103 protein-coding genes, 3 tRNA genes and 1 pseudogene (2 of these 107 cut by a window edge) are annotated in these 115,343 nt (G+C 59.2%); 44 read left to right on the forward strand and 63 right to left on the reverse strand.

Annotated features, from left to right (window positions below):
• Window positions 1-1,007, forward strand: the 3' portion of a protein-coding gene (gene algW / locus H8F22_RS25155) for a Do family serine endopeptidase AlgW (protein WP_027924545.1). Its footprint begins 154 nt before the window's first position; only the last 1,007 of its 1,161 coding nucleotides appear in the window; the start codon falls outside the window, past its left edge; the stop codon is at window positions 1,005-1,007.
• Window positions 1,008-1,128: 121 nt separating this feature from the next.
• Here the strand turns inward: algW and hisC are convergent, their stop codons facing one another.
• The 10 genes from hisC to H8F22_RS25205 all read right to left on the reverse strand — a co-directional run bounded on the left by hisC (window position 1,129) and on the right by H8F22_RS25205 (window position 9,065).
• The gene (gene hisC / locus H8F22_RS25160) at window positions 1,129-2,181 is read right to left on the reverse strand and encodes a histidinol-phosphate transaminase (RefSeq protein WP_027924544.1); all 1,053 of its coding nucleotides are present in this window, start codon (window positions 2,179-2,181) and stop codon (window positions 1,129-1,131) included.
• Window positions 2,182-2,183: 2 nt separating this feature from the next.
• Entirely contained in the window at window positions 2,184-3,509 is a 1,326-nt protein-coding gene (gene hisD / locus H8F22_RS25165) for a histidinol dehydrogenase (RefSeq protein ID WP_027924543.1), read from the reverse strand.
• Between the two features lie 124 nt (window positions 3,510-3,633).
• Complete coding sequence (gene hisG / locus H8F22_RS25170) at window positions 3,634-4,269, reverse strand: ATP phosphoribosyltransferase (protein WP_007942738.1); 636 nt, start codon at window positions 4,267-4,269, stop codon at window positions 3,634-3,636.
• A gap of 126 nt (window positions 4,270-4,395) precedes the next feature.
• A complete protein-coding gene (gene murA / locus H8F22_RS25175; RefSeq protein ID WP_027924542.1) occupies window positions 4,396-5,661 on the reverse strand; it encodes a UDP-N-acetylglucosamine 1-carboxyvinyltransferase in 1,266 nt (421 codons plus the stop codon).
• A 22-nt stretch (window positions 5,662-5,683) separates the two neighbouring features.
• A complete protein-coding gene (locus H8F22_RS25180; protein WP_007912386.1) occupies window positions 5,684-5,923 on the reverse strand; it encodes a BolA family protein in 240 nt (79 codons plus the stop codon).
• Between the two features lie 113 nt (window positions 5,924-6,036).
• On the reverse strand, window positions 6,037-6,342 hold the full coding sequence (locus H8F22_RS25185) for an STAS domain-containing protein (protein ID WP_027924541.1): 306 nt from the start codon (window positions 6,340-6,342) through the stop codon (window positions 6,037-6,039).
• On the reverse strand, window positions 6,339-6,980 hold the full coding sequence (locus H8F22_RS25190) for an MlaC/ttg2D family ABC transporter substrate-binding protein (protein WP_027924540.1): 642 nt from the start codon (window positions 6,978-6,980) through the stop codon (window positions 6,339-6,341). Before H8F22_RS25190 ends, H8F22_RS25185 begins: the two co-directional genes overlap by 4 nt.
• Before the next feature lie 11 nt (window positions 6,981-6,991).
• Window positions 6,992-7,459 (reverse strand): outer membrane lipid asymmetry maintenance protein MlaD, encoded by a 468-nt coding sequence (gene mlaD / locus H8F22_RS25195; RefSeq protein WP_027924539.1) that lies wholly within the window; start codon window positions 7,457-7,459, stop codon window positions 6,992-6,994.
• On the reverse strand, window positions 7,459-8,256 hold the full coding sequence (gene mlaE, locus H8F22_RS25200) for a lipid asymmetry maintenance ABC transporter permease subunit MlaE (RefSeq protein ID WP_027924538.1): 798 nt from the start codon (window positions 8,254-8,256) through the stop codon (window positions 7,459-7,461). The genes mlaD and mlaE overlap by 1 nt, the downstream gene beginning before the upstream one ends.
• Complete coding sequence (locus H8F22_RS25205; protein WP_027924537.1) at window positions 8,256-9,065, reverse strand: ATP-binding cassette domain-containing protein; 810 nt, start codon at window positions 9,063-9,065, stop codon at window positions 8,256-8,258. The genes mlaE and H8F22_RS25205 overlap by 1 nt, the downstream gene beginning before the upstream one ends.
• Before the next feature lie 277 nt (window positions 9,066-9,342).
• Here H8F22_RS25205 and H8F22_RS25210 point away from each other — a divergent pair, with 277 nt between their 5' ends.
• The 10 genes from H8F22_RS25210 to H8F22_RS25255 all read left to right on the forward strand — a co-directional run bounded on the left by H8F22_RS25210 (window position 9,343) and on the right by H8F22_RS25255 (window position 16,369).
• Window positions 9,343-10,317, forward strand: coding sequence for a KpsF/GutQ family sugar-phosphate isomerase (locus H8F22_RS25210; protein ID WP_027924536.1), 975 nt, complete (start codon window positions 9,343-9,345; stop codon window positions 10,315-10,317).
• Window positions 10,317-10,841 carry a KdsC family phosphatase gene (locus H8F22_RS25215; RefSeq protein WP_027924535.1) on the forward strand — a complete coding sequence of 175 codons (525 nt, stop codon included), beginning with the start codon at window positions 10,317-10,319 and terminating at the stop codon, window positions 10,839-10,841. Before H8F22_RS25210 ends, H8F22_RS25215 begins: the two co-directional genes overlap by 1 nt.
• A gap of 7 nt (window positions 10,842-10,848) precedes the next feature.
• Window positions 10,849-11,421, forward strand: coding sequence for an LPS export ABC transporter periplasmic protein LptC (lptC, locus tag H8F22_RS25220; RefSeq protein ID WP_027924534.1), 573 nt, complete (start codon window positions 10,849-10,851; stop codon window positions 11,419-11,421).
• Window positions 11,408-11,956 carry a lipopolysaccharide transport periplasmic protein LptA gene (gene lptA, locus H8F22_RS25225; protein WP_027924533.1) on the forward strand — a complete coding sequence of 183 codons (549 nt, stop codon included), beginning with the start codon at window positions 11,408-11,410 and terminating at the stop codon, window positions 11,954-11,956. The genes lptC and lptA overlap by 14 nt, the downstream gene beginning before the upstream one ends.
• Complete coding sequence (lptB, locus tag H8F22_RS25230) at window positions 11,956-12,681, forward strand: LPS export ABC transporter ATP-binding protein (protein ID WP_027924532.1); 726 nt, start codon at window positions 11,956-11,958, stop codon at window positions 12,679-12,681. Before lptA ends, lptB begins: the two co-directional genes overlap by 1 nt.
• Window positions 12,682-12,864: 183 nt before the next feature.
• Window positions 12,865-14,358 (forward strand): RNA polymerase factor sigma-54, encoded by a 1,494-nt coding sequence (locus tag H8F22_RS25235; RefSeq protein WP_027924531.1) that lies wholly within the window; start codon window positions 12,865-12,867, stop codon window positions 14,356-14,358.
• A 74-nt stretch (window positions 14,359-14,432) separates the two neighbouring features.
• Window positions 14,433-14,741 carry a ribosome hibernation-promoting factor, HPF/YfiA family gene (gene hpf, locus H8F22_RS25240; RefSeq protein WP_027924530.1) on the forward strand — a complete coding sequence of 103 codons (309 nt, stop codon included), beginning with the start codon at window positions 14,433-14,435 and terminating at the stop codon, window positions 14,739-14,741.
• A gap of 12 nt (window positions 14,742-14,753) precedes the next feature.
• Window positions 14,754-15,218 (forward strand): PTS IIA-like nitrogen regulatory protein PtsN, encoded by a 465-nt coding sequence (ptsN, locus tag H8F22_RS25245; RefSeq protein WP_027924529.1) that lies wholly within the window; start codon window positions 14,754-14,756, stop codon window positions 15,216-15,218.
• Between the two features lie 2 nt (window positions 15,219-15,220).
• A complete protein-coding gene (gene rapZ / locus H8F22_RS25250) occupies window positions 15,221-16,078 on the forward strand; it encodes an RNase adapter RapZ (RefSeq protein ID WP_027924528.1) in 858 nt (285 codons plus the stop codon).
• A 15-nt stretch (window positions 16,079-16,093) separates the two neighbouring features.
• Window positions 16,094-16,369: an HPr family phosphocarrier protein gene (locus H8F22_RS25255; RefSeq protein ID WP_123435312.1), complete on the forward strand. Its 276-nt coding sequence runs from the start codon at window positions 16,094-16,096 to the stop codon at window positions 16,367-16,369.
• A gap of 89 nt (window positions 16,370-16,458) precedes the next feature.
• On the opposite strand, the gene pmbA is transcribed toward H8F22_RS25255, so the two are convergent.
• Window positions 16,459-17,805: a metalloprotease PmbA gene (gene pmbA, locus H8F22_RS25260; RefSeq protein ID WP_027924526.1), complete on the reverse strand. Its 1,347-nt coding sequence runs from the start codon at window positions 17,803-17,805 to the stop codon at window positions 16,459-16,461.
• A gap of 107 nt (window positions 17,806-17,912) precedes the next feature.
• Here pmbA and yjgA point away from each other — a divergent pair, with 107 nt between their 5' ends.
• Window positions 17,913-18,437, forward strand: a complete 525-nt coding sequence (gene yjgA, locus H8F22_RS25265; protein ID WP_027924525.1) for a ribosome biogenesis factor YjgA — start codon at window positions 17,913-17,915, stop codon at window positions 18,435-18,437.
• 50 nt (window positions 18,438-18,487) lie between these two features.
• Here the strand turns inward: yjgA and tldD are convergent, their stop codons facing one another.
• The 8 genes from tldD to mreB form a co-directional block, all read right to left on the reverse strand.
• A complete protein-coding gene (tldD, locus tag H8F22_RS25270) occupies window positions 18,488-19,930 on the reverse strand; it encodes a metalloprotease TldD (RefSeq protein WP_027924524.1) in 1,443 nt (480 codons plus the stop codon).
• An 18-nt stretch (window positions 19,931-19,948) separates the two neighbouring features.
• Complete coding sequence (locus H8F22_RS25275; protein WP_194940805.1) at window positions 19,949-20,797, reverse strand: carbon-nitrogen hydrolase family protein; 849 nt, start codon at window positions 20,795-20,797, stop codon at window positions 19,949-19,951.
• A 145-nt stretch (window positions 20,798-20,942) separates the two neighbouring features.
• Window positions 20,943-24,746 (reverse strand): YhdP family protein, encoded by a 3,804-nt coding sequence (locus H8F22_RS25280; protein WP_194940806.1) that lies wholly within the window; start codon window positions 24,744-24,746, stop codon window positions 20,943-20,945.
• 75 nt (window positions 24,747-24,821) lie between these two features.
• Window positions 24,822-26,279 (reverse strand): ribonuclease G, encoded by a 1,458-nt coding sequence (gene rng / locus H8F22_RS25285; RefSeq protein WP_027924521.1) that lies wholly within the window; start codon window positions 26,277-26,279, stop codon window positions 24,822-24,824.
• Window positions 26,280-26,336: 57 nt separating this feature from the next.
• On the reverse strand, window positions 26,337-26,933 hold the full coding sequence (locus tag H8F22_RS25290) for a Maf family protein (RefSeq protein ID WP_027924520.1): 597 nt from the start codon (window positions 26,931-26,933) through the stop codon (window positions 26,337-26,339).
• Between the two features lie 43 nt (window positions 26,934-26,976).
• Window positions 26,977-27,468: a rod shape-determining protein MreD gene (gene mreD, locus H8F22_RS25295; protein ID WP_194940807.1), complete on the reverse strand. Its 492-nt coding sequence runs from the start codon at window positions 27,466-27,468 to the stop codon at window positions 26,977-26,979.
• Entirely contained in the window at window positions 27,468-28,592 is a 1,125-nt protein-coding gene (gene mreC, locus H8F22_RS25300; RefSeq protein WP_081743970.1) for a rod shape-determining protein MreC, read from the reverse strand. The genes mreD and mreC overlap by 1 nt, the downstream gene beginning before the upstream one ends.
• Window positions 28,593-28,735: 143 nt before the next feature.
• Entirely contained in the window at window positions 28,736-29,773 is a 1,038-nt protein-coding gene (gene mreB / locus H8F22_RS25305) for a rod shape-determining protein MreB (protein WP_002555108.1), read from the reverse strand.
• 211 nt (window positions 29,774-29,984) lie between these two features.
• Here mreB and gatC point away from each other — a divergent pair, with 211 nt between their 5' ends.
• From gatC to H8F22_RS25335, 6 genes are all read left to right on the forward strand, one after another.
• The gene (gatC, locus tag H8F22_RS25310) at window positions 29,985-30,272 is read left to right on the forward strand and encodes an Asp-tRNA(Asn)/Glu-tRNA(Gln) amidotransferase subunit GatC (protein ID WP_007901429.1); all 288 of its coding nucleotides are present in this window, start codon (window positions 29,985-29,987) and stop codon (window positions 30,270-30,272) included.
• 16 nt (window positions 30,273-30,288) lie between these two features.
• A complete protein-coding gene (gene gatA / locus H8F22_RS25315; protein ID WP_027924517.1) occupies window positions 30,289-31,740 on the forward strand; it encodes an Asp-tRNA(Asn)/Glu-tRNA(Gln) amidotransferase subunit GatA in 1,452 nt (483 codons plus the stop codon).
• Window positions 31,741-31,750: 10 nt separating this feature from the next.
• Window positions 31,751-33,196 carry an Asp-tRNA(Asn)/Glu-tRNA(Gln) amidotransferase subunit GatB gene (gene gatB, locus H8F22_RS25320; RefSeq protein ID WP_059181616.1) on the forward strand — a complete coding sequence of 482 codons (1,446 nt, stop codon included), beginning with the start codon at window positions 31,751-31,753 and terminating at the stop codon, window positions 33,194-33,196.
• A gap of 148 nt (window positions 33,197-33,344) precedes the next feature.
• Entirely contained in the window at window positions 33,345-33,719 is a 375-nt protein-coding gene (locus H8F22_RS25325; RefSeq protein WP_027924515.1) for a septal ring lytic transglycosylase RlpA family protein, read from the forward strand.
• Window positions 33,720-33,769: 50 nt separating this feature from the next.
• Window positions 33,770-34,831, forward strand: coding sequence for a calcium/sodium antiporter (locus H8F22_RS25330; RefSeq protein ID WP_027924514.1), 1,062 nt, complete (start codon window positions 33,770-33,772; stop codon window positions 34,829-34,831).
• Window positions 34,828-35,208 (forward strand): carboxymuconolactone decarboxylase family protein, encoded by a 381-nt coding sequence (locus H8F22_RS25335; protein WP_027924513.1) that lies wholly within the window; start codon window positions 34,828-34,830, stop codon window positions 35,206-35,208. The genes H8F22_RS25330 and H8F22_RS25335 overlap by 4 nt, the downstream gene beginning before the upstream one ends.
• Before the next feature lie 73 nt (window positions 35,209-35,281).
• Here the strand turns inward: H8F22_RS25335 and H8F22_RS25340 are convergent, their stop codons facing one another.
• The 5 genes from H8F22_RS25340 to kdgD all read right to left on the reverse strand — a co-directional run bounded on the left by H8F22_RS25340 (window position 35,282) and on the right by kdgD (window position 41,861).
• Complete coding sequence (locus tag H8F22_RS25340) at window positions 35,282-36,223, reverse strand: AEC family transporter (RefSeq protein ID WP_194940808.1); 942 nt, start codon at window positions 36,221-36,223, stop codon at window positions 35,282-35,284.
• Between the two features lie 186 nt (window positions 36,224-36,409).
• Window positions 36,410-37,963: a galactarate dehydratase gene (garD, locus tag H8F22_RS25345; RefSeq protein ID WP_027924511.1), complete on the reverse strand. Its 1,554-nt coding sequence runs from the start codon at window positions 37,961-37,963 to the stop codon at window positions 36,410-36,412.
• A gap of 11 nt (window positions 37,964-37,974) precedes the next feature.
• Window positions 37,975-39,354 carry an MFS transporter gene (locus tag H8F22_RS25350; protein WP_027924510.1) on the reverse strand — a complete coding sequence of 460 codons (1,380 nt, stop codon included), beginning with the start codon at window positions 39,352-39,354 and terminating at the stop codon, window positions 37,975-37,977.
• Between the two features lie 89 nt (window positions 39,355-39,443).
• A complete protein-coding gene (locus H8F22_RS25355) occupies window positions 39,444-40,889 on the reverse strand; it encodes an aldehyde dehydrogenase family protein (protein ID WP_194940809.1) in 1,446 nt (481 codons plus the stop codon).
• A 60-nt stretch (window positions 40,890-40,949) separates the two neighbouring features.
• Complete coding sequence (gene kdgD / locus H8F22_RS25360) at window positions 40,950-41,861, reverse strand: 5-dehydro-4-deoxyglucarate dehydratase (protein WP_027924508.1); 912 nt, start codon at window positions 41,859-41,861, stop codon at window positions 40,950-40,952.
• A gap of 236 nt (window positions 41,862-42,097) precedes the next feature.
• On the opposite strand from kdgD, the gene H8F22_RS25365 reads away from it, so the two are divergent.
• Both H8F22_RS25365 and H8F22_RS25370 read left to right on the forward strand, forming a co-directional pair.
• Window positions 42,098-43,402 (forward strand): phospholipase, encoded by a 1,305-nt coding sequence (locus H8F22_RS25365; RefSeq protein ID WP_194940810.1) that lies wholly within the window; start codon window positions 42,098-42,100, stop codon window positions 43,400-43,402.
• Between the two features lie 14 nt (window positions 43,403-43,416).
• Window positions 43,417-43,608 (forward strand): hypothetical protein, encoded by a 192-nt coding sequence (locus tag H8F22_RS25370; RefSeq protein ID WP_027924506.1) that lies wholly within the window; start codon window positions 43,417-43,419, stop codon window positions 43,606-43,608.
• Between the two features lie 129 nt (window positions 43,609-43,737).
• Here H8F22_RS25370 and H8F22_RS25375 read toward each other — a convergent pair whose 3' ends face one another.
• The 4 genes from H8F22_RS25375 to H8F22_RS25390 form a co-directional block, all read right to left on the reverse strand.
• Entirely contained in the window at window positions 43,738-44,487 is a 750-nt protein-coding gene (locus tag H8F22_RS25375; protein WP_027924505.1) for a FadR/GntR family transcriptional regulator, read from the reverse strand.
• Window positions 44,488-44,612: 125 nt separating this feature from the next.
• Complete coding sequence (locus H8F22_RS25380) at window positions 44,613-46,340, reverse strand: ABC transporter ATP-binding protein/permease (protein ID WP_027924504.1); 1,728 nt, start codon at window positions 46,338-46,340, stop codon at window positions 44,613-44,615.
• A 96-nt stretch (window positions 46,341-46,436) separates the two neighbouring features.
• Window positions 46,437-46,997 (reverse strand): response regulator transcription factor, encoded by a 561-nt coding sequence (locus H8F22_RS25385; protein WP_027924503.1) that lies wholly within the window; start codon window positions 46,995-46,997, stop codon window positions 46,437-46,439.
• Window positions 46,990-48,252 carry an ATP-binding protein gene (locus tag H8F22_RS25390; protein WP_027924502.1) on the reverse strand — a complete coding sequence of 421 codons (1,263 nt, stop codon included), beginning with the start codon at window positions 48,250-48,252 and terminating at the stop codon, window positions 46,990-46,992. The genes H8F22_RS25385 and H8F22_RS25390 overlap by 8 nt, the downstream gene beginning before the upstream one ends.
• Window positions 48,253-48,570: 318 nt before the next feature.
• Between H8F22_RS25390 and H8F22_RS25395 the strand changes: the two genes are divergently transcribed.
• The gene (locus tag H8F22_RS25395) at window positions 48,571-49,287 is read left to right on the forward strand and encodes an SIMPL domain-containing protein (protein WP_027924500.1); all 717 of its coding nucleotides are present in this window, start codon (window positions 48,571-48,573) and stop codon (window positions 49,285-49,287) included.
• A 224-nt stretch (window positions 49,288-49,511) separates the two neighbouring features.
• On the opposite strand, the gene H8F22_RS25400 is transcribed toward H8F22_RS25395, so the two are convergent.
• Window positions 49,512-49,877 carry a DUF6124 family protein gene (locus tag H8F22_RS25400; protein ID WP_027924499.1) on the reverse strand — a complete coding sequence of 122 codons (366 nt, stop codon included), beginning with the start codon at window positions 49,875-49,877 and terminating at the stop codon, window positions 49,512-49,514.
• Window positions 49,878-51,378: 1,501 nt separating this feature from the next.
• Between H8F22_RS25400 and H8F22_RS25405 the strand changes: the two genes are divergently transcribed.
• The 8 genes from H8F22_RS25405 to H8F22_RS25440 all read left to right on the forward strand — a co-directional run bounded on the left by H8F22_RS25405 (window position 51,379) and on the right by H8F22_RS25440 (window position 62,144).
• Entirely contained in the window at window positions 51,379-53,004 is a 1,626-nt protein-coding gene (locus H8F22_RS25405; protein ID WP_027924498.1) for an ABC transporter substrate-binding protein, read from the forward strand.
• Between the two features lie 307 nt (window positions 53,005-53,311).
• Window positions 53,312-54,910 carry an ABC transporter substrate-binding protein gene (locus tag H8F22_RS25410; protein ID WP_059181619.1) on the forward strand — a complete coding sequence of 533 codons (1,599 nt, stop codon included), beginning with the start codon at window positions 53,312-53,314 and terminating at the stop codon, window positions 54,908-54,910.
• Between the two features lie 169 nt (window positions 54,911-55,079).
• Entirely contained in the window at window positions 55,080-56,492 is a 1,413-nt protein-coding gene (locus H8F22_RS25415) for an OprD family porin (RefSeq protein WP_027924496.1), read from the forward strand.
• A gap of 78 nt (window positions 56,493-56,570) precedes the next feature.
• Window positions 56,571-58,166, forward strand: coding sequence for an ABC transporter substrate-binding protein (locus H8F22_RS25420; RefSeq protein WP_194940811.1), 1,596 nt, complete (start codon window positions 56,571-56,573; stop codon window positions 58,164-58,166).
• Window positions 58,167-58,240: 74 nt separating this feature from the next.
• On the forward strand, window positions 58,241-59,251 hold the full coding sequence (locus H8F22_RS25425; RefSeq protein WP_027924494.1) for an ABC transporter permease subunit: 1,011 nt from the start codon (window positions 58,241-58,243) through the stop codon (window positions 59,249-59,251).
• A 10-nt stretch (window positions 59,252-59,261) separates the two neighbouring features.
• On the forward strand, window positions 59,262-60,185 hold the full coding sequence (locus H8F22_RS25430) for an ABC transporter permease subunit (protein WP_027924493.1): 924 nt from the start codon (window positions 59,262-59,264) through the stop codon (window positions 60,183-60,185).
• Window positions 60,186-60,195: 10 nt separating this feature from the next.
• Window positions 60,196-61,164, forward strand: coding sequence for an ABC transporter ATP-binding protein (locus tag H8F22_RS25435; RefSeq protein ID WP_027924492.1), 969 nt, complete (start codon window positions 60,196-60,198; stop codon window positions 61,162-61,164).
• Window positions 61,164-62,144, forward strand: a complete 981-nt coding sequence (locus tag H8F22_RS25440; RefSeq protein WP_059181621.1) for a peptide ABC transporter ATP-binding protein — start codon at window positions 61,164-61,166, stop codon at window positions 62,142-62,144. Before H8F22_RS25435 ends, H8F22_RS25440 begins: the two co-directional genes overlap by 1 nt.
• 97 nt (window positions 62,145-62,241) lie before the next feature.
• On the opposite strand, the gene H8F22_RS25445 is transcribed toward H8F22_RS25440, so the two are convergent.
• Both H8F22_RS25445 and H8F22_RS25450 read right to left on the reverse strand, forming a co-directional pair.
• Window positions 62,242-62,496: a hypothetical protein gene (locus H8F22_RS25445; protein WP_027924490.1), complete on the reverse strand. Its 255-nt coding sequence runs from the start codon at window positions 62,494-62,496 to the stop codon at window positions 62,242-62,244.
• 248 nt (window positions 62,497-62,744) lie between these two features.
• Window positions 62,745-64,328, reverse strand: coding sequence for a peptide chain release factor 3 (locus H8F22_RS25450; protein ID WP_027924489.1), 1,584 nt, complete (start codon window positions 64,326-64,328; stop codon window positions 62,745-62,747).
• A gap of 490 nt (window positions 64,329-64,818) precedes the next feature.
• Here H8F22_RS25450 and H8F22_RS25455 point away from each other — a divergent pair, with 490 nt between their 5' ends.
• The 7 genes from H8F22_RS25455 (at window position 64,819) to H8F22_RS25485 (ending at window position 72,483) form a co-directional block, all read left to right on the forward strand.
• Entirely contained in the window at window positions 64,819-65,535 is a 717-nt protein-coding gene (locus H8F22_RS25455; RefSeq protein WP_027924488.1) for an ABC transporter permease, read from the forward strand.
• 20 nt (window positions 65,536-65,555) lie between these two features.
• Window positions 65,556-66,449 (forward strand): glycine betaine ABC transporter substrate-binding protein, encoded by an 894-nt coding sequence (locus H8F22_RS25460; RefSeq protein WP_194940812.1) that lies wholly within the window; start codon window positions 65,556-65,558, stop codon window positions 66,447-66,449.
• A 12-nt stretch (window positions 66,450-66,461) separates the two neighbouring features.
• A complete protein-coding gene (locus H8F22_RS25465) occupies window positions 66,462-67,115 on the forward strand; it encodes an ABC transporter permease (RefSeq protein WP_007942812.1) in 654 nt (217 codons plus the stop codon).
• Window positions 67,112-68,269: an osmoprotectant ABC transporter ATP-binding protein OsmV gene (locus tag H8F22_RS25470; protein ID WP_008148962.1), complete on the forward strand. Its 1,158-nt coding sequence runs from the start codon at window positions 67,112-67,114 to the stop codon at window positions 68,267-68,269. Before H8F22_RS25465 ends, H8F22_RS25470 begins: the two co-directional genes overlap by 4 nt.
• A gap of 733 nt (window positions 68,270-69,002) precedes the next feature.
• Window positions 69,003-70,166 (forward strand): type III PLP-dependent enzyme, encoded by a 1,164-nt coding sequence (locus H8F22_RS25475; protein ID WP_027924486.1) that lies wholly within the window; start codon window positions 69,003-69,005, stop codon window positions 70,164-70,166.
• Between the two features lie 166 nt (window positions 70,167-70,332).
• Window positions 70,333-71,442 (forward strand): alpha-xenorhabdolysin family binary toxin subunit A, encoded by a 1,110-nt coding sequence (locus H8F22_RS25480; RefSeq protein ID WP_059181624.1) that lies wholly within the window; start codon window positions 70,333-70,335, stop codon window positions 71,440-71,442.
• Window positions 71,443-71,481: 39 nt separating this feature from the next.
• The gene (locus H8F22_RS25485) at window positions 71,482-72,483 is read left to right on the forward strand and encodes an alpha-xenorhabdolysin family binary toxin subunit B (RefSeq protein ID WP_156428507.1); all 1,002 of its coding nucleotides are present in this window, start codon (window positions 71,482-71,484) and stop codon (window positions 72,481-72,483) included.
• Here the strand turns inward: H8F22_RS25485 and H8F22_RS25490 are convergent.
• Complete coding sequence (locus H8F22_RS25490; RefSeq protein ID WP_027924483.1) at window positions 72,480-73,241, reverse strand: tetratricopeptide repeat protein; 762 nt, start codon at window positions 73,239-73,241, stop codon at window positions 72,480-72,482. The genes H8F22_RS25485 and H8F22_RS25490 overlap by 4 nt on opposite strands.
• Window positions 73,238-73,918: a Fe2+-dependent dioxygenase gene (locus H8F22_RS25495; RefSeq protein ID WP_027924482.1), complete on the reverse strand. Its 681-nt coding sequence runs from the start codon at window positions 73,916-73,918 to the stop codon at window positions 73,238-73,240. Before H8F22_RS25495 ends, H8F22_RS25490 begins: the two co-directional genes overlap by 4 nt.
• 207 nt (window positions 73,919-74,125) lie before the next feature.
• On the opposite strand from H8F22_RS25495, the gene H8F22_RS25500 reads away from it, so the two are divergent.
• Window positions 74,126-76,444 (forward strand): TonB-dependent receptor, encoded by a 2,319-nt coding sequence (locus H8F22_RS25500; protein ID WP_027924481.1) that lies wholly within the window; start codon window positions 74,126-74,128, stop codon window positions 76,442-76,444.
• 255 nt (window positions 76,445-76,699) lie between these two features.
• Window positions 76,700-79,228 (forward strand): PepSY domain-containing protein, encoded by a 2,529-nt coding sequence (locus tag H8F22_RS25505; protein WP_194940813.1) that lies wholly within the window; start codon window positions 76,700-76,702, stop codon window positions 79,226-79,228.
• Window positions 79,229-79,354: 126 nt separating this feature from the next.
• On the opposite strand, the gene H8F22_RS25510 is transcribed toward H8F22_RS25505, so the two are convergent.
• The 4 genes from H8F22_RS25510 to ptsP all read right to left on the reverse strand — a co-directional run bounded on the left by H8F22_RS25510 (window position 79,355) and on the right by ptsP (window position 86,552).
• Window positions 79,355-80,896, reverse strand: coding sequence for an alkaline phosphatase D family protein (locus H8F22_RS25510; RefSeq protein ID WP_194940814.1), 1,542 nt, complete (start codon window positions 80,894-80,896; stop codon window positions 79,355-79,357).
• Window positions 80,897-80,998: 102 nt separating this feature from the next.
• Entirely contained in the window at window positions 80,999-82,738 is a 1,740-nt protein-coding gene (locus H8F22_RS25515; RefSeq protein ID WP_027924478.1) for a PTS fructose-like transporter subunit IIB, read from the reverse strand.
• 11 nt (window positions 82,739-82,749) lie between these two features.
• Complete coding sequence (pfkB, locus tag H8F22_RS25520; RefSeq protein ID WP_027924477.1) at window positions 82,750-83,691, reverse strand: 1-phosphofructokinase; 942 nt, start codon at window positions 83,689-83,691, stop codon at window positions 82,750-82,752.
• Window positions 83,691-86,552, reverse strand: coding sequence for a phosphoenolpyruvate--protein phosphotransferase (ptsP, locus tag H8F22_RS25525; protein WP_059181631.1), 2,862 nt, complete (start codon window positions 86,550-86,552; stop codon window positions 83,691-83,693). The genes pfkB and ptsP overlap by 1 nt, the downstream gene beginning before the upstream one ends.
• Window positions 86,553-86,596: 44 nt before the next feature.
• On the opposite strand from ptsP, the gene H8F22_RS25530 reads away from it, so the two are divergent.
• The 3 genes from H8F22_RS25530 to H8F22_RS25540 all read left to right on the forward strand — a co-directional run bounded on the left by H8F22_RS25530 (window position 86,597) and on the right by H8F22_RS25540 (window position 88,609).
• Complete coding sequence (locus H8F22_RS25530) at window positions 86,597-86,740, forward strand: hypothetical protein (protein ID WP_155953736.1); 144 nt, start codon at window positions 86,597-86,599, stop codon at window positions 86,738-86,740.
• 93 nt (window positions 86,741-86,833) lie between these two features.
• Entirely contained in the window at window positions 86,834-87,829 is a 996-nt protein-coding gene (cra, locus tag H8F22_RS25535; protein ID WP_027924475.1) for a catabolite repressor/activator, read from the forward strand.
• A gap of 3 nt (window positions 87,830-87,832) precedes the next feature.
• Window positions 87,833-88,609, forward strand: a complete 777-nt coding sequence (locus H8F22_RS25540) for a TatD family hydrolase (protein ID WP_194940815.1) — start codon at window positions 87,833-87,835, stop codon at window positions 88,607-88,609.
• Here the strand turns inward: H8F22_RS25540 and H8F22_RS25545 are convergent, their stop codons facing one another.
• The 6 genes and pseudogenes from H8F22_RS25545 to H8F22_RS25565 all read right to left on the reverse strand — a co-directional run bounded on the left by H8F22_RS25545 (window position 88,610) and on the right by H8F22_RS25565 (window position 95,185).
• On the reverse strand, window positions 88,610-88,999 hold the full coding sequence (locus H8F22_RS25545) for a hypothetical protein (protein ID WP_027924473.1): 390 nt from the start codon (window positions 88,997-88,999) through the stop codon (window positions 88,610-88,612).
• A gap of 228 nt (window positions 89,000-89,227) precedes the next feature.
• On the reverse strand, window positions 89,228-90,157 hold the full coding sequence (locus H8F22_RS33140) for a methyl-accepting chemotaxis protein (protein WP_407692653.1): 930 nt from the start codon (window positions 90,155-90,157) through the stop codon (window positions 89,228-89,230).
• A pseudogene (locus H8F22_RS33145) lies at window positions 90,134-91,225 on the reverse strand (methyl-accepting chemotaxis protein); the annotation flags it as partial. The gene H8F22_RS33140 and the pseudogene H8F22_RS33145, both read right to left, overlap by 24 nt.
• 318 nt (window positions 91,226-91,543) lie before the next feature.
• Window positions 91,544-92,380, reverse strand: coding sequence for a regulatory signaling modulator protein AmpE (gene ampE / locus H8F22_RS25555; protein WP_194940817.1), 837 nt, complete (start codon window positions 92,378-92,380; stop codon window positions 91,544-91,546).
• Window positions 92,377-92,937, reverse strand: a complete 561-nt coding sequence (ampD, locus tag H8F22_RS25560; RefSeq protein ID WP_027924470.1) for a 1,6-anhydro-N-acetylmuramyl-L-alanine amidase AmpD — start codon at window positions 92,935-92,937, stop codon at window positions 92,377-92,379. The genes ampE and ampD overlap by 4 nt, the downstream gene beginning before the upstream one ends.
• Window positions 92,938-93,001: 64 nt before the next feature.
• On the reverse strand, window positions 93,002-95,185 hold the full coding sequence (locus H8F22_RS25565) for a DUF1631 domain-containing protein (protein WP_194940818.1): 2,184 nt from the start codon (window positions 95,183-95,185) through the stop codon (window positions 93,002-93,004).
• 272 nt (window positions 95,186-95,457) lie between these two features.
• On the opposite strand from H8F22_RS25565, the gene nadC reads away from it, so the two are divergent.
• On the forward strand, window positions 95,458-96,306 hold the full coding sequence (gene nadC / locus H8F22_RS25570) for a carboxylating nicotinate-nucleotide diphosphorylase (protein WP_027924468.1): 849 nt from the start codon (window positions 95,458-95,460) through the stop codon (window positions 96,304-96,306).
• Between the two features lie 83 nt (window positions 96,307-96,389).
• On the opposite strand, the gene H8F22_RS25575 is transcribed toward nadC, so the two are convergent.
• A complete protein-coding gene (locus H8F22_RS25575; RefSeq protein WP_027924467.1) occupies window positions 96,390-96,695 on the reverse strand; it encodes a DUF6388 family protein in 306 nt (101 codons plus the stop codon).
• Window positions 96,696-97,011: 316 nt separating this feature from the next.
• On the opposite strand from H8F22_RS25575, the gene H8F22_RS25580 reads away from it, so the two are divergent.
• Window positions 97,012-97,686, forward strand: a complete 675-nt coding sequence (locus H8F22_RS25580; protein WP_027924466.1) for a hypothetical protein — start codon at window positions 97,012-97,014, stop codon at window positions 97,684-97,686.
• A gap of 9 nt (window positions 97,687-97,695) precedes the next feature.
• Here the strand turns inward: H8F22_RS25580 and H8F22_RS25585 are convergent.
• The 16 genes from H8F22_RS25585 to rlmE all read right to left on the reverse strand — a co-directional run bounded on the left by H8F22_RS25585 (window position 97,696) and on the right by rlmE (window position 113,202).
• Window positions 97,696-97,771 (reverse strand) — tRNA-Thr (locus H8F22_RS25585).
• 131 nt (window positions 97,772-97,902) lie between these two features.
• Window positions 97,903-100,008, reverse strand: a complete 2,106-nt coding sequence (gene pnp / locus H8F22_RS25590; protein ID WP_027924465.1) for a polyribonucleotide nucleotidyltransferase — start codon at window positions 100,006-100,008, stop codon at window positions 97,903-97,905.
• Between the two features lie 195 nt (window positions 100,009-100,203).
• The gene (gene rpsO, locus H8F22_RS25595) at window positions 100,204-100,473 is read right to left on the reverse strand and encodes a 30S ribosomal protein S15 (RefSeq protein ID WP_003176135.1); all 270 of its coding nucleotides are present in this window, start codon (window positions 100,471-100,473) and stop codon (window positions 100,204-100,206) included.
• A gap of 117 nt (window positions 100,474-100,590) precedes the next feature.
• Entirely contained in the window at window positions 100,591-101,508 is a 918-nt protein-coding gene (gene truB / locus H8F22_RS25600) for a tRNA pseudouridine(55) synthase TruB (protein WP_027924464.1), read from the reverse strand.
• Window positions 101,509-101,511: 3 nt separating this feature from the next.
• On the reverse strand, window positions 101,512-101,913 hold the full coding sequence (gene rbfA / locus H8F22_RS25605; protein ID WP_007942872.1) for a 30S ribosome-binding factor RbfA: 402 nt from the start codon (window positions 101,911-101,913) through the stop codon (window positions 101,512-101,514).
• 159 nt (window positions 101,914-102,072) lie between these two features.
• Window positions 102,073-104,601, reverse strand: coding sequence for a translation initiation factor IF-2 (infB, locus tag H8F22_RS25610; RefSeq protein ID WP_027924463.1), 2,529 nt, complete (start codon window positions 104,599-104,601; stop codon window positions 102,073-102,075).
• 27 nt (window positions 104,602-104,628) lie between these two features.
• Window positions 104,629-106,110 (reverse strand): transcription termination factor NusA, encoded by a 1,482-nt coding sequence (gene nusA, locus H8F22_RS25615; RefSeq protein WP_007900474.1) that lies wholly within the window; start codon window positions 106,108-106,110, stop codon window positions 104,629-104,631.
• 47 nt (window positions 106,111-106,157) lie between these two features.
• Window positions 106,158-106,616, reverse strand: a complete 459-nt coding sequence (gene rimP, locus H8F22_RS25620) for a ribosome maturation factor RimP (RefSeq protein ID WP_010463487.1) — start codon at window positions 106,614-106,616, stop codon at window positions 106,158-106,160.
• A gap of 138 nt (window positions 106,617-106,754) precedes the next feature.
• Window positions 106,755-106,831, reverse strand: a tRNA-Met gene (locus tag H8F22_RS25625).
• Between the two features lie 96 nt (window positions 106,832-106,927).
• A tRNA-Leu gene (locus H8F22_RS25630) sits at window positions 106,928-107,013 on the reverse strand.
• 22 nt (window positions 107,014-107,035) lie between these two features.
• A complete protein-coding gene (gene secG / locus H8F22_RS25635) occupies window positions 107,036-107,419 on the reverse strand; it encodes a preprotein translocase subunit SecG (protein ID WP_017336473.1) in 384 nt (127 codons plus the stop codon).
• 4 nt (window positions 107,420-107,423) lie between these two features.
• The gene (tpiA, locus tag H8F22_RS25640) at window positions 107,424-108,179 is read right to left on the reverse strand and encodes a triose-phosphate isomerase (protein WP_027924462.1); all 756 of its coding nucleotides are present in this window, start codon (window positions 108,177-108,179) and stop codon (window positions 107,424-107,426) included.
• A gap of 66 nt (window positions 108,180-108,245) precedes the next feature.
• Entirely contained in the window at window positions 108,246-109,583 is a 1,338-nt protein-coding gene (glmM, locus tag H8F22_RS25645; protein WP_027924461.1) for a phosphoglucosamine mutase, read from the reverse strand.
• Between the two features lie 16 nt (window positions 109,584-109,599).
• Window positions 109,600-110,451 (reverse strand): dihydropteroate synthase, encoded by an 852-nt coding sequence (gene folP / locus H8F22_RS25650; protein ID WP_194940819.1) that lies wholly within the window; start codon window positions 110,449-110,451, stop codon window positions 109,600-109,602.
• Between the two features lie 8 nt (window positions 110,452-110,459).
• Window positions 110,460-112,370, reverse strand: a complete 1,911-nt coding sequence (gene ftsH, locus H8F22_RS25655; RefSeq protein WP_032833566.1) for an ATP-dependent zinc metalloprotease FtsH — start codon at window positions 112,368-112,370, stop codon at window positions 110,460-110,462.
• A gap of 202 nt (window positions 112,371-112,572) precedes the next feature.
• Window positions 112,573-113,202, reverse strand: coding sequence for a 23S rRNA (uridine(2552)-2'-O)-methyltransferase RlmE (rlmE, locus tag H8F22_RS25660; RefSeq protein ID WP_027924458.1), 630 nt, complete (start codon window positions 113,200-113,202; stop codon window positions 112,573-112,575).
• 101 nt (window positions 113,203-113,303) lie between these two features.
• Between rlmE and H8F22_RS25665 the strand changes: the two genes are divergently transcribed.
• A complete protein-coding gene (locus H8F22_RS25665; protein ID WP_007942889.1) occupies window positions 113,304-113,612 on the forward strand; it encodes a YhbY family RNA-binding protein in 309 nt (102 codons plus the stop codon).
• A gap of 9 nt (window positions 113,613-113,621) precedes the next feature.
• Here the strand turns inward: H8F22_RS25665 and H8F22_RS25670 are convergent, their stop codons facing one another.
• The 3 genes in view from H8F22_RS25670 to carB are tightly spaced (at most 28 nt apart) and all read right to left on the reverse strand, a layout consistent with a single transcriptional unit that may run on beyond the window.
• Window positions 113,622-114,026 (reverse strand): MFS transporter, encoded by a 405-nt coding sequence (locus tag H8F22_RS25670; RefSeq protein WP_194940862.1) that lies wholly within the window; start codon window positions 114,024-114,026, stop codon window positions 113,622-113,624.
• Window positions 114,027-114,054: 28 nt separating this feature from the next.
• Window positions 114,055-114,531, reverse strand: a complete 477-nt coding sequence (greA, locus tag H8F22_RS25675; RefSeq protein ID WP_027924456.1) for a transcription elongation factor GreA — start codon at window positions 114,529-114,531, stop codon at window positions 114,055-114,057.
• Window positions 114,528-115,343, reverse strand: the 3' portion of a protein-coding gene (carB, locus tag H8F22_RS25680; protein ID WP_027924455.1) for a carbamoyl-phosphate synthase large subunit. It continues 2,406 nt past the right edge of the window; the window shows 816 of its 3,222 coding nt (coding positions 2,407-3,222); its start codon lies off the right edge, out of view; it ends in the stop codon at window positions 114,528-114,530. The genes greA and carB overlap by 4 nt, the downstream gene beginning before the upstream one ends.

The following is a 115,343-nucleotide window of genomic DNA, read 5'->3' on the forward strand; positions in this document are numbered from 1 at the left end:
CGGTGTCCTATGCCGACGCCGTGGTCATTGCCGCACCTGCGGTGGTCAACCTGTACACCACCAAGGTCATCAACAAACCGAATCACCCACTGTTCGAAGACCCGCAGTTTCGCCGCTTCTTCGGGGACAATTCGCCCAAACAGAAGCGTATGGAGTCGAGCCTGGGTTCTGGCGTGATCATGAGCCCGGAAGGTTACATCCTGACCAACAACCACGTAACCACCGGGGCCGACCAGATTGTCGTGGCGCTCAAGGATGGCCGTGAGACCCTGGCTCGCGTGATCGGCAGCGACCCGGAAACCGATCTCGCGGTATTGAAGATCGACCTGAAGACCCTGCCGGCAATCACCATCGGCCGTTCCGACAACATCCGCATCGGCGACGTGGCGCTGGCCATCGGCAACCCGTTCGGTGTCGGCCAGACCGTGACCATGGGCATCATCAGCGCCACCGGGCGCAATCAGCTGGGCCTGAACAACTACGAAGATTTCATCCAGACCGACGCTGCGATCAATCCCGGCAACTCCGGCGGTGCGTTGGTGGACGCCAATGGCAACCTGACCGGCATCAACACGGCGATTTTCTCCAAATCTGGCGGCTCGCAAGGCATCGGGTTTGCGATCCCGGTCAAACTGGCGATGGAAGTGATGAAGTCGATCATCGAACACGGCCAGGTGATTCGCGGCTGGCTGGGCATTGAAGTGCAGCCGTTGAGCCAGGAACTGGCGGAGTCGTTCGGTCTGTCGGGACGTCCGGGGATTGTAGTCGCGGGGATCTTCCGTGACGGTCCGGCGCAGAAAGCCGGCCTGCAATTGGGTGATGTGATTCTCAGCATCGACGGCGAACCGGCCGGCGATGGTCGCCGTTCGATGAACCAGGTCGCGCGGATCAAGCCGACGGACAAGGTGACGGTTCAAGTAATGCGCAATGGCAAGGAGCTGAAGCTCACTGCCGAGATCGGCCTGCGCCCACCACCGGCACCGGTCAAAGAGAAAGAAGAAGAGTAACAGCCCTCCAGATCCCTTGTGGGAGCGTGGCTTGCCCGCGATGGCAACACCGCGGTGTATCAGGTACACCGCGTTATCGTTCATCGCGGGCAAGCCACGCTCCAACAGGGGTGGTGGTGGTTTAGAGGTCGCCGAGGCCGTCGATCAGCGCCTGGTTCTGCTCCGGTGTGCCGATGGAGATCCGCAGGAACTGGGCAATCCGCTCCTGCTTGAAGTGCCGAACGATCACGCCCTGCTCTCGCAACTTCGCCGCCAGCCCTGCCGCATCGTGCTTCGGATGACGGGCAAAAATGAAGTTGGCTGCCGACGGCAACACCTCAAAACCCTTCGCCTCAAGTTGCCCGACGACCTTGTCGCGACTCTCGATCACCAGCTGACAGGTCTTGTCGAAGTACTCACGATCCTCAAACGCCGCCGCAGCCCCGACAATCGCCAGGCGATCCAGCGGATAAGAGTTGAAGCTGTTCTTGATCCGCTCCAGCGCCTCGATCAAGTCCGGATGCCCCACCGCCAGGCCAACCCGCAGGCCGGCCAGTGAACGGGATTTGGACAGGGTCTGAGTCACCAGCAGGTTCGGATAACGGTCCACCAACGTGATCGCCGTCTCTCCGCCAAAGTCGATGTAGGCCTCATCTACCACGACCACTGAATCCGGGCTGGCCTTGAGGATCTGCTCAACGGCGTCCAGCGCCAGCAGGCAACCGGTCGGTGCATTCGGGTTCGGGAAGATGATCCCGCCGTTTGGCTTGGCGTAGTCGGCCGGGTTGATCTGGAACTGCTCGTCCAGCGGCACCGCGTCGAACCTGATGCCATACAACCCGCAGTAAACCGGATAGAAGCTGTAGCTGATGTCCGGGAACAGCAGCGGCTGATCGTGTTGCAGCAGACCGTGGAAGATGTGCGCCAGGACTTCATCGGAACCGTTGCCGAGGAACACCTGATTGCCTTGCACGCCGTAGTACCTGGCAACAGCCTGCTTGAGCAGGTCGCTGTTCGGGTCCGGGTACAAACGCAGATTGTCGTTCAGTTCGGTCTGCATCGCCGCCAGGGCTTTAGGCGATGGACCGTACGGGTTTTCGTTGGTGTTGAGCTTCACCAGTTTCGTCAATTTTGGCTGCTCGCCCGGCACGTAAGGCACCAGGCTCTTGACGAAGGGGCTCCAGAATTTACTCATCTTCAGTTCCCCTGCTTGTCGTCAATGATGCGGTATTCGGCACTACGGGCGTGGGCCGTCAGCGACTCGCCACGGGCCAGTACGGAAGCGGTCTTGCCCAACTCGGACGCACCCTGCTCGGAACAGAAGATGATCGAGGAGCGTTTCTGGAAGTCGTACACACCCAGCGGCGAAGAAAAACGCGCGGTGCCAGACGTCGGCAACACGTGGTTCGGACCGGCGCAGTAGTCGCCCAAGGCTTCGGAGGTGTGACGGCCCATGAAGATCGCGCCCGCGTGACGGATCTGCGGCAACCACGCCTGCGGATCAGCGACCGACAACTCAAGGTGTTCCGGTGCGATGCGGTTGGCCACTTCGATGGCTTGTTCCATGTCGCGGACCTTGATCAACGCGCCCCGGCCATTGATCGAGGTTTCGATGATCTCGGCGCGTTCCATGGTTGGCAGCAGCTTGGCGATGCTCGCGGCGACCTTGTCGAGGAATTCGGCGTCCGGGCTGACCAGAATCGCCTGGGCGTCTTCATCGTGCTCGGCCTGGGAGAACAGGTCCATGGCGATCCAGTCCGGATCGGTCTGGCCGTCGCACACCACGAGAATCTCGGACGGACCGGCGATCATGTCGATACCGACCTGACCAAACACATGACGCTTGGCGGTGGCGACATAGATGTTGCCCGGGCCCACCACTTTATCGACCTTCGGCACGCTTTCGGTGCCGTAAGCCAGCGCGGCAACCGCTTGGGCGCCGCCGATGGTGAACACGCGGTCGACGCCGGCAATGCAGGCCGCAGCCAGTACCAGCTCGTTGATTTCACCGCGCGGGGTCGGCACCACCATGACCACTTCGGTCACGCCCGCCACTTTGGCCGGGATCGCGTTCATCAGCACCGAAGACGGATACGACGCTTTGCCGCCCGGCACATACAGACCGGCGCGATCCAGCGGCGTGACCTTCTGGCCCAACACCGTGCCGTCGGCTTCGGTGTAGCTCCAGGAATCCTGTTTCTGTTTTTCGTGGTAGCTGCGCACGCGGGCCGCGGCTTTTTCCAGTGCTTCACGCTGCGGCACGGTGATCCGGGTCAGGGCCAGTTCCAGGCGCTCACGCGGCAGGATCAGGTCGGCCATCGAGGCGACTTCGAGGCCATCGAACTTCTGGGTGAATTCCACCAGCGCCGCATCGCCACGCTCGCGCACGGCTTTGATGATGTCCAGCACCCGCTGATTGACCGAGTCGTCAGACACACTTTCCCAGCTCAGCAGATGATCCAGATGATGTGCGAAATCCGGGTCAGCAGCGTTGAGTCGGCGAATTGCAGTCGGTGCGGTCATAGCGAGAGCCTCATAGGAATGGCAAAAACTCAGGTGCCCGAAGCTACCATCGATCCGCTTGGGCACCTGAGAATTCTGGCTATGAGGCGGATAGACGGGCGCGACTTAACGTCGCGCAGGTGAATCAGCCGCGGTGTCGAGACTCCACTGCCTTGCGCAGGGTGTCGATCAACGCCTGGATACGGGCGTGCTGCATTTTCATCGAAGCTTTGTTGACGATCAGCCGGGAGCTGATGTCGGCAATGAAATCCTGAGGCTCCAGGCCATTGGCCCGCAGGGTGTTGCCGGTGTCGACCACGTCGATGATCTTGTCGGCCAGACCAATCAGCGGCGCCAGTTCCATCGAGCCGTACAGCTTGATGATGTCAACCTGACGACCCTGCTCGGCGTAGTAGCGCTTGGCAACGTTGACGAACTTGGTGGCAACCCGCAGACGGCCTTTGGGCTCGACATCGCCGACACGGCCGGCGGTCATCAGCTTGCACAGGGCAATGCGCAGGTCCAGAGGCTCGTACAGGCCCTGGCCGCCATATTCCATCAGCACATCTTTACCGGCGACGCCGAGGTCCGCGGCACCATGCTCGACATAGGTCGGCACGTCGGTGGCGCGCACGATCAGCAGACGTACGTCAGGCTGGGTCGTGGGAATGATCAGCTTGCGGCTCTTGTCCGGATTCTCGGTCGGCACGATGCCCGCTTCAGCCAGAAGCGGCAGGGTGTCGTCAAGGATGCGGCCCTTGGACAGTGCGATGGTCAACATGGGAAACGTCAGTCCTTATCAAGGTACTCATGCCCGGTCGCAAATGGCGCCGGACACACATCGAGCCGGAAACCGGCTCGACTTCAACAATTCAACGGGCATGTCCTTATGCCCATGCAGCAACTACTAGCCCGGTACGCGGCGGATCTTGGCGCCGAGCATCTGCAGTTTCTCTTCGATGCACTCGTAACCACGGTCGATGTGGTAGATGCGGTCGATCAGCGTGTCGCCTTCGGCGATCAACGCCGAGATCACCAGGCTGGCCGAAGCACGCAGGTCGGTGGCCATGACAGGCGCGCCTTTGAGCGTCTCGGTGCCGGTAACGATGGCAGTGTTGCCTTCGACCTGGATCTTGGCGCCCATGCGGTGCAGTTCGTAAACGTGCATGAAGCGGTTTTCGAAGATCGTCTCGATCACAGCGCCCGTGCCTTCGGCAATGGCGTTGAGGGAGATGAACTGCGCTTGCATGTCGGTAGGGAACGCCGGGTATGGAGCGGTCCGCACGTTGACGGCTTTTGGCCGCTTGCCGTGCATGTTCAGCTCGATCCAGTCTTCGCCGCAGGTGATTTCGGCACCCGACTCGCGGAGTTTTTCCAGAACGGCTTCGAGGATGGTCGGATCAGTGTCCTTGACCTTCACACGACCGCCGGTCACGGCAGCCGCCACCAGGTAGGTGCCGGTTTCGATGCGGTCAGGCATCACTTTGTACGTGGTCGGGTGCAGACGCTCAACGCCATCAATGGTGATGGTGTCGGTGCCGGCGCCAGTGATCTTGGCACCCATGGCGATCAGGAAGTTCGCCAGGTCGATGACTTCAGGCTCACGAGCGGCGTTCTGCAACACGCTGCGGCCCTTGGCCAGAGCGGCCGCCATCATGATGTTTTCGGTGCCGGTCACGCTGACGGTGTCGAAGAAGAAGTGCGCGCCACGCAGGCCACCTTCAGGCGCCTTGGCCTTGATGTAGCCGCCTTCGACGTCGATGACCGCACCCATGGCTTCAAGGCCACGGATGTGCAGGTCAACCGGACGCGAACCGATGGCGCAACCGCCAGGCAGTGCGACTTCGGCTTCACCGAAACGGGCAACCATCGGGCCCAGCACCAGGATCGACGCACGCATGGTTTTAACCAGTTCGTACGGTGCGATCAGGGTCTTGATGGTGCGCGGGTCGATTTCGACGCTGAGCTTCTCGTCGATCACCGGCTCGATGCCCATGCGACCGAACAGCTCGATCATCGTGGTGATGTCGTGCAGGTGCGGCAGGTTGGCCACGGTTACCGGGCCATCACACAGCAGGGTGGCAGCCAGGATCGGCAGGGCAGAGTTCTTTGCCCCGGAGATGCGGATTTCGCCATCAAGACGAACGCCACCGGTAATAATCAATTTATCCATAAGAATCTCGACGCCCTTGGGCTCAGGTGCGCTCGGCCCAGGCCGCGCTGCTGAAAAATTTCATAGTGACCGCATGGATGCTGCCATCGGTGATCCATGGGTTCAAATGGGCATAGATCTGCTGCTGACGCTTCACCGGGCTCAACGCCGCCAGTTCATCGCTAATCACGTTCAGCTGGAAATTGCAGCCTTCGCCCTCAACTTCTACCAACGTTCCGGGCAGCTTTCCTTCAAGGAAGCTCTTCACTTCTACGGCCTGCATGCTCAACCTCAATCGGCGCCCTGTGCGCACGGGTCGGACATCATACAAAAAAGCCCCGCGCCTGCGAACCCCGCTAAGCAGGACTCTGACGGGGGGCTTCCTTATAGATGCGGTCAGGGGTGCGCCAACAGCTCGGTCAATTCGCTGACCTGAGCGATTTCACGCATGTCTTCGGGCATCCCACGGATGCTCAGCGCCTTGCCAGCCGCCTCTGCATCACGCATGAAGCACAGCAGCAGCGACAATCCGACGCTGCTGGACTTCAACACTGCCGAGCAGTCGACCACCAGTTCGGTAGCCGCGCTCGATTTAATCAACGCCTGCCCCTGCTTGCGCAAGCCAGGGGCCGTGAGGTAGTCCAGCATGCCGCTAAGCCGAAGTTCGCCGGACTCGCTCATGCGAATGGCCGACACACTCATTGGGCTGGCTTCTCAGTCGATGCCTTGGCTTTGGCGACTTCCCCGGCCCAACCGTTAATGGTCTTGTCCAGGTCGTTGCCATTGCGCTGCATCGCATCCGCGAACTGGTCACGGAACAGCTTGCCGATGTTGATACCGTTGATGATGACGTTGCGCAGTTTCCACTCGCCATTGATCTTTTCCAGTGTGTAAGACACCGGATAGATCGCGCCGTTACTGCCTTTGACGGTCATGCCGACGCTGGTGCGATCGCCCGATTCATCTTTGGCCGGGTCAACGGTGATGCCCTGATTGTTGTACTCGAGCAGCGCATTGCCATAAAACTGGAACAGACCCTTCTTGAAGTTTTCTTCGAAGGTTTTCATCTGTGCCGGCGTGGCTTTGCGTGAGTACTTGACCGTCATGATGCTCTTGGAGATGCCTTCGGCATCCACCACAGGTCCGACGATGGTGTTCAGCGCCGTATAGAAGTCCTGTGGATCCTGCTTGTACTTCTCTTTGTTGGCCGACAGATCGGCCAGCATCCGGTTGGTGGTGTCCTGTACCAGATCGTGCGCGGTAGGCGCCGCCACGGCGTTAGCCATCAACGGCAGCGCCGTGAGTACTACCAACAGGCCACGTCGCAAGGTAGAGATCATTCAAAAGCTCCTCATTTGGCGTCTTTGCTAACGGTATTGAGCAGGAATTTACCGATCAGGTCCTCAAGCACCAGCGACGACTGGGTGTCGTGGATGGTCCCACCATCCTTGAGCAAGGCTTCTTCGCCGCCCACGCTGATACCGATGTATTTCTCGCCCAACAGGCCAGCGGTCAGGATAGATGCAGTGGAGTCGGTCGGCAGGTTATCTACGCGCTTTTCCAGTTGCATGGTCACCCGACCGGTGAAGCTGTCGCGGTCCAGATCGATTGCGGTGACCTTGCCGATGGTGACACCGGCCATGGTCACTTTAGCTCTGACCGTCAAACCGGCGATATTGTCGAAGTACGCATAAAGTTTATACGTGTCGGTGCTCGGGCTCGGGGACAGACCACTCACCCGCAACGCCAGCAGCAATAAAGCCAGGATGCCAGCCAGCAAGAAAAGGCCGACACCGATTTCCAGGGTGCGGTTTTGCATCAGAAATCTCCAAACATCAAGGCGGTCAAAATAAAGTCCAGGCCGAGTACAGCCAAAGAGGCATACACCACGGTCTTGGTAGTGGCACGACTGATCCCCTCGGAAGTGGGCTCACAGTCATAGCCTTGGAATACGGCGATCCAGGTCACGACGAACGCGAAGACGATGCTTTTGATGATGCCATTGAGCACGTCATCAGTGAACGTCACGCTGTTTTGCATGTTCGACCAGTACGAACCTTCATACACACCGAGCCAGTCGACGGCCACCCACGAACCACCCCAGATACCCACCACGCTGAAAATCATTGCCAGCACCGGCAGGGAAATGAAGCCGGCCCACAAGCGCGGGGCGACGATGTATTTGAGCGGGTCGACACCAATCATTTCCAGACTGGACAGCTGTTCGGTGGATTTCATGTTGCCGATTTCCGCCGTCAGCGCCGAACCGGCACGCCCGGCAAACAGCAACGCCGTCACCACAGGTCCCAATTCACGCAATAGCGTCAGCGCAACCATCTGCCCGACCGCCTGCTCCGAGCCGTAGCTGGACAGGATGTTGAAGCCTTGCAGCGCCAGCACCATCCCGATGAACACGCCGGAGACGACAATGATCACCAGGGACATCACGCCGACAGAATGGAGCTGCTTGATCAGCAGGCCAAAGCCGCCGCCGATGCCACCGCGACCGAGCAAGGCATGGAACAGGAAAATCGTCGAGCGGCCGAACACCGCCAGCGCGTCGATGGCGGCATGGCCAAACCGGCGCACGCGCTCTATTAATGAAATCTTGCGCATCAACGCTTCCCCAGAAGATCTGCGCGGTAATCCGTCGCTGGAAAGTGGTATGCGACCGGACCGTCGGGTTCGCCGGTCATGAATTGACGGATCCGTGGCTCCTGCGAGTTCATCAGTTCCGCGGGAGTCCCCTGCCCCAACACCTGGCCTTCGCCGACGACATAGATGTAGTCGGCGATGCTCGCGGTTTCGGCCAGATCGTGGGACACCACGATACTGGTGATACCGAGCGCGTCGTTGAGCAGGCGGATCAGGCGCACCAGTACGCCCATGGCAATGGGGTCCTGGCCGACAAAGGGCTCGTCGTACATGAGGATCTGCGGATCGAGGGCAATCGCCCGGGCCAGCGCAACACGACGCTTCATGCCACCGGACAACTCGTCAGGCATCAGGTCGATGGCGCCACGCAAGCCCACGGCCTGCAATTTAAGCAGGACGATGTCGCGGATCATTTCTTCCGGCAGCTCGGTATGAACGCGCAGCGGAAACGCGACGTTCTCGAACACATCGAGGTCGGTAAACAGGGCGCCGCTCTGAAACAGCACCCCCATGTGTTTGCGCGCATCGAACAGATCACTGCGCGACAACTTGGGCAGGTTCTGGCCGTTGACCCACACTTCGCCCTTGGTGGGACGCAATTGTGCGCCCATCAATCGCAACAGCGTGGTTTTGCCACACCCGGAAGGCCCCATGATGCCGGTGACCTTGCCGCGCGGGATACGGATATCGACGTTATTGAAAATGCTGCGCGTACCGCGCTTGAAGGTCAGTCCCTTCAGCTCGACCGCGTAGGCGTTATCGGCACTCATCTAAACTCCTTGCGATGCAGCCTCTCACTCGGACGCCTGGCTCTCTGACGAAAGCACATACCTCCCCGGGCAGGCCGAACTGGCGGCGAACTATATCACTGCAAAGGCCTGCCCCCCAAGGCCCAAGCCCGACCATGTTCAGTAACATGACAGGCAAAAAGCCTTGTTTAGAGGGGATTCGGTTACAGGGAATGACAAAGCGTGACGAACTAGCGTGAGGGTTTTGATCATTACCGCTATAATCGCCGCCTTTTCATCAGGCTATACGATTTCTGACATGAGCCAATCCAGCGACCTGATTCAATCAGCACAACGCACCATCCGCCTCGAACTGGAAGCCGTAGAAGGCTTGCTGCCCCACATCGACGCTGATTTCGTACGCGCTTGCGAGATGATTCTGGCCAGCAAAGGCCGCGTGGTGGTGGTCGGCATGGGTAAGTCCGGGCACATCGGCAACAAGATCGCCGCCACCCTGGCCAGCACCGGCACCACGGCTTTTTTCGTGCACCCGGCCGAAGCCAGCCACGGCGACATGGGCATGATCACGCGAGACGACATCATCCTGGCCCTGTCGAACTCCGGTTCCACCAACGAAATCGTCACCCTGTTGCCCCTGATCAAGCGTCTGGGCATACAGTTGATCAGCGTGACCGGCAACCCGGAATCACCGCTGGCCAAGGCTGCCGAGGTCAATCTCAACGTTCACGTCGAACACGAGGCCTGCCCGCTGAACCTGGCACCCACCTCCTCTACCACTGCCGCGTTGGTCATGGGCGACGCCCTGGCCGTTGCGTTGCTGGAAGCGCGCGGCTTTACCGCTGAAGACTTCGCCTTTTCCCACCCCGGTGGTGCGCTGGGCCGGCGTCTGCTGCTGAAAGTGGAAAACGTCATGCACGCCGGGCAAGAGCTGCCACAGGTTCAACGCGGCACCTTGCTCAAGGACGCGTTGATGGAAATGACCCGCAAGGGTCTGGGCATGACCGTCATTCTGGAAGCCGACGGCAAGCTGGCAGGGATCTTCACTGACGGTGATCTGCGCCGCACACTGGATCGCAGCATCGACATCCACAGCGCCACCATTGACCAGGTCATGACCGCACACGGCAAGACCGCCCGCGCCGAAATGCTCGCCGCCGAGGCCCTGAAAATCATGGAAGACCACAAAATCAACGCGCTGGTCGTGGTCGACAGCGAAGACCGTCCGGTCGGCGCCTTGAACATGCACGACTTGCTGCGCGCAGGAGTAATGTAATGAGTTCGGACCTGCTGCAACGCGGCAAACAGATCAAACTTGCCGTGTTCGACGTCGACGGCGTGCTGACTGACGGACGCCTGTACTTCCTCGAAGACGGCAGTGAGTTCAAGACGTTCAACACCCTCGACGGTCAAGGCATCAAGATGTTGATGGCGGCGGGCGTACAGACGGCTATCATCAGCGGCCGCAAGACCCCGGTGGTCGAACGACGAGCAAAAAACCTCGGCATCCCGCACCTTTATCAAGGTCGCGAGGACAAACTGGTGGTACTGGACGAACTTCTGGCCCAACTCAACCTAAGCTATGAACAAGTGGCCTATCTCGGTGACGACCTGCCGGACCTGCCGGTGATTCGCCGCGTCGGCCTCGGCATGGCGGTAGCCAACGCTGCCAGCTTCGTGCGTGAAAACGCCCATGGCATTACCGTCGCCCGTGGTGGCGAGGGTGCCGCTCGCGAATTCTGCGAATTGATCCTGCGCGCCCAGGGCCGCCTCGATGCGGCCAACGCCGCGTACCTGTGAGCCCATTATGCTGAGCAAAAAGTTTCGTAACATCCTGTTGTTCAGTTGCATCGCGGCGCTGTTCGCTGCGGTCGGCTACTGGAACATCAGCCCGGAACGCTTTCTCGACAAGACAGTTGCCCCTGTCGACGAAAGCGCGATCGACTATTACGCACTCAACGCCCACAGCGTGCAGTACCTGCCGGACGGCAAATTGCAGTACGAAATGACGTCCGACAAGGTCGAACACCTGAAAGTGTCCGAGGTCACGCTGCTGACCAACCCCGACCTGAACATGTTCCGCGGCACCCAGTTTCCCTGGCACGTCCAGAGCGAACATGGGGAAGTCAATCCAGACGGCACCCAGGTCGAGCTGATCGACTCGGTACGCATTACCCGTTTCGACGAAAAGAACCGCAGGACCCTGATTACCACCACCCGTATGACTGTGTTCCCGCAGCAGCAATATGCGCAGACCGACCAACCCGTTAGAATCGACGGCGCTGGCGGTGTATCGACAGGCAACGGAATGAAAGCGTACTTGAAAGAAAGCAGGATACACCTGCTATCTAACGTAAGAGGACAGTATGAGGCTCGTTAAAACCCTCCCTATTTTGCTCAGTCTGGGCGCAGCACTGGGAAGCGTGAGCGCCTGGGCTCTGCCGAACGATCAAGAGCAGCCAATCCGCATTCAGGCCGACGATGCCCAACTGGACGACAAGAATGGCGTGGCCACCTATAAAGGTGACGTGATCATCACCCAGGGCTCGATGATCGTTAAGGGCAACACCGTAACCATCACTCGTACGCCGGCTGGCGACATCGACGTGGTGACTTCGGTGGGCAACCTCGCCTACTTCGAGCAACTGCAGACCGCTGGCGACACCAAGCCTGTCCAGGGTTGGGGTGTGACTATCCAGTACCACGCCGCGCAAAACCGCGTCGTGCTGATCGACAAGGCAAAAGTTGTCGACAAGGACAACAACACCACCCAGGGCGAGAAAATCGTCTACGACACAGTCAAGAAGCTTGCGAGCGCTGGCCGTGCGACAGGCAACAAGGTCACCGAGGCGCGTCCACGCATCGACATGGTGATCCAGCCGAAGAAGAAAACCGACGAGCAGAAGGCCCAGTAATGGCAACTCTGAAAGCTCAGCATCTGGCCAAGAGCTACAAGAGCCGCCAGGTCGTGCGCGACGTCAGCCTGTCGATCGACAGCGGTCAAATCGTCGGCCTGCTGGGTCCCAACGGCGCCGGCAAGACCACCTGCTTCTACATGATTGTCGGCCTGGTGCAGGCCGATCAGGGCCGTGTGCTGATCGATGATCTGGACGTCAGCCACCAGCCGATGCACGGTCGTGCAAAGGCCGGTATCGGCTATCTGCCGCAAGAAGCGTCGATCTTCCGCAAACTCTCGGTGGCCGACAACATCATGGCGATCCTCGAGACCCGCAAGGAACTCGACAAGGCCGGGCGTCGCAAAGAGCTGGAAAGCCTGCTGCAGGAATTCCACATCAGCCACATCCGCGACAACCTCGGCATGAGCCTGTCGGGTGGTGAACGCCGCCGCGTGGAAATCGCTCGCGCACTGGCCACCAATCCGAAATTCATCCTGCTCGACGAACCTTTCGCCGGCGTGGACCCGATTTCGGTCGGCGACATCAAGCAGATCATCTACCACCTCAAGGCCAAAGGCATTGGGGTGCTGATCACTGACCACAACGTCCGTGAAACCCTGGATATCTGCGAAACGGCCTACATCGTCAACGATGGCCAGCTGATTGCCGAAGGCGACTCCGCCACTATCCTGGCCAACGACCTGGTTAAAGAAGTTTATCTGGGCCATGAGTTCCGCCTGTAAGCGTTGAGGTGTCTGGCTAGTCGACTGAGCGCTTACGACGATAAAAATCAACAGGTTTTTATTGTTACAGCGCTCTAGGCAAACACTTCAGTTTCAGGCATATAATTTGCTTATGTTTGGCGCTCCGGCGCCCTGTAGTGGATGGCGCATGTGCGCCGGCGAATAAGGTGTTAAGCCCCTGCCATGAAACCATCGCTAGTCTTGAGAATGGGCCAGCAGCTGACGATGACACCGCAGCTGCAACAGGCCATCCGCCTGCTCCAATTGTCGACCCTGGACCTGCAACAGGAAATCCAGGAGGCCCTGGAGTCCAATCCGATGCTCGAACGCCAGGAAGAAGGCGACGACTTCGACAACGCCGACCCCTTGGCCGACAAAGCCGAACAGCAACCCAATGCCGATGTTTCGGAACCCTCCTACCAGGAAACCGCCCCGACGGTGGACAACCTCGAGGAAGGTGACTGGAACGAGCGCATTCCCAACGAACTGCCCGTCGACACGGCCTGGGAAGACGTCTACCAGACCAGCGCCAGCAGCCTGCCGAGCAACGATGACGACGAATGGGACTTCACCACTCGCACTTCGGCTGGCGAGAGCCTGCAAAGCCACCTGCTCTGGCAACTGAACCTGGCACCGATGTCCGACACCGATCGCCTGATCGCCGTGACCCTGATCGACTGCATCAACAATCAGGGCTACCTGGATGAAACCCTGGAGGAGATCCTCGAAGCCTTCGATCCGGAACTGGACATCGAACTGGACGAAATCGAAGCCGTCCTGCACCGCATCCAGCAATTCGAACCGGCCGGCATCGGCGCTCGCAACCTGGGCGAATGCCTGCTGCTGCAATTGCGCCAATTGCCCGCCAAGACGCCTTGGCTGGCCGAAGCCAAGCGCCTGGTCTGCGACTACATCGATTTGCTCGGCAGTCGCGACTACAGCCAGCTGATGCGCCGCATGAAGCTCAAGGAAGATGAACTGCGCCAGGTCATCGAACTGGTCCAGAGTCTCAACCCGCGCCCCGGCTCGCAGATCGAATCCAGCGAAGCCGAGTACGTCGTTCCAGACGTGATCGTGCGCAAGGACAACGAACGCTGGCTGGTGGAACTGAACCAGGAGTCGGTTCCAAGGCTGCGGGTCAACGCCCAGTACGCCGGGTTTGTCCGTCGCGCCGACACCAGCGCCGACAACACCTTCATGCGCAATCAGCTGCAAGAGGCCCGCTGGTTCATCAAGAGCCTGCAAAGCCGCAACGAAACCCTGATGAAAGTTGCCACCCAGATCGTCGAGCATCAGCGCGGCTTCCTCGAATACGGCGACGAAGCCATGAAGCCGCTGGTCCTGCATGACATCGCCGAAGCGGTAGGCATGCACGAATCGACGATTTCACGGGTGACCACGCAAAAATTCATGCATACCCCTCGGGGTATTTATGAGTTGAAATACTTTTTCTCCAGTCACGTCAGCACCTCCGAAGGCGGCGAATGCTCGTCCACGGCGATCCGCGCGATCATCAAAAAACTGGTTGCCGCGGAAAATCAGAAAAAGCCGTTGAGTGACAGCAAGATCGCTGGTTTACTGGAGGCACAAGGCATTCAGGTGGCTCGCCGCACCGTCGCCAAGTACCGCGAATCCTTAGGGATCGCGCCTTCGAGCGAACGCAAGCGGTTGATGTAGAGCCACGCCACAGCGTTCCAGTGGTAGATCATCTGATCTACCGCTTTATGCACTGGCAACGAAGGAGAAGCTGTATGCAAGTCAACATCAGTGGACACCAACTGGAAGTGACCGAACCCCTGCGCACCTACATCGGCGAAAAACTCGAACGATTAGAGCGGCATTTCGACAAGATCACCAACGTGCAGGTCACGATGACGGTCGAGAAGCTGAAGCAGAAAATCGAAGCCACCCTGCATATTCCCGGCAGTGAAGTGGTCGCCAACGCGGAGCATACCGATATGTACGCGGCGATCGACTCACTGACCGACAAGCTGGATAAACAACTCAAAAAGCATAAGGAAAAGACCCAGAGCCTCCTCCAGGGTGCAACCGGTCGTTAACACTCCCAACCCATGATCCGACTTGAAAACATCCTGACCCCCGGCCGTTCCCTCGTGAACGTGCCGGGCGGCAGTAAAAAGAAAGCCCTCGAACAAATTGCCAACCTGATCGCCCGGGAAGTGCCGGATCTGGAGATGCAAGATGTCTTCGAGGCTTTGATTGCCCGTGAAAAACTCGGCTCGACCGGTTTTGGCAACGGCATCGCCATCCCCCACTGCCGCCTGAAGGATTGCAAGTCGCCCATCAGCGCCTTGATGCACCTCGACGCCCCTATCGATTTCGACGCCATCGACGGCGCTCCGGTTGACCTGTTGTTCGTACTGCTGGTCCCGCAAGCGGCTACCGATGCGCACCTTGAACTGCTCCGCCAGATCGCCAGCATGCTCGATCGCAAGGAGGTGCGGGAAAAACTGCGTAGTGCTCAGAGTAACGAAGCCTTGTATAAGGTTGTTCTGGAAGAGCAAAACGGTCACTAATCATGCGCTTGATCATCGTCAGTGGCCGTTCCGGCTCAGGTAAAAGTACCGTACTCGATGTTCTCGAGGACAACGGCTACTACTGCATCGACAACCTGCCCGCCGGCTTGCTGCCGGAACTGGCCGAACGCGCACTGATTCATACCGAATTGGCACAGCCGTTGGTCGCCGTGTCCATCGATGCGCGTAACCTGCCGAGCCACCTGTCACGCTTTCCCGAACTGCTCGAAGAAGTCCGTAGCCGGCACATCAAGTGCGATGTGCTGTACCTGGACGCCGACGAAGAAACCTTGCTCAAGCGCTTTTCCGAAACCCGTCGGCGTCACCCGCTGAGCACCCCCAACCGTTCGTTGGCCGAGGCGATCGAGGACGAAAGCAATCTGCTGGGTCCGATCGTCGATCTGGCCGACCTCAAGATCAACACCACGAATCTGAACCTGTACCAGCTGCGCGACACCATCAAGCTGCGCCTGCTGAACCAGCCGGAAGCCGGTACTGCCTTTCTGGTCGAGTCGTTCGGATTCAAGCGTGGCATGCCGGTGGACGCGGACCTGGTGTTCGACGTGCGTTGCCTGCCCAACCCTTACTGGAAGCCGGAGCTGCGTGCGCAGTCGGGGCTCGATCAACCGGTGGCCGAGTACCTCGCCGCTCAACCGGACGTCGAAGAAATGTTCCAGGACATATCGTCGTATCTGCTCAAGTGGCTGCCGCGCTTTGCCGCCAGCAACCGTGCTTATGTCACCATTGCCATTGGCTGCACCGGCGGGCATCACCGCTCCGTCTACCTGACCGAACGTCTGGGCCAGGTTCTGCAACAATCCCTGAAGAACGTCCAGGTCCGCCACCGCGACCTCAGCTAAAGGATTCACACCGCGATGCCTGCTCTGGAAATCGAAATCATCAACAAGCTGGGCCTGCATGCCCGTGCTTCTGCAAAATTCGTCGGGGTCGCCGGCGAGTTCAAGGATTGCACGATCAGAGTAGGACGCACTCCGGAATCCACGGTCGACGGCAAAAGCATCATGGCAATGATGATGCTCGCTGCGGGCAAGGGCACCAAAATCTATATCAGCACCGAAGGCGAAGACGCGCAAAGGGCACTGGATGCGTTGAAGGACTTGATCGACCGTTATTTCGACGAAGGCGAGTAAACGCCAGTCCAGACCAAAGCCGCTCAGTAACCCGATAAAAAAGGCGCACCACCCAATCAGGTGGCGCGCCTTTTTTGTGACAAGCGAGTTTAGCTGCCCGCCACCGTCATGCGCTCGATCAAAACAGAACCCGTACGAATGTTGCTGCGCAGCTCCAGGTCATTACCCACCGCCACGATCTGCTTGAACATGTCGCGCATATTGCCGGCAATGGTCACTTCCTGGACCGCGAACTGGATTTCGCCGTTCTCGACCCAGAAACCCGCCGCACCACGGGAGTAATCCCCGGTGACCATGTTCAGGCCCTGCCCCATCAGTTCGGTGACCAGCAGGCCACGGCCCATGCGGCGCAGCAAAGCGGCCTGATCTTCATCGCCGTGGGTGACGAACAGGTTGTGCACGCCGCCAGCGTTGGCGGTACTCGGCATCCCGAGTTTGCGCCCGGAATAGGTGCCAAGGATGTACGACACCAGCTCACCCTTTTCGACGAACGGTTTGGCGTAGGTCGCCAGACCATCGCCATCAAACGCGGAACTGCCCAGGGCGCGCATCAAGTGCGGACGTTCGTCGATGGTCAACCATTCCGGGAACAGCTTCTGACCCAGCGTACCTTCGAGGAACGACGATTTGCGGTACAGGCTGCCGCCGGAAATCGCCGACAGGAAGCTGCCGAACAAACCACCCGCCAGCTCGGCGGAAAACAGCACCGGCACCTCGCAAGTCGGTACCGGACGCGCGCCCAGACGGCTCGCCGCCCGTTGCGCGGCACGTTGGCCAATGCTCACCGGGTCGGCCAGCAAATTGCCCTGACGGTTCACGTCGTACCAGTAATCACGCTGCATCTGGCCATCAGCCTCGGCGATCATCACGCAGCTCAGGCTGTGGCGGGTCGACGCGTAGCCACCGATAAACCCGTGGCTGTTGCCGTACACGCGGCAACCCTGATGAGTGCTGAGGGTGGTGCCGTCGGCATTTTTGATCCGGCTGTCGGTGGCAAACGCAGCGGCTTCGCAGGCCAGCGCTTGTTCGATGGCTTGTTCCGGGGTGATGTCCCATTGGTGGAACAGGTCGAAATCCTGCAGGTCGCGAGCCATCAGCGCGGCATCAGCCAGGCCCGAGGCTTCGTCTTCGGAGGTGTGCTTGGCGATGGCGAGCGCCGCCGCGACGGTTTCGCGAATGGCCTCAGGACCACTGGCCGAGGTACTGGCCGAGCCTTTGCGCTGACCGACGTACAAGGTGATGCCAAAGCCCTGATCGCGGTTGAATTCGACGGTTTCGACCTCACGCTGACGCACCGAGGTGGACAGGCCCTGCTCCAGGGACACGGCAACTTCGCAGGCGCTGGCGCCCTGACGCTTGGCTTCAGCGATGATCTGCTCGACTTGTTCTTGCAGTGCCGGCAACGCTTGTGGGCCGACGCTTTCAACTGCACTCATGCTGTTCTCCACTCAAATTCTGCTTTCGGTAAGGCCTTCGAGCGACCGGGCCGGACAAGTGGCCCCCGACTGGTTATCATGGCGGCGTTTCTTTGCGGACGGCCACCATGGTTGATTCTTACGACGACTCCCTCGATACGGGAGAAAAAAGCAAATCCCAGGTTAAACGCGAGCTTCATGCTCTGGTTGACCTTGGCGAGCGCCTTACAACACTCAAGCCTGACTTGCTGGCAAAACTGCCGTTGACCGACGCTATGCGTCGGGCCCTGGCCGATGCGCCCAAGCACACCGCGAATATCGCGCGTAAACGGCACCTTATGTTCATCGGCAAACTGATGCGCGATCAGGACACTGCCGCCATTCTGACCTTGCTCGATCAACTCGATGCCTCCACCCGGCAGTACAACGAACGTTTCCATGGCCTGGAACGCTGGCGCGATCGCTTGATCGCGGGCGACGATGCAGTCCTGGAGAAGTTCGTGCTCGACTACCCGGAGGCTGATCGTCAGCAATTGCGCTCCCTGATCCGTCAGGCCCAGCACGAACTGGCGACCAACAAGCCACCGGCATCGAGCCGTAAAATCTTCAAGTACATCCGAGAGCTGGACGAGACTCAACGCGGTCTGCGCTAAGTCCCGAATCGGGTGAACCGCATGCGGTTCACCCGAAGCTCCATCCCTGCTTACGATCCTGTGCCACCCACAGTGATCGCATCGATTTTCAACGTTGGCTGGCCGACACCCACCGGCACCGACTGCCCATCCTTGCCACACGTCCCCACGCCGCTGTCCAGCGCCAGATCGTTACCGACCATCGACACCTTGCTCATGGCTTCCGGACCGTTGCCGATCAACGTCGCGCCTTTGACCGGGGCGGTAATCTTGCCGTCTTCGATCAGGTACGCCTCGCTGGTGGAGAACACGAACTTGCCGCTGGTAATGTCCACCTGGCCACCGCCGAGGTTGGCGCAGTAGATGCCGCGTTTGACCGAAGCGATGATTTCCGCCGGATCGCTTTCGCCCGCCAGCATGTAGGTGTTGGTCATGCGCGGCATCGGCAGGTGCGCGTAGGATTCGCGACGACCGTTACCGGTACGGGCCACGCCCATCAGACGCGCATTGAGCTTGTCCTGCATATAGCCTTTGAGTACGCCGTTTTCGATCAACGTGGTGCACTGGGTCGGGGTACCTTCGTCGTCGACGCTCAGAGAGCCACGACGGCCTGCCAGCGTGCCGTCATCGACGATGGTGCACAGCTTGGAGGCAACCATCTCGCCCATGCGCCCGCTATAGGCCGAACTGCCCTTGCGGTTGAAGTCGCCTTCCAGACCGTGGCCGACCGCTTCGTGCAGCAGCACGCCGGACCAGCCGGAACCCAATACCACCGGCAACGTACCGGCCGGCGCCGGAATGGCTTCCAGGTTGACCAGTGCCTGACGCAACGCTTCACGGGCGTAGCCCATGGCGCGGTCGTCACTGAGGAAATAACGGTAATCGGTACGTCCGCCACCGCCATGCCCACCGCGCTCGCGGCGACCGTTTTGTTCAACGATCACGCTCACGTTGAAACGCACCAGCGGCCGTACATCGGCGGCCAGGCTGCCATCGGTGGAGGCCACGAGGATGCGCTCCCAGACGCCGGCCATGCTCACGGTCACTTGCTGGATGCGTGGATCGAGGGCGCGTGTGGCTGCATCGATGCGCTTGAGCAGTTCGACTTTCTCGGCGCGGGAGATCACTTCCAGCGGGTTGTCCGGTCCGTATAACTGGGCAACGTCCTGGGTGGTGAACGCCTGCACCGTGCCATTTTGCCCGGCGCGGGAGATCGAACGCGCGGCACGGGCCGCGGCACCGAGGGCTTCCAGGGTGATGGCATTGCTGTACGCAAAACCGGTTTTTTCACCTGATTGCGCACGCACGCCGACGCCTTGGTCGAGGTTGAAGCTGCCTTCCTTGACGATCCCGTCTTCCAGCGCCCAGGACTCGGAAATCTGCCCCTGGAAATACAGGTCGGCGGCATCGATGCCCGGGCCGGCCAGATCACCGAGTACACCTTGCAGGCTCTCGATCGTTACGCCACCGGGCGCCAGGAGGTGTTCACTGACTGAGGACAACAACTCGCTCATATGCTTTACGCCTTAAATTCATCGTTCTGAGGCAGGTCGCTGGGCGCCCTGCGAGAAAAAGCGCCGGTGACTGGACACCGGCATCCGCGCCCTGATGGACGCCTGTTCGCTGCTATCGCGTTCGGCCAGCAGCACGGCCTCGCCTTGATCCTGTTGTGCCAGCACCCGGCCCCAGGGGTCGACGATTGCGGCATGTCCCCAGGTTTCTCGCGGCCCCGGATGCGTTCCACCCTGAGCGGCCGCCAGCACATAACATTGAGTCTCGATGGCCCGGGCACGAATCAGCACATCCCAATGCGCCGCGCCGGTCACCGCCGTAAACGCCGACGGCGCGGTAATCAACTCCGCCCCGGCAGCCCGTAATTCGCTGTACAGCTCCGGGAAGCGCAGGTCGTAACACACCGTCAGGCCGACTCGCCCGACCGGCGTATCCGCAACCACCACGCCACTGCCATAAGCATAGTCATCGGACTCACGATAACGCCCGCGATTGTCCGCCACGTCCACGTCAAACAAGTGCAGCTTGTCGTAGCGCGCTACTGTTTCGCCATGATCGTTCACCAACAACGAGCAGGCATGCACCTTCGCCGTCGGTTGATCCACCGGCGGCAACGGCAATGTGCCTGCCACTATCCATAACTTGAGGTCGAGGGCGGTCTGTTTCAACCATGGCAGGATAGGGCCTTCACCCAATGCCTCGGCGCGGCCGATGTCGGCAATGTCGCGCCGGCCCATGGCGGCGAAGTTTTCCGGCAGCACGGCGAGTTGCGCACCACCGGCCGCTGCCTGTTCAAGCAGCCGGCGAGCCTGAGCCAGATTGGCCAGCACATCGCTTTGGCTGACCATTTGAATCACCGCTACCGACATGGCCTTTCCTTACTCGAGAAGTGTCCGCCAACCTGTAGCAGCTGGCGAAGCCTGCGTCCGGCTGCTACAGGATCGGCGTCGCTAATTGGAATATGTTCGGCCATGCTACTCCATCAGGCTGGGACATGGCTTTTGAAAAAGAGCGTCAAAAAGGTTTGTCGTAGGTAATCTGCGGCTCTTTCCACGGGCCCTTGACGGTGTATTTCACGCTGGCAAATCGGGAGACGCGGTCACCGATCAGTTTGTCAATCAGGAACAGCGCACCGCCAACAGCCGGCGCGCCGACAATCAGCGCCGCAATCGGCAAGTTGTTGGTCACCGGCAAGGACACCAGCAACTTGGCGTCGATCTGATCACCCACCAGGTTCAAGGTGCCATCAAGTTCTACGTTGCTGGACGGACCGGTCATCCGGATCGGCTCGCGGGTGACGTAGACGCCATTGGTCCCGACCAGCAATCCCTTGACCCGGTCATAGCTCAGGCCTTTGCCGAACAGGTCGGAAAAGTCCAGGCGCAGCCGGCGGCCGATGGAGTTGAAGTTCAGCAGGCCGAAGACTTTCAGGGCCTGGGCACTGCCCTCGACCTCAACAAACTGGCCTTTGGTCAGCGATGCATCCAGGGTGCCGGAGAAACGCTTGCTGGCCAGCCAGGCCGGTGAACCCGGCCAGCGACCGTCAACATCCATATGAAACTCTTCGCTGGTGACACTCGGCGCAAACCCCCAGCCCTTGAGGACATCGGCGAGATTTTTGCCGCTGATCCGCCCCTTGTACCAACTGCTGGAGCTACCGGGCACACCTTCCCAGCCGCCACTGCCTTGCAACAGAATCCCTTTGAGGCCCATGTCGAGGTTGTTGAGTGCAATACCTTTGGCAGTCGGACGGATTTTCAGCGACCAGCCACCCACCAGATCCTGCCCTAGGAAAAGCTGGTTGATGGTGATGTCCAGTGCCGGAATCTTTGTCGGGTCGACCGTCGCCAGTGGATCGGGCGAGTTCTCGTCGGCCACCACCTTCGGATCCGGCGCGGGCAGCCGCACGTATTGCAGATTGACCGCGATCGGTGCGCCTTTCGCATCGGGAACACCGACGGTGCCCTTGGCCTGCTGGCTGTCGAGTTGCAACGCCCAACTGGCAGGCTTTCGGTTCACTTGCACGGACGCCTGATCGAGGGTCGTGCCCAGAGCGCTGAGCTTGCCAATCTTTAAGTCTGCACTGCTGAAGAACTGCTTGGCACTGCCCCCCGGATCCTGACCGGCGTACTTGCCCACCAGATCCTGCCAGGGACCGACATCCAGCTCCGACAGCACACCGCGCACCCGCAGGCCTTTGGCGCCGGGTAATACGGCATCGCCACCACCGAGGAACAGCTCACCACGACCGTCGGCAAAACTGCCGCTAGGGGCTGCAAACGTGAAGTTTGCCAGCTGACCATAGTTGACCCAGTAGCGCCGCTCCGGCCCTTGCAGGGTCATGCGGAACGTCGTGTCACGGCTGTCATCGGCCGTCATGCCGAACGGGGCCGGCAGATCGACCTTCACGCCTTTCAGGCTGGAATTGACCATCAACTGACTGTCAGCACCGTCCAGGTTCAGCTGCAACTGATACGGGATGACCCCGGAAACCGGCAACGGCTGAGTCACGCTCAACCAGTCCGTGAGTTTCTTGACCTCGACCTGACCGGAAGCCGTGACGCGTGTCTTGATGTTGCCCGCGCTGCCATCGGCGAAAATCCGTGCGGTGACAGGCCTGTCAAAAGCCCGCGCGCTAATGTTCTGTCCGCTCAAACCCTTGGTGCTGTCAAAGCGGAAATCACCCTTGAGTTGGGTCAATTCCAGCGAGGGATCGGCCAGCTTCAGGCGCGCCTTGGCGGTCTTGAAATCGACGAGAATCTTCGGTTGCTCGTCTTTGGCCAGCGGGATATCCAGGTTCAACGTGCCTTGCAGATCGCCCTCACCCTCCCACTTGGCGAATGTGTCTGCGGTGCCGATCGGCGCTTCCTGGAGAATTTTCAGGCCATCGCCCAAGCCGCCGGCGAATCCGCCGTCGAGGTACAGATGGACGTTTTTGCCATCGGGGACATGGGGGATATTGACGTAGATATCGCGCACCTGAGTGTCGAGCAACTGGCCCTTGCTGGCCAGAACCCGCACCCCACTGTCTTCCACAAACACATCACCGGTGACCTTGCTCACATGCGGCCAGCCCGGCTGGAACGCCAGTTCGGCATCGTGCACCTTGAAGAACAGGCTGATGCTGCGGGCAGTGTCGGCCGCACCATGGTTCAGCGAGCCCTGATACTGGAAGAAACCTTCGTCTACCGCGCCCTTTAGAATGGCCGTACGCAACCATTCGTCAAGCGCAGGGCTGAGCATGGTCGGCAGGTATTTGGCGGTGTAGCGACCGTCCCCCTCGACCATGCCGACCCGCAGGTCCATGTAGTCTTCCAGGGTGTGATCAAAATGCAGGCGGATCAGGAAGTCACCGGCAATCTTGCCCTCTTCGCCAAGAACCTTGAGGTACGGCGCGATCAGGGTGAAGCCTTCTTTGTCGAGCTTCCAGGTCAGCGTCGCGTTGGCCTGAAGGTATTGCCATGGCTTGGCGAAAATCGGGTCCAGGTGCAGGACAAAGTCCTTGCTGTCCATGCGCAACTCACCCTTGCCGAGGTCACCGCTGATGCTGCCGCTGACATTCCGCGCGGCCGGTGCGCCGTGATAGGCATCAAAACCGACCCGGTCGAGGTTCGCGGCGAAGCTGAACTTGCTGTCGTCGGTGGCATTGGGGCGCACGTCGATCAGCACATTGCGCAGCCCACCGGTCACTTTGAGCTTTTCCACCGCCGTGGCGACACCTTCGGGCAGTGGCCCCAGGGCGTTCAGCAATGGCGTGAGCGGGGTGAGGTCGACGCGGTCGGCTTGCAGGTGCCAGAGCTCCTGGACCTTGTCGGTGGCTGAGGTTTGTGTGAGTTGCAGATGGGATTCCCAGCGCGTCTCGCCAAAATTCATGGCCAGGGAATCCAGCGTCACCACCACGCCTTCAGTGCTGCGTTGGAAATAGCCATTGAGCGCCAGATTGTTGATCTGGATGGGCTTGCGTTCGGCGTAGGCACCTTTGACTTGCGGTGCGTTCAAGCGAATGGCCGCGGATTGCAGTTCGCCCTTGCCCCAATTGATCCAGAGCTCGCCGCCGGCCTTGATCTCGGAAAAATTCCATTGCTGGGTGAGGCGTTCGGGCAGCCATTTCGACCAGTCGCTTTGCGGCAAGCTCACGTAAGCCTCGGCTTCACCGTCCTTCCACTGACTGGCCTGAATGCGGGTGCGCAGGCTCATGGCAACTGGCTGGCCATCGGGCAAGGTCATTCGCGCATCGAGGCGTTGGCGAGAAGCACCGGTTTTCAGATTGAAACCGACGTAGGTCAGGGTCAGTGGCGGCTGGTCCAGGGGCTGCAAGGTCACCTGACTGTCAATCACCGACAACTGCTGGACCATTTGCATGCGATTGAGCAACTGCTCTGGATCGAGTGGCTGATCTTTCTGCACCGGCAAACCTTCCAGCGCCCACTGACCGTCGTCGCCTTCCTTGAGGCTGATCTTCAAACCATTGAGTTCAAGGTGAGCGATGCGCACCTGGCGCGCCAACAGGCTTTCCCAAATGTCTGGCACTGCACGCACCTGATCCAGATGAAGGGCATTGGCGCCTTCGCCGACGGTCACGTCATGGGCCAGCAGAATCGGCGCAAAACCACTCCAGTTACCTTCCAGCTTGCCGATTTGCAGCGGCATGCCCAAGGCTTCGGTGGCTTTGGTTTCAACGTCGGCACGGTATTCGGCCACCAGAGGCGTCAGCTCTCGGCCGAGGCTGACGTAAAACGCCATCAACACGAGTACCAACGCGCACAGGCCCAGACCCCAACGGGTCAATGCAACCAAAATGCGTGTCAGACGTTCCATGTCAGGTGGCTCCCATGGCAAAAATGCTGCAAAAAGCTGAGGCCAGCCGTTCTATTAAGGTTGAAACACCGCGATTCAGAGCAGCACCACGTCGTATTGTTCCTGGGAATACATGGTTTCCACCTGGAATCGGATCGTGCGTCCGATAAACCCTTCCAGCTCGGCAACGTTACCTGATTCTTCGTCGAGCAAACGGTCGACGACTTTCTGGTTCGCCAATACACGATAGCCTTCCGCTTGATAGGCGCGCGCCTCGCGGAGGATTTCGCGGAAAATTTCATAGCAGACCGTTTCCGGCGTCTTCAACTTGCCGCGGCCCTGACAGCTGCTGCACGGTTCGCACAGCACTTGCTCAAGACTTTCGCGGGTGCGCTTGCGGGTCATCTGCACCAGGCCCAACTCGGTGATGCCGATGATGTTGGTCTTGGCGTGGTCGCGTTCCAGTTGCTTCTCGAGCGTGCGCAACACCTGGCGCTGGTGTTCTTCGTCTTCCATGTCGATGAAGTCGATGATGATGATCCCACCCAGATTGCGCAGGCGCAGCTGACGGGCAATGGCGGTGGCGGCTTCGAGGTTGGTCTTGAAAATGGTTTCTTCAAGGTTGCGATGGCCGACGAACGCCCCGGTGTTGACGTCGATGGTGCTCATGGCTTCCGCCGGATCGACCACCAGGTAACCGCCGGACTTGAGCGGGACTTTGCGCTCCAGGGCTTTCTGGATTTCGTCTTCGACGCCATACAAATCGAAAATAGGCCGCTCACCCGGGTAATGCTCCAGGCGATCGGCGATTTCCGGCATCAGTTCGGCGACGAACTGTGTGGTTTTCTGGAAGGTTTCCCGGGAATCGATGCGGATCTTCTCGATCTTCGGGCTCACCAGGTCACGCAGGGTGCGCAACGCGAGACCGAGGTCTTCATAGATCACACTCGGCGCGGCAATGGTTTTGATTTGTTCGTTGATCTGATCCCAGAGACGGCGCAGGTAGCGGATGTCCATGAGGATCTCATCGGCGCCCGCCCCTTCGGCAGCAGTGCGCAATATAAAACCGCCGGCTTCCTTGATGCCTTCTTTGGCCACGCAATCGGTGACCACTTGCTTGAGGCGCTCGCGTTCGGCCTCGTCTTCGATCTTCAGCGAGATGCCGACGTGAGCGGTACGCGGCATGTACACCAGATAGCGCGATGGAATCGACAGCTGCGTCGTCAGGCGTGCGCCTTTGGAACCGATCGGGTCCTTGGTGACCTGGACCACCAGGCTCTGGCCTTCATGGACCAGGGCGCTGATGCTCTCGACCGCAGGGCCTTCACGCAGGGAGATTTCCGAGGCGTGAATGAATGCTGCGCGGTCCAGGCCGATGTCGACGAACGCCGCCTGCATGCCTGGTAAAACCCGTACGACCTTGCCTTTATAGATGTTGCCGACGATCCCGCGCTTTTGCGTACGCTCGACGTGGACCTCTTGCAGAACACCGTTTTCGACCACCGCCACGCGTGATTCCATCGGCGTGATGTTGATCAGAATCTCTTCACTCATGGCAGGGTCTCGTTCAGGCATGTTCACGATAATGGCTACATCTTGTCAGTACGACGCTCAGCGCGCGTTAAGTGTTTGCCAACAGGGTATGCCGAAATGGCCGAGCAGTTCTGCGGTTTCGCACAGCGGCAACCCGACGACCGCCGAATAACTGCCATTGAGCCCGGCAACAAATACCGCACCCAGGCCCTGAATGCCGTAACCACCCGCCTTGTCGCGTGGCTCGCAGCTGGCCCAATAGGCTGCCGCTTCGTCGCCACTGATGTTGCGAAACCGCACCAGGCTGCGCACCACCCGAGACTCACAGCGTTCGGCATCGAGTACGGCAATGGCCGTCAGCACTTCATGTTCACGACCGGCCAACAGCATAAGCATGGCGCACGCATCGGCTTCGTCCACCGGTTTGCCAAGAATTTTGCCTTCCAGCACCACGGCCGTGTCGGCGCCCAACACGCAAAAATCAGCGTCGGACACGACGGTCCCGCGCCCGGCCTCGGCTTTGCCGCGCGCGAGGCGCTCGACATAGGCCGACGGGGATTCTTGAGGAAAAGGGGTTTCATCGATGTCCGCGCTGATGGCGGAGAACGGCACGCCGATCTGCGTGAGCAGTTCACGCCGACGCGGCGAGCCTGAGGCGAGGTATAGCTGTTTCATCAAGACATCTCCCTGTCGAGGTGCGGGCCAATGCCTGACCGAATTAATTGATTTTGTAGCGCCGACGCAGACCACGCAAACCGTAGCTGACCCAAGGCCACAACAACGCGCTGACCAGTGCCGGCAGCACCAGCGCCAGGGTGGGTTGACGGTTACCGGTCAAGGCACTCAGCCACAACTGAACAAGCTGCGCCAGGCCGAAGATCACCAGGATCACCAGGCTCTGTTGCCACATCGGGAACATGCGCAAGCGCTGTTGCAGCGACAACACCAGGAAGGTAATCAACGTCAGGATCAATGCGTTCTGGCCAAGCAACGTGCCGTACAGCACGTCTTCAGCCAAGCCCAGGCACCACGCGGTGACCATGCCGACTTTTTGCGGCAGGGTCAGCGCCCAGAACGCGAGCAGCAACGCCAGCCACAACGGGCGGAGGATTTCCATGAACTGCGGCAGCGGTGAAACGCTGAGCAACAGGCCGATCGCGAACGTCAACCAGACAATCCAGCTGTTTCGGGAGGCTTTGACGCCGGCCATTATTCTTGTCTCCCAGTGGCAGCCGGTTCGGAGACAGGCGGTTTGACAGCAGGCTTCACGGCCGGCGGTTTACTGGCGGCAGGCGGCTTGGAAGCGGCGGGTTTGGCCGGTTTGGCGGGGGTTGCAGGAGCAGGCGTTGCTGGAGCCGGCGCAGCGGCCGCCGGCGTGACGGCAGGTGCAGCAGGCGCCACGGTTGCCGCCGGAACCGGTTTAGGAACGGTGGCCGGAATGATCGGACCGCCGCCGTGCTGATCCAGCGCCTCTTGTGCCTGGGCCGCTTCGTTGGCGCGCTCTTCGGCCGTGCGGCCATCGCTGAACACCAGCAGCAAATAACGGCTGCGGTTCAGCGCGGCGGTTGGAACGGCACGCACGATGGCAAATGGCTGGCCGGAATCGTGAATCACTTCTTTGACCGTCGCCACGGGGTAACCCGCCGGGAACCGCTGACCCAGGCCGGAGCTGACCAGCAGATCACCTTCCTTGATGTCGGCGGTATCCGCTACGTGACGCAACTCCAGGCGCTCCGGGTTGCCGGTGCCGCTGGCAATCGCCCGCAGACCGTTGCGGTTCACCTGCACCGGAATGCTGTGAGTCGTATCGGTCAGCAGCAAGACACGGGAGGTGTAGGGCATCAACTCGACCACCTGCCCCATCAGGCCGCGGGCATCGAGCACCGGCTGGCCAAGAATCACACCGTCGCGCTCACCCTTGTTGATGATGATGCGATGGGTGAACGGGTTCGGGTCCATGCCGATCAACTCGGCCACTTCGACCTTCTCGTTGACCAGCGCGGAAGAGTTGAGCAACTCGCGCAGCCGAACGTTCTGCTCGGTGAGGGCGGCAAGCTTCTGCATACGCCCCTGCAACAGCAGGTTTTCGGTCTTGAGTTTTTCGTTTTCGGCGACGAGCTCGGTACGGCTGCCAAATTGGCTGGCCACACCCTGCCATAGCCGCTGCGGCAGGTCGGTGATCCAGTAAGACTGCATCAGCACCAGCGACATTTGGCTACGCACTGGCTTGAGCAGTGTGAAGCGGGCATCGACCACCATCAGCGCGATCGAAAGCACGACCAGCACCAATAAGCGCACGCCCAGTGAGGGACCTTTGGAAAAAAGCGGTTTAATAAGCCGCTCCTCCCAGGCAAATGTTCTCTTTACTCATACGGCATCAAACCGGCCTGGATGCAGACTGACAGAAGATAAGCGCCAACAGGCAGCACTGCAAAGTGCCGCCTGCGCGCTCAACAGCATAGAGGCAATCCGGCGACTTATTCGCTGGAAAGCAGGTCCATGGTGTGTTTATCCATCATTTCCAATGCACGGCCACCGCCGCGAGCAACGCAGGTCAGCGGGTCTTCGGCAACGATCACCGGCAGACCTGTTTCCTGGGCCAGCAACTTGTCGAGGTCGCGCAGCAAGGCGCCACCACCGGTCAGTACCAGACCGCGCTCGGCGATATCGGACGCCAGCTCCGGAGGCGATTGCTCCAGTGCACTTTTCACAGCCTGAACGATGGTGGCCAGGGACTCTTGCAGAGCTTCCAGCACTTCATTGGAGTTCAGGGTGAAAGCACGTGGAACGCCTTCGGCCAGGTTACGGCCACGAACGTCAACTTCACGCACTTCGCCGCCCGGGTAAGCCGTACCGATTTCCTGCTTGATGCGCTCGGCAGTGGATTCGCCGATCAGGCTGCCGTAGTTGCGACGCACGTAGGTGATGATCGCTTCGTCGAAGCGGTCGCCGCCAACCCGTACGGATTCAGCGTAAACCACACCGTTCAGGGAGATCAGGGCGATTTCAGTAGTACCACCACCAATATCGACCACCATCGAACCGCGTGCTTCTTCAACCGGCAGGCCGGCACCGATCGCAGCAGCCATCGGCTCTTCGATCAGGAACACTTCACGAGCACCGGCACCAAGGGCCGATTCACGGATGGCACGACGCTCAACCTGGGTGGATTTGCACGGAACGCAGATCAGCACACGCGGGCTAGGCTGCAGGAAGCTGTTTTCGTGAACCTTGTTGATAAAGTATTGCAGCATCTTTTCGCAGACGCTGAAGTCGGCAATCACGCCGTCCTTCATCGGACGAATGGCAGCAATGTTGCCCGGCGTACGGCCGAGCATACGCTTCGCCTCGGTGCCGACAGCAACGACACTTTTCTGGTTACCGTGTGTCCGAATAGCCACAACCGATGGCTCATTCAGGACGATACCGCGCTCGCGCACGTAAATAAGGGTGTTGGCAGTGCCCAGGTCAATGGAAAGATCGCTGGAAAACATGCCACGCAGTTTCTTGAACATGGGAAAGGGACCCTAGGCAACGCGTGGGTAAAAAAGTGCGGCAAACTCTAACAACGACAGGGATTTTGGGCAAGGCGCCAATATGTTAAATTGGCCGCTTTTCTGTGCACCAACCCCCACAATCGCGGCCTTATGACCGTAGAAATGCGGTAGTGTTCCGACAATCTAACACACGGACGCCGTCCGTTCTGTATTCCACTGGAGAATCGCAATGGCGCTTGAACGCTCCGACGTGGAAAAAATCGCTCATTTGGCCTGCCTTGGCCTTAATGATGCCGATCTTCCACACATCACTTCGGCCCTGAACAGCATTCTGGGCCTGGTCGACGAAATGCAGGCGGTCAATACCGACGGTATCGAGCCGCTGGCCCACCCATTGGAAGCCAGCCAGCGCCTGCGTGCAGACGTCGTGACCGAGACCAATCATCGCGAGGCTTATCAGTCCATCGCACCAGCGGTCGAAAACGGCCTGTACCTGGTTCCGAAAGTCATCGACTAAAGGGAAAGAGCCTGCAATGCATCACATGACTCTGGCCGAGATCGCCCGCGGACTCGCCGAAAAAAAGTTTTCTTCCGAAGAGCTGACCAAGACCCTGCTGGCGCGTATCGCCCTGCTTGATCCTCAGCTCAACAGTTTCATCAGCCTCACCGAGGACCTGGCGCTCCAGCAGGCGAAAGCCGCTGACGCACGCCGGGCCAATGGTGAGAGCGGCGCCCTGCTCGGCGCGCCGATTGCCCACAAAGACCTGTTCTGCACCCAGGGCATCCGTACCAGCTGCGGCTCGAAGATGCTCGACAACTTCAAAGCCCCGTACGACGCCACCGTCGTCGCCAAGCTGGCGGCTGCCGGGACCGTGACCCTGGGCAAGACCAACATGGACGAATTCGCCATGGGGTCGGCCAACGAGTCGAGCTACTACGGCCCGGTGAAAAACCCATGGAACCTGGAATACGTGCCTGGCGGTTCGTCCGGCGGTTCGGCCGCCGCGGTTGCCGCGCGCCTGCTGCCTGCAGCCACCGGCACCGACACCGGCGGCTCGATCCGTCAGCCAGCGGCCCTGACCAACCTCACCGGCCTGAAACCGACGTACGGTCGTGTTTCGCGCTGGGGCATGATTGCCTACGCCTCCAGCCTCGATCAGGGCGGCCCGATGGCACGCACTGCCGAAGACTGCGCGATTTTGTTGCAAGGCATGGCCGGCTTCGATCCAAAGGACTCCACCAGCATCGACGAGCCTGTGCCGGATTACCGCGCCAGCCTCAACGATTCGCTGCAAGGCCTGCGCATCGGTGTGCCGAAGGAATACTTCAGCGCCGGTCTCGACCCGCGCATTGCCGAGCTGATCCACACCAGCGTCAAGGAGCTGGAAAAGCTCGGCGCCGTGATCAAGGAAATCAGCCTGCCGAACATGCAGCACGCGATTCCTGCGTACTACGTGATCGCGCCGGCAGAAGCCTCGTCCAACCTGTCGCGTTTCGATGGCGTGCGCTTTGGCCATCGTTGCGAGAACCCGAAAGACCTGATCGATCTGTACAAGCGTTCCCGTGGCGAAGGTTTCGGCCCGGAAGTGCAGCGCCGGATCATGGTCGGTGCCTACGCGCTGTCGGCCGGTTACTACGACGCCTACTACCTGAAGGCCCAGAAGATTCGTCGCTTGATCAAGAACGACTTCATGGCTGCCTTCAATGAGGTCGACATCATCCTCGGCCCAACCACGCCGAACCCGGCCTGGAAGCTCGGCGCCAAGAACAGCGACCCGGTCGCTGCCTACCTGGAAGACGTCTACACCATCACCGCCAACCTCGCTGGCCTGCCGGGCTTGTCCATGCCGGCCGGTTTCGTCGATGGCCTGCCGGTGGGCGTGCAACTGCTCGCGCCGTATTTCCAGGAAGGTCGCCTGTTGAACGTTGCCCACCAGTATCAGTTGAACACTGACTGGCACACCCGCACCCCAACCGGCTTCTGAGGAGACACACATGCAATGGGAAGTCGTGATCGGGCTGGAGATTCATACCCAGCTCACCACCCGGTCGAAAATCTTTTCCGGTAGTTCCACCACCTTCGGTTCCGAGCCGAATACCCAGGCCAGCCTGATCGACCTGGGCATGCCCGGCGTATTGCCGGTGCTGAACCAGGAAGCGGTGCGCATGGCGGTGATGTTCGGTTTGGCGATTGACGCCGAGATCGGCCAGCACAACGTGTTCGCCCGTAAAAACTATTTCTACCCGGATTTGCCGAAGGGCTATCAGATCAGCCAGATGGAATTGCCGATCGTCGGCAAGGGCCACCTGGACATCGCCTTGGAAGACGGCACGATCAAACGTGTTGGCGTGACCCGTGCGCACCTGGAAGAAGACGCCGGTAAAAGCCTGCACGAAGAGTTCAACGGTGCCACCGGCATCGACCTGAACCGTGCCGGCACGCCGCTGCTGGAAATCGTCTCCGAGCCGGACATGCGCAGCGCCAAGGAAGCCGTGGCTTACGTCAAGACGATCCACGCGCTGGTGCGTTACCTGGGCATCTGCGACGGCAACATGGCCGAAGGCTCGCTGCGTTGCGACTGCAACGTGTCGATCCGTCCGAAAGGTCAGGTTGAGTTCGGCACTCGCTGCGAGATCAAGAACGTCAACTCGTTCCGCTTCATCGAAAAAGCGATCAACAGCGAAGTACAGCGTCAGATCGAGCTGATCGAAGACGGCGGCAAAGTGATCCAGCAGACCCGTCTGTACGATCCGAACAAGGACGAAACCCGTCCGATGCGCAGCAAAGAGGAAGCCAACGACTACCGTTACTTTCCCGATCCGGACCTGCTGCCCGTGGTCATCGAAGATTCGTTCCTCGACGACGTGCGCGCGACCCTGCCAGAACTGCCACCGCAAAAACGCGAGCGTTTCCAGGAGCAATTCGGTCTGTCGGTCTATGACGCCAGCGTGTTGGCGACCAGCCGCGAGCAAGCCGATTACTTCGAGAAAGTCGCGAGCATCGGCGGCGACGCCAAACTGGCGGCGAACTGGGTAATGGTCGAGTTGGGCAGCCTGCTCAACAAGCAAGGCCTGGACATCGAAGACTCACCGGTTTCGGCCGAGCAACTGGGCGGCATGCTGCTGCGCATCAAGGACAACACCATCTCTGGCAAGATCGCCAAGGTCGTGTTTGAAGCGATGGCCAACGGCGAAGGCAGCGCGGACGAAATCATCGACAAGCGCGGCCTCAAACAAGTGACCGACACCGGTGCGATCTCGGCGGTGCTGGACGAAATGCTTGCGGCCAATGCCGAACAGGTTGAACAGTACCGCGCGGCAGACGAAGCCAAACGCGGCAAGATGTTCGGCTTCTTCGTCGGCCAGGCCATGAAAGCCTCCAAAGGCAAGGCCAACCCGCAACAGGTCAACGAACTGCTGAAAAGCAAGCTCGAAGGCTGATGAGCATGGAGCCAGTTTCAAAGCCTGGCTCCACCCCCTGTGGGAGCGAGCTTGCTCGCGATTGCGGTTTTGCATTCAACAATGAGTTGGCTGTCAGGACGCAATCGCGAGCAAGCCCGCTCCCACATTTGTTTGTGGAAACCTTTAAATGAAGCGTCTACTCGGTGCCTGCGCCCTGCTCGCTCTGCTGGCCGGTTGCGCCAGTAACGATGTCATCGATCCACACGGCTACGACAAGACCGGTACGGCGTCCTATTACGGCGCCAAACACCAAGGTAAACGCACCGCCAGTGGCGAGCGTTTCGACAAGAATTCCATGACCGCCGCCCACCGCCAGTTGCCCTTCGGCACGCGGGTGAAGGTCACCAACCTGAACAACGACAAGTCCTGCGTGGTCCGCATCAACGACCGTGGGCCGCATACCCGCGGGCGCCTGATCGATCTGTCCCATGCAGCCGCCGAACGCCTGGGCATGATCAGCAGCGGTACCGCCAAGGTTCGCGTGCAAGCCCTCGACGACTGACAGACGGAGTACCGACCATTTTCGGACTTGCCGATGTACCCCTGATCAGCCTGATTGAACTGCTCAGTGGCCTGGTTCTACTGATTATCGGCGCGGAGCTGATGGTGCGCGCGGCCGTGCGCCTGGCAGCGCGACTGCATGTGCGCCCACTGATCATCGGCCTGACCATCGTCGCCCTCGGCAGCAGTGCGCCGCAGATGGCCGTCAGCCTGCAAGCCACCCTGGCGGACAATGCCGACATTGCCGTCGGCAGCGTGATCGGCAGCAGCATCTTCAACATTCTCGTCACCCTCGGGCTCTCGGCGCTGATCATTCCGCTGCGGGTTTCGCGCCAACTGGTGCGCCTGGATATTCCGCTGATGATCGGCGCCAGCCTGCTGGTGTTCGTGCTGGCCTGGAATGAACAACTGACCCGCACCGATGGCATGATCCTGCTGGCGGCACTGGCGCTGTACCTGGGCTTGCTGTTGCGCCAGTCGCGGCACTCGGCCCGCCCGCCATCGAGCGATCCCCTAAGTCAGGCCGCGCCCTGGTTCAGCAGCCTGCTGATGATCGTGGCGGGGCTGGCGATGCTGGTCTACGCCGGGCATCTGCTGCTGGGCGCCGCCGTGGTGGTGGCAACCGACCTTGGATTGTCGGAACGGATCATCGGCCTGACCATCGTCGCCATCAGCACCTCCCTGCCGGAACTCGCCACCTCCCTGATCGCCGCCCTGCGCGGTCAGCGCGACATTGCCGTGGGTAACGTGATCGGCAGCAACCTGTTCAACCTGTTGGGCGTGCTCGGCGTGACAGCGTTGATCGCGCCGTCACCGCTGTCGGTATCACCCAACGCCCTGGATTTCGACTTGCCGGTGATGCTCGGCGTCGCGGTGTTGTGCCTGCCGTTGTTCTACACCGGCTACCGGGTGACCCGGGCCGAAGGTTTGCTGTGCCTGGGTTTGTACCTGGCTTACGGGCTGCACGTGGTGTCGTTCACCACCGGCATGCCGCTGGCCGGCAAGCTCGAACACCTGATGCTGTTTTTCGTTCTGCCGGCGCTGGTGGCGTTTTTGCTGTTCACGTCGCTGCTCGCCTGGCGTCGCCAACACCACAAGAGGGATGTGCCATGACCGACAATAAAAAACCTGGCGTTGAAGTCCGCCGCCAAGTGATGGGCGACGCTTTCGTCGACCGCGCACTGGGCAATGCCACCGAATTCACCCAGCCGTTGCAGGATTTCGTCAATGAACACGCGTGGGGCGCTGTGTGGAACCGCGAAGGCCTGGAACTGAAAACCCGCAGCCTGATCACCCTCGCCGCGCTGACCGCGCTGAAGTGCCCGCAGGAATTGAAAGGCCATGTGCGCGGTGCATTGAACAACGGCTGCACCGTGGAAGAGATTCGTGAAACGCTGCTGCATTGCGCGGTGTATGCCGGTGCGCCGGCGGCGATAGATGCATTTCGGGCGGCGCAGGAAGTGATTGAGAGTTATCAGAAGCCGGAATAAAAATCCGGCATTTGTGGTGATTGTTCAGCCGTCATCGGGAGCAGGCCCTGAAAAACAACCCAAAATCCCAGGGCTAGATCCACCCACCCCACTGCAACAAAAAGATCCCGACGTTGGTGGTCACCGCCGCCATCAACGTGGTGATGACGATGATCGCCGCCGCCAGTTCATGATTCCCCTCAGCCTGACGGGCCATCACAAAACTGGCCGCCGCCGTCGGGCTGCCAAAATACAAAAACAGAATCCCCAACTCCGCCCCACGAAAGCCCCACAGCCACGCCCCAAGGGTCGCCAGCACCGGCAGGCCGATCATCTTCACCAGGCTGGAACTGAGCGCCATATCGCCGCTCTTGCGCAGCGCCGCCAGCGACAGCGTGCCGCCAATGCAAATCAACGCCAGCGGCAATGTGGTCTGCGCCAGGTACTGCCCGGACGTCTCCAGCCACCCCGGCAAACCGATCTTGAAATAGGCAAACGGCGCCGCCGCGAATACGCTGATGATCAGCGGATTGCCCATCACGCTTTTGCAGATGCTCCACGGATCGGACTTGATCACCGGGCTGTACACCGCCAGCACAATGGTCGACAGCGTGTTGTAGAACAGGATCACCAGCGCCGCGAGAATCGCCCCGAGGGAAATCCCGTAGGCGCCGTACATGCTCGCCGCCAGCGCCAGGCCGATGACCCCGTTGTTGCCGCGAAACGCGCCTTGGGTATAAATCCCCCGGTCTTCGCGCGGGCACTTCCAGATCGCCCAGACCCAGGCAATGGCGAAACTCACCAGCGTGGCCATCGAGAAGTAGATCAGCAGCGCCGGTTGCAGCGCCGCGTGCAGGTCCGCATGCAGAATGCCCAGAAACAGCAACGCCGGCATGGTGACGTTGAACACCAGGGCCGACGCGGTGTGGATGAAATTGTCGTTGATCCAGCCAATGCGCTTGAGCAGCACACCCAGAAACAGCATGGCAAACACCGGCGCGGTGATGTTCAGTGTTTCGAGGAAGATTGCCAGCATGCCGAGGGGAACCTTGGGTGAGCGTCGTTAGGGGGCTAATAATAAGCCACTCAGCCCTTCGGCGTCTGTTAGACCGCAATCGCGAGCAAGCTCGCTCCCACATTTGTCCTGCGAAAAACACACAATCTGCGCACGACGAAAATCCCGGAGGGAGCGAGCTTGCTCGCGATGAACGATAACGCGGTCTCAGGTGATCGGCGCAGGGTTGAACAGGGTGATGTCGTTATGCAGCTTGTGCTGCTCGGCCCACGTCTGCTTCTTGCCACTGGCCACGTCCAGGTAGTAGTGGAACAACTCCCAGCCGAGGTCTTCGATCGACGCCCGCCCGGTGGCAATCCGCCCCGCATCGATGTCGATCAAATCCGGCCAGCGCTGCGCCAGTTCCGTACGGGTTGACACCTTCACCACCGGCGCCATCGCCAAGCCATACGGCGTACCACGGCCGGTGGTGAACACGTGCAGGTTCATCCCCGCCGCCAACTGCAACGTCCCGCAGACAAAGTCACTGGCCGGGGTTGCGCAGAAGATCAGGCCCTTGCGCTTGAAACGCTCGCCAGGGCCAAGCACCCCATTGATCGCGCTGCTGCCGGACTTGACGATCGAGCCCAGGGATTTCTCGACGATGTTCGACAACCCGCCCTTCTTGTTGCCCGGCGTGGTGTTGGCGCTACGGTCCGCTTCGCCCTTGGCCAGATACCGGTCGTACCAGTCCATTTCCCGCACCAGTTCCTGAGCGACTTCTTGAGTTTCCGCTCGCGAGGTCAGCAAGTAGATCGCGTCGCGCACTTCAGTCACTTCGGAAAACATCACCGTCGCACCGGCACGCAGCAACAAGTCCGAGGCATAACCCAGCGCCGGGTTAGCGGTGATGCCGGAGAACGCATCACTGCCGCCGCACTGCATGCCCAGAATCAGCTCGGACGCCGGCACGGTTTCCCGGCGGCGCTGATCGAGCTTCTTTAAACGGGTTTCGGCCAGCGCCATGATCTGCTCGATCATCTCGGTGAAACCGTGACTCGAATCCTGCAGGCGGTACAACCACGGCTCGCTCAGATCCACCGAGCTGTCGTTCTCGTGCATCACCTGCCCGGCCTGCAATTTCTCGCAACCCAGGCTGATCACCAACGCTTCGCCACCCAGGTTCGGGTTACGCGCCAGGTTGCGCACAGTACGAATCGGGATGTACGCATCGGCCGCCGTAATCGCCACACCACAGCCGTAGCTGTGGGTCAGCGCGACCACGTCGTCGACGTTCGGGTACTTGGGCAGCAACTCGTCCTTGATGCGCTTGACCGCATGATCCAGCACACCGGTGACGCACTGAACGGTCGTGGTAATCCCCAGGATATTGCGTGTGCCGACAGTGCCGTCGGCGTTGCGATAACCCTCGAACGTATAGCCGTCGAGCGGGGCTTGCGCCGCCGGCACTTCGGTGGACAGCGGCAAGCTGTCCAGCGGCGGCGCGGTGGGCATGCGCAGTTGATCTTCCTTGACCCAGCTGCCGCGCGGAATCGGCTGCAACGCGTAGCCAATAGTCTGGCCGTAACGAATCACCTGCCCGCCTTCGGGAATGTCTTCCAGCGTGACTTTGTGGCTTTGTGGCACGAAGTCCACGGTCACCAGGCCATCGGGAAACTCGGTGCCGGCCGGCACGCCCTGGTCATTGACCACGATCACTACGTTGTCCCGCTCGTGCAGGCGGATGTAGCGCGGCGAGTCGGAATGTTCAATCAACTGCATGACGCCGCTCCTCAGGAATGCGCTTGTGACAATTTGTTGTTTTTTTCAGGACCGCTGACTGGCGGCTCCTTGAGTACCACGCGTTTGATCGGACCAACGATCACCAGGTAGCTGAACACCGCCACCAGTGCGTTGCAACCGACAAACACCAGCGCCCATTTGAACGAGCCGGTGGAGCTGATGATGTAGCCGATCACGATTGGCGTGGTGATCGACGCGATGTTGCCGAACATGTTGAACAGGCCGCCACTCAAACCGGCGATCTGTTTTGGCGAGGTATCGGACACCACGGCCCAGCCCAACGCGCCCACTCCTTTGCCGAAGAAGGCCAGGGCCATGAAGCCCACGACCATCCATTCGATGTCGACGTAGTTGCAAGCCACGATGCTGCTGGACACCAGCAGGCCCGCGATGATCGGCGCCTTGCGGGCGAAGGTCAGGGAGTGGCCCTTGCGCAGCAGGTAGTCGGAAATCACACCGCCCAACACACCACCGATAAAACCGCAGATCGCCGGCAACGAGGCAATGAAACCGGCCTTGAGGATGGTCATGCCGCGTTCTTGCACCAGATACACCGGGAACCAGGTCAGGAAGAAGTAGGTGATGGCGTTGATGCAATACTGGCTCAGGTAGACGCCGAGCATCATGCGATTGGTCAGCAGCTGACGCACGTAGTCCCATTTCGGGCCTTCAGCCGGTTTGCCGGCGGCTTGCCCTTTGCCTTTGTCCTGGTCCATGTCGACCATGCCGCCGTTCTCGGCGATGTGCTTGAACTCGGCCTCGTTGATCATCGGGTGCTGACGCGGACTGTGGATAACTTTCAGCCAGATCAGCGAGAACACGATGCCGATGCTGCCCATCACCACAAACACATGCTGCCAGCCGAACGTGTAGACGATCCAGCCCATCAGCGGTGCAAACAGAACGGTGGCGAAGTATTGCGCCGAGTTGAAGATCGCAGACGCAGTACCGCGTTCAGCGGTCGGGAACCAGGCCGCAACGATGCGTGCGTTACCAGGGAAGGATGGCGCTTCGGCCAGGCCGACGAGGAAGCGCAGCATGAACAGCGCAACGATCGCCGTGGACATGCCGAACTCACCGACGTAGCCCTGGAGCACGGTGAACAGCGACCAGGTGAAGATGCTCAGTGCGTAGACTTTTTTCGAGCCGAAACGGTCCAGCAGCCAGCCACCGGGAATTTGCCCGGCCACGTAGGCCCAACCGAATGCAGAGAAGATATAACCGAGAGTGACCGCGTCGATGCCGAGGTCTTTTTGCAGGCTCGAGCCCGCAATGGCGATGGTAGCCCGGTCGGCGTAGTTGATCGTGGTCACCAGGAAAAGCATGAGCAGGATCAAATAGCGGACATGGGTCGGCTTGGTCGCTTGCATGTAGATGTACTCCCACTGATTATTTTTATGCGCGGGTGGAACTATTTACAGGGGTTGCGGCATCGATGCCGATACCGCGGCGTTTCCTGTCAGGAGCCGATGTAAGAGGTCTTCACCACGGTGTAGAACTCTTGCGCATAGCGACCTTGCTCGCGGGATCCATAGGATGAACCTTTACGCCCGCCGAATGGAACGTGGTAATCCACGCCTGCGGTCGGCAGGTTGACCATCACCATCCCGGCCTGGGAATGGCGCTTGAAGTGGTTGGCGTACTTCAACGAGGTGGTCGCGATACCCGCCGACAGACCGAACTCGGTGTCGTTGGCCATGGCCAGTGCCGCTTCGTAATCCGCGACGCGAACCACGTTGGCCACCGGACCGAAGATCTCTTCGCGGCTGATGCGCATCGCGGCTTCGCTGTCGGCAAACAGCGTTGGCGCGAGGTAATAGCCTTCGGTGTCGCAGGTCACCAGACCACCGCCACTGACCAGACGCGCACCTTCGGACTGGCCGATGTCGATGTACTTCATGTCTTGCTCAAGCTGAGCCTGGGAAACCACGGGACCAATGTCAGTACCGGTTTTCAGCGCATGGCCGACCTTGATCGACTTCATGCGTTCGGCCACGGCTTCGACGAATTTGTCGTGGATGCCGGCCGTCACGATGAAACGGCTGGAAGCAGTGCAACGCTGACCGGTGGAGTAGAACGCGCTCTGCACCGACAGCTCGACCGCTTGCTTGAGGTCAGCGTCGTCGAGAATGATCTGCGGGTTCTTGCCGCCCATTTCCAGCTGAACCTTGGCTTGACGCGATACACAGCTGACCGCGATCTGACGACCGACACCGACGGAACCGGTGAAGCTGATGCCGTCGACTTTCGGGCTCTGCACCAGCGCATCGCCGACCACCCGACCGCTGCCCATCACCAGGTTGAACACGCCAGCCGGGAAGCCTGCGCGGGAGATGATTTCGGCCAGGGCCCAGGCGCAACCGGGTACCAGATCCGCTGGTTTCAGCACGACGCAGTTACCGTACGCCAGGGCCGGGGCGATTTTCCACGCGGGGATGGCGATCGGGAAGTTCCACGGGGTGATCAGGCCAACCACGCCCAATGCTTCGCGAGTCACTTCAACGTTCACACCCGGGCGTACCGACGGCAAATAGTCGCCGGACAGACGCAGGGTTTCACCAGCGAAGAACTTGAAGATGTTACCGGCGCGAGTCACTTCGCCGATGGCTTCAGGCAGGGTCTTGCCTTCTTCACGGGCCAGCAAGGTACCGAGTTCTTCGCGACGGGCGAGGATTTCAGTACCGACTTTATCCAGCGAGTCGTGACGTGCCTGAATGCCCGACGTCGACCAGGCCGGGAACGCGGCGCGAGCGGCGTCGATGGCGGCGTGGACTTGAGCCAGATCGGCTTTGGCGTAGTGACCGATGGTGTCGGTCAGTTCGGACGGGTTGATGTTGGCGCAGTAATCACTGCCCGCCACCCATGCACCGTTGATGTAGTTATCAAAACGCTTTGCATCTGCCACAACAATTCTCCTCACGCAAAAGGCCGCTGATCACTCAGCGGCCCTGTTAAATCGGATGTGTTACTGCGCACCTTGCTTGTCGATCAGCGCGGCGAGCATTTCGTACTCTTCGGCCGTCAGATCGGTCAGCGGTGCACGCACAGGACCTGCGTCGTAACCGGCAATTTTTGCCCCGGCCTTGACGATGCTCACCGCGTAGCCGGCTTTGCGGTTACGGATGTCCAGGTAGGGGAGGAAGAAGTCGTCGATGATCTTGCCAACGGTGGCGTGATCTTCGCGAGCGATGGCGTGGTAAAAATCCATCGCGGTTTTCGGGATGAAGTTGAACACCGCCGAGGAGTAAACCGGCACGCCCAGGGCTTTGTAAGCAGCGGCGTAGACTTCAGCGGTCGGCAAACCGCCCAGGTAGCTGAAGCGATCGCCGAGGCGACGACGGATCGACACCATCAGTTCGATATCGCCCAGGCCATCTTTGTAGCCGATCAGGTTCGGGCAGCGCTCGGCCAGACGTTCCAGCAAAGGAGCGGTCAGGCGGCAGACGTTACGGTTGTAAACCACCACGCCGATTTTCACCGATTTGCACACGGCTTCAACGTGGGCGGCAACGCCGTCCTGGCTGGCTTCGGTCAGGTAGTGCGGCAGCAGCAACAGGCCTTTGGCGCCCAGGCGCTCGGCTTCCTGTGCGTACTCGATGGCTTGACGGGTCGAACCGCCCACGCCGGCCAGGATCGGCACGCTGGTTTCGCAGGTGTCGACGGCAGTCTTGATGATTTCCGAATATTCGCTGGCCGCCAGAGAGAAGAACTCACCGGTGCCGCCCGCGGCGAACAACGCCGTGGCGCCGTATGGGGCCAGCCATTCGAGACGCTTGATGTAGCCCGCGCGATGGAAATCGCCCTGAGCATTGAAATCGGTGACCGGGAAAGACAACAGGCCGGAAGAGAGGATGGACTTCAGTTCTTGTGGATTCATTATTCGAACACCCTGAGTAGCAACGTATGTGTGTGAGGAAACCGTTCAGCTTTCGCCGAGTTGTAGGTCATCGTACAACTTAAATAATAACCGTCAACTGCATTTCATCGCCGTCTGCATTTTTATGTAGGAGAGGTTCTGTCCTTGACGTAGGAAATTTCTGGGCTAAGATCGAATTAACTGTATATGCATACAGTTAATTTGAAATCTGCCTACGACATATCAAGGAGCTAGAAATGTCAGGTCTACACACTCAATCCCAGGAAAAACCCAAGCAGGTCATTACCGTTCTGGATGATCTTTTCAATGAGCACGGCATTGCCATCAGTGGCCATGAATTGCTGGTGCTGCACTTGGGCACACCTCACAACCACGCTCCTCAACCGTCCACCTCCCCTTCCGGCAAAGCCTTGAATGGCAAGCCGCCACTGAGGTTCGAGGGGGGTGAACACACGGCTATCGGGGATGGCACCCTGCTGCGTTTCATCAAGGATGCCCCCGCGATCCCGGCCTCACAGGTCGAACTGCATTTGCCCAACGGGCTGGCGCTGACCTATGGCCAGGTTGTTGCGCTGGGCGGTGATTTCTACGGAATTCCCGAGCAACCGATCAGCGAAGGCGCCACCGCTCCGGACCGAGTCCAGCGCTTCTCCAACGCATTCAACTCGCTGGCGGTGCTGCCGGCCGCGAATGCCGAGGCCAAGCTGATCCTCGGGGTCATGCAAAAGGAAATCGCCGCCGTGAAGCAGGCGATCCAGGACGGCAAACAGCCTCACGAGGTCTATGACGCCCTCGGAGATACGTTGTCGGAGGAGTGGAACAAGATCACCGGCGGCGGCAGTTTCGTCTCGGCGCTATTCCCGTTGGGGCGTTATCTGAAACTCGCCGCCAACAATACTGACCACTTTGCCGAAGGGGCACTGGCAGCCTATATCGCCGGCCACACTACGGCCGTGCAGCAAGCCGTGCTGGCGAAAAACAGTGGTGATGAAAAACTGCTGGAAATCGCCTACGCGATGAATGCGTTTGCCGATCATTACCTGACTGACCTGTTTTCCGCGGGCCACCTGCGTGTACCGCGCAAGCAACTGGCGGCGGTGGTCACACCCAGCGACCTGGGCTCGTTGATCACCCGTTTCATGCACGACGAAGACAGCAAGTTCGGCCTCAATGTGCGTAATGGCAACGCCGATCAATGGCGCGCGTATGGCGACAAACGCTATTTCGACGCGATCGACAGCGCCAATCGCGTGCAGGTCAATCAAGCGGTTCAGCTGTCTGCGGATGAGATCTTCACGGCGTACCTCAGCGGTGTCGCTCCATCGCCCAGCAACTTCAGCGCCTTGAAAAAGCTGCCGGACTTGCAAGCCGCGCTGAACCCGGCCGGCAATTTCTCGCCGCTGTTCAGGGTCGAGGGCAGCAAGGTGCTGCGGCGCAAGGACGTCAACAACCTGAACGACACCGCCACCATCGACGACTGGTGGGGCTGGAGCACTTATTTGCTGCTCAAGGACTACACACCCACCGGCAACGTTGCCTGATAAGGAGATCCATGATGACGATCAAAGTGAAACTGGAACTGGCTTCGGGCCAATCTATGAACGGGGCGCCGTTGGAGTTGTTGTCCAAGGGCGTGGTGATTGCGCGGGCGGTGGTGAATGAACGGGGGGATGTGGTGTTTGATGCCAAGCCTGGGGTGGCTGGATTGGCGGTGAGGGTGGATCGTTCGATCCTGCGTATCAGCTAACTTTTTCATCAGGGCTGAAGGCCCTATCGCGAGCAAGCTCGGCTCCCACAGGTTTTCACAAGACACTGTGGGAGCCGGGCTTGCTCGCGATGGCATTCCAGCAGACAGCAGAAAATTGCGACCGGAAAATTAACCCCGCTGCGCCTCAGCCTCTTCATGCGCATGACGCAACCGCTCGCGGCTATTCGTCAGGTGCAAACGCATTGCGGCCCGCGCCGCATCGGAATCCTGACGGGCGATGGCGTCGTAAATCTCTTCGTGTTCACGGCTCAGGCGATTCATGTAGTGCTGCTGGTCGTCATGGGCCAGGCGCGCGGAGTTCAGGCGGGTGCGCGGAATGATGCTGGTGCCGAGGTGGGTCATGATGTCGGTGAAGTAGCGGTTACCGGTCGCCAGCGCGATTTGCAGGTGGAACTGGAAGTCCGAGGCGACCGCATCGCTGGCATGCGAAGCGCTTTCGTTGAGGGCGTCCAGCGCAGCTCTCATCAAACCTAGTTGCTCGTCGCTGCGGCGTTGCGCGGCGAGGCCGGCGGACTCCACTTCGAGGCTGATGCGCAACTCCAGAATCGCCAACACGTCACGCAGAGTGACCACCGTTGCCGGATCGATGCGAAAGCCGCTCGGGCTCGGGGTATCGAGCACGAAGGTGCCGATGCCATGGCGGGTTTCAACCTGCCCGGCCGCCTGCAAACGGGAAATCGCCTCGCGCACCACCGTGCGGCTGACGCCATGAGCATCCATGATCGCCGACTCGGTGGGCAATTTGTCGCCGCGCTTGAGGTGACCGTCGCGGATCTGCTCGGACAGCACCGTCACCAATTCCTGTGCGAGGCTGCGGCGCTTGCGAGGGAGGCGTGGTGCGTCGATCGGGTTTTCCATGGTGAACATCTGTCTCGAAAATTCGGCTGAAACCGCATCATAGCTCAACGCGGTTGTACGATCACCGTCAGCATCCACTATCCCTGTGGGAGCGAGCAAGCTCGCTCCCACAGGGATAGTGGTGTTTATGCGGTCACGGTCTGGTCCACCAAATGGCCGTTCTCGATTCGAACATGCCGTGGGTGGAAACGCTTCAGGCTGCTGCGGTGCCCGACGCTGATGATGCTCAACCCCGGCAACTCGTCGATCAACGCTTGATACAGCGACCCTTCATCCTCTTCATCCATCGCCGAAGTGGCTTCGTCCATGTACAGCCATTGCGGTGCATACAGCAGCGCTCGGGCAAACGCCAAACGTTGCTGTTCACCCGGCGAGAGCATGCGCTGCCAGTGGTTCGCCTCATCCAGACGTGCAACAAGATGCGGCAAACGGCAGGTTTCCAGCACATGGACGTAGCGTTCCTGCGGATAGATATCACCCGCCTGTGGATAACTCAGCGCCTCACGCAAGGTGCCAATCGGCAAGTACGGCTTTTGCGGCAGGAACAGGTAGCGCGCCGACGGCAGACGGATACTGCCGTGGCCGGCTGGCCACAGATGCCCCATCGCGCGCAACAAGGTCGACTTGCCGCTGCCGGAACGGCCGCTGAGCATCACGCGATCGCCCTCTTCCACCGTCAGGTCGGCGTTGGTCAGCAGGTGACGACCGTCCGCCAGATCGAGGCCGAGGTTGTGGATCTTCAGTTCATCGCCCTGATTCTGTACGTCGATGGCCGGTTGGCGCTCTTCGTTGTCGGTCATGGCCTGACGGAAACTCAGCAGACGATCACAGGTGGCACGCCATGAGGCGAGGTCCTGATACGCGCTGATAAACCAGCTGAAACTCTCTTGCACGTTGCCGAACGCCGAGCTGATTTGCATCAGTTCACCGAGTTCGATCTTGCCGGCGAAGTAACGCGGCGCAGCGACCATGAACGGGAAAATGATCGCGGCCTGACTGTAACCGGCGGTGAAGAATGTCAGGCGCTTGGACACTTTCATGATGTCCCAGAAGTTGTGCCAGACCATTCCGAAACGGCTGCTCAAGCGACGATTTTCATTCGGCTCGCCGTTGTACAACGCGATACTTTCGGCATTCTCACGAACCCGGACCATGGAGAAACGCAGGTCGGCTTCGAAGCGTTGTTGTTGGTTGTTCAGGCCGATCAAGCGACGACCGATCAAATGCGTCAGCCAGCTACCGACCACGGCGTAGACCAGCACACACCAGAACATGTAGCCGGGAATGGTAAAACCGAACACTTCAATGCTGCCCGAAACGCCCCACAAAATGATCGAGAACGACACCAGGCTGACGACGTTGCGGATCAGCCCGATGCCCAGGCTCAGGGTGTTGGCCGTAAAGTTGTTGAGGTCTTCGGAAATCCGCTGGTCCGGGTTATCGGTGTAACCGCCCTGCTCCAGCTGGTAGTAGTTTTTGTTGCCGAGCCAGCGGGCAAAGTGTTTCTCCGTCAGCCAGGCTCGCCACCGGATCGTCAGCATCTGCGTCAGGTAGAGCCGGTACACCGCCCCGACAATCGCCACGGCGGCAATCGCGCAGAAATACAGAATCAGCTGCCAGAACGCCGCTTCATCCTTCTTCTGCAAGGCGTTGTAAAAATCCTTGTACCAGGTGTTGAACCACACCGAGATCCCCACGCTGATCAACGACAGGGCAATCACCGCGATCAGCAGCGTCCAGGCCTTGCCCTTCTCTTCACTTTGCCAATAGGGCGTGATGATCGCCCAGACCTTGCGGAAAAACTGCCCGCGCACGGCATCGTTGACCGCGGAATATTCAGCGTTCTGATTCATGGATAAGGCTCGATAAAGAAAAGTACACACACGAACCGATCATAGTTGATCGGCTCGAGTTATCGCGAGGGGTGGCGATGATCGTTCAGCGCCCGTTCAGCGGCGCACCGGACGTTTCTGCAGTTTGCGCTGCAGGGTACGGCGGTGCATGCCCAGGGCGCGGGCCGTGGCCGAGATGTTGCCTTCGTGCTCGGTCAGCACGCGCTGGATGTGCTCCCACTGCAAACGGTCCACCGACATCGGGTTTTCCGGCACCAGGGTGTCGAGGTCGGCGTGCTCGGACAGCAAGGCTGCCAGCACGTCGTCGGCGTCGGCCGGTTTGCACAGGTAATTGCAGGCACCGCGCTTGATCGCCTCGACGGCGGTGGCGATGCTCGAATAACCGGTGAGGATCACCACGCGCATTTCCGGGTCCAGTTCCAGCAGCTTGGGCAGCAAGACCAGGCCCGAGTCGCCGTCCATTTTCAGGTCCAGCGCGGCGTAATCCGGCAGGTCGGCCTGGGCGATGGTCAGGCCTTCTTCGGCAGAGCCGGCGGTGCTCACGCGAAAACCACGGCGGGCCATGGCGCGGGCCATCACGCGGGTAAAGGTTGCATCGTCGTCGACCAACAGCAAATGCGGCAGTTCTTCGCCTTCAACCTGGATATCGTCACTCATGTTCGTCTCCTCGGGCGACACGGGGCAGGCGCAGCTCGGTGAGCGTGCCGCCTTCCTCATGACTGTAGAGTTTCACTGAGCCGCCGGCGCGTGTCACGCTGGCCTTGCTCAAAAACAGGCCCAGGCCGAAACCTTTGCCCTTGGTGGTAAAAAACGGTTTGCCGATCTGTTCGGCGATGGCCAGCGGCACACCGGCACCGTGATCGCGGATGCTGATGGTCAGGTCTTCGGCGTTCCAGTCCAGCGTCACCTGCAGCCCTTCAGGGCACGCATCAGCAGCGTTGTTCAGCAAATTCAGCAGCGCCTGGGTCAGGTCCGGTGGCGGTGCCATGCGCGGCACAGTGCCTTGGCCCAGGCGCTGGAAGCGGTAACTGGCTTCCGGGCGCATCAGGTGCCAGCGGTTCAGCGCTTCGTCGAGCCAGTCGGTGACGTCCTGCATTTCCACCGCCAAACGGCGATTGGCCTCGGCGGCGCGCACCAGTTGCTGCAAGGTCTCTTTGCACAGCTTGACCTGATCCTGCAGCACACTCAAATCGTCCTGCAACAACGGGTCGTGGTGGTCCTGGCGCATTTCCTTGAGCAACACGCTCATGGTCGCCAGCGGCGTGCCCAATTCATGCGCCGCGCCGGCGGCTTGCGTCGCTACCGCCAGCAATTGCTGGTCACGCAGACCTTCTTCACGCCGAATCGCCCGCAGCTCTTCCTGACGGCGCAGCTCTTCGGCCATGCGCGCGGCGAAAAACGTAATGACCGCCGCCGCCAGTGCGAAACTCAGCCACATCCCATAGACCTGCAGGTTCTCCCGGGCAATCGGGAAGGTTTGCAGCGGATAGAACCGCGCGAGCAGCAAGGTGTACATCGTCAACGCGATACCCGACAGAATCACCGAATAGCGCCATGGCAACGTCACCGCGGCGATGGTCAGCGGCACCAGGTAATACGAGACGAACGGGTTGGTCGAGCCACCGGAGAAATACAGCAGGGCACTGTGGATAAACAGGTCGCAGGCCAGTTGCAGCGCATATTCCAGCTCGGTGACCGGCCACGTCGTGCGCAGCCGAACCGCGGTAAATGCGCACAACAGCGTCGAGCAACCGAGGGTCATGGCCAGTTGCACCCACGGCAGCGGCAGCAGGTCGAGCCAATAGGCCAACCCGACGGAACCGGCCTGAGCGGCGAGCACTAACGTGCGGATGAACGTCAACCGCCAGAGGTTCTGGCGAGTGGCAGAAGTGATTTGAACGGGGGCGAGCATGAGCTCTCCTGATGAGCGCTCCAGGCGGATCGCACGGAGTATAACCAAGCACGGGGGCTGACAGGCAAAAGTGCGGCAAACGGCCACATGGCAGAAAGATCTGCGGCGGCTATAAGGCCGCTATCGCGAGCAAGCTCGCTCCCACCTTGAAATGCATTCCCCTGTGGGAGCGTGGCTTGCCCGCGATTGACCGCGAAGCGGTCACCTGTCGCTATCTGTATAGAAGTTGTAACTGTGCGAACCGGATCAATAAAGCTAGAGTCTGATGGTTTCACGCAGGCTCGGACCTGACACCTGCGCATCGCCCAAGGAGCTTTCATGCACACATTGCGCCGCTGCACCGCCCTCCTCGCCCTGAGTGCCGGCACCCTCGCCAGCCTCCCGGCCCTCGCCGCCGACGAGCTGCATTACAACCAGATTTCCCTGCGCGCCGAAGTCAGCCAGGAAGTGGCCCGCGACCTGATGATCGTGACCCTTTACACCGAAGACCAAAACACCGACCCGGCCAAACTCGCCGCCGACGTCAGCACCACCATGAACAAAGCACTGGCCCAGGCCAAACAGGTCAAAGACATCACCCTGCGCCAGGGCAGCCGCAACAGCTACCCGATCTACGACACCAAGGGCCAGAAAATCACCGGCTGGCGTGAACGCGCCGAACTGCGCCTGGAAAGCTCGGACTTCGCCGCCCTGTCGAAACTGACCGGCGAACTGCTCACCGACCTGAAAATGGGCGGCATGGACTTCGCCATCGCCACACCAACACGCAAGGCCAGCGAAGACGCACTGCTTAAAGAAGCCGTGACCGCCTTCAAGGCTCGCGCACAACTGGCGACCGATGCACTGGGTGGCAAGAGCTACAAGATCGTTAACCTGAACCTGAACAGCAACGGTTATCCACAACCGTACATGCGCGCCCCAATGATGATGAAAGCCGCCTCGATGGATGCCGCACCGGTGACACCGGATGTTGAGGCGGGCACCAGTCAGGTCAGCATGACGGCGGATGGCGCGATTGAAGTGTTGATGCCTTGATTTGATAAGACGTACATAAAAACGGCGATCACTGGAGTGAACGCCGTTTTTTTTGCCTGCCAGAAGTCGGGGTGAACCCTTCAATTCTTTGGCGAATGATAGGCCGCCATCGCGAGCAAGCTCGCTCCCACAGTGGATCTACGGTGAGCACAGTATTTGTGTACGACATAAATCCTGTGGGAGCGAGCTTGCTCGCGATGAACGATAACGTGGTCTCTGAACTACTATGCTGGATCGACGTTATCCAGTGCCCGATTCACCGCCAGCTCTGCCAGCATGATGATCTGCTGAATCGCCAACACCGTATTACGCTGCGGGCCGATCAGGTTCGCGGCGAAATCACTGGTCATGACACTGGCGGAGGCCAGTGATTCGCAGGCTTGGGCCAGCAGGCTTTCGGTGTCCATGTTCGGGGCGATCATGTACATCGTGCTGGGACGGCGGGGTTTTTCGGTGTATTGGGATGGGGAATCGAGGTAGTAGTCGAGGGCGCGTTTTATGGCTTCGTGGTCTTTGAGTAATGTTTCGGCGCGTAAGTCTTCAGCTTCGGTTTCGGGGGTGGTGGGTGGATCGGGGATTAGCTTGTCCATGGAATGCTCCTACTTATAAATGGGAGCCATCCAATGTCGTTTCCACACGACAATTAGGTGGCGGCTGCACGCAGGGTGGAAATACCGGTTAGTAGGACCCGGCCAGACCGAAGTCTGCCCACGCACAGCCGCCATGACGCAGTTTGCAGACGAAAGAAGACGTCGGCAACGATTACGATGGTCCAGCTATGCGGCTACTAAAAGATCCAGGTTTCCACACCCGGTCGCTGAAATCGCAGCGACCGCCAGAGATTAGGGGCACTGCTTCCTACCCGGCAACCTGAAAAATGCGTGGGAAAGCTCTGTGTTTTTTACACATCGTTCAACACAAAAATGGAACGCGGAGCGTCCCTGGCGGCATTCCCACGCGGGAGCGTGAGAACGATCAGTTGGGGGGCAGCAGAAAGAGATTGGTCGGCTGTCAGGCCGCCATCGCAGGCAAGCCAGCTCCCACAATTGGATTGGGTTTACCTGATGGGGATCGGTTGGCTGTGAGGCCGTATTCGCGAGCAGGCTCGCTCCCACATTTTGAATTGGGTGTATCTGGTAGAGATTGGTCGGCTGTCAGGCCGCCTTCGCGAGCAGGCTCACTCCTACACGGAGTCCGCGTACCGCCCTTGCTTCTCACCACTCAACGGGCCGAGCGTTAGCTCGCCTACAGCTTTTGATCTTGACGCACCGCCCCCTCGAGAGGCCGAGTGGAGGTTCTGCGCAGTGGGCAACCCGGCATGGATGCCGGGTTAGCCGCCCCCGGCCATGGATGGCCGATGGCGGCGGGCCCACGGAGCAGGACCGGAGCGAGGGCATGCCGAGCCTGGGCGAGGCACCGAACGAAAGGGGCAAATGCGCTTTGGTTACTTTGGCGCACTTCCAAAGTGACTCGCTGTAAGAGCGAAACCATTAGCGGCCGTTACCGCAGGAATGGATATGTACCCCGCCATCGAAAAAAGGCGCCACCAATAAAAAGCCAAGGTTGCACCCAGTACCACCCATAAACGTGCAGCCCACGACCGTGCGCCAACTGTCGCCAATAATGTACTGATTAGACCAACAACCAAGATGTCCACTGACAAACACCTGCCAGTCAAACTGCACCCCCCCCCACGACAAACCCGTTAAACAACAAATACCTACCACACGGTCCCAAACTCAACAGCCCCCACGCCCGGCGCAAAATATTCTCAATCCCAAAAAGCCACCCACCCAACCCATTCAACCCCCAAAACGTGGGTATAAATAAGTAACACCACGCTCCAACCGGGTGCGCAAGCCCCGCCAATCGCCCCGCCGCGGTGCGCCGGTTGCACCGAAAAAAACCTGCGCAAACGGTCAAATGCGCCTGAATTTATACAAATGCGACATTAAGGTACGTACGTGCCACTGTTTAACGCCTGTGGTCGCTCTGGATCTTGCATTGGGTACGGCCCCTGCATAAGTATCCGCAGGTCGACTCACGAGGTCGTCCTCTAATTCCAAAAATGACAACAATCATGAGGCCACCATGCTTAAACACGCGGTCATTCCGTTTTTAGTCGGCGCCAGCTTGCTAGCTAGCGCACCCTTCGCCCAAGCCGCGACTAACCTGGTGTTCTGCTCCGAAGGGAGCCCGGCCGGTTTCGATCCAGGTCAATACACCACCGGAACCGACTTCGACGCCTCTGCAGAAACCATGTTCAACCGCCTGACCCAGTTCGAGCGCGGCGGCACCGCCGTGATTCCTGGCCTGGCGACCAGCTGGGACATTTCCCCGGACGGCCTGACGTACACCTTCCACCTGCGTGACGGCGTCAAGTTCCACACCACCCCGTACTTCAAGCCGACTCGTGAGTTCAACGCCGACGACGTGCTGTTCACCTTTAATCGCATGATTAACAAGGATGACCCGTTCCGTAAGGCGTACCCGACTGAATTCCCGTACTTCACCGACATGGGGATGGACACCAACATCACCAAGATCGATAAAGTCGACGACAAAACCGTCAAGTTCACGTTGAAAGAAGTGGATGCCGCGTTCATCCAGAACATGGCCATGAGCTTCGCCTCGGTGCAGTCCGCCGAGTACGCAGCCCAGCTGCTGAAAGAAGGCAAAGCGGCAGACATCAACCAAAAGCCGGTCGGCACGGGTCCGTTCGTATTCAAGAGCTACCAGAAAGACTCCAACATCCGCTACACCGGGAACAAGGACTACTGGAAGCCTGACGACGTCAAGATCGACAACCTGATCTTCGCCATCACCACCGACCCGTCGGTGCGTATCCAGAAGCTGAAGAAGGGCGAGTGCCAGATCACTCTGTTCCCACGTCCAGCCGACTTGAAGGCGCTCAAAGAAGACAAGACCCTGAAAGTGCCTGATCAGGCCGGTTTCAACCTGGGTTACATCGCCTACAACGTGATGGACAAGATCAAGGGCAGCGACGAGCCGAACCCGATGGCCCAACTGAAAGTGCGTCAGGCACTGGACATGGCCGTCAACAAGCAGCAGATCATCGACTCGGTTTACCAGGGCGCAGGCCAACTGGCCGTCAACGCCATGCCGCCAACCCAGTGGTCTTACGACACCACCATCAAAGATGCTCCGTACAACCCTGAGAAAGCCAAAGAGCTGCTCAAGGAAGCCGGCATCAAGGAAGGTACCGAGATCAACCTGTGGGCGATGCCGGTACAGCGTCCTTACAACCCGAACGCCAAACTGATGGCTGAAATGCTGCAGTCCGACTGGGCCAAGATCGGCATCAAAGCCAAGATCGTGACCTACGAGTGGGGCGAGTACATCAAGCGCTCCAAAGGCGGCGAAAACGGCGCGATGCTGATTGGCTGGAGCGGCGACAACGGTGACCCGGACAACTGGCTGAACGTGTTGTTCGGCTGCGACTCGCTGCAAGGCAACAACTTCTCCAAGTGGTGCGACAAGAAGTTCGACGGCATCGTTAAAGAAGCCAAGCGCACAACCGACCAGGCCAAGCGCACCGAACTGTACAAACAGGCGCAACACGTCCTCAAAGATGCAGTTCCAATGACACCTATCGCTCACTCGACGGTGTTCCAACCAATGCGCAACGAAGTGCGGGATTTCAAGATCAGTCCGTTTGGCTTGAACTCCTTCTACGGCGTCAGCGTCAGCAAATAAGGTTTTGCAACGGCGACGTTTTTGACGTCGCCGTTGCTTTATCTGCCGAGAAAGCAGGAAAACTCTTACATCCGTTTCCTCCGCGTACTACGGCGGTGGAGTCGGACGCGTTGCCATTTCCTACGAGTCTTTAGGACTCTACGCATTTACTGCCAGATCCACGGCTCATACCGTCGGGTTCTGACCAGCTCATGCGTGGGCTCTCGGTTATTGCTGAAAGGCATGGTTTGAAGTCAGTGATCCTCCACGTCCCAGGACGGGACGGCGGCTCATTGTCAAAACACTCGTGATTACAAGAGGGAGCGTCATGCGCCATTCCTTGGTTTTATCCGCATTACTGGGCACCGGCCTGTTGGCCGCCACATCCATCCAGGCCGCCAATAACAGCCTGGTGTTCTGCTCTGAAGGCAGCCCCGCCGGTTTCGACACGGCGCAGTACACCACTGCGACCGATAACGACGCCGCCGAGCCGCTGTACAACCGTTTGGCAGAGTTTGAAAAAGGCGCGACCAATGTCGTACCGGGCCTGGCCACTCGTTGGGATATTTCCGAAGACGGCCTCAAGTACACCTTTCACCTGCGCGAAGGGGTGAAGTTTCATACCACGCCCTACTTCACGCCGACCCGCGACTTCAATGCCGATGACGTGCTGTTCACGTTTAATCGCATGCTCGACCCGCAACACCCTTTCCGTAAGGCTTATCCGACCGAGTTCCCGTATTTCAACGGGATGAGCCTGAACAAGAACATCGCCAAGGTCGAAAAGACCGGGCCGCTGACCGTGGTCATGACGCTCAACAGCGTCGACGCCGCGTTCATCCAGAACATCGCCATGAGCTTCGCCGCCATCCTGTCCGCCGAATACGCCGACAAGTTGCTGGCCGTTGGCAAACCGAGCGACATCAACCAGAAGCCGATCGGCACTGGCCCGTTTGTGTTCAAGAGTTACCAGAAAGACTCCAACATCCGTTACACCGGCAACAAGCAGTACTGGGACCCGAGCCGGGTCAAGCTCGACAACCTGATTTTCGCCATCAACACCGACGCCTCGGTGCGGGTGCAGAAACTCAAGGCCAACGAGTGCCAGATCACCCTGCACCCTCGCCCTGCCGACGTGTCCGCGCTGAAGCACGACGAAAAACTCAAGCTCATCGAGAAGCCAGGTTTCAACCTCGGTTACATCGCCTACAACGTTCGGCACAAGCCTTTCGACCAGCTCGAAGTGCGACAGGCGCTGGACATGGCGGTGAACAAGCAAAGCATTCTCAACGCCGTCTACCAGGGTGCCGGGCAGTTGGCCGTCAATGCCATGCCGCCGACCCAATGGTCGTACGACGAAACGATCAAAGACGCCGCCTACAACCCGGAAAAAGCCAGGGAATTGCTCAAGGCTGCCGGCGTGAAGGAAGGCACTGAAATCACCCTGTGGGCGATGCCCGTTCAACGCCCTTACAACCCGAACGCCAAGTTGATGGCCGAAATGCTCCAGGCTGACTGGGCAAAAATCGGCCTCAAAGTGAAGATCGTCAGCTATGAATGGGGCGAGTACATCAAGCGCACCAAGAATGGCGAGCACGACATCAGCCTGATCGGCTGGACCGGGGACAATGGGGACCCGGACAACTGGCTCGGCACGCTTTACAGCTGCGACGCCATTGGCGGCAACAACTACTCCATGTGGTGTGATCCGGCTTACGACAAGCTGGTCAAGCAGGCCAAGGTCGTCACCGACCGCGACCAACGCACCATCCTGTACAAACAGGCGCAGCAGTACCTCAAACAGCAGGTGCCGATCACGCCAGTCGCCCACTCGACGGTTAACCAGCCGTTAAGCGCCAAAGTCGAAGGGTTCAAAGTCAGCCCCTTCGGCCGCAACGTGTTCTCGGGCGTCAGTATCGACCAATAACCGATTAGCCAGAACGCTGGGGGCGTATTACGCCCTCACGCAAGCGTATTGCCGTAATTCGTCAATCCGGCCTGCAGCAAACGTTTGCGATGCCTTGAATGTGTTCTAAACCAATAGCCGGATCACCAATAAGACCGGCATTAAAAAAAGAAAGTAAGGAGCTTCACCCATGAAACTGAGCAGCACCGCGTTATTGGCCTTGGCCATCAGCAGCGTAACCGCCTCGGCGTACGCAGAAACCCAGAGCCAGGCATTCACCCCGGTGACGGTTAACACCAAAAGTGCACAAGCTGATGCAACTGGCTTCGTCGAAGGTCAATCCATCTCCGGCACCACGCGTAACTGGTACGCCAACGAACAACTGAAACGTGGCGGCAAGTTCACTTACCGCAAAGACGGTGTCGCCACCCCGACTGATCGTCGTATCAACTGGGTTCAAGGCACCATCGTCAAGTACAACTCCGGTTTCACCGAAGGCACTGTAGGTTTCAGCACCGAAGTGGCCGCCTACAACGCTGTTGCTCTGGAGCGCGATCGCGAGAACCTGGCCTCCAACAACGGTGGCGCACCGGGCTCCCGCCCAGGCGCGGGCAACAACCGTACCCTGACCAAAGAAGGCGGCGACGCTCAAGGTCAGTGGAGCAAGCTGGGCCTGGCCAACGTCAAGGCTCGCATCTCCAACACCACCCTGACCGCCGGCCGCATGAACTTCAGCAGCCCGCAGGTCGATGTGATCGGCAACCGTGCCCTGCCTTCGAGCTTCCAGGGCGTCGCGGTCCACAGCGAAGAGCTGAACAACCTGGCTTTCGACCTGGGGACCTTTGACCGCGTTTCGCCGCGTACCGAAGAAAGCCTGAGCAAGTTCCGCTCCGAATACCAAAACATTACTGCTGAGACCGATCACGTTAATACGGCAGGCCTCACCTATACCCCTTTCGCCAGCCTGACCACCAGCCTGTGGGCGACCCAGGCCGAAGACTTCTGGAACCAGTACTACTTCGGCGCCAGCCACGTGTTGGGTGACAGTTCGGTACTGAGCCTGACCACCGGCCTGAACTACTACAAGACCGTCGATGAAGGTAAGAGACTGCTGGGCGAAATCGACAACCAGGCCGGCTCCCTGTCGTTTGGCCTGACTCACCAGGCTCACACCCTGACCTTCTCGTACCAGGAAATTAACGGTAACGAGTACTTCGACTACCTGCACGAAACCAACGGCATCTACCTGGCCAACTCCCTGCTGTCGGACTTCAACGGCCCGAACGAGAAATCCTTCCAGATCGCCTACGGCCTGAACATGGCTGAATACGGCGTGCCAGGTCTGAAGTTCAACATCTACCAGGCGCGTGGCTGGGGCATCGACGGTACTCACTACACCGGTACCGCCTATGACGTGAAAAACATGGACGGCGAAACCCACTACGAATACGGCATCGGTTCGACGTACGCCATTCAGAGCGGCCCACTCAAGGCCACCACTGTTCGCGCGACCTACACCGCTCACCGCGCCAGTGAAAACCAGGGCGATGGCAGCATCAACGAGTTCCGTCTCGTGACCACCATTCCGTTCAACATCCTGTAATGCACCTGCCTAACAGCTGATTCAGTGACGAATCAGCTGTTAGGCATTAGTCCTTTAACTGATTGCAGAGGGTTCTTGATGAAAATGCTTCCCCTACGTGCGGCCATCGCTGCCGCGTTGCTGAGTGTCGCTGTTGGCGTCGCTGCCAAACCCCTGGTGGTCTGCACCGAAGCCAGTCCGGAAGGCTTCGATATGGTCCAGTACACGACTGCAGTCACAGCCGACGCCGTGGCTGAAACCATCTTCAACCGTCTGGCGGACTTCAAGCCGGGCACCACTGAAGTGATTCCGGCACTGGCCGATTCCTGGGACATCAGCGAAGACGGTCTGAGCTACACGTTCCACCTGCGCAAAGGCGTCAAGTTTCACACCACCGATTACTTCAAGCCGACGCGCGACATGAACGCCGACGACGTGGTCTGGAGCTTCCAGCGTCAGCTGGACCCGAACCACCCATGGCACAAACTGTCGAGCGTGGGCTTCCCGTACTTTGAAAGCATGGGCTTCAAGGAACTGCTCAAAAGCGTCGAGAAAGTCGACGACAACACGGTCAAGTTCACCCTGACCCGTCGTGAAGCGCCGTTCCTGGCCGACATCGCCATGGCCTTCTCCTCGATCTACTCCGCCGAATACGCCGACCAGTTGCTCAAGGCGAACAAGGCCGGCGACTTGAACAACAAGCCAATTGGCACCGGTCCATTCGTGTTCCAGCGCTACAACAAGGACGCTCAGGTTCGCTTCAAGGCCAACCCGGAGTACTTCCGTGGCAAGCCACCGGCTGACGCGTTGATTCTGGCAATTGCCACCGACAACAACGTGCGCCTGCAAAAGCTCAAGGCCAACGAGTGCCAGATCGCGCTCTATCCGAAACCGGATGACATCCCGAGCATCAAGAAAGACACCAACCTCAAGGTTGATGAGATGAACGCGATGACCGTTTCGTACATCGCCATGAACACCTCGCACAAATACATGAGCGATGTGCGCGTGCGCAAAGCCATCGACATCGCGTTCGACAAGGCGGCCTATGTCAACGCGCTGTTCGGCAAAGGCAATGCGACTGTCGCGGTCAACCCGTACCCGGACACTCTGCTGGGCTACAACCACAAGCTGACCAACCCGCCGCGAGACCTGGACAAGGCCCGCGCCTTGCTCAAGGAAGCAGGCGTACCGGAAGGCACAACGTTTACACTGTTCACCCGTAACGGCGGCGGGCCGACCAACCCGAACCCGATGCTGGGCGCGCAGATGATGCAGGCTGACCTGGCCAAGGTCGGCATCAAGATCGACATTCGCGTCATGGAATGGGGCGAAATGCTCAAACGTGCGAAAAACGGCGAGCACGACATGGTTTCCGCCGGATGGGCGGGTGATAACGGCGATCCGGATAACTTCCTGACGCCTATGCTGAGTTGCGAAGCAGCCAAGAACGGCGAAAACTACGCGCGCTGGTGCAACGAGAAATTCCAGACGCTGATCGATGAAGCCCGAGCTAAAGTGAACCCGACGGAACGTGCGGCGCTCTACGAGCAAGCCCAGGAGGTTTTCAATCAGGACCAGCCATGGATCAGCATGGCGCACACCCGTATGTTTACTGCAATGCGCAACAACGTAGAGGGCTATCACATTAGCCCGCTTACCACGAATAACTTCGCCACCACCCAGGTGAAGTAAATAAGAAAACTCCCGGTGTCCCTGACTCCAGGGACACCAGGCACGCCTAACCGGCTGATGAGGTACACCACAAGATGTTTAGTTTTATTGCCCGCCGATTGGGGTTATTGATCCCCACGTTCTTCGGCATCACCTTGCTGACTTTCGCGTTGATTCGCATGATTCCAGGCGACCCCGTGGAAGTAATGATGGGCGAACGCCGAGTCGACCCCGAAATGCATGCTCAGGCAATGGAACGCCTTGGTCTGAACAAACCGCTGTATGCCCAATACCTGGACTACGTCGGCAAACTGGCTCACGGCGACCTCGGCGAATCGCTGCGTACCCGTGAAAGCGTGTGGAGCGAGTTCACCTCTCTATTCCCAGCGACCCTGGAACTGTCCATGGCCGCCCTGCTGTTCGCCGGCATCCTGGGCCTCCTGGCCGGGGTGATCGCGGCACTCAAGCGAGGATCCCTGTTCGACCATGGGGTGATGGGCATCTCCCTGGCGGGATATTCGATGCCGATCTTCTGGTGGGGCCTGATCCTGATCATGTTCTTCTCGGTGAGCCTGGGCTGGACCCCGGTGTCCGGGCGGATCGACTTGCTCTATGACATCGAGCCGCGCACCGGCTTCATGCTCATCGACACGCTGCTGGCCGATGACGTCGGTGCGTTCTTCGATGCCCTGCATCACCTGATCCTGCCGGCCATCGTGCTGGGTACCATCCCGCTGGCCGTTATTGCGCGGATGACCCGTTCTTCGATGCTCGAAGTACTGCGTGAAGACTACATCCGTACCGCCCGCGCCAAAGGCCTGTCGCCTTCTCGCGTGGTGTTCGTGCACGGCCTGCGCAACGCGCTGATTCCGGTCCTGACCGTGGTCGGCCTGCAAGTCGGCACATTGCTGGCCGGTGCGGTCCTGACCGAAACCATCTTCTCGTGGCCCGGCATCGGTAAATGGCTGATCGAAGCCATCGGCGCCCGAGACTATCCAGTCGTGCAAAACGGCATCCTGTTAATCGCCTGCCTGGTGATTCTGGTCAACTTCGTGGTGGACATCCTCTACGGCTTTGCCAACCCACGCATCCGTCACCAGCGCTGAGATCATGACCATGACCACTCCAGCTACAACGCCAAATCAAGCGGTAACAGTCGATCAAAGCCTGTTGTATCCGTCCCCGTACAAAGAATTCTGGCACGCGTTTTCCCGCAACAAGGGCGCCGTCGCCGGCCTGATGTTCATGATCCTGGTGATTTTCTGCGCGATCTTCGCGCCGTGGGTTGCCCCGCATAACCCGAGCGAGCAATACCGTGACTTCCTGCTGACCCCGCCAGCCTGGCTGGAAGGTGGGCAGATCCAGTTCCTGCTCGGCACCGATGAACTGGGTCGCGACCTGCTGTCGCGCCTGATCACCGGTTCGCGTCTGTCGTTGATGATCGGTTTGTCGTCGGTGGTGATGTCGCTGATTCCGGGGATCCTGCTGGGTCTGTTCGCCGGTTTCTTCCCGCGCTTGCTCGGCCCGACCATCATGCGTCTGATGGACATCATGCTGGCCCTGCCGTCCCTGCTGCTGGCCGTGGCGATTGTCGCCATCCTCGGCCCTGGCCTGATCAACACCGTGATCGCCATCGCCGTGGTGTCCCTGCCGTCCTATGTCCGTCTGACCCGCGCTGCGGTGATGGGCGAACTGAACCGCGACTACGTGACCGCTGCGCGCCTGGCCGGTGCCACGCTGCCCCGCCTGATGTTCATCACCGTGCTGCCTAACTGCATGGCGCCGCTGATCGTTCAGGCGACCTTGAGCTTCTCCTCGGCGATTCTCGATGCCGCCGCACTGGGCTTCCTCGGCCTTGGCGTACAACCGCCAACCCCTGAGTGGGGCACCATGCTGGCTTCGGCTCGCGACTACATCGAACGCGCCTGGTGGGTAGTCAGCCTGCCTGGCTTGACCATTTTGCTCAGCGTGCTGGCAATCAACTTGATGGGTGACGGCCTGCGCGATGCGCTGGACCCGAAACTCAAGAACGCCGCCTGAGGAGATTCAAATGTCACTGTTAGAAATCAAGAATCTCAACGTTCGCTTCGGCGACAAGAACGCCGTTCCGGTGGTCGACGGGCTCGACATCACCGTGGAAAAAGGCGAAGTCCTGGCCATCGTTGGCGAGTCGGGTTCGGGTAAATCCGTGACCATGATGGCGCTGATGGGCCTGATCGAGCATCCAGGGATCGTCACTGCCGACGCCCTGAATTTCGACGGCAAGAACATGCTCAAGCTCAGCAACCGTCAGCGTCGACAAATCGTCGGCAAAGACCTGGCCATGGTCTTCCAGGACCCGATGACCGCGCTGAACCCGAGCTACACCGTCGGTTTCCAGATCGAGGAAGTGCTGCGCCTGCACCTGAAAATGTCCGGCAAGCAAGCGCGCAAGCGTGCCATCGAACTATTGGAAAAAGTGGAAATCCCGGGCGCTGCCAGTCGTATGGACGCCTACCCGCACCAACTGTCCGGCGGTATGAGCCAGCGTGTTGCGATCGCCATGGCGATTGCCGGCGAACCGAAACTGCTGATCGCTGACGAACCGACCACGGCACTCGACGTCACGATTCAGGCGCAGATCATGGACCTGCTGCTGGCGTTGCAGAAAGAGCAGAACATGGGCCTGGTGCTGATCACTCACGACCTCGCGGTCGTGGCTGAAACCGCCCAGCGTGTGTGCGTGATGTACGCCGGCCAGGCGGTTGAGGTCGGTCAGGTGCCGCAGCTGTTCGACATTCCGGCGCACCCGTACAGCGAAGCGTTGCTCAAGGCGATTCCGGAACACAGCCTCGGCGCTACACGCCTGTCGACCCTGCCGGGCATCGTTCCCGGGCGCTACGACCGTCCGCAGGGTTGCCTGCTGTCGCCGCGTTGCCCGTATGTGCAAGACAGCTGCCGCGCCACGCGCCCGGCCCTGGACCCGAAAAGCCACAGCCTCGCCCGCTGCTTCTACCCGCTTAATCAGGAGGTGGCGTAATGGCCGTCGTACTTACCGCCCGCGACCTGACCCGTCACTACGAAGTGTCCCGCGGCCTGTTCAAGGGCCATGCGACCGTGCGCGCCCTCAACGGCGTGTCGTTTGAACTGCACGCCGGCAAGACCCTCGCCGTGGTTGGTGAATCGGGCTGCGGCAAATCCACCCTGGCCCGTGCGTTGACACTGATCGAAGAGCCGTCCTCCGGCTCCTTGAAAATCGCCGGCCAGGAAGTCGCCGGTGCCGACAAGGCCCAGCGCAAGCAACTGCGCAAAGACGTGCAGATGGTGTTCCAGAGCCCGTACGCCTCGCTCAACCCACGGCAGAAAGTCGGTGACCAGCTCGGCGAACCGCTGCTGATCAACACCAACCTGTCGGCGGCCGAACGTCGCGAAAAAGTCCAGGCCATGATGAAGCAGGTGGGCTTGCGTCCCGAGCACTACCAGCGTTATCCGCACATGTTCTCCGGCGGTCAGCGCCAGCGGATCGCCTTGGCCCGCGCGATGATGCTGCAGCCTAAAGTGCTGGTAGCGGACGAACCGACCTCGGCGCTGGACGTGTCGATTCAGGCGCAGGTGCTGAACCTGTTCATGGATTTGCAGCAAGAGTTCAACACCGCCTACGTGTTCATCTCCCACAACCTGGCCGTGGTGCAACACGTTGCCGATGACGTGATGGTGATGTACCTCGGTCGCCCGGTGGAAATGGGTCCGAAGAACGACATCTACGAGCGTCCGCTGCACCCTTACACCCAGGCGCTGTTGTCGGCCACACCGACCATTCACCCGGACCCGAACAAGCCGAAAATCAAGATCGTCGGCGAGTTGCCTAACCCGTTGAACCCGCCATCGGGTTGCGCTTTCCACAAGCGCTGCCCATACGCCACCGAGCGCTGCAGCACCGAAGAGCCAGCCCTGCGCCCTCTCGATAACCGCCAGGTGGCTTGCCACTACGCCGAGCAATTCCTCGACGGCGCGGCATAAAAATGTGGGAGCAGTTTTGCTCCCACAGCAATACCGGACCTCTTCTATAACGACTGCGCATCAGTTGGAGTAGAAGGGGTTTTCTTTTGCCTGCCGTTTAAGACTGGCTGTCGCCTTCATCCTCGTCGGTGTCGGGCTCTTCAGTGGTCGAGTCGTCATCGCCCTCACTACCGCCCTGATCTTTGTCCCCAGCCTCGGAGTCAGATTTGGCAATCATCATCCCGGCATGTATCACCTGCCCGCTCGACACCTGTTCGCCATGCTCCGGGCACTCCGCCCACGCCGCCGACATGCCCACGGACAACATCACTAAAACCTTAAGCAACAGCACAATACGTTGAACAATGCTCATAGCCGAATCCATCCTTTTTGGGGTGAAGCTTGGGCGCCTGACTGGCGCTGAATGAAATCTAGTTCCGATCAGTGTGGTTCACCAGACAGGACGCTAACGACGGGCTGGAAATGCCCGTGATCGGCAGATTGGTTTTGAATAACAGTTATCTCGAATCGTTATTGCTCGCCCCCACAAGGGGATTTGCGTCAGGCAATAAAAAACCCCGCAGCTTTCGCAACGGGGTTCTGTGTGTTTCGACTCAGCGCTTAGTGATGCTCGCGCGTCGCACGGAATTTCACGTCCGGCCAGCGCTCTTCCATCAGTGCCAGGTTGACCCGGGTCGGGGCCAGGTAGGTCAGGTGACCACCGCCGTCGATCGCGAGGTTTTCCACCGCCTTGTTGGAGAATTCCTCAAGCTTCTTCTTGTCGCTGCAATCGATCCAGCGCGCGGAATAAACGGTGATCGGTTCGTAAGAGCACTCAACCTTGTATTCCTCTTTCAAGCGGCTGGCGACCACATCGAACTGCAGCACACCGACGGCGCCGAGGATGATGTCGTTGCTGCGCTCGGGGAAGAACACCTGGGTCGCGCCCTCTTCCGCCAACTGCTGCAAGCCTTGACGCAGCTGCTTGGATTTCAACGGATCACGCAGGCGTACGCGACGGAACAGTTCCGGGGCGAAGTGCGGGATACCGGTGAAGCCCAGGGTTTCGCCTTCGGTGAAGGTGTCGCCGATCTGGATGGTGCCGTGGTTGTGCAAACCGATGATGTCGCCGGCAAACGCTTCTTCCAGCTGCTCACGCTCGGAGGAGAAGAAGGTCAGCGCGTCACCGATCCGCACATCCTTGCCGGTGCGTACGTGGCGCATCTTCATGCCTTTTTCGTACTTGCCGGAGCAAATGCGCATGAAGGCGATACGGTCGCGGTGTTTCGGGTCCATGTTCGCCTGGATCTTGAACACGAAACCGGTGAACTTCTCTTCAACCGGCTCGACGGTGCGCTCGTTGGCGACACGGGCCAATGGCTTCGGCGCCCAGTTGACCACGGCGTCGAGCACGTGATCGACACCGAAGTTGCCCAGTGCAGTACCGAAGAACACCGGCGTCAGTTGGCCGTCGAGGAATTCCTGCTGGTTGAACTCGTGGCAGGCGCCCTGCACCAGCTCCAGCTGATCGACGAAGCGATCGTACTCGTCGCCCAAATGCGCGCGCGCTTCATCGGAATCGAGCTTCTCGATGATTTTCACATCGGTACGCTCGTGGCCGTGACCGGCGGTGTACACGATGATGTAGTCGTCGGCGAGGTGATACACGCCCTTGAAATCGCGGTAGCAACCGATCGGCCAGGTGATCGGCGCGGCCTTGATCTTCAGGACCGCTTCGATCTCGTCGAGCAGTTCAATCGGGTCGCGGATGTCACGGTCGAGTTTGTTGATGAAGCTGACGATCGGCGTGTCACGCAGACGGCAAACGTCCATCAGCGCGATGGTCCGTGGCTCTACACCCTTACCGCCGTCGAGAACCATCAAGGCCGAGTCCACCGCCGTCAGGGTGCGGTAGGTGTCTTCGGAGAAGTCTTCGTGGCCCGGGGTGTCGAGCAGATTGATCATGTGGTCGCGATACGGGAACTGCATGACCGACGTGGTAATGGAAATACCCCGTTGTTTTTCCATTTCCATCCAGTCGGAGGTGGCATGGCGGTCGGACTTGCGAGACTTCACCGTGCCCGCAATCGCAATCGCCTTGCCCATCAGCAAGAGCTTCTCGGTAATGGTGGTTTTACCGGCATCGGGGTGGGAAATAATGGCGAAAGTGCGGCGTTTCGCGACTTCGGCGGCCTGTTTGGTCATGGGAAATCGCCTGGCAGGTGATTCAAAAAAGGGCGGCGAGTATAGCTTAAAAAGTAACCTATGGACCACCGTTCACCTGTAGCCGCTGCCGAGCCCGCGAGGCTGCGTCCGGCGGCGCAGCCGTCGTAAAACCGGACGCTGCGGTGTATCAGACACACCGCGACAGGTGAATCGACGACGACTTCGTCGCCGAACGCAGCCTCGCGGGCTCGGCAGCGGCTACAGGGGTAATACAAGATGCGGGGTGGCTAATTGCTGCTAAATATGGAACCTTTTAAAAGGTGGAGGCGTCCACTCCCCTGTTACAGCTCTCGTAGCAGGGTTCGAAAAACCTGCAAGTTAGCCTGACGAGGCTGCGCTTATGGCTCGATCTCATGCGGTTCCATCAGCATGAAGAGCTGCTTCTCGCGAACGTTGATGACCCGGCAGCCAGCAATGGCATTGCCACTCGGGACTGCGTTCGCCGACAAAAGAAAAAAGGAGTCCGCCTGTGGCTATTCGCTATGGCAAAGGGCTGATAGGAGGTGCGGTTGTCGTCGCCCTTCTGGCCCTGCTGGTCCATTGGATTGGCATCAACACGATCGAACATTACCGCGACGATTTGTTGTTTTACCTGCAAGCTCATCTGATTCTCGTCCTTGTTTCCATGCTGGCCGCCCTCGTTGTGGGCATTCCCGCCGGTATCTTCCTCAGCCGTCCGTCCATGGTGGACCGAGCTGAGCGCTTCATGCAGCTCTTCAACATCGGCAACACCGTGCCGCCGCTCGCCGTACTGGCCATCGCCCTGGGGATTCTGGGCATCGGCAGCGGCCCCGCGATCTTCGCCCTGTTCCTCGCCTCGCTGTTGCCGATTGTGCGCAACACCTATGAAGGCCTGAAAAACGTTCAGGGTTCACTGAAAGAAGCCGCTGTCGGCATCGGCATGACCCCGACCCAAGTGCTGTGGCGGGTCGAACTGCCAAACGCCGTGCCGATCATCGTTGGTGGCGTTCGCGTGGCCCTGGCGATCAACGTCGGGACGGCTCCGCTGGCGTTCCTGATCGGCGCCAACAGCCTGGGCAGCCTGATTTTCCCCGGCATCGCCCTGAACAATCAGCCGCAACTGCTGCTCGGCGCGGCCTGCACCGCCCTGCTGGCCTTGCTGCTCGACGGTCTGGTGACACTCGCCAGCCGCCTCTGGCTCGAACGCGGCCTACGCCCGTCTTAAGCCTCGGCAAAGGAATCAATATGAAAAAAGTATGCTTATTTCTAGGCTGCGCCCTGCTGTTCGCAGGATTTGCCCACGCCGCTGAAAAACCGGTCATCCGCATCGGCGCCCGGGTGTTCACCGAACAAACCCTGCTCGCGGAAATCACCTCCCAATACCTGCGCACCAAGGGTTACGACACCCAGGTGACCGGCGGCCTGGGCAGCAACCTCGCTCGCAGCGCCCACGAAAGTGGCCAGCTGGATTTGATGTGGGAATACACCGGCGTGTCGCTGGTGGCTTACAACCACATCACGGAAAAACTCGACAGCGCCCAGTCCTACGCCAAGGTGAAAGAACTCGACGCGAAAAAAGGCCTCGTCTGGCTGACCCCGTCGAAATTCAGCAACACCTATGCCCTGGCCCTGCCGGAAACCACCGCGAAGGCTTACCCGCAGATCAACACCATCAGCGAGCTGAACACGGTGCTGCAAGCTGAGCAAAAGGACAATCATCTGGTCGCGCTGGACACCGAGTTCGCCAACCGTTCCGACGGGCTGAACGGCATGGTCGACCTCTACGGCATGAACCTGACGCGCAAAAACATCCGGCAGATGGATGCTGGTTTGGTCTACACCGCCCTGCGCAATGGCCAGGTATTTGCCGGTCTGGTCTACACCACCGACGGTCGTCTTAACGCCTTCAAGCTGAAACTGCTCGAAGACGACAAGCACTACTTCCCGGACTACACCGCCGCGCCGGTGGTACGTCAGGTGTACCTCGACGCCCATCCGAAACTCGCCGAAGAACTCAAGCCGCTGGCTGAACTGTTCGACGACGAAACCATGCGCCAGCTCAACGCGCGGGTCGATGTCGATCACGAAAGCCCATCATCCGTTGCCGCCGATTTCCTGCGCCAACATCCCATCAAATAAGGAGGAAAAGACATGGAATTTCTGAACGCCTTTTCCCATCTCGACTGGCCATTGGTGCTGCACCTGACCTGGCAGCACATCACCCTGGTCGGCATCGCCGTGACCCTGGCGATTCTGGTCGGCGTGCCGCTGGGCATTCTGATGACGCGCTTTCCGACGCTCGCCGGCCCGCTGCAAGCCAGCGCCACGGTGCTGCTGACCGTGCCGTCGATTGCGCTGTTCGGCCTGCTGCTGCCGTTTTACTCCAAATTCGGCCAGGGCCTCGGTCCGATGCCGGCGATCACGGCCGTGTTTCTGTACTCGCTGCTGCCGATCATGCGTAACACCTACTTGGCGCTGACCGGCGTCGAACCGGGCATTCGCGAAGCCGCCCGCGGCATCGGCATGACCTTCGGCCAGCGCCTGCGCATGGTCGAACTGCCCATCGCAGTGCCGGTGATCCTCGCCGGCGTACGCACTGCCGTGGTCATGAACATCGGTGTCATGACCATCGCCGCGACCATCGGCGCCGGTGGCCTCGGTGTACTCATTCTCGCTTCCATCAGCCGCAGCGACATGTCGATGCTGATCGTCGGCGCCGTGCTGGTCAGTCTCCTGGCCATCTTCGCCGACCTGCTTCTGCAATGGCTGCAACGCACGCTGACTCCAAAAGGACTGCTCAAATGATCGAACTTCAAAACCTCAGCAAGACCTTCCAAAGCAACGGCAAAGATGTGAAAGCCGTGGACTCGGTAAGCCTGACCGTCAATGAAGGCGAGATCTGTGTGTTCCTCGGACCATCGGGCTGCGGCAAAAGCACCACGCTGAAGATGATCAACCGCTTGATCAAGCCGACCTCGGGCAAGATCCTGATCAACGGCGAAGACACCACCGACCTCGACGCAGTGACCCTGCGCCGCAACATCGGTTATGTGATCCAGCAGATTGGTTTGTTCCCGAACATGACCATCGAGGAAAACATCACCATCGTTCCGCGCCTGCTGGGCTGGGACAAACAGAAATGCCACGACCGTGCCCGCGAGTTGATGAGCATGATCAAGCTGGAACCCAAGCAATACCTGAATCGCTATCCGCGCGAGTTGTCCGGCGGTCAACAGCAGCGGATCGGTGTGATTCGGGCACTGGCGGCGGATGCGCCATTGTTGCTGATGGACGAACCCTTCGGCGCGGTCGACCCGATCAACCGCGAGATGATCCAGAACGAGTTCTTCGAGATGCAGCGCGCGCTGAACAAGACCGTGATCATGGTCAGCCACGACATCGACGAAGCCATCAAGCTGGGCGACAAGATTGCAATTTTCCGCGCCGGCAAACTCCTGCAGATCGATCACCCGGACACGCTGCTGGCGCACCCGGCGGATGATTTCGTCAGCAACTTCGTCGGCCAGGACAGCACGCTCAAGCGTCTGTTGCTGGTGAAAGCCGAGGACGCGGCGGACAACGCGCCGTCGGTGAGCCCGGAAACACCGGTGGCTGAAGCGCTGGAGTTGATGGATGAACTCGACCGTCGCTATGTCGTGGTCACCTGCGCCGATAACAAGGCTCTGGGCTACGTGCGTCGTCGCGATCTGCACCGTCAAACCGGGACTTGCGCGCAGTACTTGCGTGAGTTCAACGCCACGGCGGCGTTTGACGAGCATTTGCGCATCCTGCTGTCGCGCATGTACGAGTTCAACCGCTCGTGGTTGCCAGTGATGGATGCGGAGCGGGTGTTCCTGGGTGAAGTGACTCAGGAATCGATTGCCGAGTACTTGAGCTCAGGCAAGTCCCGTGGGGGCAAGACCAGCATTGTTTCGCCAGCCGAGACTGCGGTGGCCTGACCGACGCATTCGCGGGCAAGCCCGCTCCCACAGGGTTCTTGGTGTACACAGGATTTGTGTACGACAGAAATCACTGTGGGAGCGGGCTTGCCCGCGATTGGGGGCACCACAAATCCCGCCTGAAGCACCTCAAATCTCCCTCCAGCGGGAACATCACACTGTCATGCAGGTCGGTTACATCAGTAGCTATCCAGGACCGCACGACGGAAGCGTGCAAAAACGCGACATTTTTTGTTGATCTCAAGCCCCTCACGCCCTAAAGTTCGCGCCGAACGTCCATGCTGGAAACGATCCATCCGGCTCAAGTACTGACGACGAGACAGCAAGGCCAAGGGAACGCACCGCTTCCCATGGCCTTTTTGCTTTCGGCGACATGCCTTGGGAAGTAGGCGAACCAAAGTGGGGATACGGAGGACGTTCAGGAGGGTGTGTCATCAATGAGTTCACGAGTGCGCCGGAGTCTGCTTTTGCGCAGGGCAAGGCGCGAGGACCGAAGTTTGGTTGTTCCAAATAAGGGACGAGTAACGCAGCCCTGCGCAAAAGCAGGCCCGGCCCTTCGGGTTGTGCCTGAGCGCGCGCCATGCTGCGTTGCAGGCCTTGCGAAGGGAATGACCATTAGCGGCGGCCTGCGCCTTGCCTGGCACGCGCTCAGGCGACAACGCACTCGCGAACTCATTGATGACACACCCTCGCACCCATTGATTAATCTAGTTTGCCAGTAGGAGTTCCCAGCATGTCGATCAACGTCGAAGACTATTTCGCGCGCGATACCTTCAACAAAATGAAGGCCTTCGCCGACAAACAAGAAACCCCGTTCGTGGTGATCGACACCGCGATGATCAGCCAGGCCTATGACGACCTGCGCGCCGGTTTCGAATTCGCCAAGGTCTACTACGCCGTCAAGGCCAACCCGGCCGTCGAAATCATCGACCTGCTCAAAGAAAAAGGTTCGAACTTCGACATCGCGTCGATCTACGAGCTCGACAAAGTGATGAACCAGGGCGTTGGCCCGGATCGCATCAGCTACGGCAACACCATCAAGAAATCCAAGGACATTCGCTACTTCTACGAGAAGGGCGTGCGTCTGTATGCCACCGACTCCGAAGCCGACCTGCGCAACATCGCCAAGGCTGCACCGGGTTCGAAAGTCTACGTGCGCATCCTCACCGAGGGCTCGACCACGGCTGACTGGCCTTTGTCGCGCAAATTCGGCTGCCAGACCGACATGGCCATGGACCTGCTGATCCTCGCCCGTGACCTGGGCCTGGTGCCGTACGGCATCTCGTTCCACGTCGGCTCGCAACAGCGCGACATCAGCGTCTGGGACGCGGCGATCGCCAAGGTCAAAGTGATCTTCGAACGCCTGAAGGAAGAAGACGGCATTCACCTCAAGCTGATCAACATGGGCGGTGGCTTCCCGGCCAACTACATCACCCGCACCAACAGCCTGGAAACCTACGCTGAAGAAATCATCCGTTTCCTCAAGGAAGACTTCGGTGATGACCTGCCGGAAATTATCCTCGAGCCGGGCCGTTCGCTGATCGCCAACGCCGGCATCCTGGTCAGCGAAGTGGTACTGGTCGCGCGTAAATCCCGCACGGCGGTAGAACGCTGGGTGTACACGGATGTGGGCAAGTTCTCCGGCCTGATCGAAACCATGGACGAAGCCATCAAGTTCCCGATCTGGACCGAGAAGAAAGGCGAGATGGAAGAAGTGGTCATCGCCGGCCCGACCTGCGACAGCGCCGACATCATGTACGAAAACTACAAGTACGGTTTGCCGCTGAACCTGGCCATCGGTGATCGTTTGTACTGGTTGTCGACCGGTGCGTACACCACCAGTTACAGCGCCGTTGAATTCAATGGCTTTCCGCCGCTGAAGTCGTTTTACGTCTAATTAGTAAAGACCCACAAAAAAACCCGTGACTCTTCACGGGTTTTTTATTTCCGCGCAAACTAAAACATACCATTTCCAACACCATAAATAGTTACAGACCAAATAATCACAGACCATTTAATTGAAGTTATGCTGCACGCTCACCCATTTGAAAAGGATTTCAAACATGCAGCTTAATCAACCAATACTATTCGATACCGCACCCAACAACAAAAGTGACGCCTTTAATGCATCTCCGCCGATTGTGACCAAAGGGGATATCACACGAATTAAAAAATACATTTCCGAAGCAAAGAAACTTCCGGTCGACATCGACGATATTAAAAAGCTGTTGAAAAGCGAAAACACCGGCATTGCAGGACTGGAGCCTTATGATATTGCAAATACCTATGCAAAAATCGTCACCAATGCCAATCGCTGGAACGACATCGAACTGTCGATGAAACGAGTCGGCGGGAGCCTCCAGGCATTCTCCGAAGACCTGCGGCATTTCGGAGAGGACATTATCACGACCATTAAAACAATGCCCGGCTACATAAATTACATTGGCACAATCGAAAGTATGACCGATGAGGAAATTGCCAAACTTCCCGAGCTTAAAATTGGACGAGATGAGACAAACAGATTTCCGTCCATCAAAGAATCTCTCCATTTCATTGCCAGTTCCATCGAACAAAAAAAAACCAGTAGCACTGACATCCAGCTCCGCCTGAAACATTTCAAAACCGAGCTGACGGATGTGGTTGCGGTGTTGATTGGAGAAAAGCTGAAACAGGCCGGCAACCACGAATTGAATGCCGAGATCACTCGACTCAATGCTGAGATTGATGAGGCTCAGCGTCTGGTCGATGAAAAAACCAGGGAAAATGAGCCCAACTTCTTCGAGTACTTTATGGCTTTTACCGATCCGCTTGGCTCCCAGTATCTAAAAGTCAAAGCAATGATGCGGGACGCCCGTGTAGCGCCATTGATCCGACGTCGGGATGAACTCACCGAGCAAGTCCGCAAGAAAAACGTTCTGACGGGCACCTTATTGATCCTTCACAACCGTTTGCAAAGCGTCGACTCTTACATCATCGGAGCTACGGAGAGTACCGCCCTACTGGAAACCCTGTGGATCACAATTTCGGAATTCATCGACTCTTCAAAAAACAAAATTGATGGCATTCATGAATTCCTCACGCTCAGAACTTTTGTTTCGAGCCTGGACACCGTACTCAGCAACTGGAAAAAAATCGAATCCAACGCCAAAACACTCACCCAAGCATTCGACTGACACTAAAGCCGACCTAAACCATTATAAATAAGGATATTTATGACAACGCCATCTTATATCGCGCCAGCTATGTCGCTTATTCGCGACAGCCGAGAAACCATTCGTTACCAAGCCATTATCGGCTCTGCTGACTTGTATATTGAATCACTGCGAAATGAACTGATACAGCTGAATGCCGAAATCACTGCTACAGACCTGGCCGCTTCCAAAACATTAACTTCTGCGATTATCAGCCTTGAAACCACGGCGCTCAATGAGACGCTGGAAGCGCTGGACATACTGTCAGCAGGCGAAAAAAACCCGCCCACCAGAATCGCCATTGAGTCCTATACCGAAATAGCCAGGAAGTTAATCTCCCTGTGCACTGACAAGCTGGATGAGGTTCAAGCAGAACTTAGCCACGCCATCTACAGTGTCAGGTACTCCTCCATCAGTAATAACCGGTTCAGGATTGCCGAACTGGTGGAAGCTCGCGAAGTGCTGGCTGCAGAACTGGAAAAAGAAAAACCCCCTGTGGATTCGCTTCTCGAAGATGAAAGGGTCTTGAATGAAGCAATCCGCCTGTTTGAAAGCCTCAGCTTCATTGACCGCCTGAAACCTCTTTTTGAGCAATTGACCGGGATGATCGGTAATCGACCTGAAACACCTCAAGCCGCTGCATTGAAGGCCGGTCTGGTGGTGGCGAACAAGTTTCTTGATGAGGCAAACGAACTGATCAAATACCAGGGTTTGATTAAAGCTCGAACCACGCTTCGTGTTCGTCTAAAAGATCGGCAAGGTCGCCTGGACTCGCTAGTCACCCAAATGAGCGACAACGACAAGAAAGTCAAACAGCTGACCGATACGACAAAGGTGATCGAACCCCGCAATACATATGCGGATGAAACGAGCAATATTGTCGAAGCGTTGAGGCTGTTTCTTGAGGCTATCACCGAGGATGCCCAGAGCGATGTCGTCAAAAAGGGCCGGAAGCTGATAGCGCAAGCCAAGCCTTTCAAGCGCTACCTGGAAAACCTTAAAGGCCAGTGGCTGCGCGGTTAACCCATTGGCTGAGCGAGTTGGGACGCTCGTTGGTGATATTCCTGAGCCATCGCTCGAATCCTGGGGTGTAGGGCGTTGCTCAGCGCCTCCCCACTCACCCGCAAAAAGTTCTGGTTACCGGCGGCCAATGCCCGACGTAGCCAGGACAACGATTCGTCAACATGCCCGTCATCGGCCAGCAGGGCCGCATAACTGAACTGCCCCCGAAAATCTCCGCCTTCGGCAGATCGTCGATACCAGATTCGCGCCGCGAGTGTATCGGCGATGCATGCCTCGCCGTCTTCCAGATAGCGCCCCAACAGGTTCATGGATTTGGCGTGGCCCAACTCGGCGGCTCGGCGATACAACGCCAATGCTTGCGCCTGATCTTCGGCGACGCCGCGCCCAGTCGCCAGCAGATTGGCGTAGTTGTACATCGCCCAATCCAACCCGGCTTCGGCAGCGATTCGGTAATGCCGCGCGGCAACCGAGGCATCCGCCGCGCGCCCCCAGCCGTGTTCGTGACAACGGCCAAGCATGTTGCGCGCCATCAGGTGCCCGCCACGGGCGGCGATCTCGAACCAGCGCAATGCCAACGGCTGATCCTGCGCGATGCCGTTGCCGTCCAGCAGGATTTGCCCGAGCAGCGCCTGAGCATCGAGTACGCCTTCGCGAGCCGCGATCAAAATTGCCTGGGCCGCGCGCGCCGGACTTTGCGCCAGCATGGCCTTGAGCGAATCACCGTTGAGAACTTCCTCCCTGCGCAGTTGATAAGTCATACCTCGACCCAACGACGCAACAGGTTGTGATACGTGCCGGTGAGGCGGATAAGCGAGGGGTGATCGGGCATGTCCTGGGTCAGCTGCTGGATCGCGCCGTCCATCTCGAACAGCAAGGCGCGCTGACTGTCTTCGCGCACCAGGCTTTGCGTCCAGAAAAAAGAGGCGTAACGCGTGCCACGGGTGACCGCGTTGACCTTGTGCAGACTGGTACCAGGATACAAAACCATATCGCCGGCGGGCAGCTTCACCCGTTGTGTGCCGAAGGTGTCCTGGATTTCCAGCTCACCGCCGTCGTAGTCCTCAGGCTCGCTGAAAAACAGCGTTGCCGACAGATCAGTGCGCACGCGCTCGATGCTGTTTTTGGGCTGGCGCACCGCGTTATCGATATGGAAATCGAAACTGCCGCCGGCCGTGTAACAGTTCAGTAACGGAGGAAAAACCTTGTGCGGTAACGCCGCTGACATAAACAGCGGATTTTTCCACAGCCGTTCCAACATCGCCGCGCCGACTTCCATGGCCAGCGGATGGCCTTCAGGCAGCTGCAAATTGTGCTTGGCCTTGGCCGACTGATAGCCGGCGGTGATCTTGCCGTCCGCCCAATCGGCCTGGGCCAGAGCCTCGCGGATGCGCTGCACTTCTTCTTTCGCGAACAAGCCGGGAATGTGCAGCAGCATGGCAAAGGCACCTGGGACCAAAGGGGTGCTAATGGTATTGATTCTTATTGCCCATGTAAAACCTTAACGACGGACGAAACAGCAAAAACCGTAAGGTTAAATTGTAAAGAATGTAAATTCTTCGCGAATAATAACGTTTCGCAATTGATACAAATACGCGTCTACCCTATATTCCGCGTCCTCAAATCCTTGGGGAGGGGAATTCAAATGTCACGTCAACAACCACACGTACCGGTCAGTTCACCACGTTTGCTCGCATCGGCCATTGGCATGGCGATTACTGCCGGCTCCGCGGGCCATATGGTTTTCGCGGCGGAAAAAGCCGACGAAAAAGCACCGGGTAATGTGATTTCGCTGGGCGCGACCGCCATCACTGGCGAGGCCCAGGACGAGACTTCCTACAACGTCGAAAAAGCCTCCTCGCCCAAGTACACCGCGCCGCTGGTAGACACCCCGCGCTCGATCACTGTCATTCCGCAACAAGTCCTCAAGGACACCGGCGCCCTCAACATGCAGGACGCGCTGCGCACCGTGCCGGGCATCACCTTCGGTGCCGGTGAAGGCGGCAACCCGCAGGGCGACCGTCCGTTCATTCGTGGCTTCGACGCCCAGGGCGACACTTACCTGGACGGCGTGCGTGACACCGGTTCGCAGAGCCGCGAGATCTTCGCCGTCGAATCGATTGAAGTCAGCAAAGGCCCGAACTCGGCCATTGGCGGCCGTGGCGCTGCCGGCGGCAGCATCAACCTGGTGAGCAAAAAAGCCCACTTGGGCGACTCGAATGACGCGGGTTTTACCTGGGGTTCGGACCAGACCCAGCGTTTCACCCTGGACAGCAACTACCAGTTCACCGACACCGCCGCCGGCCGTCTGAACCTGATGAGCCACGAGAGCAACGTCGCTGGCCGTGACAGCGTCGACTACGACCGCTGGGGCATCGCGCCGTCGCTGGCCTTCGGCCTGGGCACCGACACCCGCGTGAACCTCGACTATTACCATCTGGAAAGTAACGACACCCCGGACTCGGGCATTCCGTACACCATCCCGGTGGCCGGTTCGGCTGCGCGCACCAAGTCCAATCCGGACAAACCGAACGATGGCGGCGACAGCTCAAACTTCTACGGCCTGAACGACCGTGACTTCCGCAAGGGCCGCACCGACACCGCGACCTTCGCCATCGAACACGACCTGAACGACGCGCTGACCGTCAAGAACACCCTGCGTCACGGCACCAGCATGCAGGATTACATCCTCACCCAGCCGGACGACAGCAAGGGCAACGTCAACAATGGCAGCGTCTGGCGTCGGGCCAACACCCGTGTCAGCAACACCGAGACCACGACCAACCAGACCGATCTGTTTGGTGACCTGTACATCGCCGGGTTCAAGAACAGCTTCGCCACCGGTATCGAGTTCACCCACGAGGAAAACCAGAAGTCCTCGTACAACGTCAACACCGACACCACCCCGCGAACAGCCGCAGCCACCACCAACTGCTCCCCGGCATTGATCGGCGCGCCAAGTGGTTACAACTGCACCTCGTTGTCCAACCCGAACCCGAAAGATCCTTGGAACGGTGCGATCTCGCGTAACTACGCCGGCACCGACACCAAGGCCAACACCTATGCGCTGTATGTGTTCGACACCCTGGAATTGTCCCAGCAGTGGCTGGTGAACATGGGGCTGCGCTACGACCATTTCGACACCGATTACAAAACCTTCAACAGTTCCAGCGTGACCACGTCCAAGGGCGATGACACCAGCGAGTTCGTCACCGGTCAGTTCGGTGTGGTGTACAAACCGGCGGAAAATGGCAGCATCTATGCGTCCTTCGCGACGTCGGCCACGCCACCGGGCAACACCCTGGGCGAAGGTTCGGAAGGCAACCCGCTGGGCGGCACGCCGGATCGCAACGGCAACCTGCTGAAAAGCGACCTGGAACCGGAAACCACCAAGAACTACGAAATCGGTACCAAGTGGGACTTGATGAATGATCGCCTGTCCCTGACCGCCGACATCTTCCGCACCGAGAAAGACAACGCCCGCGTTCAGGTCGACACCACAAGCTATGAAAACGCCGGCAAAACCCGCGTGCAAGGTGTCGAACTGTCGGCCACCGGCAAGCTCACCGACAAATGGCAAGTGTTCGCCGGTTACGCCTACATGGACAGCGAGCAAGTCGACGGCGGCCCGCTGGGCGCCGCCAACGATGGCAACGAACTGCCTAACACACCGAAAAACAGCGCCAGCCTGTGGACGACCTATCAGGTCACACCGAAGCTGACCATCGGTGGCGGTGCGTTCTATGTCGACGATGTCTTCGGCAGCGTGGCCAACACCACCATGGTTGATTCCTACGTTCGTTACGACGCGATGGCGGCCTACAAGCTGAGCAAAAACGTCGATCTGCAACTGAACGTACAGAACCTGACCGACGAAACGTACTACGACAAGGCCTTCTCGACCCACTTCGCCAACCAGGCGGCGGGCCGTACGGCATTGCTGAGCACCAACTTCCACTTCTGATTGCAGTCACTACAACACCTGTAGGAGTGAGCCTGCTCGCGACGACGGAGCCACATTCAACATTGATGTTGGCTGATACGCCGCCATCGCGAGCAGGCTCGCGCCTACAGGAATGGCGGTGAAGACTGAAATCAGGGTGAGGCCCCGTTCATCTCCATGAACGGGGCTTTTGTGCGTAAAAAAGAATGTTTCTCGACAACCCACGGCATAATGCGCGCCGTGATGATAATTTTTTGAACGAACAAGGCGAGTGACGTGTTGAAGAAAACCCTGTTCCAGTTGCACTGGTTTTTCGGCATCAGCGCCGGGCTGGTCCTGGCCCTGATGGGCATCACCGGGGCGACGGTGTCGTTTCAGGATGAAATCCTGAACGTGCTCAACCCCTCCGTGTTGCAGGTCGAGAAGCAGGTCGCCGGCGTCCTGCCGCCCGTCGAACTGGTCGAGCGCATCGAAGCCGCGTCCGGCAAAAAAGTCTCGATGCTTTCCGTCGAGACCGACAGCGGCCATGCGGCCAAGGTGTTTTTCACCCCGCCACCGGGCCAGCGCCGCGGCGAAATGCGCTACGTCGACCCGTATACCGCCGAGCTCATGGGCGATGCCACCGGCCAGGACTTCTTCGGCTTCGTGCTGCAATTGCACCGCTTCCTGGCCATCGGCGACACCGGTCGCAACATCACTGGCGCGTGCACGCTGATCCTGGTGTTCTTCTGCCTGTCCGGCCTGTACCTGCGCTGGCCGCGCCAGTGGAACAAATGGCGGGCCTGGCTGACCCTGGACTGGAAGAAAAAAGGCCGCAGCTTCAACTGGGATTTGCACTCGGTAGCCGGCACCTGGTGCCTGGTGTTTTACCTCTTGGCGGCGCTGACCGGGTTGTCCTGGTCTTATGAGTGGTACAACAAAGGCCTGACCCGATTGCTCTCCGACGCCCCGCAAAACGAGCGCGTGCGCGGTGGTCGTGGCCCGGTGCCAAGCGGTCCGGCGCCCACCGCCGACTACGCGGCCATCTGGAGCAGCATCTACAGCGCCGCGGGCCCGGCACTCAGCGCCTACAACATCCGTATGCCGCCCGTGGCCGGCCAGCCGGCGACGGTGTTCTACCTGCTGAAAACCTCGCCCCACGACCGCGCCCTGAACCAGATCACCCTCGATCCGGCGACCGGCATCGTCAAGCAGCATGATCGCTACAGCGACAAGAGCCTAAAGGCGCAATTGCTGACCAGCATTTATGCACTGCATGTCGGCAGCTATTTCGGCATTGTCGGGCGCATCATCCTGACGATTACCGCACTGACCATGCCGTTGTTTTTCGTCACCGGCTGGATGCTGTACCTCGATCGTCGCCGCAAGAAAAAGCAGATCAAGGACGCGCGCAAAGGTCTCGAACAACCGGGTAGCGATGCACCGGCATGGCTGATCGGGTTCGCCAGCCAGAGTGGATTTGCAGAGCAATTGGCGTGGCAGACCGCCGGCCAATTGCAGGCCGCCGGCGTGCCGGTGAACGTGCAGCCGCTGGCGAGTGTCAGTGAACAGGATCTGTTGAATGCCACTAACGCGCTGTTCGTGGTCAGTACCTTCGGCGACGGTGAAGCACCGGACAGTGCGCGCGGGTTCGAACGCAAGGTGCTGGGGCGGGCATCAAACCTTGAGCGTATGAACTACGCAGTGCTCGGCCTGGGTGATCGCCAGTATCAACACTTCTGCGGTTTCGCCCGACGCTTGCACACCTGGCTGGGCGAGCACGGCGGAAAAACCTTGTTCTCCCCGGTGGAAGTCGACAGCGGCGATCCGTACGCCTTGCGCCACTGGCAACAACAACTGGGCCTGTTGACCGGGCAAGCACCGGTCGACACCTGGCAGGCACTGAGCTACGACAACTGGACGCTGACCCGCCGCGAATTGATGAACCCGGACAGCATTGGCTCGCCGGTGTACTTGCTGGGCCTCGCCGCCCCGTCCACCAGCAGTTGGCTGGCGGGTGATCTGGTGGAAGTGTTGCCTCGTAACTGCCCGTGGGCCATTGAGCACTTCCTTGATGGCCTGGGCATCGACGGGCGCGCTGCGGTTGCATTGGATGGCTTGTCACAACCGCTGGAGCAAGCCCTCGCCACGCGTCAGCTGCCGGAGAACCGAGCCCATCTGGTCGGCCTGCACGCTCAGGCACTGGTCGATGCGCTGGTGCCGTTGGCCATGCGCGAATACTCCATTGCTTCGATTGCGGCTGACGGCCTTCTGGAACTGATCGTGCGCCAGGAAATGCACGCCGATGGCAGCCTGGGCATCGGCTCCGGCTGGCTGACCGAACACGCTCCCGTGGGGGGCACCCTCAGCCTGCGAGTGCGGCGCAACAGCGGGTTCCATCTGCCGGCCGAGCCGGTGCCAATGATCCTGCTGGGCAACGGCACCGGTCTGGCCGGGCTGCGCAGTTTGCTCAAGGCGCGCATTGCCGACGGGCAACAACGGCACTGGCTGCTGTTTGGCGAGCGCAATCGGGAACACGATTACCTGTGCCGCGATGAGTTGGAGGAGTGGTTGACTTCAGGCGACCTGGAGCGACTGGACCTGGCGTTCTCGCGAGATCAGGCCGAGAAGATTTATGTTCAGGATCGCCTGCGCGAGTCGGCGGATGAGTTGAAGCAATGGTTGGCTGATGGTGCCGTCATCTACATCTGCGGCAGCTTGCAAGGGATGGCGTCGGGTGTGGATCACGTGCTCAATGAAGTGCTCGGGATTGCTGAAGTCGATCGCCTGATCGAACAAGGCCGCTACCGTCGCGACGTCTACTGACACCACTAATCTCCTGTAAGAGTGAGCCTGCCGGCGATGACGGTTTAACATTCAACATATCTGTTGGCTGTTGTACCGCAATCGCGAGCAGGCTCACTCCTACAGGGGGGGGCAGGCGTGCAACCATTAGACCGGTTGCACCTTCTGTTCAAACACACTGACCCCATCCAGATCCCGCAACACCACGCTCATCTCCCCCGTCTGCCCATCAATATTCACCTCGCCAAAAAACTGAAACCCGGCAAACGGTGAAGTGTTCTGCGCCGGCGGCGCCTTCTCGAATACCACCTCCGGGCCGAACGTCTTATCCAGCGGATTCGGCCCAAAACTCCCGGCGTTCAGCGGCCCGGCGACAAACTCCCAGAACGGTTCAAAGTCCTGAAACGCGGCACGATCCGGGTGGTAGTGATGCGCTGCGCAGTAATGCACGTCCGCCGTCAAAAACACGAAGTTACGTACCTGCTGCGCCCGCAGGAAACCCAGCAACTCAGCGATTTCCAGTTCACGTCCCTGGGCCGGTCCCGGGTCGCCATTGGCGACCGCTTCCCAGCGCGCCACACCCGGGCTGACTTCACCGTCGGGCACGCCCAAACCAATCGGCATGTCGGCAGCGATGACTTTCCATTGGGCTTGCGAGCCTTTCAATGCCTGCTTGAGCCAGTCCAGTTGCTCGCGCCCGAGAAAGGGTTTTGCCGCGCCGAGGTTGTCGTCGTTGGCGCCGCGGTAACTGCGCATGTCGAGCACAAACACATCGAGCAGGGGCCCATAGCTGAGCTTGCGATAAATCCGCCCGCCGTGATCGGCGCTCTGCAAACGCATCGGAGCGTATTCGAGCCAGGCCTGTCGTGCGCGGCCGACCAGGTTGTGGATATCTTTCTCCTGATAGCGCGCGTCGAGTTGCTTGCCCGGCGACCAGTTGTTCACCACTTCATGGTCGTCCCATTGCCAGATCTGCGGAACCTCGGCGTTGAAGCGACGGATATTTTCGTCCATCAGGTTGTAGCGGTAGTTACCACGAAAATCGTCGAGGTTTTGCGCCACCTTGCTCTTGGCTTCGGTAGTAATGTTGCGCCACACCCGACCACTTTCAGTGGGCAGTTGCGCGGGCACCGGGCCGTCGGCGTAGATGGTGTCGCCGCTGTGGATAAAGAAGTCCGGCAGGCGCAATCGCATGGCTTCGTAGATGCGCATGCCGCCGATGTCCGGGTTGATGCCGAAGCCCTGGCCGACGGTGTCGCCACTCCAGACAAAACGAATGTCGCGGCGGTTTTGCGGCACGCTGCGCAAATGGCCAAACCAGGGTTCGCTGGCGACACCGCTTTGGGCATCTTCGAAGGTCACGCGATAGAAAATCGCCTGATCGGCAGGCAGGCCGGTGAGTTCGACCCGCGCAGTGAAATCGCTGCGCCCATCCGCCAGTGGCGAGACAAACCGGCGCGGGTTGCTGAACAGGCTGCGGGTGTCCCATTCCACGACCATTCGCGCGGGGCGGTCGCTGCGGCTCCAGACCATCGCCCGGTCGCCCAGCAGGTCGCCGGACTGCACGCCGTCAGTGAGTTGTGGACGATCCTTGACCGAAGCGATCACAGCCGGCGCCAGCCCTGGCAACAACAGCCCGGCGCCCACCGCTTGCATGACCCGACGGCGACCGAGGTCGAATTCGCTCATGGTGTTCTCCCTGAAAAGGAAAACTAAAGCACATACCCATGACGCTGGTGTGAAAGGCAATCCCTGTGGGAGCGGGCAAGTCCGCTCCCACAGGGATTGGTATCAGGCGTTGGCGGGTTCCAGTGCCTGCTCCACCGTTTCAGGCCGTTTGAGCAGCGCATACGCCACCGCCGTCAGCAGGCTCCCGGCGACAATCGCCAGCAGGTACAACAGCGCATGATTGATCGCATTGGGGATCGCCAGCACAAACAAACCACCGTGCGGCGCCATCAGCTTGCAGCCGAAATACATCGACAACGCCCCGGTCAGTGCACCACCGGCAATGCTCGCCGGGATGACCCGCAGCGGGTCTTTCGCCGCAAACGGAATCGCGCCTTCAGAGATGAAGCACAACCCCAGCACCAACGCCGCTTTACCGGCTTCGCGCTCGGTCTGGGCAAACTTGCGCCGTGCGATGAACGTGGCGATGCCGAGGCCAATCGGCGGCACCATGCCGGCGGCCATGGTCGCGGCCATCGGTGCATAGCTCTGTGACGCCAACAGGCCCACCGAGAACGCGTAAGCCGCCTTGTTGATCGGCCCGCCAAGGTCCACGCACATCATGCCGCCCAGCAACACACCGAGCAGAATCGCGTTGGTGGTGCCCATGCTATCGAGGAAGTGGGTCAGCCCTTCGAGCATCCCGGCCACCGGTTTGCCGACCACGTAAATCATCACCAGGCCGGTGAACAGACTCGCCAGCAACGGGATGATCAGGATCGGTTTCAGCGCCTCGAGACTCTGCGGCAAACGCGCGTAGCGGTTGATCGCCTGCGCCGCATAACCGGCGATGAAACCGGCAATGATCCCGCCGATAAAACCCGCCCCGAGGGTACTCGCCAGCAGACCGCCAATCATCCCGGGCGCCAGGCCCGGCCGGTCGGCAATCGAGTAGGCGATGTAACCCGCCAGCAGCGGCACCATCAACTTGAACGCGGTCTCGCCGCCGATCTGCATCAGCGCCGCCGCCAACGTGCCCTGCTCCTTGAAGGCGGTGATGCCGAACACAAAGGACAGCGCGATCATCAAGCCACCCGCCACCACCATCGGCAGCATGAACGACACACCGGTCAACAGGTGTTTATAGACGCCGGTTTTCTCTTGCTTGACCGGGCCGTTGGCGCCGCTGGCAGCGCTTTCCTGCCGACCTTCGGCCAGCGCTTTATTCAGCGTCGCCTCGGCCTGTTTCAGCGCAATGCCGGTGCCGCAGCGGTAAATTTTCTTGCCAGCGAAACGCTCGGTGGCGACTTCGATATCACAGGCCAACAGCACCACGTCGGCATCAGCAATCGCCGCCGCGCTCAACGGATTGCGCGCACCGACCGAGCCCTGGGTTTCCACTTGCAGGTCGTAACCCAGACGCTTGGCGGCTTGTTGCAGGGCTTCGGCGGCCATGAACGTGTGCGCGACGCCGGTCGGGCACGCGGTGATCGCGACCAGTCGAGGCGCGTTCTTAGTGAGGACGGCGGACTCGGCGACCGCGTCAGGGGCAACGTACACCTGAGCTTCTTGAGCACCGCGCCGCAGCACCGCTTCAACATCTTGCAGGGCTTGCGCCGGAGTGCACTGGAACACGCGTTTGCCGACGAATCGCGTCATGTCAACCGGCACGCTGGTCACCAGCAACACCCACTCCGCACCCTCGATCGTGGCCGCCGACAGCTGACGCTCCGGATGCGTCGCATCCACCACTTCAACGCACGTCATCCAGCCCTGACGCTGAGCCGCCGCATCGAGCAAACGGGCGCACAGCACACTGGTGACCATGCCGTTCGGACAGGCCGTAACAATGGCTAACTTCATCACAATCCCTCTTATTGTTCTGTCAGGGGGCGCACGCGCACGCCCTGTTCGAGCTGCGCCAATTGCGCGGCATCGCCGATGCCGAAACCGATCTGGGTGACCGCCATCGCGGCAATCGCCGTGGCGGTGCGCAGGGTCTGTTCAGGCGTGTCGGCGCTGAGCAAACCATGGAGCATGCCGGCCAGTAACGAATCGCCCGCGCCCACCGTGCTGGCGACGCTGACCTTGGGCGGCGTGGCATGCAGCGCCGAACCGACGCTGAACCAGTTCACGCCATCGGCACCGTGGGATATCACCACATGCTCAATGCCTTGAACGTGCAAGCGACTCGCGGCTTCGGCTTGTGCCGCGACCGAAACAACCTCACAGCCGAGCGCATCGGCCAGCTCTTCAGTGTTCGGTTTGATCAGCCATGGGCCGGCCTTGAGTGCAGAACGCAACGCTTCACCGCTGGTGTCGAGGGCGACGTTCAACCCGAGTTTTTTCAAGCGCACGATCAACGCCTGCAACCAATGCGCACTGACGCCCAGCGGCAAGCTTCCGGCGACGACCACAGCATCATGGCCCGGTGCGATCTGCTCAAGACGATCGAGCAACGCCTGCTGCGCCGCTTCACTCACTCGCGGCCCCGGACCGTTGACGTCGGTGATGCGCCCGTCGCTTTCCGCCAGTTTGATGTTGCTGCGAATCTCGCCGGGAACGCGGATGAACGCGTCGACAAAACCACGTTTGGCAAACAGGGTTTCGAACGCCTGTAGATTGTCTTCCCCAAGAAAACCGCTGACGGTGAGCTGATGACCCAGGTCCGCCAACACTTGCGCCACGTTTATGCCTTTGCCGGCGGCGTGGGTGTGCATGGCGTCGCTGCGGTTGACCTGACCGGGTTCAAGGCGCGGCAACTGAACGGTCAAGTCCAGCGCCGGGTTGAGGGTCAGGGTTAAAATCCGGGCCATTACAGAGCCTCCACTAATGCGCGCACTTCATTGGCGCTGCCCACGGCCAGGGCCTGTCGGGCGAGAATTTGCGTCTGGGCGAGGCTGAGTTCGCGAATGCGCGCCTTGACCTCGGCAATGCTGCGCCCCGACACGCTGAGTTCGTCCACCCCCAGACCGACCAGCACCGGCACCGCCAGCGGATCGGCCGCCAACTCGCCGCAGACGCCGACCCATTTGCCATGTGCATGCGCCGCACGCACGGTGATGTCGATCAGTTGCAGCACCGCCGGGTGCAAGCCGTCGGCCTGTGCGGACAAGGTCGGATGGCCACGGTCGATGGCCAGGGTGTATTGGGTCAGGTCGTTGGTGCCGACGCTGAAGAAGTCGACCTCTTTGGCCAGCACCGGTGCCAGCAATGCCGCCGACGGCACTTCGATCATGATCCCCAGTTGCAGGTCGGCGACCGGGATTTCCAGGCGCAAGCGCTCGGTCATGTCCCGCGCCTGACGCCATTCATCAACGCTGCCGACCATTGGAAACATGATCCGCAGCGGGCGGTTGTCGGCGGCCCGCAGCAGGGCGCGCAATTGCGCTTCCATGATTTTCGGGCGCTGCAGGGTCAGGCGAATACCGCGTACGCCGAGGAACGGGTTTTCTTCTTTGGCGATCGGCCAATACGGCAGCGGTTTGTCGCCACCGACGTCGAGGGTGCGCACCACCAGCGGCCGACCGGCCAGACCGTCGAGGACGCGACGGTATTCGACTTCCTGAGTGGCCTCATCCGGCGCTTGCGTATGGGCCATGAAAATCAGCTCGGTGCGCATCAAGCCAATGCCTTCGGCACCCTGCTCTACCGCACTGACTACACCGGCGCTCTCGCCAATGTTGGCGAACACTTCGACCGCGTGGCCATCGGTGGTCAGCGCCGGTTGATGACGTTGTTCAGCGGCCACTTTCAGGCGCTGTTCACGGGTGTCGCGTTCTTCGATGGCGCGTTGCAAGGTCAGTGCATCGGCGTCCACATGCAGGCGCCCGCGCTGGCCGTCAATCAGCAACGGCGTGCCCGGCGCCAACAGCAACACCGCCGCGCCAGCACCGACCAGCGCCGGAATACCCAGCGCCCGGGCGACAATGGCGCTGTGCGCCGTGGCGCCGCCGCGAGCCGTGAGAATGCCGGCGACACGGGCCGGATCGAGACGCGCGACGTCGGACGGACCGACTTCGTCCATCACCAGAATGTAAGGCTGGTCCGGCTCGCTTGGCGTTTCGACGCCGCTCAGTTGCGCCAGCACGCGCCGGCCGATGTCGCGCAAGTCCGCCGCACGTTCGGCGAGCAACGCATCCTGCAACGATTCCTGCTGTCTTGCCGCCGCTTCGATCACCGCCATCCACGCCGCTTCGGCGCTTTCGCCTTGCTTGAGGCGGGTGTCGACTTCATCGGTCAGTTCCGGGTCGTCGAGCATTTCCTGATGAGTGATGAAAATCTCGCGGATCGCCTTGGAGGTGCTGCGCTCGATCAGGCCTTCGATGTCGCGACGTACCTGCGCCAGCGCCTGTTTGAGACGCTCGCGCTCGACGGCGGCCGACTCACCGCGCAGCGGGTATTCGATGGTTTGCAACACTTGAACATGCGCCGGGCCGATGGCAATGCCCGGCGCTGCGGCGATGGCTTGAATCAGGCTGCCGGACGCCGGGGCGAGCAGCACTTCGGCTATCTCGGCGATTTCTTCGCGTTGTTGACTCACGGCTGGCAACGGCTCGATTTCTTCGCCGAGGCCTTCTTCGATGGCGCCCAACAAGGCCGGCAAGGCATCGGCGGCGATGCTCGGCTCGGCAATGAATTCCAGCACCTGACCCCGACGGGCGCCGAGGCTGAGCAGTTTGCTCAAGCTCTTCACTGACACCGCGCTGTCCTGGCCGTCGACGATGCGCACGCGAATTTCGCCTTCAAAACTTTTCGCTAGCTGGGCGAGGATCTTCGCCGGGCGCGCGTGCAAGCCGTGGGCGTTGGCCAGTGCGATGCGCGCGCTCGGCCAGTCCGCCGGCAATTCACCGCCAAGGACTTCGAGCACTTTGCGGCTGCTGGTGGCGCGGCCCAGTTCGTGGCCACGGCCTTCAATCAGCAACGCACACAGACGTTCGAGCAAGGCCTGATGGGCTTCACCGAGGCTGGCCAGGCAGAACAGACCGCTGAGCGGCTGGCCAAGGTAGCGAATCGGTTTGTCCGGGGTGACGAAGGCCAGACCCGGGCGCTTGACCGTTTGTTCGCTGTGTAACCACCACAAGCCATCGCCCAGGGGCAACGCTTCGACCTGTTGCAACACGGCGGAGAAACCGTTGCTCACACAATCAGCCTGACGCAGCAACCGCGCGCCACGCCAGACCAGTTCTTCGAAGTCATCGGCCGACACACCCAAGCCGATCATCTGCGCATCCAGCGCCAATTCCTGCGGCGCGCCTTGCAGCAGTTTCAACAAGGCCTCGGCGGAGCTTGCGCGACGCAAGGCCTGGCCCAGGTCGGTTTCGCCGAGAGCGCGGGTCAACAGTTGCAGCAAGCGTAAATGTTCGTCGGACTTGGCCGCGATGCCGATCGCCAGGTACACGATCTGGCCGTCGCCCCAATCCACGCCTTCGGGAAACTGCATCAGCCGCACGCCAGTGGAAAACACCAGGTCGCGGGTTTGCGGTGTACCGTGAGGGATGGCAATACCTTGACCGAGAAAAGTCGAGCCCTGAGCCTCACGCGCCTGCAACCCGGCCAGGTACCCGTCGGCGACCAGGCCATCGGCAACCAGATGCTCGGCCAGTAGCTGCAACGCAGCGGATTTATCCACAGCCGACTGGTCCATGGATATCTGCTCTAGAGTGAGCTCGAGCATGCTTTCTCCTTTTTGGCGTCTGAGGGCGCCAGGTATTGTTTTGAATGAATCAGCTTAAGCGCTTAACCGTCACTTTTGGCGGTTTCACGGCAGAACCGGCCAAGGGTGCTTACAACCCTGAAAATACGCTTGCTGAAACGTTTAATCTAGAACACTTGGCACGTTACTCGATAATGCCTCATCCTTGAAGCCCAACTTGTCGGATGTGCGTGGACACGAGTCGCCTGCCGGATTCGGGTAGGATTGGCGGAAATGTCGGCCGAAAAACAAGGAAACCCGCGTTGAAACTCAGTGATATCGCACAGTTGGCCGGTGTGTCCGTAACCACCGCCAGTTATGTCATTAATGGCAAAGCCGAACAGCAACGCATCAGCAGTGCCACCGTCGAGCGCGTGCGCGCGGTCGTCGAACAGCATGGTTTTACACCCAATCCTCAAGCGGCCGGGTTGCGCAGCCGGCACACGCGCACCTTGGGTTTTATTCTGCCGGACCTGGAAAACCCCAGTTACGCACGAATCGCCAAACTGCTGGAACAAGGCGCCCGGGCGCGCGGCTATCAATTGCTGATCGCCAGCTCCGACGATGCGCCCGACAGCGAGCGGCAATTGCTCAAACTGTTCCGCGCCCGGCGCTGCGATGCGCTGATCGTCGCCAGTTGCCTGCCGACTGATGACGACAGCTATCGCCAGTTGCAGGCCAAAGGCATGCCGATCATCGCCATCGACCGGGTCATGGAGCCCGAGCACTTTTGCTCGGTCATCAGTGACGACCGCGAGGCCAGCCTGCAATTGACCCGCAGTCTACTGGACCCGCTGCCCAAGCAGATCGCCTTGATCGGCGCGCGCCCCGAGTTGAGCATCAGCCAGGAACGCGCTGCCGGCTTCAAAGAAGCGCTGCACGGGTTCGAAGGCCAGGTGCTGATCGAGCACGGCGAATCGTTCAGCCGCGAGTGCGGCAAGCAATTGATGGAAGAAATGCTCCAGCGTCTGGGGCATTTGCCAGACGCCCTGGTGACCACCTCCTACGTGTTGCTTCAGGGGGTGTTCGATGCCTTGCATGACTTCCCGCTGAAAACCCGTCCGTTGCGCCTGGGGACATTCGGTGACACCCAGCTGCTGGACTTCCTGCCGCTGCCGGTCAACGCCATGGCCCAGCAGCATCAGTTGATCGCCGATAAAGCCCTGGCGCTGGCACTGGCCGCCATCGAGCAGTCCGATTACCAACCCGGCGTGCAGGCCATCGCGCGGACCTTCAAGCAGCGTATTCACCGGGACTGAACCGTGGAGCTGATCGACACCCACACTCATCTGGATTTTCCGGATTTCGACGCGGATCGTCAGGCGTTGCTGGCCGAAAGCCGCGCCTTGGGCGTGCGTCGAATGGTGGTGTTGGGGGTGTATCAGGCGAATTGGCAGCGAGTCTGGGACCTGGTGCAAAGCGATCCCGACTTGCATGCCGCACTCGGTTTGCACCCGGTGTATCTGGAGGACCATCGACCTGAAGATCTACAGAAACTCGGTGACTGGCTGACGCGCCTGGCCGGTCATCGGCAGTTGTGCGCCGTGGGCGAGATCGGTCTGGATTACTTCATCGAAACCCTGGACCGCGAGCGCCAGCAGGCGCTGTTCGCGGCGCAACTGCAACTGGCGGCGGACTTCAATCTGCCGGCGCTGATCCACGTGCGGCGCAGCCATGCGGCGGTGATTGCCACGCTGAAACGCTTTCGATTGAAACGCGCCGGAATCATCCACGCCTTCGCAGGCAGCAAAGAAGAGGCGCGGGAATACATCAAGCTCGGTTTCAAACTGGGTCTGGGCGGCGCCGCGACCTGGCCGCAGGCGCTGCGCATGCACCGTGTGCTTGCCGAATTGCCACTGGAATCCGTGGTACTGGAAACCGACTCACCGGACATGGCCCCGGCCATGTTTCCCGGTCAACGCAACAGCCCGGCGCACCTGCCGGCGATCTGCTCGGCGCTGGCGCAAATCATGGCGATCAGCCCTGAGCAATTGGCAAGCGCCAGCACGGCCAATGCCTGCGAGCTGTTCAACTGGTAATCAGTCGGCGTGGGCCTTGGCGGCTTCCAGAATCAGCGTGATGTGTTGCCGGTGATGGGCGAACTGTATGACGACGAAGTAGAACAAAATGGCGGCCAGCGAAAAATTCAGCTGCTCGACGACACTGAGCATGCCAATCCATTCCATGACCAACGCCACCAGGATCGCGGTGCACACCATCACCAGCGTGCTCGCCCGCAGCAAGCCCAGTGAATCGAGCGATTTGAAGCGTTTGATCTGTTTCGGGTCGCTCAATTGCAAGGCTTTGTGGCAGTGCGTACAGGCGAATGATTCGTTGATCGCAATCGCGTTGAGTTGCCAGGCTTCCAGCCGCAGGGTGCTCCCGCAGTGAGCGCAGTGCCCCTGAATTCCCAGTGTTGCAACAGACATTACCGCGCCTCCTCAGGGCTGGCCAGAGTGAATGATCTTCCTTCATTGAAGACGAAAAATCAGAGCACGGAGGAAAAGAGGACAAATCTCATCCGCAATGGAAACAAATATTACAGATTGTTCGCAGAACCTGTAGGAGTGAGCCTGCTTGCGATAGCGGTGTGACAGTCAACTAATTTGCTGAATGTTTGACCGTTATCGCGAGCAGGCTCACTCCTACAAGGGGCTTTACACCCGGAAGGCGCTGATCAGGTGCTTGAGTTCCACCACCTGGGCCGACAACGCGCGGCTGGCATCCTCGGTCTGGTGCGCCCCTTCGGCGGTACGCTCGCCTGCGCGATTGATCTCGACGATGTTCTGATCGATGTCGTGGGCGACGGCGGTCTGCTGCTCGACTGCTGCAGCAATCTGCTGGTTCTGGTCCACGATCATGCCGACGGCGCCGAGGATGTTTTCCAGTGCCTGCTGGACCTTTTCCGACTGACCGACCGTGCCATCGGCTACCTGATGGCTGATGCCCATGGCCTTCACCGCCGCGCCGACGCCGCTGTGAAGTTTGCTGATCATCTGCTCGATTTCTTCGGTCGATTGCTGAGTGCGCTTGGCCAGCGTGCGGACCTCATCGGCCACCACCGCAAACCCGCGCCCCTGCTCACCGGCCCGAGCGGCTTCAATGGCCGCATTGAGGGCCAGCAGATTGGTCTGTTCGGCGATGCTCTTGATCACTTCCAGCACGCGGCTGATGGACTGGCTGTCGCTGGCCAGTTGATTGATCACGATCACTGACTGATCGATCTCACTGGCCAATTGCGCGATGCTGCCTTGTTGGGACGCCACCAGACCGCGACCGCTGATGGTCTCGTCGTTGACGCTGTGGGCGCTGCTGACTGCGGCAGCGGCACTGCGCGCCACCTCAAGGGATGTGGCCGACATCTGGTTCATGGCCGTGGCGACCTGCTCGATCTGCGAACGTTGCCCGGCCACCGCCTGGTTGCTCTGGGTAGAAACGCTTTGCACCTGCCCGGCCTGGCGCTCGACCTCATTGACGGTCTTGCCGACGCGTTCGATCAGGTCATGAATTTTCTTCACCGTGCCGTTGAACACCTCGCCCAACTCGCCGAGCTCATCGCGACTTTCCGCGCGGAAGGTCACCGTCATGTCGCCCGCAGCAACCGTGTCCATCATGGCGCCAAGACGCTTGAGGGTGGTGCGGGTCGACGCATAAAAGCCGCCGTAAAGGTAGAAAATCAACACAAACACCACCGACAACGCCACAGCCTGCAAGACCATATGGGTGCGGTTCTGCTCCAGTCGCTGCTGCAACTGAGTACCGAGGAACTTCAGGGTGGCTTCGTTGAGTTGGTAAGTCTGGTCCATCAGGCCGGTGACCTGATCGTAAAAGCCCTGCCAGGGTGCATCGAGGGTGTCGGCCATCACCACTTGTTCTTCGAACAGCTCACTGGCTTTTTTCAGCGAGGCCTTGCTGCTGTCAGCTTGAGCGGCCAGGGTTTCACGCGCCGCTTTGCTGGAACCCAGTGAGTCCTGCAACTTCAGGCCGTACTCGCCCTGGAGCTTTTCGATCTGCGCCAACAGCTCATCGAATCGAGTGCTCGACGCCGAGTTGAGAAAGCCTTGGCCGAGGGAAAAGGAACCCATCGCCCGGCCTTCGCCCAGCAGTTGGGTCACCGGTGGGGTGACGTTGGTAATCAGTTCGCTCAGTTGGCGCATGTCGCTTTGGCTGTCGCGACTGAGGCCGGCCTGGGTGGCGATGATCTGGCTGAAAATCTGCGCGTTGCCCAGCAGTTTGCCGATCATTCCGCTTTTACTTTGCAGGGAGGTTTCCGTTTGCTGGGCCTTGAACGCGGCGATCATTTCATCGCGTTTACCGTCGAAAACGGTGATCTGCTCAGGATCAGTGGTCATCGCGGTCAGCCCTTGCAGGCGCGCCAGAATGCTTTGCTCCAAGGTGCCGATCTTCGACTCGACGTTGCCGGCTTTGCCGGACTGGCCGAGCGTGACGTTGATCTGTACCAGATTGTTCAGGGTCTCCAGGTCACGCCGCAACGTCATACCGCTGCCCAGCAGGTCGAGGCTTTGCAGCTCGACTTGCGTGCCCTGAAATTCGCGATAGGAGTCGCGCACCAGATAAAAGTTGGTGACCAGCATGGGCACAAGGAACAGCACGCTGATCAAGCTGAACTTCATGCCGAAGCTCAGGCGGTTCATCAGTGCGACGGCGGGATAGAGCAAGCTCTTCACTGGAAGTCTCCCATTGCATTCTTATTTTTATTTGGCAGGCGCGGCTCAGCGGCAGATAGCCACTATTCAGCGCTATCCCTGTATATCTTAAATCGGCAGGGGGTTTTGTAACTTAAGGTTAACGAGGGGAAGCGCGGACCCGTAGCCGCTGGCGCAGCCTGCGTCCGGCTGCGAAACAGTCGTCATGAAGACACTGAGGCGTGACAGGTGTCATTGCGCCATTGGGATTGGCGACTGCTGCGCAGCCGGACGCAGGCTGCGCCAGCTGCTACAGGGATCGGTGGGTTAAGGGAGGACGGTCCACAGCGCAAAACCGGCGTACCAAAGCACTGCCGCGCGCAACAGTAGCTCCCAGATCCGGTCCAGGCTGTTGATGCCATCCGGTCCGACGACCGGTGCCGGGATTTCACCGGCCACCATGCCGACCTTCTCGATCAGTTGAGCGGCACTGATGTTCCAGTTCAGCAACTCATGCAACATCACCCGACCGACCGCCACAAAGTTGCCGACCAGTGCAAAACTTGCCGCCAGCAACCGCACGGGCACCCAATCAAAGGCGTGACGCAATTGTGCCGCGCGCTCGACCACGGCCGGGTTCTGTCCATGCTCTTCGGCCAGCGCCAGCAAGCGATAGCTCAGGGCGGCCACCGGACCCAGCAGGAAGTACCAGAAAATGACCGCAAAGAAACTCTGGTAAGCCTCCCAGAGGAGGTGCGCTTCGACCCGCTCCAGCAATTGTTCGCCGCTTTCGGCGCAAATATCCAGGTCTCGCTTGGCCACATGCGCAGCGGCTTGCAGGTCTTCCCGGCGCCAGGCATCGCGAAACGGCCCCAGCCCGGCCAGCAGATCGCCGCGTCCGAGGCTGTAAATCACCACCAGCAAATGCACCGGCAATGCCAGCAGACCGTAGGCCACCGGCTCCAGCACCACCAGCAGCAACCCCAGCAGCGCGACCGGCAACAACACCATAATGACCAAAATCAACCATGGCCGGTTGATCAGGCGTGGCATGACCTCAAGCTTGTTCAGCTCGCGCACCCAACCGCCATCACGCTGTACCCGATGGCGCAATGCCGAGAACTTCTCGATCCATACCGCCAACAGCAACACCAGAAAACTCATTGTCCTTCCTCTTTTGCCAGGGCCGCGCGATAGCGTGCCCAGTCGAACGCCGGTCCTGGATCGGTCTTGCGCCCCGGGGCAATGTCGCTGTGCCCGCAAATGCGCTGTGCAGTGATGTCGGTGTAGGCGTTTTGCAGCTGTCGGGTCAAGGCCGTCAGCGCGTGATACTGAGCATCGGTGAACGGCAGATCATCCGTGCCTTCAAGCTCGATGCCCACGGAAAAATCGTTACAGGTTTCCCGGCCCTCGAAATTCGAGATGCCGGCGTGCCAGGCGCGCTCAAGACAAGAGACAAACTGAGTGACAGTGCCGTCACGCTCAATCAGAAAGTGCGCTGACACCCGTAAGTCAGCAATACCTTCAAAATAAGGATGCTCCGTGACATCCAGACGATTCTGGAAGAATTCCTGCACTTTGCCGGTCGCGAACTGCGCTGGCGGCAAGCTGATGTTGTGGATCACCAGCAGGGAAATTTCGCCCGAGGGGCGCGCATTGAAGTTGGGTGAGGGGCATAAACGCACGTCCTGGCACCAACCGCTCGCGGGGTCCAACTGCATACAGGTTCCTTCAGCGACGACTGTGTTGGCCCCCAGTATGCCGCGATAGCCCACCGGGACGCGATCACTTGCCGCGATTGAGGCGGCGCAGGTTACCGAGCACCGAGGCCAGCGCCCGGTCAAACAGCAACGTATTGTCCAACGCCCGCACCGCGCCGCGACGAAATTCCAGAGCCAGGCCCGCACGGCTGCGCTCCAACACTTTCAGGCCGGTGCGATTGACGAAGATGTAGTTGCCGGTGGCTTCAATGATCGCGGCCAGTTTGCAGCGCAGGGTGTTTTCGTCGTCCTCCTGAAACTCCACCCAGCAGCCGGGATGCAGTTGATCCACTTGCAGCAGGCTGGCGTCATCCGCCGGCAAACGGGCGAATGACGTCTCGACCGGTCCTTCGTCTGCGGTTTTCAGGACGATTTCCTGCGTCATCCGGACCATCACCGGCGCCTCGAAAGACACGTCGTTTGCCTGCCCCGGATACGTGAACAGTTGAACGTGCAAGGTTTCCAGTTCGCTGAAAAAATCGCTGGTGGCGAAAGGATCGAATGCCGAACTGCTCAGCCCGTCACGCAATGACTTCAGTAGCCCAGGCACCAGCGCCAGCAGACGCTGGCTCGCTTCGGGCTCGTCGTGACGCTGCACACTCCAGATCAGTTGCTCCATGGTGTGGACGTCCGCACGCCATTCAGCCGACTGATCACTGTGTTTGAGGCAAGTCAGCAGCAGCACTTGGCTCCAGGCCTCCTGGACAAACACCACCACCGCTTGCGGCAGCACTTTGCCCAACAACGCCTGATTCAGCGCCTGCTCGACACGCTGGCGAGCCATTTCGGTCCTGGCACGGCCCTCCTCGGCGTCACGGGTGCGCTGCTCCAGTAATTCACTGCGACGGCGCTCATCACTGGTGAAAGCGAGAAAATCCGCCAGCAGCTCGGAAAAAATCGCCGGGTCGTCAGCAAAGTCGTTCAAAAGATGCTGCACCACCTGTTCGATGCGCAGGTACAGGCTGTCGCGCTCATGGTCATCGCACTCACCCCAGCCCATGGCCGCGGCGGCGATTTCGTTGAGCAAGCGTCGGGCCGGATGGCTGCTTCGGCTGAAGAAACTCTTGTCAAGCACCGCCACTTTCAGCATCGGGATCTGCAGGCGACCGATCAGCGCCTTGAGTGAATCCGGCAGGTTGCGGTCATCGAGCATGCATTCAAACAGCATGGCGATCAGGTTGATCACGTCCTCATCAGAGACCCCGACCACGCGCGACGTGCCGCTTTTGACGCTGCCCCGTGTCAGCAGTTGTTCGAGCTGGTTACGCAGATCGAAATCGTCCTGAGCCGTCAGGGCCGGCACGTGTTGCTGCAGGTGCGAGAGCATGCGCAACAAGTCCTGCGTGGAAATGGGTCGTGTCTCGGCGCTGGCCTCAAGGGTCGGCGCGACACTGCCGCGCACAGGCAGCAACAGTTCCTGCAAGGCAGCAAAAACCTCGTCGATCTGTGCAGTGTCCGAGTGGCTGTTCGCCTGAGAAGGCTGGTCATCCGCCCGGGACATCGTGCGATCTGCCGCACGCCGCGTGGGAGCTGGCTTGAGCTCGGGCAATACGCCGGTGGCGGCCAGTAATTGATTGGATTGAGCGTAGAGCTGATCGGCGCTACTGAGCACATAGCGCTCGAACAACTTGAGGATGATCAGCTTGACCTTGATTTCCACCCCCAGGTTGCGCCCGGCCTGCAAGAAATACTCGCACAACATCGCCGGCCCCATGGGATTGCGCTGACCGTCCAGCGGTTTACCGAGCAACACACCGAGCCGCGCGCTGAGCTGACCAAGAGCAACACCTTCACGGTTCAGCACTTTATTGACCATCGCCTCCACAGCGACGCTGCGCTCCATGTCGTCGGGGCGTTGTGTCGAGGTGCCAAGGGGCAAGGCAGCCTGAGCGGTGTTGTATTGAGTGAGGCTGACAAACGCCTCGAAGAAGTGCTCGAGGAACCCACGCTCGATGCTTTTACGCTTGAGGCGCAAATCGCGCATGGCTTCAAAATAGAGGTTCTGCTCGACGTCATTGCGGGCCCGATCGGCCATTTCGAACAAGGTGTCGTCGGCATTATCGAACAGATCCTGCAACCCCTGCCGAAGCTGCAATGCAGCCTTGTCGCGAACCTGAAGCAGAATCACAGGCAAGCGGGCGAGCGGCGAGTGAGTCGCCTGATCAGTAGCGCCTTTGTGCAAAGGCACTACGTTCCCGTCGTTGTGCATCCAAGCCTCCTGAAAGGGTGATGTTTCGGATGTAAAACAATCCGAAAACACGTCAAAGCCATGACGTCAAAAGCAAGGCGGATTATCTTGCAAAAAGCACCTGCTGTGCCAGCAGACTCTTCATCCCCTTCAAATAGACGCAGCGGTCGGGCGCCGACTCAGGCGATAAATCGACCAAATGCAGGCTTCAGCACAAACGGAAAGCCTCTGACTCCTTGGGTTGGCTCATGCCATACCCCTATAATCGGACCACTTTGTTTGTGGAGTCCGTTATGCCGAATCTACGTCTCGCCGACTTGAACGCCGAAATCGAAGCCAACGTACGCCGTGCGTTGCTCGAAGACATCGGCAGCGGCGATATCACCGCACAGTTGATCCCGGCTGAACGCCTGGCAAAAGCCACCATCATCACGCGTGATGCCGCCGTCATTGCCGGCACGGCGTGGGTCGATGCAGTGTTCCGGCAACTGGACCCACGGGTCGCGGTGCATTGGCAGGTGCGTGATGGCGAACGGGTTCAACCCAATCAGGCGCTGTTTCACCTCGAAGGTCCGGCGCGCTCGCTGCTCACGGGCGAACGCAGTGCGCTGAACTTCCTGCAATTGCTGTCGGGCGTGGCCACGCGTGCGCAGCATCTGGCGGACTTCGTCGCCAGCACCCAGGTCAAGTTGCTCGACACCCGAAAAACCCTGCCGGGGCTGCGTCTGGCGCAAAAATACGCCGTGACGTGCGGCGGCTGCCACAACCACCGCATCGGCCTCTACGACGCCTTCCTGATCAAGGAAAACCACATCGCCGCCAGTGGTGGCATCCCTGAAGCCATTAATGCCGCGCACAAGATTGCCCCGGGCAAACCGGTAGAGATCGAAGTGGAAAGTCTCAAGGAACTCAAGGAAGCGCTGGCGGCGGGTGCCGACATCATCATGCTCGATGAGTTGAGCCTGGATGACATGCGTGAAGCGGTGCGCCTGAACGCGGGCAAGGCAAAACTGGAGGCCAGCGGCGGGATCAACGAAAGTACGCTGCTGCCGATCGCGGAAACCGGGGTGGATTACATTTCGATTGGCGCGATGACCAAAGACGTGAGGGCTGTGGACCTGTCGATGCGCCTCAGCCTCTAAAAAGCAGCTACGAGCGGCAAGCTCCAAGTTTCAAGCGGTTTTGCTTTTACTTGCAGCTTACCGCTTGAAACCTGAAGCGGCTCTCAGACCACCAGATTATTCATCTCGCAGTACTCTTCCCACTCAACGCCCAGCACCTCGGCTGCCTCCTTGTGCAGCGCCAGGCGCGCAGCCTCGAACTCTTCCGGGGTCGAGGTGTACTTGAGCGTCAATTCCCACGGCTGCAAGCCCTGTGACTCTGCCTCATCCTCGAACGCCCATTGAATCTGATCTTTCTGATCGTCGGCCGGCAGGTCCTTGATCTCTTCAGCGAGCTGGGACGAATCCAGCAAGTACTTTTTGAGCGCTTCTTCGTGTCTGGCTTCTTGGGTCAATTCTTTAACGGTCATGTCGTTCTCGCTGATCGGAGGAATGGAAGATGGATCTGGATCATCAAGGATCTCTCTGACGCAAAAAACCGTGTGAAGCCCGGTTTGTCTGGCCTTCAGAACCATTCGGGGATCATCTGAAAACTGCAAGGTGATGCGTGTGCAGGCTCCGAATATAGGACGTTTGGTTGGCGATTTATATGGACTTTTACATCAAATCTACAAAAAAGCGCGGAAGGGGCCTTTTTGAAAATATTGTCTCGCGTCGCCGGAACAACGCTATAACGGCAAAGTCATAGCGATGTGCCATATAGGCACTTCACAAGGAAGCCTAGTGATGTCCAGTCTTGCAAAGCGTTCATCTGCCCTTCTCGCAACCAGCACGGCGGCCCTTCTTCTCGGCAGCCTGGCACTGTCCAGTACCGCTCACGCCGGTTTGGAGTTCAGCACCAACAGTTCCAGCTCCAGCGACAAATTCCTCACCTTTCACAATTTGTACGGCAAAGATGTGATGACGAGGAGCGATATCAGTATCGACATGGTGACGCAATTACAGAGCACCGCTAAAACCAACACGACTGACATCGAAAACCTTGAGAAAACCGTCAAGGAGCAAACCAGACTCATCGAAGAACTCAAAAAGAACGCCGGGTCCAGTTCAAGCTCGAGTGCCAGCGAAACGGCTAACCTCAAGCGCACCGTCAGCGAACAGGACAACGCCCTGAAAAAGCTCGCCAGTCAAATGGACGAACTCAAACGCAGTAGCAGTTCGAATTCAGGCTCAAGTTCCAGCTCCAGCGAAGTGAGCGATCTCAAGCGTACGGTCAGTGCACAAGACAGCGAGCTGAAAAGGCTCGCCAGCCAGGTGGAAGACCTCAAGCGCAGTGCCGGATCGAGTTCCAGTTCAAGCTCCAGTGATCTGTCCAGCCTGAAGCGCGAAGTCAGCGATCAGGACAATCAGCTGGATCAGCTCAAACGTACCGTGGATGACCTGAGTAGAAAGGTGAAATAACAGCGGGGATGGTGCCCGAGACAGGAGTCGAACCTGCGACCTTCGCGTTACGAGTGCGCTGCTCTACCAACTGAGCTACACGGGCAGTGGGCTAAACCTAGCACCGGGTTCGAGGGCCAGCAACTTCACACCCTGTTTCGCAGACAAAAAAATGCCCCGCAGTGTTCACTGCGGGGCATTTTTTATAACGTTGAAGCGGTCAGGCGTGGGGAGTGATTAAACGCCCGAAGCCTTGGCGGCTGCTACGTCTTTGATGGACAGCTTGATACGGCCGCGGTTGTCCACGTCCAGTACCAGTACTTCCACTTCCTGGCCTTCTTTCAGGATGTCGGTCACTTTCTCAACGCGAGCGTCGCTCAACATGGAGATGTGAACCAGACCGTCCTTGCCAGGCAGGATGTTGACGAATGCGCCGAAGTCGACGATGCGCTCAACCTTACCCACGTAGATCTTGCCGATTTCAGCTTCTGCGGTGATGCCCAGAACGCGCTGACGTGCTGCTTCAGCCGCTTCTTTGGTTTCGCCGAAGATCTTGATCGAACCGTCGTCTTCGATGTCGATCGAAGCCTTGGTCTCTTCACAGATCGCACGGATGGTCGCGCCACCTTTACCGATGACATCACGGATTTTGTCGGTGTCGATTTTCATCGCGATCATGGTCGGAGCGTTTTCCGACAGTTCGGTACGCGACTGGCCAATGATCTGGTTCATCTGACCGAGGATGTTCAGGCGCGCTTCCAGGGCTTGGCCCAGAGCGATCTCCATGATTTCTTCGGTGATGCCTTTGATCTTGATGTCCATCTGCAGCGCGGTAACACCTTTGGCGGTACCCGCTACTTTGAAGTCCATGTCGCCGAGGTGGTCTTCGTCACCCAGGATGTCGGTCAGGACGGCGAACTTCTCGCCTTCTTTAACCAGACCCATGGCGATACCGGCAACCGGTGCCTTCATTGGAACGCCAGCGTCCATCAAGGCCAGGGAAGCGCCGCAGACCGAAGCCATGGAGCTCGAACCGTTGGACTCGGTGATTTCCGACACAACACGGATGGTGTACGGGAACACGTCGGCAGCAGGCAGCATGGCTGCAATCGAACGACGGGCCAGACGGCCGTGACCGATTTCGCGACGACCAGCGCCACCCATGCGACCACACTCACCTACCGAGAACGGAGGGAAGTTGTAGTGCAGCATGAACGGGTCTTTTTTCTCGCCTTCCAGGGTATCCAGCAGTTGTGCGTCACGGGCGGTGCCCAGTGTTGCAACGACCAGAGCCTGGGTCTCGCCACGGGTGAACAGAGCCGAACCGTGGGTCTTAGGCAGAACACCGACTTCGATGTTCAACGGACGTACGGTCTTGGTGTCGCGACCGTCGATACGTGGCTTGCCGTTTACGATGTTCTCGCGAACGGTGCGGTATTCGATTTCGCCGAATGCTGCTTTGACTTCGCTGGAAGAAGGCTGGCCTTCTTCACCGGACAGCTTGGCAACCACCTGGTCTTTCAGTTCGCCCAGGCGAGCGTAACGGTCGGCCTTGATAGTGATGGTGTAAGCCTGGGAGATCGCGTCGCCGAACTCGGCACGGATAGCGCCCAGCAGAGCGGTGGCTTCTGGCTGCGGAGCCCAGGTCCAGGTCGGCTTGGCAGCTTCAGCGGCCAGTTCTTTAACGGCTTGGATCACAACCTGGAACTCGTCGTGAGCAAACAGTACCGCGCCCAACATCTGGTCTTCGGTCAGCTCTTTGGCTTCCGATTCAACCATCAACACGGCTTCCGAAGTACCGGCAACGACCATGTCCAGGCTCGAAGCTTTCTGTTGTTCGTAAGTCGGGTTCAGCAGGTAACCGGTGCTTTCGTGGAACGCAACGCGGGCAGCGCCGATCGGGCCATCGAAAGGAATGCCGGAGATGGCCAGCGCAGCCGAGGTACCGATCATCGCTGCGATGTCCGGATCGGTCTTCTTGCTGGTGGAAACGACGGTGCAGACAACCTGCACTTCGTTCATGAAGCCTTCTGGGAACAGCGGACGGATCGGACGGTCGATCAGTCGGGAAGTCAGGGTTTCTTTCTCGGAAGGACGGCCTTCGCGCTTGAAGAAACCGCCAGGGATCTTACCGGCAGCGTAAGTCTTTTCCTGGTAGTGAACGGACAGAGGGAAGAAGCCCTTGCCTGGATCGGCTTGCTTGGCACCGACTACGGTCACCAATACGCTGACGTCGTCGTCAACGGTGACCAATACTGCGCCGGAGGCCTGACGGGCGATACGGCCAGTCTCGAGGGTAACGGTCGACTGACCGAACTGGAATTTTTTGATTACCGGGTTCACGGTGTCCTACCTTCTTTTGTGGCTCTTGGGGAACTTGTCTTCTTGCGAAATTCTTGGGCAATGTCGGGAATCGGCCCAACGCCTGTCCAGGGTAAAACGTGTGTCCAGATAAAACTTGAGGCTGGGAGCCTGCCATGCGCCAGCGGGAAACCCGCTGACGTACGACAGACAACCAACCTCTAGCGCAATCGCTTATTAGCGACGCAGACCCAGGCGACCGATCAGAGCCTGATAACGACCCAGATCCTTGCCTTTCAGGTAGTCCAGCAGCTTACGACGCTGGTTTACCATGCGGATCAGACCACGACGGGAGTGGTGATCTTTACCGTTGGCCTTGAAGTGACCTTGCAGCTTGTTGATGTTGTGGGTCAGCAGTGCAACTTGCACTTCTGGCGAACCAGTGTCACCAACAGCTTGCTGGTAGTCAGCTACGATTTGAGCTTTTTCTTGAACGTCGAGAGCCATGAGGCAATCCTTTTATCAGGAAGCTGTTTCAAAGAAACAGCTTCAACAGGCCAGGGACAAATCCCTGTATCTAAAAATGAGTAGTGACCGTGCCTGTTGACAGCCACCCTCGTCCGGTCATTCTGACCGAATCAGTCGACGTGGCGCGATGCGCCCGTCTTCGCTCACTTCACCGATACCGATGAAGCGACCATTGTGATCCTGTACCCGTACCATGCCGAACTTCGGTGCATCCGGGGCTCGTACCGGCTGGCCGTTAAGCCAGTAGAACGAGCTGTGCTCCGAGAACTGCAACAGCGGCCAATCCAGCAGACCGCTGTCCGATGGCATCAGGAAGCGATCAACCGCTTCATTGCCGCCTTCGGCATGTACCGCTTCCAACTCTTCCAGCGTGACCGTCTGCGCCAGCGTGAAAGGCCCGGCCTGGGTACGTCGCAATTCAGCAACGTAAGCGCCACAACCGAGTTTCTCACCGATATCCTCCACCAGGGTGCGGATATAGGTGCCTTTGCTGCAATCCACTGCAAGCCGCGCAGTATCACCTTCGAAGGCCAGCAATTCCAAGCGCGCAATAGTAACAGAACGCGGTTCGCGCTCCACTACTTCGCCAGCACGGGCCAGCTTGTACAGCGGCTGCCCGTCACGCTTGAGCGCCGAGTACATCGGCGGTATCTGACTGATTTGTCCGCGAAAACCGGGCAAAACAGCTTCGACATCGGCGCGACCAACGGTCACCGGGCGCTCCTGCAAAACTTCCCCCTCGGCATCGGCCGTGGTGGTGGTTTTGCCCAATTGCGCCAGGGTTTCGTAACCCTTGTCGGAGTCGAGCAGGTACTGCGAGAACTTGGTCGCCTCACCGAAGCACAACGGCAACACGCCGGTGGCCAGCGGATCAAGACTGCCGGTGTGCCCGGCCTTCTCGGCGTTCAGCAACCAGCGAACCTTCTGCAACGCGGCGTTGGAGGTGAACCCCAGCGGCTTGTCGAGCAGGATAATGCCGCTGACGTTACGACGGATACGTTTGACCTGAGCCACCGATTACTCCTTGGCGTCTTCGGGTTCAGCCGCTACAGGGTGCTGATTGTCTTCAGCCACCGCACGCTCGATCAGGGCCGACAGGTGCGCGCCACGCACGACGCTTTCGTCGTAGTGGAAGTGCAACTGAGGAACGCTGCGTAACTTCATTTCGCGAGCCAACTGCATACGCAGGAAACCGGCGGCGGAGTTGAGCACCTTGATGCTTTGTGCGATGTCTTCGGCATTGTCCTGCCCCATCACGGTGATGAAGATCTTGGCGTGACCGACGTCACGGCTGACTTCAACAGCAGTAATGGTGACCAGGCCGACGCGCGGGTCTTTGACTTCACGACGGATCAGCTGTGCCAGCTCACGCTGCATCTGATCGCCGATACGTTGGGTACGGCTGTATTCTTTTGCCATGTCTTGTTACCTGTTACTGCCCCACGGTGAAACCCGAGGGGTCTGAAAGCGGCAAACGCCCGGCCTGACAAAAGCCAGACCGGGCGTTGCGTTTAGAGTCCTGACGCGGTGCCGCGCATTTGCATGCGGCGGCTTGGCGTGGCCCTTGAAGTGCGCGAGTTAGAGGCTGCGAGCAACCTGAACCTTCTCGAAGACTTCGATCTTGTCACCGACTTTAACGTCGTTGTAGCTCTTCACGCCGATACCGCATTCCATGCCGGCACGTACTTCGGAAGCGTCATCCTTGAAGCGGCGCAGGGATTCCAGCTCGCCTTCGAAGATAACGATGTCTTCACGCAGTACACGGATTGGACGGTTACGGTGAACAACACCTTCGATAACCATGCAACCGGCGATCGCGCCAAACTTCGGCGAACGGAACACGTCACGCACTTCAGCGGTACCCAGGATGTTCTCGCGAACATCGCTGCCCAGCATACCGGTCAGGGCTTTCTTGACGTCTTCGATGATGTCGTAGATCACGTTGTAGTAACGCATATCCAGACCTTCCTGCTCGACGATCTTGCGAGCGCCGGCATCGGCACGCACGTTGAAGCCGAACAGTACAGCGTTGGAAGCCAGTGCCAGGTTGGCGTCGGACTCGGTGATACCACCCACGCCGCCGCCCACAACACGCACTTGCACTTCGTCGTTACCCAGGCCGTTCAAGGCACCGTTCAACGCTTCCAGCGAACCACGGACGTCGGATTTGAGGACGATGTTGAGCGTCTTCTTCTCTTCCTGACCCATGTTCTCGAAGATGTTTTCAAGCTTGCCGGCGTGAGCACGGGCCAGTTTGACTTCGCGGAACTTGCCTTGACGGAACAGAGCCACTTCACGGGCTTTCTTCTCGTCGGCAACCACGCTCATCTCGTCGCCAGCGTCCGGGGTACCGTCCAGGCCGAGGATCTCGACAGGGATGGAAGGACCGGCTTCCTTGATCGGCTTGCCGTTCTCGTCGAGCATGGCACGTACACGGCCATAGTTCGAACCGACCAGCACCATGTCGCCTTGACGCAGGGTACCGTCTTGAACCAGAACGGTTGCAACCGGGCCACGACCTTTGTCGAGACGCGATTCAACCACAACGCCACGGCCAGGAGCCGACGGAGTTGCTTTCAATTCCAGCACTTCGGCTTGCAGCAGAACAGCTTCGAGCAACTCGTCCACGCCAGTACCGACTTTCGCCGAAACCGACACGAACGGGGTGTCGCCGCCCCACTCTTCCGAGGTCACGCCGTGAACCGACAGTTCGCTACGGATGCGATCGAGATCGGCGCCCGGCTTGTCGATTTTGTTCACTGCAACAACCAGCGGAACACCGGCAGCCTTGGCGTGCTGAACGGCTTCAACGGTCTGCGGCATAACGCCGTCGTCCGCTGCAACCACCAGGATCACGATGTCGGTCGCCTTGGCACCACGAGCACGCATTGCGGTAAACGCGGCGTGACCCGGGGTGTCGAGGAAGGTGACCATGCCGCGTTCGGTTTCAACGTGGTATGCACCGATGTGCTGGGTGATACCGCCGGCTTCGCCTGCAGCTACCTTGGCACGACGGATGTAGTCGAGCAGCGAGGTCTTACCGTGGTCAACGTGGCCCATGACGGTCACGACTGGTGCACGGGAGAACGCTTCACCTTCAAACTTCAGGGACTCGGCCAGGGAATCTTCCAGGGCTGTGTCGCTGACCAGGGTCACTTTGTGGCCCAGCTCTTCAGCAACCAGTTGGGCAGTTTCCTGATCCAGTACCTGGTTGATGGTCGCTGGAGTACCCAGTTTGAACATGAACTTGATGATTTCAGCAGCCTTGACCGACATCTGCTGGGCGAGATCGCCAACAGTGATGGTCTCGCCGATCTTCACTTCGCGCACAACAGGGCCGGTTGGGCTCTGGAAACCGTGGGCGTTGCGTTTCTTCAGCTTGGCCTTGCCGCGACCACCACGACGGAAGCCATCGCTTTCTTCGTCGGTAGTACGTGGCGCAACACGTGGAGCAGGCGCTTTCTCTTTGACCGAAGCACGATGCGGAGCGTTTTTGCGCTCGCCATCGCCACTGCCACGACGATTGTTATCGTCGGCACGTGGTTTGTCCGGACGGCGCTGTTCGTTCTGCTTATTGCGAACGTCAGCAGACGGTGCTGGTGCAGCCGCCACAACCGGCGCGCTTTCACGCACGGGTTCGGCAACTGCAGCAGGCGCTGCAACAGCGTCGGTCGTAGCGTTTTGCGCAGCAGCAGGCTGGCGACGCGCTTCTTCTTCGGCGCGACGCTTGGCTTCTTCTTCAGCCTTCTGACGGGCAGCGTTTTCTACTGCGCGACGTTCTTCCAGTTCGCGTTTGCGCTCGGCTTCGATTTCTTCCGGGCTGCGCTGTACGAAAACTTTCTTTTTGCGGACTTCAACGCTGATGCTTTTGCTGCCAGCAACACGCAGGGTGCTGGTGGTTTTACGCTGCAGCGTGATCTTGCGTGGTTCTTCCACTTTCGCCTTGTGACTGCTTTTCAAGTGAGTCAGCAACGATTGCTTCTCACTGTCAGTCACACTTTCTTCGGCGGCGGTGTGCGGCAGACCTGCCTCACGCATCTGCTGCAACAGGCGCTCTACCGGTGTTTTGACCTCATCGGCCAGTTGTTTCACCGTGACTTGCGTCATGCACTTCTCTCCTCAGGCCGCGCCTAATTACTCGAACCAGTGGGCTCGGGCGGCCATGATCAACTTGCCGGCACGATCATCGTCAATGCCGTCGATGTCGAGCAGGTCGTCAATAGACTGCTCGGCCAGGTCTTCGCGGGTAATTACGCCGCGCACCGCCAGTTCCATCGCCAAATCCTTGTCCATACCCTCAAGCGAGAGCAGGTCTTCGGCCGGATGGGCGTCTGCCAGCTTTTCCTCAGTAGCGATGGCTTTGGTCAACAAACGATCCTTGGCACGAGCGCGAAGCTCGTTGACGGTTTCTTCGTCAAAGCCGTCGATGTTGAGCATTTCTTCCAACGGTACGTAGGCAATCTCTTCCAGGCTGGTGAAGCCTTCATCTACCAGCACCTGTGCCAGGTCTTCGTCGACTTCCAGCTCGTCGATGAAGTTGCGCAGGATGTCGCCGGTTTCTGCTTGCTGCTTAGCCTGGATGTCCGATTCGGTCATCACGTTCAGGGTCCAGCCAGTCAATTGGCTAGCCAGACGCACGTTCTGACCACCACGACCGATGGCCTGAGCCAGATTGTCTGCGCCAACGGCGATGTCCATTGCATGGGCATCTTCGTCAACGATAATTGCTGCAACCTCTGCCGGGGACATGGCATTGATCACGAACTGAGCCGGGTTGTCGTCCCACAGGACGATGTCCACACGCTCACCGCCCAACTCACCCGACACTGCCTGGACGCGCGAACCGCGCATACCGATGCAAGCGCCCTGCGGGTCGATGCGTTTGTCCTTGGAGCGGACCGCGATCTTGGCGCGCGAACCCGGATCACGGGACGCAGCCATTACTTCGATCAGGCCTTCAGCGATTTCCGGCACTTCGATGCGGAACAACTCGATCAGCATTTCCGGCGCGGTACGCGACAGGATCAGCTGCGGGCCGCGGTTCTCGGTGCGGATTTCCTTGAGCAGCGCACGCAGACGCACGCCGACACGGAAGGTTTCGCGAGAGATGATGTCTTCACGAGCCAGCAACGCTTCAGCGTTGTTGCCCAGGTCGACGATCACGTTGTCGCGGGTCACTTTCTTCACGGTGCCGGAGATGATTTCCCCCAGGCGCTCGCGATAGGCGTCAACGACTTGAGCGCGCTCGGCTTCACGAACTTTCTGCACGATGACTTGCTTGGCAGTCTGTGCAGCGATACGGCCGAACTCGATGGATTCGATTTTTTCTTCGACTACATCGCCAACCTTGGCACCAGGATGCGTTTCGGCAACCTTGCTCGGCCAGGTTTCAATGGCCGGATCGTCCAGGTCTGCTTCTTCGACGACCGTCCAGCGACGGAATGTCTCGTAAGCACCGGTGTGGCGATTGATTTCCACACGCAGATCGACTTCGTCCTCAAAACGCTTTTTGGTAGCAGTGGCCAGGGCCAGCTCCAGCGCTTCAAAAATTACGTTTGCCGGTACGCCCTTTTCATTGGATACCGACTCAACAACCAGCAGTACTTCTTTGCTCATCGTACGCCTCGCCTTTCGCAAGCCATTGGATCCGCGGGATCCGCGTCTCAGTCAAAACTGGGAATAATGTTGGCCTTGTCGATCATATCGATCGGCAACAGGAACTCATGGTCTTCTACCTGCACCACGACGTCCTGCTCTTCTACACCGCGCAGAAGGCCCTGAAAGTTGCGTCGTCCTTCAAAAGGCGAGCGCAGCTTGATCTTCACTTGTTCACCGGCAAATTTTGCAAACTGCTCAATAGTGAACAGCGGGCGTTCCATGCCAGGCGAGGAAACTTCAAGGGTGTATTCAACGGCGATCGGATCTTCAACATCCAGGACACCGCTGATCTGACGGCTGACAATGGCGCAATCGTCCACCAGCACACCGCCCTCTTTATCGATATAAACGCGCAACATCGAGTGACGACCTTGAGCCGAAAACTCAATACCCCAGCATTCATAGCCCAGGGCCACGACCACCGGGGCCAACAAGGCCTGCAACTCTTCTAGCTTGCTCGACACCTGAACCCCCTCGTGCATGTATGTGCATGCTATGCAAAATAAAAAAATGGGCGAAACGCCCATCCTTGAAACGCCGTCGAACAGCGGCGTAGAAAGTGTCCAGCTAACAAAAAGCCCCTTAAAAGGGGCTCCTTAAACTGGTTGCGGGGGCCGGATTTGAACCGACGACCTTCGGGTTATGAGCCCGACGAGCTACCAGACTGCTCCACCCCGCGACAAAGCTGGGGCGGAAGTATACGACCGATCCCGAACAGGGTCAATGTAACCTTCCACCTACAAGAAAGCCCGCAACAGCGGGCTCTCCTGATAATTGGTACCGAGAAGGGGACTCGAACCCCTACACCCTATGGGCACAACCACCTCAAGGTTGCGTGTCTACCAATTCCACCACCTCGGCAATACTACGTTTGAAACCCTTCTTACTTTTGCTCTTGAGCTGGAGGTACGTCAGTCGCTGGAGTAGCCGACTTTTGCTCTTGAAGCACCGGTACATCATCAGAAGCCGGTTGTTGCTTTGGAACTTCCAACACCGCTGGGTTTGGCAAACCTACTTGAGTCAGCTGGTGAGCTTTCTCTTTAGCAAAGTAACCTAACCCTAAGCTGGTTATGAAGAAACCTGCGGCAAGTATAGCAGTAAACTTACTAAGAAAGGTAGAGGAACCTTGGCTTCCGAACACAGTATTTGAAGCACCTGCTCCGAAAGACGCGCCAGCATCCGCACCTTTACCCTGCTGCAGCAATACGAGAGCAACTACGCCCAATGCACCCAGCAGATGAAAAACGACTACGACTGTTTCCAGCATTTTTTCAGTTTCCCGCGGCGCGACAGATCGCACCGAACTCATCTGCATTCAGGGAAGCCCCACCAATCAGGCCCCCATCGATATCCGGCATGCCGAACAGTTCGACCGCATTGGCCGCCTTCACGCTGCCGCCGTATAGAAGCCGCACACCTTGTGCGACTTCAGAATTCTTTGCCGCCAACTGCGCGCGAATGGCTGCATGCACATCCTGCGCCTGTTGCGGCGAAGCAGTCAGCCCGGTGCCAATGGCCCAAACCGGCTCGTAAGCGATCACTGCTTTTGCAAATACACCGACACCCAGCTCATCGATGATGCTGTCCAGCTGAGCCGAGACAACTTCAATCGTTTTCCCGGCTTCGCGCTGCTCAAGGGTCTCCCCTATACACAACACCGGGATCAAGCCAGATGCCTGTGCCGCTGCGAACTTGCGGATCAGCACTGCGTCCTGCTCACCCAATATCTGGCGGCGTTCGGAGTGCCCGACAAGTACCAGGGTACAACCTGCATCCACCAACTGACTCGGCGCAATTTCACCGGTCAATGCGCCTTGCATGGCTTCCACCGCAGAATTCTGCGCGCCGACCGAAATCGACTTGCCCTTCACGCCATCAATCACTTGATTGATGAACAAGCTAGGCGGGAATACCGCTACATCAACACCGCTCGGCAAGGCCAGATGACTAAGGCCGTTAATCAGCTCAGCGACGCTGGCGCGGGTACCGTGCATCTTCCAGTTACCAGCTACCATAGGGCGACGCATGCTGTACCTCGTCGGTCAAAGTGGGCGCAGATGTTACCCAACACAATCAAGGCTGGCAAGCCGAATTCAGGCAGAAACTTCAGTAACGAGTTTTGCCAGCTCTTCGGCGTAACCGCGAACCTGTGTTTCGTCCTCGCCTTCGACCATGACACGCACCAACGGCTCTGTCCCGGACTTGCGCAACAGCACCCGACCACGACCCGCCATCGCCGTGGTAACACGGTCACTGGCTTCCTTGACCGCAGGATGATCGAGCGGACTCGCACCACCGCCAAAACGGACATTGATCAGCACTTGAGGGCACTTTCGCAGCGCTTGACGGGCCTGAGCCAGCCCTTCGGAGCGAGTCTTCAACGCCATCAGCACCTGCAGTGCAGCAATGATCGCATCACCGGTCGTGGTGTGATTGAAGCAAACGATATGCCCCGAGTTCTCACCGCCCACCAGCCAGTTACGCTCAAGCAAGTCAGCGATGACATAGCGATCGCCAACGTTGGCACGCACAAATGGAATAGACAGATCCGCCAGGGCCAATTCCAGCCCCAGGTTACTCATCAACGTGCCGACCACACCGCCTTGCAGCTTGTCGCGCTCATGCAGATCGCGGGCGATGATGTAAAGCAGCTCGTCGCCATCAACAATGGCGCCGGTGTGATCGACCATCAGGACACGATCACCGTCACCATCGAACGCGATACCCAGGTCGGCATGTTCGGCCAATACGGCAGCCTGCAACTGACCCATATGGGTAGAACCACAATTGTCGTTGATGTTCAGACCGTTCGGCTGCGCGGACAGCACCACAACGTCAGCACCCAACTCACGGAATACGCTTGGGGCAACCTTGTAGGTCGCACCGTGAGCGCAGTCGATCACGATCTTCAGGCCCGCGAAACTGGTGCCGGTCGGGACGCTGCTTTTGCAAAATTCGATGTAACGACCAGAAGCGTCATTGATGCGCGAGACTTTGCCGATCTTGCTCGACTCAACCACGGTCATCGGGGTGTCGAGCAACTCTTCAATCATCAGCTCGACTTCATCCGGCAGCTTGGTACCCTTTCCGGAGAAGAACTTGATGCCATTGTCATCGTGAGGATTGTGCGAGGCACTGATCACGATACCGGCTTCAGCGTGAAAGGTACGCGTCAGGTAGGCGATCGCCGGGGTTGGCATCGGCCCCAGAAGCATGACATCAGCACCTGCCGACGTCAGCCCGGCCTCGAGTGCAGATTCAAACATGTAGCCCGAGATCCGGGTGTCCTTGCCGACCAATACCTTGCAAGCGCCCATTTTGCGGAACGCCATACCCGCTGCCCAGCCGAGCTTGAGCATGAAGTCAGGAGTAATCGGGTATTCACCGACACGACCACGAATACCGTCGGTACCAAAGTATTTTTTGCTCATAAGTGCTCCATCATTCTTATTCGGCTGATTCCACCGCGGCGATCATCCGCACTACGTCCACTGTTTCAGCTACATCATGGACGCGCAATATACGCGCCCCGTTGGCTGAAGCCAGCGCTGCGAGTGCAAGACCACCATAAAGTCGCTCACCAACCGGCCGCTTCAAGGCCTGACCAATCATGCTCTTTCGCGAAACCCCGACCAACAGGGGCCGCCCCAAGGCATGCAAGGCTTCCATATGCTTAAACAAGCTTAGATTGTGCTGCAAGGTTTTCGCGAAGCCAAAACCCGGATCAAGAATAATCCGCTCCGGCGGAATGCCCGCCAACGCGCATTGAGCCATTCGCTCGGCGAGAAAATCGCCGACTTCCCTGGTGACGTCCTCGTAGTGCGGATTGTCCTGCATGTCGCCCGGCTCACCGAGCATATGCATCAGACACACGGGCAATCCGGTGGCTGCGGCCGCATCCAGGGCACCGTCTCGACGCAGCGAGCGCACATCGTTGATCAACCCCGCCCCCAACCGCGCAGTCTCGCGCATGACCGCTGGAGTGGAGGTATCGACGGAAATGATCACATCCAGTTCGCGATGAATGCGCTCAACGATAGGCGCTACTCGCTCCAACTCCTCAAGCGGCGAAACCGCCCGGGCGCCTGGGCGGGTTGATTCGCCACCAACATCAATCAGTGTCGCACCCGCCAATACCATCGACTCGGCGTGGCGCAGGGCCGCATCGAGCTGGCTGTATCGGCCGCCGTCGGAAAAGGAATCAGGAGTGACATTGAGAATGCCCATGACATGCGTCTGGGCCAAATCAAGAACCCGGTTGCCGCAAGGCAACCGGGTCGAGGACTGAACAGAAGTCATTTCAAACCTTATACGTCAGCAGCCGGACCGCCGATCGGTGTTTCCGGACGCTCGTCCTGCACCACCGGAGGTGTCCCGGAAGTACCGGTACCACCTGACCAGTCACGTGGCTCGCGAGGTGCACGACCGGCCATGATGTCATCGATCTGATCAGCATCGATCGTCTCGTACTTCATCAGGGCATCCGCCATGGCATCAAGCTTGTCGCGGTTGTCCGTGAGGATCTGCTTGGCCGTGCCGTAGCACTGATCAATGATGCTGCGCACTTCAGAGTCGATCAGCTTGGCTGTCTCACCAGAGAAGCTCGCACTCTGACCACCGCCGCCGCGACCGAGGAACACTTCGCCCTCTTCTTCGGCATACATCAACGGACCGAGTTTTTCCGACAGGCCCCACTTGGTCACCATGTTCCGCGCAATCTGACTGGCACGCATGATGTCGTTGGACGCACCGGTGGTGACGCCATCGAAGCCCAAGGTCATTTCTTCAGCGATACGGCCACCATAGAGCGAGCAGATCTGGCTGATCAATGCACGCTTGGACAGGCTGTAACGATCTTCTTCCGGCAGGAACATGGTCACACCCAGCGCACGACCACGCGGAATGATCGAGACCTTGTAGACCGGATCATGCTCTGGCACGACGCGCCCCACGATAGCGTGGCCGGCTTCGTGATAAGCAGTGTTCTGCTTTTCCTTCTCGGACATGACCATCGATTTGCGCTCGGCGCCCATCATGATCTTGTCTTTCGCCAGTTCGAACTCTTTCATTTCGACGATGCGCTTGCCAGCACGTGCGGCGAACAAGGAAGCTTCGTTCACCAGGTTGGCCAGGTCAGCACCGGAGAAACCAGGCGTGCCGCGAGCGATCACCGCTGGAGCAACATCGTCGCCCATTGGCACTTTGCGCATGTGAACTTTAAGAATCTGTTCGCGACCACGAATGTCTGGCAGACCGACCACAACCTGACGGTCAAAACGGCCTGGTCGCAGCAACGCAGGGTCCAAGACGTCCGGACGGTTGGTTGCAGCGATAACGATGATGCCGTCGTTCATTTCGAAGCCGTCCATCTCTACCAGCAACTGGTTGAGAGTCTGCTCGCGTTCATCGTGACCACCGCCCATGCCAGCGCCACGGTGGCGACCAACGGCGTCGATTTCATCGATGAAGATGATGCACGGCGCGTGCTTCTTGGCCTGTTCGAACATATCGCGAACACGGCTGGCACCGACACCGACGAACATCTCAACGAAATCGGAACCGGAGATAGTGAAGAACGGCACTTTCGCTTCGCCGGCAATCGCCTTGGCCAGCAAGGTTTTACCGGTACCCGGAGGACCGACCATCAGCACGCCGCGAGGAATACGACCCCCCAGGCGCTGGAACTTGCCCGGATCACGGAGGAACTCGACCAGTTCGCCGACTTCTTCCTTGGCTTCGTCGCAACCGGCAACGTCAGCCAATGTGGTTTTCACCTGGTCTTCGGAGAGCAGGCGCGCCTTGCTCTTGCCGAAGCTCATCGGCCCGCCCTTGCCGCCTGCACCGCCCTGCATCTGCCGCATGAAGAACATGAACACGGCGATGATCACGAGGATCGGGAAGCTTGCGACCAGGAGTTGAGTCCAGATGCTTTGCTGCTCAGGCTGCTTGCCTTCGACCACGACGTGGTTGTCCACGAGGTCGCCGATCAGACCGTTGTCCTGGATAGCCGGACGAATGGTCTTGAAGCTGTCGCCATCGTTGCGCTTACCGGTAATCACGTAGCCGTCAACCGCTACGCGCTCGACCTTGCCATCCTTGACCTGCTGGATGAAGTCGGAATAGTTGAGGGTCTGCGGCTCGTTAGGGCTGGAGAAGTTGTTCATCACCGTCACCAGGACAGCCGCGATGATCAACCACAGGATCAGATTCTTTGCCATATCGTTCAATTAACTACCCTCTGAAGCAAGCTCCGCTAATGGCGCGCGCTTCGCATGATATTCACCGGCCTAACTTACTACATTACCTACGGCTCTGGCAGGCGCCGTCTGTAACCCTTTGTGAAACACTTTCTACACAATATTCGCTAATGCTCACGGGGCGAAATACGAAAAACCTATCGCCCCGCCAAAAAACCTCGTTTTACTCACTCCGCCCGCGGTAACCCCAAGCCAGCATGTATTGCTCGCGGGAACTGCCTCGAGACGAGTCTGGCTTGATCATCTGGATCTTGTCGAATTTCCGACGAGTATCCTTCAGGTAAACATCAAACCCTTCGCCTTGAAAAATCTTGATCACGAAATTACCACCCGGCTTGAGTATCCGTTCCGCCAAATCAAGCGCCAGCTCGCAAAGGAACATGGCTTTTGGCATGTCCACTTCAGGCGTACCACTCATATTGGGGGCCATATCGGAAATCACAAGGTCCACCTGCGAATTACCCACGGCTTCAAGGATCCGCGCGAGCACTTCGTCCTCGGTGAAGTCACCCTGGATGAAAGTCACGTCCGGAATGCTGTCCATCTCCAGAATGTCCGAGGCGATCAGACGCCCCTCACCACCGATCAGACGGCTAGTCACCTGCGACCACCCCCCGGGCGCTGCACCCAGGTCGACCACGCTCATGCCGGGACGGATCAGCTTGTATTTCTCCTGGACCTCCAGAAGTTTGTAACTCGCACGCGAGCGGTAGCCATCCTTCTGCGCCTGCTTCACATAGGGATCGTTGACATGTCTTTTCAGCCAACCAAGGCTTGTCTTGGAACGCGCCATTGGGCACCTCGATGATAAGGGTCGTGATTAGTTGGGCGGATCCACGAGCCCTCGGGTAAAATGGCCGCCATTTTACAGAATCCAGACGAAAGGGTCAGATTATGCCGCTCACTCAAGAGCAGAAGAAACAGTACAAATCCATTGGCCACCATCTGAAACCAGTTTTGATTGTGGCTGACAACGGTTTGACTGAAGGTGTGTTAGCCGAACTTGAACGCGCTTTGGCGGATCACGAGCTGATTAAAATCAAGCTCAACATCCTCGATCGCGAATCGCGCCTGGCGTCCATTGCAGAACTCTGCAAGGTCGGCAAAGCGGATTTGGTTCAAGTCATCGGCAAGATGGCACTGATTTACCGCAAGAACTTCAGCGTCAACAAGCAGCTGTCGAACGTCCATCGCTTCAAGTGATGGCAAGGGTCAAGGGTGTGCTTCGCGCACCCTGCCACTCCATCCCGGCACCGGCTGCAACACCAGCACCAGCCCTGAAAAACCCAGAACCAGATAGCTGAACACCTGCCAACGCACCGCCTCCGGCCAACCACGGCGCACCACGAAAAACATCGCGCACGCATACAGCGCCATCAGCAGCAGTTGCCCACGAATATCGCGCCACAGACTGGCAAGGCCATCGGCCTGTACCAGCACCAAAGCCTGAAAAATCACACACGCTGCGGCAAATCCCACCACCAGCGCATTCAGCATGCCTGCAATTTCGTCGATCAGCAGCGGCGCCAGACCTATTTGGCCCAGCGCCGGCACCAGACCGATGTGTAACAGCCACAAGCCGCCAACCCACAACATCTGAGTCAGCTGCCAAACCATGGCGCCCGCACGCAGCGGACGCAGGCTTTTAGATGTGGCGGACTTCGACAATCTCGTACTCGATCACGCCACTCGGCGTTTTCACGGCAACCACATCACCCTCTTCCTTGGCAATCAAGGCACGGGCCAGCGGTGAACCGACGGAAATCTTGCCGAGTTTGAAATCAGCCTCGTCCTCACCCACGATGTGGTAGGTGACGCTTTCATCAGTCTCGACGTTGGCGATTTCAACGGTCGTGCCGAAAATCACTTTGCCAGTGTGAGGAATGGTCGTGACGTCAATGATGACCTGATTCTGAATCCGGCCTTCGATGTCACGAATCCGCGCCTCAACCATCCCTTGCTGCTCACGAGCAGCGTGGTATTCGGCGTTTTCCTTCAAGTCACCCAACTCGCGGGCCGTGCCGATGTCCTGGCTGAGCTTCGGACGAACGACCTTGGTCAGGTGAGCGTGTTCTTCTTCCAGGGCTTTCGCGCCCTGGACGGTCATTGGGTATTTGATCATGCCTTCAATCCTGCGTGTAGATCCTGCAAGCGGCGCACGGTCTTCTCGGGACCGAACTTCAGCGCTTCGCAAATGGCTTCGCCAGCAGCAATAGTCGTGGTGCAGTAGATCTTGTGCTGCAGGGCATTACGACGAATGGAGTACGAGTCGGCAATCGACTGGCGACCCTCGGTGGTGTTGATGATCAGGGTGACTTCGTCATTCTTGATCATGTCGACCACGTGCGGACGACCTTCGGTCACCTTGTTCACACGGCGCACTTTCAGGCCTGCGGCTTCGATCAGCTTGGCAGTACCGGCAGTGGCGACCACTTCGAAACCCAAGTTGATCAGATCACGAGCGACGCCTGCAACCAGTGGCTTGTCGTCGTCGCGAACGCTGATGAACGCGGTACCGCCAGTCGGCAGCACTTCGCTGGCGCCCATCTGGGCCTTGGCGAATGCTTCACCGAAGGTGTCGCCCACGCCCATCACTTCACCAGTGGACTTCATCTCTGGGCCCAGGATCGGGTCCACACCAGGGAATTTGGCGAATGGGAATACCGCCTCTTTCACGCTGTAGAAGTTCGGGATGATTTCTTTGGTGAAACCGATTTCCTTCAGGGTTTTACCGGCCATGACGCGAGCCGCGATCATTGCCAGGGAAACACCAATGCACTTCGATACGAACGGTACGGTACGGGAAGCACGCGGGTTGACTTCGATGACGTAGATGTCTTCGCCTTGCAGCGCCAACTGAACGTTCATCAGGCCGACCACGCCCAGTTCCAGGGCCATTTTCTTGACCTGTTCGCGCATCTCGTCCTGGATGTG

It is taken from the genome of Pseudomonas mucoides (assembly GCF_015461845.1).
GTDB classification, from domain to species: domain Bacteria; phylum Pseudomonadota; class Gammaproteobacteria; order Pseudomonadales; family Pseudomonadaceae; genus Aquipseudomonas; species Aquipseudomonas mucoides.

Coding starts and splice junctions, on each gene's coding strand:
- H8F22_RS25255 (WP_123435312.1), top strand. CDS start 16,094: ATGCCTGCTCTGGAAATCGAAATCATCAACAAGCTGGGCCTGCATGCC.
- lptC (WP_027924534.1), top strand. CDS start 10,849: ATGCTGAGCAAAAAGTTTCGTAACATCCTGTTGTTCAGTTGCATCGCG.
- H8F22_RS25580 (WP_027924466.1), top strand. CDS start 97,012: ATGTCCAGTCTTGCAAAGCGTTCATCTGCCCTTCTCGCAACCAGCACG.
- H8F22_RS25365 (WP_194940810.1), top strand. CDS start 42,098: ATGTCAGGTCTACACACTCAATCCCAGGAAAAACCCAAGCAGGTCATT.
- nadC (WP_027924468.1), top strand. CDS start 95,458: ATGCCGAATCTACGTCTCGCCGACTTGAACGCCGAAATCGAAGCCAAC.
- H8F22_RS25215 (WP_027924535.1), top strand. CDS start 10,317: ATGAGTTCGGACCTGCTGCAACGCGGCAAACAGATCAAACTTGCCGTG.
- ptsN (WP_027924529.1), top strand. CDS start 14,754: ATGATCCGACTTGAAAACATCCTGACCCCCGGCCGTTCCCTCGTGAAC.
- H8F22_RS25405 (WP_027924498.1), top strand. CDS start 51,379: ATGCTTAAACACGCGGTCATTCCGTTTTTAGTCGGCGCCAGCTTGCTA.
- murA (WP_027924542.1), bottom strand. CDS start 5,661: ATGGATAAATTGATTATTACCGGTGGCGTTCGTCTTGATGGCGAAATC.
- H8F22_RS25390 (WP_027924502.1), bottom strand. CDS start 48,252: ATGCTCGCCCCCGTTCAAATCACTTCTGCCACTCGCCAGAACCTCTGG.
- rapZ (WP_027924528.1), top strand. CDS start 15,221: ATGCGCTTGATCATCGTCAGTGGCCGTTCCGGCTCAGGTAAAAGTACC.
- gatA (WP_027924517.1), top strand. CDS start 30,289: ATGCATCACATGACTCTGGCCGAGATCGCCCGCGGACTCGCCGAAAAA.
- yjgA (WP_027924525.1), top strand. CDS start 17,913: ATGGTTGATTCTTACGACGACTCCCTCGATACGGGAGAAAAAAGCAAA.
- H8F22_RS25275 (WP_194940805.1), bottom strand. CDS start 20,797: ATGTCGGTAGCGGTGATTCAAATGGTCAGCCAAAGCGATGTGCTGGCC.
- mreB (WP_002555108.1), bottom strand. CDS start 29,773: ATGTTCAAGAAACTGCGTGGCATGTTTTCCAGCGATCTTTCCATTGAC.
- tpiA (WP_027924462.1), bottom strand. CDS start 108,179: ATGCGTCGCCCTATGGTAGCTGGTAACTGGAAGATGCACGGTACCCGC.
- mreD (WP_194940807.1), bottom strand. CDS start 27,468: ATGGCCGGCGTCAAAGCCTCCCGAAACAGCTGGATTGTCTGGTTGACG.
- lptA (WP_027924533.1), top strand. CDS start 11,408: ATGAGGCTCGTTAAAACCCTCCCTATTTTGCTCAGTCTGGGCGCAGCA.
- H8F22_RS25495 (WP_027924482.1), bottom strand. CDS start 73,918: ATGCTGCTGCACATTCCCGGCTTGTTCGCGAAAGAAGAAGTGCAGCGC.
- H8F22_RS25435 (WP_027924492.1), top strand. CDS start 60,196: ATGTCACTGTTAGAAATCAAGAATCTCAACGTTCGCTTCGGCGACAAG.
- hpf (WP_027924530.1), top strand. CDS start 14,433: ATGCAAGTCAACATCAGTGGACACCAACTGGAAGTGACCGAACCCCTG.
- H8F22_RS25185 (WP_027924541.1), bottom strand. CDS start 6,342: ATGAGTGTGTCGGCCATTCGCATGAGCGAGTCCGGCGAACTTCGGCTT.
- tldD (WP_027924524.1), bottom strand. CDS start 19,930: ATGAGCGAGTTGTTGTCCTCAGTCAGTGAACACCTCCTGGCGCCCGGT.
- H8F22_RS25235 (WP_027924531.1), top strand. CDS start 12,865: ATGAAACCATCGCTAGTCTTGAGAATGGGCCAGCAGCTGACGATGACA.
- H8F22_RS25575 (WP_027924467.1), bottom strand. CDS start 96,695: ATGACCGTTAAAGAATTGACCCAAGAAGCCAGACACGAAGAAGCGCTC.
- pfkB (WP_027924477.1), bottom strand. CDS start 83,691: ATGGCCCGGATTTTAACCCTGACCCTCAACCCGGCGCTGGACTTGACC.
- hisC (WP_027924544.1), bottom strand. CDS start 2,181: ATGAGTAAATTCTGGAGCCCCTTCGTCAAGAGCCTGGTGCCTTACGTG.
- H8F22_RS25665 (WP_007942889.1), top strand. CDS start 113,304: ATGCCGCTCACTCAAGAGCAGAAGAAACAGTACAAATCCATTGGCCAC.
- rbfA (WP_007942872.1), bottom strand. CDS start 101,913: ATGGCAAAAGAATACAGCCGTACCCAACGTATCGGCGATCAGATGCAG.
- H8F22_RS25335 (WP_027924513.1), top strand. CDS start 34,828: ATGACCGACAATAAAAAACCTGGCGTTGAAGTCCGCCGCCAAGTGATG.
- H8F22_RS25530 (WP_155953736.1), top strand. CDS start 86,597: ATGAATCAGCTTAAGCGCTTAACCGTCACTTTTGGCGGTTTCACGGCA.
- mlaE (WP_027924538.1), bottom strand. CDS start 8,256: ATGCGCAAGATTTCATTAATAGAGCGCGTGCGCCGGTTTGGCCATGCC.
- glmM (WP_027924461.1), bottom strand. CDS start 109,583: ATGAGCAAAAAATACTTTGGTACCGACGGTATTCGTGGTCGTGTCGGT.
- H8F22_RS25210 (WP_027924536.1), top strand. CDS start 9,343: ATGAGCCAATCCAGCGACCTGATTCAATCAGCACAACGCACCATCCGC.
- H8F22_RS25325 (WP_027924515.1), top strand. CDS start 33,345: ATGAAGCGTCTACTCGGTGCCTGCGCCCTGCTCGCTCTGCTGGCCGGT.
- H8F22_RS25510 (WP_194940814.1), bottom strand. CDS start 80,896: ATGAGCGAATTCGACCTCGGTCGCCGTCGGGTCATGCAAGCGGTGGGC.
- H8F22_RS25430 (WP_027924493.1), top strand. CDS start 59,262: ATGACCACTCCAGCTACAACGCCAAATCAAGCGGTAACAGTCGATCAA.
- H8F22_RS25490 (WP_027924483.1), bottom strand. CDS start 73,241: ATGACTTATCAACTGCGCAGGGAGGAAGTTCTCAACGGTGATTCGCTC.
- greA (WP_027924456.1), bottom strand. CDS start 114,531: ATGATCAAATACCCAATGACCGTCCAGGGCGCGAAAGCCCTGGAAGAA.
- H8F22_RS25290 (WP_027924520.1), bottom strand. CDS start 26,933: ATGAAACAGCTATACCTCGCCTCAGGCTCGCCGCGTCGGCGTGAACTG.
- H8F22_RS25545 (WP_027924473.1), bottom strand. CDS start 88,999: ATGTCTGTTGCAACACTGGGAATTCAGGGGCACTGCGCTCACTGCGGG.
- H8F22_RS25515 (WP_027924478.1), bottom strand. CDS start 82,738: ATGAAGTTAGCCATTGTTACGGCCTGTCCGAACGGCATGGTCACCAGT.
- H8F22_RS25475 (WP_027924486.1), top strand. CDS start 69,003: ATGTCGATCAACGTCGAAGACTATTTCGCGCGCGATACCTTCAACAAA.
- lptB (WP_027924532.1), top strand. CDS start 11,956: ATGGCAACTCTGAAAGCTCAGCATCTGGCCAAGAGCTACAAGAGCCGC.
- H8F22_RS25205 (WP_027924537.1), bottom strand. CDS start 9,065: ATGAGTGCCGATAACGCCTACGCGGTCGAGCTGAAGGGACTGACCTTC.
- ptsP (WP_059181631.1), bottom strand. CDS start 86,552: ATGCTCGAGCTCACTCTAGAGCAGATATCCATGGACCAGTCGGCTGTG.
- H8F22_RS25460 (WP_194940812.1), top strand. CDS start 65,556: ATGAAAAAAGTATGCTTATTTCTAGGCTGCGCCCTGCTGTTCGCAGGA.
- mlaD (WP_027924539.1), bottom strand. CDS start 7,459: ATGCAAAACCGCACCCTGGAAATCGGTGTCGGCCTTTTCTTGCTGGCT.
- H8F22_RS25445 (WP_027924490.1), bottom strand. CDS start 62,496: ATGAGCATTGTTCAACGTATTGTGCTGTTGCTTAAGGTTTTAGTGATG.
- H8F22_RS25465 (WP_007942812.1), top strand. CDS start 66,462: ATGGAATTTCTGAACGCCTTTTCCCATCTCGACTGGCCATTGGTGCTG.
- H8F22_RS25420 (WP_194940811.1), top strand. CDS start 56,571: ATGAAAATGCTTCCCCTACGTGCGGCCATCGCTGCCGCGTTGCTGAGT.
- H8F22_RS25370 (WP_027924506.1), top strand. CDS start 43,417: ATGACGATCAAAGTGAAACTGGAACTGGCTTCGGGCCAATCTATGAAC.
- gatC (WP_007901429.1), top strand. CDS start 29,985: ATGGCGCTTGAACGCTCCGACGTGGAAAAAATCGCTCATTTGGCCTGC.
- H8F22_RS25450 (WP_027924489.1), bottom strand. CDS start 64,328: ATGACCAAACAGGCCGCCGAAGTCGCGAAACGCCGCACTTTCGCCATT.
- H8F22_RS25565 (WP_194940818.1), bottom strand. CDS start 95,185: ATGCACAACGACGGGAACGTAGTGCCTTTGCACAAAGGCGCTACTGAT.
- H8F22_RS25340 (WP_194940808.1), bottom strand. CDS start 36,223: ATGCTGGCAATCTTCCTCGAAACACTGAACATCACCGCGCCGGTGTTT.
- hisD (WP_027924543.1), bottom strand. CDS start 3,509: ATGACCGCACCGACTGCAATTCGCCGACTCAACGCTGCTGACCCGGAT.
- hisG (WP_007942738.1), bottom strand. CDS start 4,269: ATGTTGACCATCGCACTGTCCAAGGGCCGCATCCTTGACGACACCCTG.
- rng (WP_027924521.1), bottom strand. CDS start 26,279: ATGAGTGAAGAGATTCTGATCAACATCACGCCGATGGAATCACGCGTG.
- infB (WP_027924463.1), bottom strand. CDS start 104,601: ATGACGCAAGTCACGGTGAAACAACTGGCCGATGAGGTCAAAACACCG.
- H8F22_RS25350 (WP_027924510.1), bottom strand. CDS start 39,354: ATGCAAGCGACCAAGCCGACCCATGTCCGCTATTTGATCCTGCTCATG.
- nusA (WP_007900474.1), bottom strand. CDS start 106,110: ATGAGCAAAGAAGTACTGCTGGTTGTTGAGTCGGTATCCAATGAAAAG.
- gatB (WP_059181616.1), top strand. CDS start 31,751: ATGCAATGGGAAGTCGTGATCGGGCTGGAGATTCATACCCAGCTCACC.
- rlmE (WP_027924458.1), bottom strand. CDS start 113,202: ATGGCGCGTTCCAAGACAAGCCTTGGTTGGCTGAAAAGACATGTCAAC.
- secG (WP_017336473.1), bottom strand. CDS start 107,419: ATGCTGGAAACAGTCGTAGTCGTTTTTCATCTGCTGGGTGCATTGGGC.
- H8F22_RS25500 (WP_027924481.1), top strand. CDS start 74,126: ATGTCACGTCAACAACCACACGTACCGGTCAGTTCACCACGTTTGCTC.
- H8F22_RS25425 (WP_027924494.1), top strand. CDS start 58,241: ATGTTTAGTTTTATTGCCCGCCGATTGGGGTTATTGATCCCCACGTTC.
- H8F22_RS33140 (WP_407692653.1), bottom strand. CDS start 90,157: ATGACGGTGACCTTCCGCGCGGAAAGTCGCGATGAGCTCGGCGAGTTG.
- kdgD (WP_027924508.1), bottom strand. CDS start 41,861: ATGAATCCACAAGAACTGAAGTCCATCCTCTCTTCCGGCCTGTTGTCT.
- H8F22_RS25280 (WP_194940806.1), bottom strand. CDS start 24,746: ATGGAACGTCTGACACGCATTTTGGTTGCATTGACCCGTTGGGGTCTG.
- H8F22_RS25440 (WP_059181621.1), top strand. CDS start 61,164: ATGGCCGTCGTACTTACCGCCCGCGACCTGACCCGTCACTACGAAGTG.
- H8F22_RS25395 (WP_027924500.1), top strand. CDS start 48,571: ATGCACACATTGCGCCGCTGCACCGCCCTCCTCGCCCTGAGTGCCGGC.
- H8F22_RS25385 (WP_027924503.1), bottom strand. CDS start 46,997: ATGAGTGACGATATCCAGGTTGAAGGCGAAGAACTGCCGCATTTGCTG.
- garD (WP_027924511.1), bottom strand. CDS start 37,963: ATGCAGTTGATTGAACATTCCGACTCGCCGCGCTACATCCGCCTGCAC.
- H8F22_RS25180 (WP_007912386.1), bottom strand. CDS start 5,923: ATGCAGGCCGTAGAAGTGAAGAGCTTCCTTGAAGGAAAGCTGCCCGGA.
- H8F22_RS25485 (WP_156428507.1), top strand. CDS start 71,482: ATGACAACGCCATCTTATATCGCGCCAGCTATGTCGCTTATTCGCGAC.
- rpsO (WP_003176135.1), bottom strand. CDS start 100,473: ATGGCTCTCGACGTTCAAGAAAAAGCTCAAATCGTAGCTGACTACCAG.
- H8F22_RS25410 (WP_059181619.1), top strand. CDS start 53,312: ATGCGCCATTCCTTGGTTTTATCCGCATTACTGGGCACCGGCCTGTTG.
- H8F22_RS25470 (WP_008148962.1), top strand. CDS start 67,112: ATGATCGAACTTCAAAACCTCAGCAAGACCTTCCAAAGCAACGGCAAA.
- H8F22_RS25480 (WP_059181624.1), top strand. CDS start 70,333: ATGCAGCTTAATCAACCAATACTATTCGATACCGCACCCAACAACAAA.
- ampD (WP_027924470.1), bottom strand. CDS start 92,937: ATGCAGTTGGACCCCGCGAGCGGTTGGTGCCAGGACGTGCGTTTATGC.
- folP (WP_194940819.1), bottom strand. CDS start 110,451: ATGACTTCTGTTCAGTCCTCGACCCGGTTGCCTTGCGGCAACCGGGTT.
- H8F22_RS25670 (WP_194940862.1), bottom strand. CDS start 114,026: ATGGTTTGGCAGCTGACTCAGATGTTGTGGGTTGGCGGCTTGTGGCTG.
- pmbA (WP_027924526.1), bottom strand. CDS start 17,805: ATGAGTGCAGTTGAAAGCGTCGGCCCACAAGCGTTGCCGGCACTGCAA.
- ftsH (WP_032833566.1), bottom strand. CDS start 112,370: ATGGCAAAGAATCTGATCCTGTGGTTGATCATCGCGGCTGTCCTGGTG.
- H8F22_RS25190 (WP_027924540.1), bottom strand. CDS start 6,980: ATGATCTCTACCTTGCGACGTGGCCTGTTGGTAGTACTCACGGCGCTG.
- H8F22_RS25400 (WP_027924499.1), bottom strand. CDS start 49,877: ATGGACAAGCTAATCCCCGATCCACCCACCACCCCCGAAACCGAAGCT.
- H8F22_RS25415 (WP_027924496.1), top strand. CDS start 55,080: ATGAAACTGAGCAGCACCGCGTTATTGGCCTTGGCCATCAGCAGCGTA.
- ampE (WP_194940817.1), bottom strand. CDS start 92,380: ATGAGTTTTCTGGTGTTGCTGTTGGCGGTATGGATCGAGAAGTTCTCG.
- H8F22_RS25375 (WP_027924505.1), bottom strand. CDS start 44,487: ATGGAAAACCCGATCGACGCACCACGCCTCCCTCGCAAGCGCCGCAGC.
- H8F22_RS25380 (WP_027924504.1), bottom strand. CDS start 46,340: ATGAATCAGAACGCTGAATATTCCGCGGTCAACGATGCCGTGCGCGGG.